Here is a 113,300-nt window from a genome sequence, read left to right on the forward strand (position 1 = left end):
GATATCGCCGGCGCGCTGTTCATCTCGCAGAAGACGGTGAAGAACCACGTCAACCGGATCTTCGCCAAGCTCGGCGTCACGCGGCGCGGCGAGGCGATCGCGCTGTGGCTGGACGGGTCCCGATGACGGGCGGGGCGGCGAGGTGCGGAATGGGCCCGGGATTGGGTCTTCGGGCCCATGCCGGGAGAGCCGGCGCTCGGTAACTTTCTTGGTGTCGGCACGGGAAACCGGGCCAAAGGACACCAAGAATCACAACCGGGGCAGCACGACCCAGACGAAGGGAACCGAAGATGAGCAGCATCACCAACCTGATGATCACCCTCTACGCGTGGAACGCTTCTGCCGTGCAGTCGGCCGCGCACCGGCTGCGGCAGCGCCGGGAGGCCGGCCAGGGCGCGCTGGAGTACGTGGGCATGGTGGCCGTGGCGGCCCTGATCGTGATCGCGATCATCGGCATGGTCGGCCAGTTCAACATCGGCGGCCTGGTCACGACCGCGATCGCCAAGGTCAAGGAAGCCACCGGCTGGAAGTGACAGTGAGTCAGAGCCGGATCAACACCCCGGGGGAAGGGCCCAGCGCCCACCCCCGGGGATGGTTGCTGTTCATGATCATCGGGAGGCGGAGGGCAATGCGTCCAGGATCCGGCACCGAGCGCGGATCGGGGCCGATCACGGCACTGCTCGCCCTCGGTTCCCTCGCGCTCGTGGTCGCGGTCATCCTCACCACGCTGACAGCGGTGGCCGCGCGCGAGGGCAATCGGGCCCAGCACGCCGCCGACGCCGCGGCCCTGGCCGGCGCCGAGGCCGCGCTGACGGACATCCCGGGCCTGCTCGGCGCCGGCTTCGCCCGACCGGGCGACCTGCTCGACCAGCTCGGCCTCAGCGGTTGCGCGCAGCTCGGCCGCGCGGATGCGCAGCGGCTCGCGACCGAGAACGGCGCGAGCATCACCAGCTACTGCTACAACCCCTACCGTGATCGGGTCGAGGTGAGCGTGGTGGCGAACGACAGCGCCGACGGCCCGCCGGCCCGCTCCCGCGCGGTCGCTGAGACCGGGCTCGATCTCGACAGTTGCGCGATCGATCCGTCCTTCGAACGACCGACGCCCACGCCGACCCCACCGCCGCCGTCCGTGCCGCCGTCGGCCCCGCCGACCCCGGACCCGCCACCGCCACCGCTGCGTACCACGATGAAATGCGGCCCGGTCGAGTTCGCCCTGCGGTTCGCCGAGGGCCGGTTCCGGTTCGTCGACATCAATGCCGACCTGGTCGGCCTCGATTCCCGGCTGATCGACTGACCCGCGCGGGCGTTCCTCCGCGTCTGACCCGCGCGGTACCACCGCGTCTGACCCGCGCGGTACCACCGCGACGGCCCGGCCACAGCCGGGCTATCCCGGGCAGCAGCGGACCGAGCAGCACGGCGGCCCAGATCGCGCTGCACCACGGCAGGAACGCCCAGAACGCGACGGCCGGATCCCCCGACTCCGTGTACGCCAACGCGCCGGTGGCGAGCCCGATCAGAACCGGGACCGGCGCCCCGCAGAGCAGACAGCCCAGCGGTGTCCGGTCCTCGCGCGGGGTCAGGACCACCGAGACAACGGCGGTGTAGGCGCTCAGCACCGCGGCCGCCACCGCCATCCGCGGCACCGAATAGGTGGTGATTCCCGAGGCGATCGCGAACAGCCCGGCCGCGGCCGCGGCCAGCGCCACGAATCCGCCCAGCCAGGCGAGCAGGACCGTGGACCGCTTCAGCCGACCCATTGCACCGACTCGAGGACTGCGTCGATCGACTGGGCGGTCAGCGAGTCGTCGCCGAGCACGACGACGGCTCCCGCCGGCGGCTCATCCCGCGTGGTGATCAACATCGCCCCCCGATAGGGGCGCCGGCCGGCGAGGGTGAGCACGGTGCGGACCTGCTTGCCGCCCGGCATCGAGCGCGGTTCCGGGGGCGTGTGCGCAACGGGTACGCCGCCCGCGATTCCGGTGGAGAGCAGGGCCGCCAGGACCTCGCGGGCATCGATCGACGGCAGGTCCGCCCGCGCCAGGATGATCATCGACGGCTGCTCGGGTCGCCCGGCCACGCCCTGCCACTGCCAGCCGGCGCCCAGTGCCGGATCGTCCACCTGGCTCACCGATGGCGGAATGATCATGGACAGATCGCCGACGCGTACGCCCGTCGCCGCAGATGCGCGGCCGGGGACGAGCGCGGCCAGCCCGACGGCCAGGACGGCGCGCCGGCTCCACACCCGCAACGACGTGCGCTGTTGATCTTCGGGGCTGGTCACAGGCAGCTCGTGTCCGCCGTCGCCTGCCGGCGACCGCTCGTCGGATCGGGTCGGATCTGCTCGGCCTGCAGCAGGCGAACCGCCGGATCCTCGCGACGCTCGTTGCCGCTCAGCTCCCGGACCAGGCGCTCGGTCGTCGGTGCCGCCCCCGGACCGGCCAGCCCGAGGGAGAACGCCGCCGCGCCGCGCACCAGCCATTGCTCGCGCCGGTTGGCATCCGCGGCCGGCCGATGACCGAGCAGGGGCGCGAGATCGACCGCGAATCCGGACGGGGCCCCCAGCCAGGCGTTGGCCAGGTCGCGCTCGGCCGCGGTCTTCACGGGCACCGAGACGACGGTCGCCCACGCATCGGCCTGCCCGACCGGCTTGCCCGGCAGCAGGCGATCGGCCGAGCCGGTGGCGATCACGATCCGGGTGACCTGGCCGGCGGGGTCACGGGTGACCTGGACGGCGCCGGCCAGCGGCTGTTCGTCGGTTCCGCCGCGCAGCCGCGCCGTCACGCGGCTGGTGCCGGTGGCGGTGTTGAACTGCATGACGGCGGGCGTGCCCGGCTGGATGGCCAGCGTCAACCCGCCCACGCCCGCGGGCGGCGCCGGCTCCGCGGGGCTGAGGAAGGGCGATTGGGTGAGGTCGATCCGGCTCGTGTACAGCGTGGGCGGCGGCACCCGGTAGCCGCCGCCGTCCAGCAGCGCGGACAGCAGCGCGAGCGCCGAACGGTCCTGCAACCAGCGCCGATGCCCCGCATCGATGGCGGCGATCACCGCCTCGCCACCCTGCCCGCCCGGCAGCGCCCACCCGGCGGCGGTCGGCACGATCACGCCGGGCGTCGGCTCCCACGACTCCCGCGGCTGGCCGGCCAGCATGTCGGGCGGGGGAGCATCGGAGCCGGGCAGGCGCAGGGTCGCATCGCCGTCGCGGGCGGTGCTGATCACCACCGGTACCCCGGCCGCCGACGTCACCGAAGTGTCGCGTACCTCCGGGATGACCTGGTCGAACTCCGCCAGCAGCCGGCACCGCGGGGGCCCGAGCTGGCTCGGCACGGTCTCGGGAAAGAGGCTGCTGCAGGAGCTGAGGCCGAGCGATGTGACCTGACAGGCCGTGCGCGCGACAGTGGCCTGGCCGGTGCCGGGAAGCAGGCTCATGGCCCCCGACAGCGCCAGCACGATCAGCAGCGCCACCACCACTCGATCCAGCACGCCGCGGCGCCGGTTGGCCTGTTCCACGGAGCGACGACGTGCCATTCTTCCCCTCGTGGTGCTTCGATGTCCCCTCGTACGGCCCGGTCAGTGTAGAACGCCGACCGGTCACCGGCCGGCGCCCCGGAACCAGGTGCCGGCACCGCGGATCGGGGTACGCCGATGACCGCAACCTTCGGGCCCGGCCCGCACACGCTGCTGCTCGACGGTGAACCGATCGCGCCGCTGGCGGTCGCCGAGAACTATCGCGACCGGCGGCGGGGCCTGCTCGGGACCGATGCGGTCGACGGTGCCCTGTGGATCACCCGCTGCCCGTCGGTACACATGATCGGGATGCGCTATCCGATCGACGCGGCCGTACTCGACCGCGACGGCGTCGTGCTGCACGTGACCACGCTCCGGCCGTGGGTCGGGCTGACCCGGCCCCGGCTGGCGGCGAGCGCGACCCTGGAGGCCGCCGCCGGGCAGCTCGACCGGTGGGGGGTCCGGCCGGGCAGGCGGCTGGCGATCCGCCGCGCCGCCGATCGGTGACCCACCCCGATCAACCGCGGGCCTCCCGTTCCACCCACCGGCAGATCACGTCGACGACGTAGTCCCGCTGGGCCTGGCTCAGCTCGACGCCGGAGTCGATCTTGTGGTTGATCCGCAGGCAGCGCCGACAGCAGGTCGCGGTGGCGTGCTGGGCGCGGAACACCGGATGCCCGCCCCACGGCGTCTGCCGGCCGTCGTTGTCCGGGCGCGCCGGCGCGAGTCGCTTGTCGATCAGCTCGGCGGCGTGCTCGCGTACCGTCGGCAGACCCCGCAGCGCCACGAACTCCCGCTCGGCGGCGCGCAGGTGGAACCGGGAGCGGAACGGGATCGCGGTGATCTTGTCGATCACCGCATCAAGATCATGGCCCACCCGATCAGGGTAGTTCGAGATAGCGGCCGGTCCGGCTCGCGGCGACCCCGGCGATGTCTTCGGGTACGCCCGCGGCGACCACGCGGCCGCCGTCGTCGCCCGGGCCCGGGCCGAGGTCGACGATCCAGTCGGTGACCGCCAGCGTGCGCGGGTCGTGGGTGGCGATCAGCACGGTATTGCCGGCGTCCACCAGCCGCTGCAACTGGCCGACCAGCAGATCGGTGTCCGCGGCGTGCAGGCCGGTCGTCGGCTCGTCCAGCAGGTAGAGGCTGTGCCCGCGCGGCGCGCGGTGCAGCTCCGAGACCAGCTTGATCCGCTGCGCCTCGCCGCCGGACAGGGTGGGCGCGCTCTGTCCCAGCGCCAGGTAGCCGAGCCCGATGTCGGTGAGCAGTCGCAGGATCCGCGCGGCGACCGGCACATCGCCCAGGAAGTCGGCCGCCTCGTCGACGCTCATCGCCAACACGTCGGCGATGCTCCGTCCGCGGTAGGTCACCTCCAGCGTCTCCGGGTTGTAGCGCCTGCCGTGGCAGACCGGGCAGGGCGTGGTCTCGGTCGGCATGAACAGCAGCTCGATGCTCACCACCCCGTCGCCGAGACAGTGCGGACACCGTCCCGCCGGCTGGTTGAACGAGAACCGGCCCGCCCCGAAGCCCCGGCGAGCGGCCTCCGGTTGGGCGGCGAAGAGGCGGCGTACCCCGTCGAACAATCCGGTGTAGGTGGCCAGGTTCGACCTGGAGGTACGCCCGATCGGCCGCTGGTCGACCACCACCAGCCGATCGATCGCGCCCAGCCCCTCGGCCGCGGCGACGCTCAGCCGGTCCTCGCCGAGGTCCCACAGGGGTACGCCCTCGGCCAGTTCGTCGGCCACCTCGACCGAGTCGGGCTCGCGCGCCTCGTCGGCCGCTGTCTCGGGGGCGTCGAGGTGCGCGCGTACCTCGTTCGCCAGCGCGGTCAGCACGCTGGTCTTGCCCGATCCGGACACCCCGGTGAGGGCTCCGAATGCCGCCAGCGGCAACCGCACATCCGTGCCGCGCAGGTTGTGGCCGGTGATCTGGCGCAGGGTGATCCAGTTCGCGATCGGCCGACGCGAGGCCGGGCCTGGCGCGGGCGGGGCGTCCGGGCCGAGGTAGCGCGCGGTCGCGGAGCCGTCGACGCCGGCGATGCCGTCACGCGGCCCGTTGTAGAGCACCCGGCCCCCGTAGCGGCCGGAGCCCGGCCCGAGGTCGACGATCCACTCGGCCGCCTCGAGCACCCGGGAGTTGTGCTCCACCACGAACACCGTGTTGCCCTCGTCGCGCAGGCGGTGCAGCGCGCCGAGCAGCAGCTCGGTGTCGGAGGGATGCAGCCCGGCCGACGGCTCGTCCAGCACGTACAACACCCCGAACAGCCCGCTGCGCAGTTCGGTCGCCAGATGCAACCGCTGCAACTCACCGCCCGACAGGGTCGAGGTCGGTCGGGCGGTGGCCAGATAGCCCAGGCCGAGGTCGATCAGCGTACCCAGATGATCACCGAGCACGTCGATCAGCGCGTGCGCGGCCTGGCGCCGCTCGGCCGGCAGGGCCTCGGTCTCGGGATGGGTACGCGCGGCCGTCAGGAACGCGGCCAGCTCGGTGAGCGGCAGTCGGGCCGCGTCGGCGATGTCGGAGCCCGCGATCGTCACCGCGAGCGCCTCGGGGTTGAGCCGCTTGCCGTGGCATGTCGGGCACAGCCGTTCGCTCATGAACGACGCCGCCCTGGCCCGCATTTTTGCCGACGGGGAGTCGGCGAAGGTGTGCTGCACCCAGCGCTTCGGGCTCATGTAGGTGCCCTGATAGCGGTTCTCCACGCGCACGGTCGGCTGCTCGTCGGTGGTCAGCACCCAGCGCCGGGTCTTCGCCGGCAGCGTCCTGAACGGTGCGTCGACATCGATGCCGAGGATCCGCAGGATGCGCCGGTAGTTCTTGCCGCCGAAGGCGCCGGGCCAGGCCGCGATCGCCCCGTCCTCGATGCTCAGGTCGGGGTCGCCGACCAGCAGGTCCTCATCGACCTGGAGCAGCCGGCCGAGGCCGGAGCAGGTGCGGCAGGCACCGACGGCCGTATTGGGCGAGAAGCTGTCGGAGTCCAGCGGCGCGGCGTCGCGCGGGAAGGTGCCGGCCAGATCGGCGGGTCGGTAGCCCTCGGGGTAGGTGCCCGAGCGCGAATAGAGCATCCGCAACACGTTGGAGACCCGGGAGACGGTGCCGACCGTGGAGCGGGTGCTCCCGCCGTGCTGCTGGCGCAGCGCGACGGCCGGCGGCAGGCCGGTGATCCGGCGTACCCGGGGCGCCGAGCCCTGGTCGATCAGCCGCCGGGCGTAGGGGGCGACCGATTCCAGGTAGCGCTGGCGGGACTGGGCATAGATGGTGTCGAAGGCCAGCGAGGACTTCCCGGAGCCCGAGATCCCGGTGAACGCGACGACGGTGTCGCGGGGAATGTCGATGTCGAGCTCGCGCAGATTGTGCTCGGCTGCCCCGCGTACCGCGATCTGCCCCGGCACCGCTTCGGGTCGCTCGGACATGATCACCTCCTGCGTCCTCGGCCTACCCGAGTAGGCCACAGCGACGCCTCTCGGGCAAGCCGGATCGCGCGGCGCGCGGCGCGCCGATCCCCCTCCCCCCTCAATTGTTTCCGTAGTTATGACCCTCATTCGTCTCCCAGAGCGGGCATAACTACGGAAACAATCCGGAGGGAGGGGCGTGAGCGGTCCGCGGGCGGCCGGGGGTGGGCTGCCTCAGAAGGCGGCCTCCGGCAGGTCCATGATCGCCAGATCGGTCCGCTCGGCGATCTTGCGCTCGGCGGTCAGCTTCGGCAGGACCTGGGCGACGAAGAACCGCGCCGAGGCAACCTTGCCGGTGTAGAACGCCTCGTCGGCCGCCGACAGCCCGCCCTGCTCGAGCTTCGTCGCCGCCACGTCTCCCGCGCGGACCAGCAGGTACGCCACGACGAGGTCGCCGAGCATCATCAGCAGGCGGGTGGTGTTCAGCGCCACCTTGTAGGTGTTGCGCGGCTCCTGGGCGGCGGCGGTGATGTCGTTGATCATCAACCCGACCACGCCGGCCACGTCGTCCATCGCCCGCTTCAGCGTGGCGCGCTCCTCGGTCAGCGGGCCCTCGGACTCGATGAAGGCGGACAGCTCGGCGGTGAGCAGGCCGATGGCGTGGCCACCGTCCTTGATGATCTTGCGGAAGAACAGGTCCTGGCCCTGGATCGCGGTGGTGCCCTCGTAGAGGGTGTCGATCTTGGCGTCGCGCACATACTGCTCGATCGGGTAGTCGGCGAGGAAGCCCGAGCCGCCGAAGGTCTGCAACGACTCGGTGCCGAGCAGCACCCAGGAGCGCTCCGAGCCGTAGCCCTTGACGATCGGCAACAGCAGGTCGTTGATCCGCTCGGCGTCCTCGTCGCGCTCGCCCGCGGCCTCGGCCATCCAGACCCGGTCCTGGAAGCCCGCGGTGTAGGCGACCAGCAGCCGCATCCCCTCGGCGAACGACTTCTGCGTCATCAGCGAGCGTCGCACATCCGGGTGGTGGGTGATCGTCACCCGCGGCGCGTCCTTGCCGGGATTGAGCAGATCGGCGCCCTGCTTGCGCTCCTTGGCGTACTCCAGCGCATTCAGATAGCCCGTCGACAGGGTCGCGATCGCCTTGGTGCCCACCATCATCCGCGCATGCTCGATGACCTTGAACATCTGCGCGATACCGTCGTGCACCTCGCCCAGCAGCCAGCCCTTGGCCGGCTCACCGTCGCCGAAGGTCAGCTCGCAGGTGGTGGAGACCTTGATCCCCATCTTCTTCTCGACGTTGGTCGCGTACACGCCGTTGCGCTCGCCGGTCAGCTCGCCGGTCTCATGATCGAAATGGTACTTGGGCACCACGAACAGGCTCAGTCCCTTGGTGCCCGGGCCGCCGACGCCCTCGACGCCGACCGGCCGCGCCAGCACCAGGTGGATGATGTTCTCGGTCATGTCGTGCTCGCCGGAGGTGATGAAGCGCTTCACGCCCTCGATGTGCCAGGAACCGTCGTCCTGCGGGATCGCGCGGGTACGCCCGGCGCCCACGTCGCTGCCCGCGTCGGGCTCGGTCAGCACCATGGTCGCGCCCCACTGCCGATCGACCATGTGCTTGGCGATCGAGCGGTCGCGCTCCGTCCCGCCGTTGCCACCACCGGTGTAGACGACCTCGGAGAACTTCGGTCCCGCGGAATAGATGTAGACGGCCGGATTCGCGCCGAGCACCATCTCCATCAGGCCCCACCGCAGCGACGGCGGCGTCGGCTGACCGTCGAGTTCGGCGGACAGCTCGACCCGCCACCAGTCCGAGTCCATGTAGGACTTGAAGGCCATCTGGAACGATTCCGGCATGGCGACGGTGCGCGTCTCCGCGTCGTAGTGCGGCGGGTTCCGGTCACTGTCGGCGAACGGCTCGGCCAGCTTGGTACGCGCGAGCACGTCCACCTCGGCGAGCATCGCCCGGGCGGTCTCGACATCCAGTTCCTCGGCCGGACCGGTGCCCAGCACCGCATCGCGTCCCAGCACCTCGAACAGGTTGAACTCGATGTCACGGACGTTCGACTTGTAATGGCTCATGGTTGCTGCCTTGCCCCTCGGAGTCACGTGTTACTGACCGGTAACCAGTTCGAGTGTAGACACGATTCCCTCGGTCGGGCAACGCCGCGATGCCGTGCGGCGGGCAGCATCGCGCTGTGCAGATGACCGACCCGGGCCCGCTTCCGCAGTGACGGTGGGAGCCGGTAGGGTCTGCAACCGGCAGGTGATTGGTTCGGGGGAATCATCGGTCTGCCAGTTCCGATGGCGCAGACCGGTGGAGGAAAATGTCACCTCAGTGGTGGACACGATTGTCGGGGCGGCGTAACCGCTCGAACGATCAACCTGCTCCCCGCCGTTCTGCCGGCGATTCTCCCTCCCCGTCCGATGCCGAGGACGACTTCTATGAGTGGCTCGACCGCGCCAAGCAGTCGGCCGCGCCTGATCAGGCCGGGCATCAACCCGACCCGCAGTCGCCCCCAACCGGCGTACCCGAACGCGTGGGTACGCCGTCACCACCACCATCCGAAAGGCAGTTCCTGATGTCCCAACTCGACCAGTCCGTCGCCGAACTCACCGCCATCGAGGGAGCGACGGCCGCGGCCATCGTCGACATCGGCAGCGGGATGGCTCTCGCCGCCAGCGGCAACCCCGGCTTCAATCTCGATGTCGCCGCCGCCGGCAATTCGAATGTGGTCCGGGCCAAGTTGAACACCATGCGCGAGCTCGGGCTGACCGGCGCCATCGACGACATCCTGATCACCCTCGAAGATCAGTACCACCTGATCAACGTCTTGTCCGAGGAGTCGACCCAGGGGCTGTTCATCTACCTCGTGCTGAACAAGAACACCGCGAATCTCGCGCTGGCCCGGCACCGCCTGTCCAACGTGGCCAAGAAGGTCAGCGTCTGACCTGCCCCGCGGCGCCCCGTCGCCGGGGCGTCGCGGGATCCCCCCGCTCACTTGCTCACCGAAAGGGTCCTGCCGATGGCAGAGCTGCTCGAAATTCGTGACATCGCCAAGTCCCGCGAACATGTTCCGGTGTTGCGGGGGGTGAATCTCTCCCTGGCCGAGGGGGAGGTGCTCGGCCTGGTCGGCGCCAATGGCGTCGGCAAGTCCACCCTGATGGCGATCCTCGCCGGTGACCTGCGTCCGGACACCGGCCAGATGCGACTGTCGGGCGAGCCCTATGCCCCGCACGACAACGACGAGGCTCGCCGGCACGGCGTCGGCATCATCCGTCAGCAGTTCCGCCTCGACCCGGGTCAGACCGTTGCCCAGGCGATCTTTCGGGAGAGCTTCCACGCCGGCCGGCCGCACGAGGAGCTGCGTCGCCCGGCCGCCCAGTTGTTGCGCGATGTCGGCACCGAGATCTCCGCCGACACCCTGCTCGGAGATCTTCGCCGCGCCGAGCACGCGATCATCGAATCGGTCCGGATGTTGGCCGAGGACGCCCAGGTCGTGATCATGGACGAGGTGGGCTCGACCTTCAACGTGCGCGAGATCGACGACCTGCACTTCATCACCAGCCGGTTGACCAGCCAGGGGCGGGCGGTGATCTACATCTCGCACCGGCTGACCGAGGTGAAGGCGGTCTCCGACCGGGTCGTCGTGCTCCGCGAGGGCCGGGTCAGCGCCGAGCTCGACCCCTATCGGGTGTCCACCGACGACATCGCCGAGGCCATGATCGACCGGCGTCCGGGTGAGCTGGTCCGGGTCAGCCACGTCGTCGACGAGCCGGTGCTCGAGGTCAGCGGCCTTCGGGTCGCCGATGCCGTGCACGGGGTGGACCTGAAGGTACGCCGGGGCGAGGTGGTCGGCCTCGTCGGCGCGCGTCGCGGCGGCATGTACGAGCTGGTCGGGGCACTCGTCGGCCAGTTCCCGATGACCGCGGGCACCGTGCTGGTGCAGGGCGAGCCCCGGGTGATCAATTCCCCGGCCGACGCGACGGCGCTGCGGATCGGCTACTTCTCCGACGATGACGACGAGCTCGGGCTGTCCAACAGCGAATCGATCGCCCGCAACCTGATGATCGGCGGCTGGGACGAGGGCGTCGACTTCGAGACCGAGGTCGCCGCCCTGCGCGACGTGATCGAGACCATCCAACGGCTCAACGTGCGGGCGGTGAGCATCCAGCGCGGCGTCGGCGACCTCTCCGGAGGCGACCGGCAGAAGATCGCGTTGACCCGGTGGATGACCGAGGACCGCGACGTGTTGATCCTGAACGAGCCCACCCGCGGCCTCGACATCGGTGCCCGCGAGGACGTGTTGCAGATCCTCGGCGAACACACCGAGGCCGGCCGCTCGGCGATCATCGTCTCCTCCGACCTGGAGGACATCGTCGCCTGGTGTGATCGGGTCGTCGTGATGCGCGACGGCGTGATCGTCGACGACCTCTCCACCCAGGGCCTGTCGGCCGACGCGCTGGACTCGCGGGTCCATCCGCTCCCGCAGGGCACGCGGACCGCGGGCGGCAGTACCGCCTTCGGCTGACCGGCCACGACGTCGATCCGGCACGACGCCGATCCGGCTCGGGGGGATCCGGCTTGAGGGGAGCTGGGGGCGCCGACGCGACCTAGACTGAGCGTGTGCAGCGCGTCGCCACCCAGGGCCCGGCCCGACCGGGCCGACGGGACCGTGCGACCGGCGCGCCGGGTGCCGCCGGCTGGCTCGCCGGCATCCTCGCAGCCGCGACCGGCCTGATCGCCAGCGAGCTCGTCGCCCGACTGAGCGGCACGGTCTCGCCGTTCGTCGCGGTCGGCAACCGCGCGGTCGATCTCAGCCCGACCCCGGTCAAGGAATGGGCGATCGCCACCTTCGACACCGCCGACAAGGCGGTGCTGCTCGGCGGGGCCCTGATCGTCGTGCTGGCGCTCGCGGCGCTCGCCGGCGCGGTCGCGGTACGCCGGTTCACCGCCGGCATGTTGATCGGTGTCGGCCTTGCGGCGCTCGCGCTGCTCGCTGTCGTCTTCGAGCCGGGCGGCAGCGCCGCCGCGCTGTTGCCCCTCGCCGTCCTGGTCATCGTGGGGCTGGGTGCGCTGCGCCTGCTGGTCACCGCCGCTGCCGAGCCCGCGAGCGGACCGGACGGCCGACGGCGCTTCCTGGTCCGCGCCGGCGGGGTCGCCGCCGCCACGGCCATCGGCGGACTGCTGCTCGGCGTACTGCCCGAACCGGCCGCCACCCGAGTTCGCCGCGCGCTGCGGCTGCCGGCCCCGACCCGGCCCGCCGCCGCGCCGCCTCCCGCGCTGCCGGTCCCCGAGCTCGGGCCGCACATCGTGCCGAGCGACTCCTTCTACCGGATCGACACCGCGCTCGTGGTCCCCGATGTCGACCCCGCCGACTGGACGCTGCGGGTCACCGGCCTCGTCGACCGTCCGCTCACCCTGAGCTTCGCCGACCTGCTGGCCCGCCCGCTGGTCGAGCGGCGGGTGACCCTGGCCTGCGTCAGCAATCCGGTCGGCGGGGACCTGATCGGCAACGCGACCTGGCTCGGCGTACCCATCGCGGAGATCCTGGCCGAGGCGGGTGTGCAGGCGGGGGCCGATGCGGTGAAGTCGACCAGCACCGATGGCTGGACGTGCGGTACGCCGCTCGCCGCGCTGACCGACGGCCGCGACGCGCTGCTGGCCGTCGGGATGAACGGCGAACCGTTGCCGGCCGAACACGGATTCCCGGTGCGGATGGTGGTGCCCGGTCTGTACGGCTATGTCTCGGCGACGAAGTGGTTGGCCGAGTTGGAGGTGACGCGATTCGCCGACTTCGCCGCGTACTGGACGGTGCGCGGGTGGTCCGCGCAGGGCCCGGTGAAGACGTCGTGCCGGATCGACGTGCCGCGCGAGTCGCAGGTGCCGGCCGGCCGGGTCTGGTTGGCCGGGGTGGCCTGGGCCCAGCACACGGGCATCGACCGGGTCGAGGTCCAGATCGGCGACGGCCCGTGGCAGACCGCCGAGCTGGCCGACGAGGACACGATCGACACCTGGCGGCAGTGGCGGCTCGCCTGGGACGCGGTCCCCGGCGAGTACCGGGTGACCGCGCGGGCGACCGACCGGACGGGGGCGACACAGACCTCGGAGGTACGCGACGTGCTTCCCGACGGCGCCACCGGCTGGCCCTCGCGTACCTATCGGGTGGCCTGAGTCGCCCTCGCGTACCCTCCTGATCATGAGCGAGGCCAGCCAGACCGAGTCGAACGGCGCTGTCCGGGTGGCGGCGGTGGACGACGTGCCGCCCGGGGAGACGCTTCTGGTCAGCGCCGACCTGCTCGGCACCGACGACGATGTCGCGCTGATCCGCGACGACGACGGCACTTACTACGCGCTCGACGACACCTGCAGCCACGAGGAGGCCTCGCTGGCCGACGGGTGGGTGGAGGGCGGCGCGATCGAGTGCCCCCTGCATGCGTCGACCTTCGATCTGGCGACGGGGCACCCGCAGTGCCTGCCCGCGACCCGGCCGGTGCGTACCCACGCCGTGCAGACCCGCAACGGCGAGGTCTGGATCACTCCCGACCGTTCCTGAACGACTCCTCAGGAACGGTCCCGATCGGCGCCGGGACGAGCTCTCGGTGGTCCTCCGCGCGGCGACCAGGTGACAGCCATAGAAGATTTCCTCAGGAAGATTTCAGAATCGGCCGAAAGTCGCCTAGACTCCCCAGCGAATCGGACAGAGTCTTCCCGAAGCAGGAGTTTGATCTTGAGCAACGCACCTCGACGCGGCCTTCCCCAGGACCAGGCACCGATCGACGACGCGCCGGCGACCCCGGCCCGCGGCCGCCGTGCGGCGGCCGCCGCCGCCGGTCCGTTCGGTCGGCTGGCGCGGCTGAGCCCGAAGATGGGCAACCGGGTCGTCCGGATCGCCATTCCCGCCGTCGCCGCGCTGGCCCTGACCGGCACCGTGGCGGCCGCGACGGCGCTGCGCACGCCGCAGGCGGCCGAGCCGGCACCGGCCGTGGCGACCCTGCCGGCCCGCGCCCTCGACGAGCGCGCCACTCGCGACGAGGCGCGCCCGGAGCTGAGCCCGTCGGCCTCGCCGTCGCAGGAGCCGAGCAAGTCCCCGACCCCGGATCCGAAGAAGAAGCCGAAGCCGACGGCGACCCTCAAGGAGAAGAAGGAAGAGTCGACCAAGGCGGTCGGAACGCGCTACGCCACCGAGTCGGTGAACGTGCGGTCCGAGGCCGATGCCGGTTCGGGTTCGGTCGGCTCGCTGGAGGCCGGCGACGAGGTCAGCATCACGGCCAATGACTCCGACGGCTGGCAGCAGGTTCTGTACAAGGACAAGCCGCGCTGGGTGAAGGCCGAGTTCCTGAGCAAGAAGAAGCCGCAGCTCTCGTCGGGCTCGGGTTCCGGTTCGTCGGGTTCCTCGGGCTCGTCCGGGTCCTCGTCGGGTTCGAAGTCGGACTCCGACTCGGGCTCCTCGGGCGGTACCGGGGGTAGCTGCAACCGCGACCTCGGCTCCCAGTCGGGCCTGTCGAGCTCGGCCCGTCGGACCTGGAACGCGGTCTGCGCGCAGTTCGCGGCGGTGAAGAGCATCGGTGGCACCCGGGGCGGCAGCGGCAGCTACCACAACACCGGCCAGGCGATCGACGTGATGGTCAGCCTCGACGCCGGCTACGAGATCGCCGACTGGGCCCGGGCGAATGCCTCCGAGCTCGGCATCACCGAGGTCATCCACGCCAAGCGGATCTGGACCACGCAGCGCTCCAGCGAGGGCTGGCGTTCGATGTCGGATCGCGGAGGCACCACGGCCAACCACATGGACCACGTGCACATCTCGACCAAGTGAGCCGCGCGGGATTCGTCCCGCCGCCAGCAACGAGCCGGCCGCACCCCTCGGGTGCGGCCGGCTCGCTGTCGTTCGGCCGTGCTCTGCCGCCCCAGGCGCGGGCTGAACCGGCAGCCACGGGCCTAGCCGGCATGCGCGGGCTGAACCGGCAGGCGCGAGGGTTGCGACGTTCGCGGGTGCCGGTTGGGTTCGCGGGAGTGGGTACGCCGCTGCAGGCGCGGGCTGAACCGGCAGGCGCGGACCGAGCCGGCAGGTGCTGAGTCTCAGTCAGCAGCCGCGGGCCGAACCGGTAGGCGCGGGATGAGTCGCCGGGCCCGGAATCCGGGCACGAGAACGGCCCCCGTCGAGGACGGGGGCCGGCTTGGTGGGGTTGACGCTGGCGTCAGCCCATGTGGCCGCGACGCTGCGCGACCAGGATCAGCTCGTCGCGCATCGAGGGGGTCGCGGCGTTGTTGATCGCGCGGTTGATGGCGCGGCGGGAGCGGGCCGCCTCGCGGCGGGCCCGGAGGTTGGTGGCGATCGACGACATGGTGATCAGTCCCTTCCAGGGTCGTGGGTGTCAGGATGAGGATTTCCCGGAGGATCGACTCTGATACGGGAACATCTTCATGATACGCCGTTATTCCCCGGAAGATCTAACCCAGAAGCACCAAATCACGGGCAGATTCGTATGAGTTCCCTCACATGATGCGGCCGCTCCGCTCAGAGCGCCCCGCTGGCCCACAACAAACCGCTGCCGCCGCCCGACAACCGGGCCGCATAGGCCGTCGCCTGGGCGTCCGTCAGCCCCGCGATGAAGTCGATCACCCCGCGCCCGCGCGACATCCGGGCCAGCTCCGCGTCACCGGTGTGCCCGGCCAGCAGCTCGGGCTGTTCGCGGGCCACCCGCCGATAGCCCTCCTCGGCCGTCGCCACCAGATCGAGCAGCCGGCGCGGCGCGCGCGGCGCCTCCCGCCGCTCGGACAACCAGTCATCGAAGGCGCTCGCCAGGGTCTGCAGCAGCCGCGCCTGGCCGCGCTGCTGCATCGCCAGGTCGGGCCGGTGCAGCACGAACCGCTGGTGCAGGAACTTGAGCACCTGCACCCGGTGCCAAGCCCCGGTGCCCAAGGTGGCGTAGGAGGTACGCACCGGCGGGTCGGGCAACAGGCGTACCTCCGAGATCAGGTCGTCGATCCAGGTGGCGGTGAATCCGGAAAGCGCGCGATCGGCGGCCATCGAGCCGTCGTAGGGGAGGATCAGCACGGTGTCGATGAAGCCTTCGCTGACGGCCAGCACGGCCTCGCGGAAGGCATCGGCATCGAAGATCCACCCGTCGCGCCCGGCCAGCCGCCGGCGTAACAGCTCCAACCCCGCGCCGGGCACCCGGCCGGGCGCCAGCTCGGCATCGGGCAGGCGACCGAGCTCGCCACCGCGCGACAGCCAGTTGTGGAACTCCCCGGAGATCGGCGAGTACTGCAACACCCCCGAGCGGTGGAAGTCCTCCAGATCGTGGATCGAGTAGGCGATGTCGTCGGCGAGATCCATCACCGCGCATTCCAGGCTCTGCCGACCCGGGGCGAGACCCATCGTGGCGATCACCTCGGTCATCTCGGCAAGATCGGGCAGGTACGCGCCGAACTTCGCCGCCCCGTGACCGTCGGGCCCCGGCGCCGCCCCGCGCGGCGGGACCGGCCAGCCCGTCGGGTGCGGATCGGGCAGGTGGGTACGCCCCCACGGGTACTTCAGCACGGCCGCGCGGGTCGCCGCGGTCAGGTTCAGGCCGTCGCTGCCGGGCCCGTGCACCTCGAGCTCGGTGAGGATCCGCCAGGTCTGGGCATTGCCCTCGAAGCCGTCGGCGAGCCCGAACTCCTCGCGCCCGATCCGGTCCAGGATCTGCTCCCCCAGATGCCCGAACGGCGGGTGACCCAGGTCGTGGGCGACCGCGCCCGCCTGGGCGACCACATGATCAAGACCGCCGAGCGTACCGATCAGCTCGGGGTCGGCGGTCCGGAGCAGGCCGACGGCGACGGCGCGGGCCACCGCGGTGACCTTGATCGAATGGGTCAGCCGGTTGTGCACCACCCGGTCGGTGGCGCCCGGCGTGACCACCTGGGTCACCTCCGCCAGCCGGGCGAAGCTGGGCGCGAAGCGCAGGCGTTCCAGATCGACCCGGAACTCCGACTCCGAGCCCGGGGTCAGCGGTTTCCAGTCGCTCGATTCCGGCCGGGCCCGGCGCATTCGGACGTGGGTTGGGACGGCCATGGGCCGAGCGTAGTCCGGGATCGCTGATCGGACGCCGAACGGCCGGACTAGCGTGGGGCACATGAGCGCTCCGGTTGATCCCACCACCACCACCGCCTGGGCCGAGCTGGACCGGTTGCGGGGCGAGTTCACTCCCGATCTGCGGGCCTGGTTCGACGCCGAGCCGAGCCGGGTCGTCGACCTCACCCACGATGCCGCCGATCTGCATGTCGACCTGTCCAAGTCCTACCTGACGCCCGACGTGATCGCCGCGCTGATCAGGCTCGCCGAGCAGACCCGGGTGGCCGAGCGCCGCGACGCGATGTTCGCCGGCGAGAAGATCAACACCACCGAGGACCGCGCGGTGCTGCACACCGCGCTGCGGCTGCCTCGCGATGCCCGCCTGGAGGTCGACGGAGAGAACGTTGTCGAGCACGTGCACGCCGAATTGGACAAGATGTACGCCTTTGCCGACCGCGTGCGCTCCGGAGAGTGGACGGGCAGCACCGGCAAGCGCATCGAGACGGTGATCAACATCGGCATCGGCGGCTCCGATCTCGGGCCGGTGATGGTCTACGAGGCGCTGGCCCCCTACCGCCTGGAGGGGCTGGAATGCCGGTTCGTCTCCAACATCGACCCGGCCGACCTGGCCGAGACCACCCAGGGTCTCGACCCCGAGACCACCCTGTTCATCGTCGCCTCCAAGACCTTCACCACGCTGGAGACGATGACCAATGCCCGGATGGCGCGGGACTGGCTGCTCGACGGGCTGCGCGCGTCCGGCGCGATCACCGACGATGATCAATCCGCCGAGGCGATCGCGAAGCATTTCGTCGCGGTCTCCACCGCCTTGGACAAGGTCGCCGAGTTCGGTATCGATCCCGACAACGCCTTCGGCTTCTGGGACTGGGTCGGGGGCCGCTACTCGGTCGACTCGGTGATCGGCACCAGCGTCTGCATCGCGATCGGGCCGGAGCGCTTCGCCGAGTTCCTCGGCGGCTTCCGGGCCATCGACGAGCACTTCCTGAACGAGCCGGTGGCCAGCAATGTGCCGATGATCATGGGCCTGCTGAATGTCTGGTACAACAACTTCCTCGGCGCGCAGAGCCATGCCGTCCTGCCTTATCAGCAGTACCTGCACCGCTTCCCGGCGTACCTGCAGCAGTTGACCATGGAGTCCAACGGCAAGTCGGTGCGCTGGGACGCGACCGCGGTGACCACCCAGACCGGTGAGGTCTTCTGGGGTGAGCCGGGCACCAACGGTCAGCACGCGTTCTTCCAGTTGCTGCACCAGGGCACCAAGCTGATTCCGGCCGATTTCATCGGCATCGCCAATCCGGCCCACGCGCTGACCGACGGCGAGACGGACGCCCACGACCTGCTGATGGGCAACTTCTTCGCCCAGACCGCGGCGCTGGCCTGGGGCAAGACCGAGCAGGAGGTACGCGCGGAGGGCACCGACGAGTCGATCATCGGCGCGCGGATCTTCCCCGGCAATCGGCCGACCGCGGCGATCATGGCGGCCGAGCTGTCGCCGCGCGTGGTCGGCGAGCTGATCGCGCTGTACGAGCACATCACGTTCACCGAGGGCGCGGTCTGGGGCATCGACTCCTTCGACCAGTGGGGCGTCGAGCTGGGCAAGAGCCTGGCCAAGGAGCTTGCCCCGGCCGTCGCCGGGGACGCCGCCGCGCTCGACCGCGCCGACCCGAGCACCCGCGCGCAGATCGAGTGGTACCGCCGGCACCGCCGCTAGGCTGGCGCGATGGCAGCCGCTGAGCGGGAGCCGGCCGGGCCCTTGCGGCTGGCCTTCGTCTCGATGCATACCTCGCCCGACGACAAGCCGGGTTCGGGCGACGCCGGGGGCATGAATGTGGTCGAGTCGCACCAGGCCTTCGCGCTGGCCGAGCTCGGACACAGCGTCGAGTTGATCACCCGGCGCAGTTCGCCCGACCAGCCGGAGCTGGCCGAGCTGCGGCCGGGCGTGACCCTGCGCCGGCTCACCGCCGGCCCGGCGGAGCCGGTGGCCAAGTCACGGCAGAACCTGTTGATCGGCGAGTTCTCCGCCCAACTGGCCGAGCTCGACGCCGACTGGGACCTGATCCATTCCCAGCACTGGATGTCGGGCGTCGCGGCGCTGCCGGTCGCGCGGGCGCTCGGCGTACCCCACGTGCAGAGCTATCACTCGGTGGCCGCCCCGCCGGGCGCCACGCTGGACGAGGGCGAGCCGCCGGAATCGGCCGACCGCGTCGCGGGCGAGGCCTTGATCGCGCGCGAGTCCGATCTGGTGATCGCGGTCAGCGGACACGAGGCGGCGACGATCATCACCCGCTGCGGCGCCGCGCCCGACCGGGTGGTCGTGGTCCGCCCGGGCGTCGACGAGTCGGTCTTCACCCCCGACGGCGAAGGCTTCGACTGGGCCCGGATCGGCGCCAGGGTCGATCGGCGTGGCGTCGCGTTGTTCGCCGCGCGGCTGCAACCGCTGAAGGGGGTGGCGCTGGCGATCCGGGCGATCGCCCGCGTGCCGGAAGAGGTACGCCCGGCGCTGGTGCTCGCCGGAGATGCCTCGGCCGACCATGCGGGCTATGCCGACCGGCTGCGCGAGCTGGCCGAGGCGGAGGGGATCGGTGGCGAGACGACCTTCACCGGGCCGCAGGAGCGTGCCGATCTTGCCCGGATGCTCCGGGGCGCGGAGCTGGTGCTGGTGCCGTCGTACTCGGAGACCTTCGGACTGATCGCGCTGGAGGCGCTCGCGAGCGGCACCCCGGCGGCGATCTGGGGCGGCGCCGGCGGCCTGAACGAGGTGGTCTCCGACGAGACCGGGCTGGTGATGGCCGACCGCGATCCCGATCACTGGGGCGCGGAGATCGCGGCGCTGTTGCGTGATCCGGACCGGCGGCGCGAGCTGTCCGAGGCGGCGGTCCGCCGGGCCCGGCGGCTCGGCTGGCCCCGCGCCGCGCAGCGGCTGGTCAACGCCTATCGGCATCTGCTGGCCGACGAGCGGAAGGATGGTTGAGATGGTCGAGGAGATGATCATCGACGGATCGGTGCTCGACGGTGTCGGGCGCGTCCTGTTCGTGCACGCGCACCCTGACGACGAGACCATCGCCACCGGCGCCCTGATCGCCGCACTGGCCGAGCGCGGCGTCGCTGTCGCGGTGCTCACGGCCACCCGCGGCGAGCGCGGCGAGGTCGTGCCCGGGTCGCTGCCCGCCGGCCTTGATCAACAACGCCTGAGCGCCGCCCGGGAGAACGAGCTGGCCGCCGCGCTGACCGAGCTGGGCGCGATCACCCACGCCTTCCTCGGTACGCCGCCCGCCCGCGCGGATGCACAGCCGCGCAGCTATCACGACTCGGGAATGAGCTGGCTGCGCGAGGGGCTGGCCGGCCCGGCGCCGGACGGTGGCCCGCTCGCCCTGACCGCGGCCGACACCGCGGAGGTGGTCGCCGACATCGGCGCCATGATCACCACCTTCGCCCCGGACCTGTTGATCAGCTACGACGCGGGTGGCGGCTACGGTCATCCCGATCACGTCCTGCTGCACCACGCCACCATCGCCGCGGGCCGGCGCGCCGGCGTACCCGTGGCCGAGATCGTGCCGGCCGAGGCCCCCGATGCCGAGTCGTTCGCGGCGCCGGCACAGCGCGAGGCGCTGGTTCGGGCGCTGTCGCGACACGCCAGTCAGCTCACGGTCGACGGCACCGACATCGTCCATGTCGGCGGTCAGCGCGAGCCGATCCGCACGACGACGCTGCTGCGCGTGATCGACCGGAAACGATCATGACCCGGCGCTCGGAGCCGGACGAGGTGCGCGACGGGGTGGCGCTGACCAGTCTGGACACCGAGCTCTTCGACGGCGCCGGCGCCACCAAGCGCGAGCTGATCGATCACCTGGACGCCGTCGGTGATCAACTGGTCACGGCGCTCTCGGGACGCCCGCTGACGGTGTTGCGCGCCCGGTCCGGGCAGCCGCCGTTCATGCAGAAGAACCTGCCGAAACATGCGCCGCCGTGGATCCCGACGGTGGAGATCTGGTCGCAGGCGGGGCAGCGTACCGTCCGCTATCCGTTGTGTGAGGAGCGGCGGACGCTGCTCTGGTTCGGCAATCAGCGCAGCATCGAGTTCCACCCGACGCTGATCCGCTGGCCGGACGAGGTGACGGCCCTGCTGATCGATCTGGACCCGCCCGAGCACGGCGATTTCCGGGCGGTACGCCGGGCCGCCGCGGCCGTCCGCGCGGTGCTGGAGGAGTGGCGGCTGCCGGCCGCGGTGAAGACCAGCGGCGCGAAGGGCGTACACATCGCCGTGCCGGTGACCGGCGTCGACATTGCCGACGCGGCGGCCGCGACGGCCGAGCTCGCGGCCCGCGCCGCCGCACTGGCCCCGGATGTCGCGACCGTCGAGTTCATCCGCGCCGACCGCGGCGGCCGGGTGTTCGTCGACAGCACGCGGGCGGGGCCAGCGTCGCGGCGGCGTACAGCCCGCGGGCCCACCCCGGGCTGCCCGTCTCGTTCCCGTTGGGCTGGGACGACCTCGATTCGGCCGAGCCGGGCGACTTCACCGTCCGCACCGCGGCCGGCCTGCTCGGCCGGGCCGATCCCTGGGCGGCAGCGCTGGCGCATCCGGTGCCGGTGCCGCCGGAGCTGATCGAGCGGGGCCGGGCCATCGCCAGCCCGCGCGTCGCCGCGATGCACGAGGGGCGGCGCCGCAGACGCGCGGCCCGCGCCGCCGATCCGGAAGCCTGATCCGCGACCTGTCTCAAATAGCAGTATGTCTAGTGAATGAGATGAGTACACGGGAGGCTGGGGGTCGCGACCGGCGCCGGCCGGTCGGCGCAGCCAAGATCAGGAGGCCGCGACATGCCCGTCACCCTGCACTGGTTCCTGCCGTCCTCGGGGGACACCCGGGCCGACCCGCGCCTGGCCGATGCGGTCAGCGCCCTGAGCGGGACCGCCGATCAACGGCGGGATCGGGACGGGATCCGCGTCGCCGACCCCGACTATCTGGGCCAGATCGCCCGCGCGGCAGAACAACTCGGATTCGTCGGCGCGCTCACCCCGACCTCCTCCGAATGCCACGACGCCTGGATCCTCGGTGCCGCGCTCGCCCAGCACACCGAACGGCTGAAGTTCCTCGTCGCCTTCCGGCCCGGGCTGATCAGCCCGACGCTCGCCGCCGAGCAGGCCGCCGCCTTCCAGCGCTTCTCCGGCGGCCGCCTGTTGCTGAACATCGTCACCGGCGGCGAGGATGCCGAGCAGCGCCGCTATGGCGACGGCCTGTCCAAGGACGAGCGGTACGCCAGGACGGGCGAGTTCCTGCACATCTTCTCCGAGCTGTGGCGCGGCGAGCCGGTGAGCTTCGCCGGGGAGCGGCTGTGGGTCGACGACGCCGTGCTGGCCGATCCGCCGGCCTGGCCGACCATCTACTTCGGCGGGTCCTCGCCCGCCGCGATCGAGGTCGCGGCCCGGCACGCCGAGGTGTACCTGACCTGGGGCGAACCGCCCGCCCAGGTGACCGAGAAGCTTGATCGGGTACGCGCGGCGGCCGCCCGTCACGGGCGCGCACCGCGGTTCGGAATCCGGCTGCACGTGATCGCCAGGCCCGATGCCGCGGATGCCTGGCAGCAGGCGGAGCGGTTGATCGCGGGGCTGTCGCCCGATCAGATCGCCCGGGCCCAGGCAGCCCAGGCGACCGCGCAGTCGGAGGGGCAACGGCGGATGACGGCCCTGCACGGCGGCGATGTCTCCGCGCTGGAGATTGCGCCGAATCTCTGGGCCGGGATCGGCCTGGTCCGCGGCGGCGCCGGCACCGCGCTGGTGGGCTCCTATGACGAGGTCGCGGACCGGATCGGCGAGTACCACCGGCTCGGCATCGACGAGTTCATCCTTTCCGGTTACCCGCACCTGGAGGAGGCGTACCACGTCGGGGAGGGGGTACGCCCGGCGCTGGCCCGGCGTGGACTGCTCGCCGATGCCGAGAACCCGCTGGCCGGCGTCGCCTGAGGCCCGCGACCCGTGATCAGCTTCGCTCGTTCTGCGAGGTGATCTGCTGGTCGGCGTAGAACTCGGTCCCGTACTCGACCGTGTTCGGCGTCTCCAGCGACTTCCAGGTCGTGCAGTCGACGACGTTCCGCCGCGCGGATTGTGGGCCGCCACCGATGTAGCCGTCGGCTTGATCCTGATAATCTCCCCGCGTGATCGCCTACCGGCTTCACGATCGAGATCTCGTGGGCATCCGGTTCGGGGTGTCACCGCTCAACGAACTCGTCATGTCGTTGCGAGCGCTGCGTTCACCGGCGGCCTATCCGCTGGCGCGCCGCTGGTTGCGCGCGACCCGGGCGGCGCGTCGGCAGCTCGACAGCTCGGTGATCTCGGCCCTGATCACCGATGACTTCCTGACCCCGGATTTCTGCAACCCGCGTCCGGAGAAGGCGCTGACCGATCTGGCCGACGAGCTCGCGGCCGTCGAGGATGCCGATCTCGACCGCGTGCGGCGCGACCTCGATCTGATCTGGCCGCAGGGCTGGCCGGCCGTGCTCAGTGCCGATCCTCGCCGGCAGATCGTCGAGGCGCTGCGCGCCTACTGGGATGCGTGCCTGGCGCCGCACTGGTTCGGGTTCCGGGCGCTGCTGCGCGCCGACATCGCCGATCGCGGCCAGACCGCGGCCGAGCACGGGATCGCGACGATGCTGGAGGGCTTGTCCGATCAGGTCCGGCTGGACCAGACGACGATCGTCGTGGAGAACCCCTACTCGACCGACGGCTGGACACGGGCGACCGACGGGGCCGGCCTGGTCCTGGTGCCGTCGATGTTCACGTTCGGGGTGTCGCATCCGCTCGGGCCGCAGGCGCCGCCGATGTTGATGTATCCCGTCCGCGCCTCGGAGTTGATCACCATCCGCGACGGGGTGGGGGCCGCCGATCACCTGCACAGCCTGCTCGGGCGCGCCAAGGCGACCGTACTGATCTTGTCGGGGGAGCCGCAGACCAGCCGGGGGTTGGCCGACGAGCTGGGCGTGAGCGCCTCGGCGGTGAACCAGCACCTGCGGGCGCTGCACCGGGCGGGGCTGTTGGACTCGGCCCGGGACGGCCGCCACGTGGTCTATCGCCGCTCGCCGCTGGGCCAACAGCTCCTGGACTCCGACCGCGGCTGAGCGCGGCGTCGGTTTCGGCGCGCGTGGGCCGCCCGGGTCGGAGCCGCGACCTATCCTTGGCCGCATGCTCCGCCCCGCCCGCCGCCGCCGAGCGGTGCGTACCGCGCTCGGTGTCGCCGCGCTCGCCGCGGTGCTGGCGCTCGCTCCCGGGGTGGCGACCCGGGTCTGGGCGGCGGGCCGGTTGCCCGCCGAGGCGGCGGCCCCGCAGCGCCCGGTCGGCCTGCTGCTCGGGGCGGCCGTGCAGCCCGGCGGCGTGCCGTCCGCCTTCCTGCAGGCGCGGATCGATGTCGCCGCCCGGCTCTGGCACGCCGGCAGGCTCCGCGCGATCATCGTCTCCGGCAACCGGGAACCGTTCTACGACGAGCCGCGGGCCATGCGCGCCGGCCTGGTCGCGGCCGGCGTACCCGCCGACGTGATCATCGACGATCCGGCCGGCTTCGACACCTACGACTCGTGTGTGCGGGCCCGCGACGTGTACGGCGTCGACAAGCTGACCCTGATCAGCCAGACCTTCCACCTGCCGCGCGCGGTGACCACCTGCAAACTCGTCGGGGTGGATGCGATCGGGGTCGGCGACGACTCCGTGCGGCAGGGTTCGATCACCTGGTGGTACGGCGAGGCGCGCGAGTTCGGGGCCGCGTGGAAGATGTTGGCCGACGTGGTGACGGCCCGGCAGCCGCGACAGGATGCGCCCGACGATTCCGTCGCGCGCATCCTGCGCCGCGGCTGATCACGCCAGGTCGAAGGTCTCCGGATCCGGACCGATCCGGTTGTCCGCGTTCAGCGCATCGATCGCGGCCAGGTCGGCGTCGGTGAGCTGGAAGTCGAAGACGGCGAAGTTCTCCTCGATCCGGCTCGGGGTGACCGACTTGGGGAACACGATGTGCCCCTTCTGCAGGTGCCAGCGCAGCACGATCTGCGCCGGGGTGCGGCCCAGCTTCTCGGCCAGCTCGGTGATCACCGGGTTGTCGAGATCGGCCGCCTGGCCGAGCGGGCTCCACGCCTCGGTGCGGATGCCCAGCTCATCGTTCAGCCGGATCAGTTCGGGCTGGGTGAAGGTCGGATGGACCTCGATCTGGTTCACCGCGGGCGTGACGCCGGTCGCGTCGATCACCTCGCGCAGATGGTGATCATTGAAGTTCGACACGCCGATCGACTTCGCCAGGCCGTCGCGCTGGGCCTGCACCAGGGACTCCCAGGCCTGCACGTGCTGGCCCTGCCCGGCGACCGGCCAGTGGATCAGGTAGAGGTCGACCGCGTCCAGGCCCAGCTTGCCGAGGCTCTCCTCGAGCGCCGCGCGCGCGTCGTCGTGCCGGGAGTTCCACAGCTTGGTGGTCACCCACAGCTCTTCGCGGGGTACGCCGGACTCGCGGATCGCCTGTCCGACACCCTCCTCGTTCTGATAGGCCGCCGCGGTGTCGATGTGGCGGTAGCCGATCTCCAAAGCCTTGCCGACGGCGTCGACGATCTCGTCGCCGGAGACCTGCCACACGCCGTAGCCGAGCTGCGGGATCTCGCGGCCGTCGTTCAGCGTGATGTTCGGAACCTGTGTCATCGGGTCAACTCCTCGGTTCTGCGGGCCGGACCGGTATGCCCGGACCGGATCGGTGGCGTGGCGCCATCTCTTGTCTACAACATCGTCACCGTCGGCCTGTTCCGGTGTTGCGCAACGGCTCGCCGGCCGCCGCCCGCTTGCAGGGTGGGACCGGTGTGGCTGGCCGGCGCCGGGCTGGCAGCATGACCGGGTGACCGATCCGGACGACCGTACCCCCGCCGGATTGCAGCCTTGGCAGGCCACCGTCGCCCCGATCGCGATCGCGATGCTGGGCATGCTCGGGCCGTTCTCGATCGACACCCCCTACCCGTCCTTCGCGCATCTGCAGACCGAGTTCGCGGTCGACGCGACCGTGACCCAACAGCTCGTCTCCAGCTACCTGCTCGCCTTCGCCGCGATGAGCATCTTCCACGGCCCGATCTCCGACGCCGTCGGCCGGCGGCCGGTGATGCTGGTCAGCCTGCTCGCCTACAGCGTCGCCTCGATCGCGGCGATCTTCGCGCCCTCGATCGGTGTCCTGATCTTCTGCCGAGTCCTGCAGGGGTTGTCCGCCGGCGGCGGCGTGATCATCTCCCGGACCATGATCCGCGATCTCTATCACGGTGCCGATGCCCAGCGCCTGATGAGCCGGGTGATGATGATCTTCGGACTGGCGCCCGCGCTTGCGCCGATCATCGGCGGCTGGCTCGCCACCGTCGGTTCCTGGCGGCTGATCTTCGGCTTCCTCGGTGGTCTCGGCCTGCTGCTGGTCGGCGTGGTGATCGTCGCGCTGCCGGAATCGCATCCTGTGGAGCGGCGTACCCCGCTGTCCATCCGCGCGCTGCTCGGGTCGATGGCCGGCGTCGTTCGCACCGCCCGGTTCCACCGGGTGACCTGGGCCGGCGCGTTCTTGTTCGGCGCCTATTTCCTCTACATCGGCTCGGCGGCCATCGTCGTGGTCGATCTGCTCGGCCAGGGCGAGACGGACTTCTGGAAGCTGTTCTTGCCGATGATCGCGGGCTTCATGGCCGGCGCCTTCGTCAGCGGCCGGACGGCCGGCCGGCTGTCGCGGAACCGGGGGGTGGCGATCGGCATCGCCATCCAGCTCGGCGCCGCTGCGCTGGGCGTGGTCCTGATGCTCGCCCCGGCCCTGCGTACCCTCCCGTGGGCCGTGATCGCTCCGGCCATTCTCGGCTTCGGCGTATCGCTCGCCTTCCCGCCGATCCAGCTCGCGGTCGTCGACATGTTCCCGAACGCCCGCGGCGCGGCGACCTCGATCGCGGCCTTCCTCACCCTGGCGCTGAACGCGCTCACCGCCGGCCTGCTCGCGCCGGTGATCACGTCATCGCTGCTGGCGATGGCGATTGCCGTGCTCGGCTTCACGATCCTCGGCGCGCTGTTCTGGGTCTGGCACCTGCGGGTCGATCACCAGGTCGACCGCCAGTGACGCCCGGGGCGCGGTGGACCGATTCGGCACCGCCCGCCCCACCGAGCACAATGGGGCCCATGTCGTCCCTGCCTGCCCTGCTCGGCGCGCGGTTCCGCGCCGCGGCCGAGCTCGATCCGGAGCTGCGCCCCGCCACCAAGCCGCAGTTCGGCCACTTCCAGTCCAATGTGGCGCTTCGCCTGGCGAAGGCGGAGGGCGCCAACCCCCGCGAGATCGCGCAGCGGCTGGTCGACCAGATCGACGTCGCCGACATCGCCGAGCCGCTGGAGATCGCCGGCCCCGGCTTCATCAACATCCGGCTGCGGGCCGACGTGCTGGCCGCCGAGGCCGAGCGGGTGCGTACCGATCCGGCCAACGGGCTGGTGATCACCGACTCGCCGCAGACGGTGGTGATCGACTACCCGAGCGCGAACGTCGCCAAGCAGATGCACGTCGGCCACCTGCGTACCTCGATCATCGGCGACTGCTTCAATCGGGTGCTGACCGCGCTCGGGCACACCGTGATCCCGCAGGACCACATGGGCGACTGGGGCCGACAGTTCGGGATGCTCGTCGAGCAGGTGCTGGATGAGGGCGCCGACGCGTCGGCGCTCGGGCTCGCCGAGTCCGAGGCCCTCTACAAGCGCGCCCAGGCCCGCTTCAACGACGACCCGGCCTTCGCGGACCGGGCCCGCAAGCGGGTCGTGGCGCTGCAGTCGGGTGACCCGGCGACGCTGGAGATCTGGCGGGCACTGGTCGACGCGTCGCGGCGGGGGCTGATGGAGTCCTACCGCCGGCTCGGGATCCTGGTCGAGCTGGACGACTTCGACGGCGAGTCGCGCTACAACGACGCACTGCCCGGGGTGGTCGACGAGCTGGAGAGCCGCGGGATCGCGGTGATCGACCAGGGTGCGCTGTGCGTATTCGTCGACGGGTACGCCGCGCCGATGATCGTCCGCAACCGCGACGGCGGCTTCGGCTACTCCGCGACCGACCTGGCCGCGATCCGGCTGCGGGTCGACGAGTTGGGCGCGGACCGGATCCTGTATGTGGTCGATGCGCGGCAGTCCGACCACTTCGGGCAGGTGTTCGCGGTGGCGCGTACCGCGGGCTGGCTGCCCGACCGGGTCGAGGCGCGGCACACCCCGTTCGGCATGGTGCTCGGCACCGACGGCAAGCCGCTGAAGACCCGCGACGGGTCCACCGCGACGCTGGAGTCGCTGCTCGATGCCGCCGAGACCGAGGCGACGCCGGAGATCGCGCTGGCCGCGATCAAGTACGCCGACCTGTCCAACTCGCTGATCAAGGACTATGTCTTCGACCTGGACCGGATGGTGCGGACCACCGGCGACACCGGCCCCTATCTGCAGTACGCGCACGCCCGCTGCAACCAGGTGCTGCGTCGCGCCGAGGCCGAGGGATATGCGACGGGCCCGGTCAGCGTGCTCGGCGAGCCGGCCGAACAGCAGCTTGCCCTGCAGCTCACGCGCTTCGACGATGCCGTGCAGGAGGTGGCCGCCGGCCTGCAGCCGCACAAGCTGACGACCTACCTCTACGAGCTGGCCGAGTTGTTCTCCACCTTCTACGAGCAGTGCCCGGTGCTGAAGTCCACCGACCCGGTCCGGGCGTCGCGGCTCGGGCTGACCCAGGCGACCAAGGACGTGCTGGCGGCCGGCCTGGACATGTTGGGGATCACCGCGCCGGAGCGGATGTGAGGTCTAGGGTGGCGGCATGAGCGAGCGAACCAGCGGCGGGCGGGTCGGAAATGTGGTGCTGTGGATCCTGCAGGTGCTCGCCGCGCTCGGCTTCCTGTTCGCCGCATTCGGCAAGCTGACCAGACAGCCGGCGACGATGGTCGTCTTCGAGCGGATGGGCACCGACGCCTGGCTGCCGATCGTGATCGCCGTGCTGGAGATTGCCGGCGCGATCGGGCTGTTGATCCCACGGTTCGTCCGGCTGGCCGCGGTGTGCCTGGCCGCGCTGATGGTCGGCGCGCTGATCAGCCACGCCGTGCTGCAGCCCGAGGGGATTGCCGGGCCGATCCCGTTCCTGGTGCTGACCGTGATCATCGCGATCTTCCGAGGTCGGTCCGCGCCCCGGACGACCCACGCCGCGTGATCACCGGCGACGTGAGCACCGGCAGTCCGACTGCCCGCCGGTGACCCGGCCGGACGTGCGCAGCCGGTTGCGCGGCATGTTCGCCGACACCCGGCCGATGACCAACCGGCACTTCCGGTGGCTGTGGCTGGCCAACATCGTCACGGTGATCGGCGCCCAGCTCACCGTCGTCGCCGTCCCGGCCCAGATCTACTCGCTGACCCAGAGCTCGGCGATGGTCGGCCTGACCGGCATCTTCGGGCTGGTGCCGCTGATCGTCTTCGGATTGTGGGGCGGCGCGCTGGCCGATGCGGTGGACCGCCGGGTGTTGCTGATCGTGACGACACTGGGGTTGATCGGGACCAGCGCGCTGTTCTGGGTGCAGGCGCAGCTCGGGTTCGACAATGTCTGGCTGGTGTTGGTGCTGTTCGCGGTGCAGCAGTCGTTCTTCGCGATCAACCAGCCGGTACGCAGCGCGATCCTGCCGCGGCTCCTGCCGCATGATCAACTTCCCGCGGCGAACGCGCTGAACATGACCGTGATGCAGGCCGGCGGGATCGCCGGCCCGCTGATCGCCGGGGCGCTGATCCCGTTCGTCGGGCTGCCGCTGCTCTACCTGATCGACACCCTCTCCCTCGGTGCCACCCTGCTCGCCGTGATCGCGCTGCCTCCCTTGCCGCCGACGGGCGTGAGCGGCGTACCCGGTCTGCGGTCGGTGATCGACGGCTTCGCCTACCTGGCCGGGCACAAGATCTTGTTGATGTCCTTCGTGGTGGACATCATCGCGATGGTTTTCGGCATGCCGCGGGCGCTGTTCCCGCAGATCGCCCACGAGAGCTTCGGCGGGCCGATCGATGGCGGGCTGGCGTTCGCGGCGTTGTTCGCGGCGATCCCGCTGGGGGCGGTGATCGGCGGCGTCTTCTCCGGCTGGGTGTCGCGGGTCGAGCGGCAGGGCCGCGCGGTGGTCATCGCGATCATCGTCTGGGGGCTGGCGATGGCCGGCTTCGGGGTGGCGATCGGCTTCGGCGGCGGGGTCGCCGGCTGGGCGCTCGTGCTGGCCGTCCTGATGCTGGTGATCGGCGGCGCCGCCGACATGTCGTCTGCGGCCTTCCGGATGTCGATGCTGCAGCAGGCGGCGACGGACGAGGTGCGCGGCCGGCTGCAGGGCGTGTTCACCGTGGTGGTGGCCGGCGGGCCTCGGATCGCCGATGTCGCCCACGGAGCCGCGGCGGCCGCGGTCGGCACGGTGGTCGCCTCGGCCGGCGGCGGCCTGCTGGTCGTGATCGGCACCGTGCTCGCCGCCCTCGCCGTGCCGGCCTTCGTCCGCTACCGCGTCGTACGCGCCACGCGCTGATCATTCGGGCGCCCGGGTGGCGTGCCACCATCCGCGGGCTCAACCGGCACCCGCGGGCTGAACCGGCAGGCGCGGGCTGAGTATCGCTCGCGGCTGCCGGTTCGGTTCGCGGCTGGGGTGGCGTGCGGCTATCCGCGGGGTCAATCGGCAGGCGCGGGCTGAGTAACGTTCGCGGGTGCCGGTTCGGTTCGCGGGTGCCGGTTCGGGGCGTCAGCGCTCGTCGATCATCACGGTGATGTTGTACGCCGCGGCGGGGTAGCAGTGGCTTCCGTACTCGATCGGAGTGCCGTCGGCGGCCAGTGCGAGCCGGGTCATGGTCAGCACGGGTTGCCCGCGGCCGATTCCGAGCAGCCGGCGCTCGCGTGCGCTCGGTGGCCGGGCGCTGATCGTCTGGTGGGCCACCTGCGGTCGTACGCCGCGGGCGCGCAACACGGCATACAGCCCGTCACCCTCGAGCGCCGTCGCGTCGATGTCGGCGAGCGCCGGCGGCAGCCAGTTGCGCAGCAGCGCGATCGGCTCGTCGTCGGCATAGCGCACCCGCTCCAGGTAGAGCAGCGCCTCGTCGTCATCGACCAGCCCGAGCCCCGCCGCGCCTTCGGTGTCGGCGCCGCGGCGGTGCTGCAGCACCTCGGTCCTGGGCTCGCGGCCCGCGCCGACCAGATCGTCGTAGAGACTGGTCAGCTCGACCTTGCGGTGCACCAGGCGATCGGCGACGGTGGTGCCGCGCCCGCGACGGCGTACCAACAGGCCCTGGGCCACCAACTGCTGGATCGCGCGGCGCACGGTCGCGCGGGAGACGTCGAGCCGGTCCATCATGGCCAACTCGTTCTCCAGGCCGTCGCCGGGCAGCAGTACGCCGGTGCGCACCGCGGCCGCCAGCTGCTCGGCAAGCTGGTGGTACAGCGGCACCGGGGAGCCGCGATCGAGCACCAGCGGCAGCGGTTGGGGTGCCATGGCACCAGCCTAGGACAGCGCACGCCGATCGTGCGAACAAGCAAATGTCCGGACAAAGCTTGACGGGCCGGGGCCGATCGAGCACGCTGGGAGCGAACCAGCGGCGACGTCGAGGAGGACAAGGCATGCGGATCGGGCTCGCCGGAGTGGGGCGGATCGGGGCGTTCCACGCCGAGACCCTGGCCGGCCTGGACTTCGTGGATGCGCTGGTGATCACCGATCCGCGCGCGGATGCCGCGAGCGCGCTCGCCGACCGGGTCGACGCGACGACCGCGGCCTCGGTGGACGAGCTGTTGGACCGGGTGGATGCCTTCGTGATCGCCGCAGCAACCCCGGTCCACGCCGAGCTGCTGCGCGCCGGCATCGCCGCCGGCATCCCGACCTTCTGCGAGAAGCCGGTGGCGGGCACGCTGGCCGAGACGAGCGAACTGGCCCGGCTCGCGGAGACGGCGACGGCACCGATCCAGGTCGGTTTCCAACGCCGCTTCGATGCCGGCTACCGCGCCGCGCGGGCGGCGGTCGCCGCCGGCGAGCTCGGCTTCGTGCACACCCTGCGCGCCAACACCCTCGACGAGCGGCCGCCGGACCGGTCGTATCTGCCCGGGTCGGGCGGCATCTTCCGGGACTGCTCGATCCACGACTTCGACATCATCCGGTTCGTCACGGGGCAGGAGTTCGTCTCGGCCTACGCCGTCGGCGCGAACCAGGGCGAGCCGTTCTTCGCCGAGGCCGGCGATGTGGACACCGGTGCGGCCGTGCTGACGTTGGAGAACGGGCCGCTGGTGCTGGCCTCTGCCGGCCGCTACAACGGTGCCGGGCACGATGTCCGGCTGGAGCTGCTCGGCGAGCGGGACAGCCTCGCCGTCGGGCTGGACGACACGCTCGCGCTGCGCAGCGCGGAGCCCGGGCGATCGGGCGACCCAGCCCGGGGCGTGGTGCACAGCTTCATGGAGCGGTTCGCCCCGGCGTATGTCGCCGAGCTGACCGAGTTCGCCGAGGTGGCCCGCGGCAACGCGCCGTCGCCGTGCACCCTGGCCGATGCGTTGCAGGCCTTCCGGGTCGCCGAGGCGTGCGCCCGATCGCTTGCCGAGGGCCGTCCGGTGGCGCTCGCGGAGGTGACCGGATGAGCACGGACACGATCAGCGGGCGCATCGCGGGGGCGCCGATCAGTTGGGGCGTCTGCGAGGTGCCCGGCTGGGGCTGGCAGTACCGGCCGGAGCCGGTGCTCGAGCAGATGCGTGATCTTGGCCTGGCGGCGACCGAGTTCGGCCCGGACGGCTTCCTGCCCGAGGCGATGGCCGACAAGATCGAGCTGCTTGCCTCCTACGGGCTCGCCGCCGTCGGCCAGTTCGTCCCGGTGGTCCTGCACGATCCGCACCACGACCCGTTGCCGCAGGTACGCGAGGCGCTGGCTCCGCTCGCCGCCGCGGGTGCGTCAGTGGTGGTGATCGCGGCCGCCACCGGCGCCGACGGCTACGATGCGCGCCCCGAGCTGGACGATGCGCAGTGGACGGTACTGCTGCAACATCTCGACGCCATCGATCGCGAGGTACGCGCGGCCGGGCTGGTCGCCGCCCTGCATCCACATGTGGGCACCATGATCGAGAACGCGGCGGAGACCGAGCGCGTGCTGGCCGGCTCGACCATCGGGCTGTGCCTGGACACCGGTCACCTGATGATCGGGGGCGCCGATCCCGTCGCGATGGCGACGGCTCACCCGGAGCGAATCGAACACGTGCACCTCAAGGATGTCCGGGCCGAGCTGGTCGACCGGGTCCGCTCGGGCGAGCTGACCTACACCGAGGCGGTACGCCGCGGCATCTACGCGCCACTGGGACAGGGAGATGTCGATCTTGCGACCATCGTCAGGTCGCTCGAGGCCGCGGGCTATGCGGGCTGGTACGTGCTGGAGCAGGACACCGTGCTGCAGGCCGAACCCACCGGCGACGGACCCGTGCGCGATGTCGCCGCGAGCCTGCGCTTCCTGATCGGGATGGGAAACTGATCATGGATCTGCTCACCTTCGGCCGGATCGGCGTCGACATCTATCCCCTCCAGCACGGCGTCGGCCTGGCCGACGTGCAGACCTTCGGCAAGTACCTCGGCGGCACCGCCAGCAATGTCGCGGTGGCCGCGGCCCGGCACGGCCACAGCGCCGCGGTGATCACCGGCGTCGCCGACGATCCGTTCGGCGCCTATCTGCACCACGAGCTGCGCCGCCTGGGAGTGGACGACTCCTACGTGATCGACATCGCGGGCGGCCCGCCCACGCCGGTCACCTTCTGTGAGGTGTTCCCGCCCGACGACTTCCCGCTCTACTTCTATCGGTATCCGACGGCCCCGGATCTGCTGGTCCGGCCGGAGGATCTGCCGCTGCCCGCGATCGCCGACGCCACCGTGTTCTGGTCCACGGTCACCGGCCTGTCCCAGCAGCCGAGCCGCGACGCCCACTTCGCCGCCTGGCGGCACCGCGGGCCGGTGTCGGGGGACCGGCACACCGTGCTCGATCTCGACTGGCGGCCGATGTTCTGGACCGACCCCGCGCAGGCGTCGGCGGTGATCGCCGAGGCACTCCCGCTGGTCAGCGTCGCGGTCGGCAATCGCGAGGAGTGCGAGGTCGCGGTCGGCGAGACCGATCCGGATCGGGCCGCCGATGCGCTGCTCGACCGGGGGGTTCGGCTCGCCGTGGTCAAGCAGGGCCCGGCGGGGGTGCTGGCAGCCACCGCCGACGAACGGATCGAGGTTCCGCCGCTGCCCACCACGGTCGTCAACGGACTCGGCGCCGGCGACGGGTTCGGCGGCGCCCTGGTACACGGGCTGCTGGCCGGCTGGTCGCTGAGCCGCAGCATCGCCTTCGCCAATGCCGCGGGCGCGATCGTGGCCTCGCGGTTGGAATGCTCCACCGCCATGCCGGACAGTGCCGAGGTCGACGCGGCGATCGAGCGGGGGCGGGCATGAGTGCCGGTCAGTCCAGCCGGGCAGCGGGCCGGGTGGCCGAGCTGAGCGAGCTGCGGGCGCTGGACCCGGGCCGGGTCGCGGCGGCGTGGCGGGACCGGCGCCGGCCCGACGGACTGCCGGCCGACGGGCGGCTGATGATCATCGCGGCCGACCACCCGGCGCGCGGTGCGCTCGGGGTACGCGATCGCGCCGACGCGATGGCCGACCGCGGCGAGATGCTGGCCCGGCTGCTGGTCGCCCTGGATCGCCCGGGGGTGGACGGCGTCCTCGGCACCGCCGATGTGCTGGACGATCTGGTCCTGCTCGGTGCGCTGGAGGACAAGCACGTCTTCGGCTCGATGAATCGCGGCGGCCTGGCGGGATCGGTCTTCGAACTGGACGACCGGATCACCGGCTACCGGCCGGAACGGCTGGCCGAGCGTGGGATGCAGGGCGGCAAGATGCTGCTGCGGATCGATCCCGGCGATCCCGCGACGGTCGCCACCCTGGAGACCTGCGCGACCATGATCGACGGGCTCGCCGATCGGGGCCTGCTCGCCATGCTGGAGCCGTTCTGGGCGGCCCGGAGCGGCGGCCGACTGGCCAACCAGCTCGACCCGGAGTCGGTGATCAGATCGATTCATGTTGCCGCCGGCCTGGGATCGGCGAGCGAGCGTACCTGGCTGAAACTGCCCGTGGTGGACGAATGCGAGCAGGTGATGGCGGCGACCACGCTGCCCGTGTTGCTGCTCGGCGGCGACCCGACCGGGGCGCCCGCCGAGACCTATCGGCGGTGGGCACGCGCGCTCCGGCCGCCGCAGGTGCGAGGGCTGGTGATCGGTCGGTCGCTGCTCTATCCGCCCGATGGCGATGTGGCCGGCGCGGTGTCTCGTGCCGCCGCCCTGGTCCACGAACCGACGAACGAACCGACGAACGAACCGACACAAGGAGATCTTCGATGACCGGGCAGAGCCCCTGGGTCCTGCGCGCCGACCGGGGCGCCGGCGAGGTGACCGTCGACGCGACGATCCCCGGCTGGCGCCATACCGGGCTGCTGGTCCGCGAGGTCGCGGCCGGCGCGCGGCTCACGGAACGGTTCGCCGACCGCGAGGGCATCGTCGTGCCGCTGCGCGGCGGTGCCGCGGTCGAGGCGGGCGGCGAGCGCGTGGTGCTCGCCGGGCGGGAGTCGGTCTTCGCCGGGCCGACCGATGTGGCGTACCTCCCGCCGGACACCGAATGGTCGGTGATCAACGAGGGCGAGCGGCCGGTGCGGATCGCGGTGGCGTCCGCGGAGGTGACCGGCGACGGCGCGCCGGACCGGCTCGCGCGAATCGCCGCGGACGAGGTGCCGATCGAGGTCCGCGGCGCGGGCCGGGCGACCCGGCTGGTCCGCAATTTCGGTACGCCGGGCGTGCTCGACGCCGATTCGATCATCGCCTGCGAGGTGATCACCCCGGCCGGCAACTGGTCGTCCTGGCCCCCGCACAAGCACGACACCGAGCGACCGGGCGTCGAGACCCAGCTGGAGGAGATCTACTACTTCGAGCTGACCGGGCCCGCGGGCACCGAGCCGATCGGCTACCAGCGCGTCTACGGGACCGACGAGCGCCCGATCGACGTGCTGGCCGAGGTCCGCGGCGCCGATGTGGTGCTGGTGCCGCACGGCTGGCACGGTCCGGCGATGGCGCCCACGGGCTACGACATGTACTACCTGAACGTGATGGCCGGCCCCGGAGCCGAGCGGGCGTGGCTGATCTGCGACGACCCGGCGCACGCCTGGGTCCGGGACGACTGGGCCGGCCAGGCCCCCGATCCGCGGCTCACCGGCGGGCGGTCCTGATGCCCACCCTGACCACGGCCCAGGCGCTGATCACGTTCCTCTCCCGTCAGTACGTGGAGCGCGACGGCGAGCGCTCGCGGTTCTTTGCCGGGGTGTTCGGGATCTTCGGGCACGGGAATGTCGCGGGCGTCGGCCAGGCGCTGCTGCAGGCCGAACTCGCCGCCACCGAGGACGGCGTACCCCCGACGTTGCCGTACGTGCTGGCCCGCAACGAGCAGGCGATGGTGCACGCGGCCGTGGCATACGCCCGACACCGCGACCGGACCGCCGCGTGGGCGTGCACGGCGAGCGTCGGTCCGGGCTCGACCAACATGCTGACCGGCGCGGCGCTGGCCACGATCAACCGGCTGCCCGTGCTGTTGCTGCCGTCGAGCACCTTCGCCGGGCGGGCCGCCTCCCCGCTGCTGCAGGAGCTGGAGGATTCCCGCGCCGGTGATGTCACGGTGAACGATGCCTTCCGCCCGCTGTCGCGCTACTACGACAACCTGACCCGGCCCGAGCAGTTGATCCCGGCCGCGCTGCAGGCGATGCGGGTGCTGACCGATCCGGCCGAGACGGGGGCGGTCACGCTGTCGCTTCCCCAGGACGTCCAGGCCGAGGCATACGACTGGCCGGAGGAGTTCCTCGCCGAGCGGACCTGGCGGATCGAGCGGGCGCCGGCCGACCCCGCCGCCCTCGCCGAAGCCGCGGAATTGATCAAGGCCGCATCCGCGCCGCTGATCATCGCCGGCGGGGGAGTGCACTACTCGGGCGCGGAGGACGAGTTGGCGGAGTTCGCGGCCGCCACCGGCATCCCGGTGGCCGAGACCCAGGCCGGCAAGGGATCGTTGCTGCACGGCGATCCGCGCCTGATGGGGGCCGTCGGCGCCACCGGCACCACCGCCGCCAACGCCCTCGCTCGCGACGCCGATCTGGTGATCGGCATCGGCACGCGGTGGAGCGATTTCAGCACCGCGTCGAGGACCCTGTTCGCCAACCCGGACGTGCGATTCGTCAACCTCAACGTGGCCGCACCCGATGCCGCCAAGCAAGCCGGGCTGGCGGTGCGCGGGGACGCGCGCGAGGCGATCCGGGCGCTGCGCGAACGGCTCGCCGGTGTGGGTGTCGATGAGGCCCATCTGCGGCGCCAGGACGAGTTGCGCGCGGCCTGGGACGCGACGGTGGACGCCGCGTACGCCGCGCCCGCCGCGACCGACGGCCGGATGGTGCAGTCGGCGGTGCTCGGGATCGTCAACGAGTACAGCGATCCCGGCGATACCGTGGTCTGCGCGGCCGGTTCGATGCCGGGCGACCTGCACAAGCTGTGGCGGGTGCGTGACCGGCACGGGTATCACGTGGAGTACGGCTACTCGTGCATGGGCTATGAGGTGCCGGGCGGCCTCGGCATCGCGCTCGCCGACCCGGACCGCGACGTCTTCGCCATGGTCGGCGACGGATCCTGGCTGATGATGTCGGCCGAGCTGGCCACGGCCGTGCAGGAGCGGGTCAAGATCATCGTCGTGCTGGTGCAGAACCATGGCTTCGGCTCGATCGGCGCGCTGTCGGAATCGCTCGGCTCGCAGCGATTCGGCACCAGCTATCGGCGCCGCGGCGAGACCGGGCGGCTGGATGCGGAGCCCGTCGGTGTCGACCTTGCCGCCAATGCGGCCTCGCTCGGCGCCACCGTGATCACCGCCGGCGACCGCGAGGAGCTGATCAACGCGATCGCGCAGGCGAAGGCCGCGCCGCCCGACCGGCCGGTGGTGATCACCGTCGAGACCGACCCGACCGTCCCGGCGCCGGACTCGGCGGCCTGGTGGGACGTGCCGGTCAGCGAGGTCGCCGAGCTGGCGAGCACGCGCGAGGCGTACCAGAACTACCGCAAGGAAAAGGAGAACCAGCGCCCGCTGGTCGCTCCACCCGACTGGGACCGATCCCCGAACCCGGGGAGCTGAGGAAGGACAGGCTGATGGGAACAAAGCACAATGTGGTGCGGCGTCTCGCGGTGGCGGTGGTCGCCGCCGGTGTGGGGCTGGGCATGGCGGCATGCAGTTCCGGCGGAGGGCGCGAGGAGCCCGCTCCCGGAGGTGGGGGCGGCCAGGCGAACACCCCGACGATGACGGTGGCCTTCATCTCCCACGGCGCTCCCGGCGATACCTTCTGGGACCTGGTCCGCAAGGGCGCCGAGGACGCCGCGGCCAAGGACAACATCCAGCTCGAGTACTCCTCCGATCCCGACGGGGCCAACCAGGCCAACCTCGTCCAGACCGCGATCGACCGCAAGGTCGACGGGATCGCCGTCACCTTGGCCAAGCCGGAGGCGATGCAGGCCAATGTCAAGGCGGCAGCCGCGGCGGGCATCCCGGTCACCGGGCTGAACAGCGGCATGGACACCTGGCAGGACTTCGGGATGGTCGGCTTCTTCGGCCAGGACGAGACCGTCGCCGGCGAGGCCGCCGGGCAACGGATGAAGGCCGACGGCGCGAAGAAGGCCGTCTGCGTCATCCACGAACAGGGCAATGTCGGCCTGGAGTCGCGCTGCGACGGTGCCGCCAAGGCCTTCGGCCCGATGGAGAAGCTCTACGTCACCGGCACCGACATGCCGGGCGTCCAGGCCGCGATCACCTCCAAGCTGCAACAGGACGCGTCGATCGACACGGTGCTCACCCTGGGTGCGCCGTTCGCGCTGACCGCGGCGAAGTCGGTCGGCGAGGCGAACCGCGAGGCCAAGGTGGCGACCTTCGACACCAATGCCGAACTGGTGGACGCGATCAAGAACGGCGAGGTCGCCTGGGCGGTCGACCAGCAGCCCTACCTGCAGGGTTACCTGGCCGTCGACGCGCTGTGGCTGTACAAGACCAATGGCAACACCATCGGCGGCGGCGAGGCGACCTTCACCGGGCCCGCCTTCGTTGACCAGAGCAATGTGGACGCGGTCGCCGAGTTCGCCAAGGCTGGCAAGCGCTGATGTCCGCCGCGGCCCTGGTCGAGGATCGCGTCCGGCGGCGCAGCCCGCTGGTCGTGCTGCTCGGCCGCCCCGAGATCGGCGCGCTGATCGGCGCCTGCGTGATCTTTGCGCTGTTCATGCTGGTGGCGCCACCGTTCCGCAACGTTGCCAATGTCGGAACGATCTTGTACGGGGCGTCGACGATCGGGATCATGGCGGTGCCCGTCGCACTGCTGATGATCGGCGGGGAGTTCGATCTGTCGACCGGGGTCGCGATCACCTCTTCGGGCCTGACCGCGGCGCTGTTCGCCTGGTACTTCGGGTTGAACGTATGGGCCGGCGTGCTGCTCGCCCTGGTGTTGTCGTTGGCCGTCGGGGCGTTCAACGCCTGGCTGTTGCTGAAGACCGGTCTGCCGAGCTTCCTGGTCACGCTCGGCACCTTCTTCATTCTGCAGGGGGTCAACCTCGGCGTCACCCGCGCCGTGGGCGGTTCGGTCGCGTCGCCGCGGATCAGCGACATGGACGGGTACGCCTCGGCGCAGGCGATCTTCGGCTCCGAGATCGCCATCGGGCCGGTCACGCTCAAGATCACGGCGCTCTACTGGTTGTTGCTGACGATCGTGGCGACGTGGGTGCTGTTGCGTACCCGCGCCGGCAACTGGATCTTCGCCTCCGGCGGGGATGCGGCCGCGGCGCGCGCGGTTGGCGTACCCGTGCAGCGGACGAAGATCGGTCTCTACCTGTTCGTCGGGTTCTGCGCGTGGTTGTCCGGAATGCATCTGTTGTTCGGCTACGGCACGGTGCAATCGGGCGAGGGCATCGGCAAGGAGTTCATCTTCATCATCGCGGCGGTGATCGGTGGTTGCCTGCTGACCGGCGGCTACGGGTCGGTGATCGGCGCATCGATCGGCGCGCTGATCTTCGGCATGACGCAGCTCGGGATCAACTATGCGGGCTGGAATCCCGACTGGTTCCGTGCCTTCCTCGGCGCGATGCTGCTGCTCGCGACGATCGTCAATCTGGCCGTCAAGCGGCGGGCGGAGGCGCGATGAGCACCGACGAGACCACCGCCGGGCAGCACCCGACCTCGGCGATCGTGGAGCTGAGCGGGATCGGCAAGCGGTACGGCAATGTCGCGGCGCTGCAGGGCATCGACCTGGCGGTACGCCAGGGTGAGGTGACCTGCGTGCTGGGCGACAACGGCGCCGGCAAGTCGACGCTGATCAAGATCATGGCCGGCCTGCACGACTACGACGAGGGCGAGATGCGGGTCAACGGCGAGGTGACCCACTTCGCGTCGCCGCGCGAGGCGCAGGGGGCGGGGATCGCCACCGTCTACCAGGACCTGGCGTTGGAGCCGCTGATGTCGGTCTGGCGGAACTTCTTCCTCGGCCAGGAGCTGGTCACCGGGCCCCTGCGCCGCCTCGACATCGCCGAGATGAAGCGGATCTGCGGCGAGGAGCTGGCCCGGATGGGAATCGAGCTGCCCGATCTGGACCGTCCCGCCGGGCGGCTGTCGGGCGGCCAGCGGCAGGTGGTGGCGATCGCCCGCGCGGTCTACTTCGGCGCCAAGGTGATCATCCTGGACGAGCCGACCGCGGCGCTGGGCGTGAAGCAGTCCGGGGTGGTGCTGCGCTACATCACCAGGGCGCGGGATGCGGGGCTCGGCGTCGTCTTCATCACCCACAACCCGCACCACGCGTACCTCGTCGGCGGGCAGTTCGTGATCCTCAAGCTGGGTCGGCTCGCGCTGAACGCCCCGCGTGATCAACTCAGCCTGGACACCCTGACCGCGGAGATGGCCGGAGGCGACGAGCTCACCGAGCTGAGCCACGAGCTGGGCGCCGATCGCTGAGTTTGCGCCGGTCGGTCAGGGTCGGAGGGCGGCGAACGGGTCGGTGATCTGCAGCTCGCGGCGGGTGAACCGGAACAGCCGGGCCGGCCGGCCGCCGGCCGCGGACGCGGCGGCGGTACGCCCGGTCGCCTCGAGCTGGCCACGACGCTCCAGCACGCGCTGCAGGTTGGTCGCCGACACGTCGTGGCCGAGCGCGGCGCGATAGATCTCGCGCAGCCCGCTGATCGTGAACTCGTCGGGCGCCAGGGCAAAGCCGAGGTTGGCATACGACAGCTTCGAGCGCAGCCGGTCGCGCGCCGACGTGATCACCGATTCATGATCGAATGCCATCGCGGGCAGCTCGGCGAGATCGAGCCAGGCCGCGTTGGGCGGCAGTACCGGGTCGGCGGTCACCGGCACCAGGCCGAGGTAGGCGGTGGCGATCGTCCGGTCGAACGGGTCGCGCCCTGGTTCGCTGCGGGTCTCCAGTTGTTCCAGGTGGGCGATCTCGCGCAGCTCGACCTTCGCCGCGAGGTGCCGGGCGACCGCCGCGCCGATCGTCTCCTCGGCGCCCACCGGGCCGCTTGGCACGGACCACGCGCCGGCGTACGGATCGCGCGAGCGCTGCCAGCCGAGCACCGTCAGCGCCGGCCCGCGCGCGGTCTCGCTGACCCGAAACACCGCGGCCAGCGCCTCGTGCCGAAACCGCGGCACGGCGGGCTCGGGGCCGGCGCTGGCGGGGGGTGGGCTGGAGGACGGCACGACGGCATGCTAGCTTCGACGCAGTTTACGACTGACAGTCGAAAACCTGGCGAGAAGGAGCACGAGATGACCACGACGGTGCAGCACCCCGCGGCGACGGGCGACCCGGGGCCCGACTGGTTCGCGCAGGTACGCCGGCTCGCCGCCGAGCGGGATGCGGTGATCCTCGCGCACAACTACCAGCTGCCGGCGATCCAGGACGTCGCCGATCACGTCGGCGACTCGCTCGCGCTGTCGCGGCTGGCCGCCGAGTCCGATGCGGGCACGATCGTCTTCGCCGGCGTGCACTTCATGGCGGAGACGGCGAAGATCCTGTCCCCGGACAAGACGGTGATCATTCCCGACGCCCGCGCCGGCTGCTCGCTCGCGGACACGATCGACGCCGACCAGCTTCGGGCCTGGAAGGCGGAGCGCCCCGGCGCCGCGGTCGTCGCCTATGTCAACACCACCGCGGAGGTGAAGGCGGAGTCCGACATCTGCTGCACCTCGTCCAATGCGGTCGAGGTGGTGCGCTCGATCCCGGCCGACCGTGAGGTGCTGTTCCTGCCCGACATGTTCCTCGGCGCGCACGTGCGCCGGCTGACGGGTCGAGACAACCTGCACACCTGGCTCGGCGAGTGCCACGTGCACGCCGACATCTCGCCGGACGACCTGGTCGCGGCGGTACGCGCGGACGCCGATGCCGAGCTGTACGTCCACCCCGAGTGCGGCTGCTCGACCTCCGCGCTGTGGATGACCTCCTCGGGCGAGCTCGCGCCGGAGCGTACCCACGTGCTGTCGACCGGCGGGATGCTGGACGCGGCGCGTACCTCCACCGCGCGCAAGGTGCTGGTGGCGACGGAGGTCGGCATGTTGCACCAGTTGCGCAAGGCCAACGCGGGCACCGACTTCCAGCCGGTGAACCCCCAGGCGAGCTGCCGCTATATGAAGATGATCACGCCGGAGAAGTTGATCAACGCGCTGCGTACCGGTCGCGACGAGGTACGCGTGGCGCCTGAGGTCGCCGAGCGTGCCCGCGATGCGGTGCGCAAGATGATCGCCATCGGCAACCCCGGGAGCGGGGAATGAGCGCCGATCGGCGCCCGGTGATCATCATCGGTGCCGGGGCGGGCGGGCTGGCGGCGGCGCTGCGGCTGACCGAGGCCGGCGTACCGGCCATGATCGTCGTCAAGGGCGCGCTCGGCGACGGCTCGACCGCGTGGGCGCAGGGCGGCCTGGCCGCGGTCAGCGACCCGGCCGACAGCCTGGCCGCGCACGCCGCCGACACCATCGCCGCCGGGGCCGGCCTGTGCGATCCGGACGCGGTCGCCGCACTGGTCGCCGCCGCGCCCGCCGCGATCGACCGGCTGGCCGCGCTCGGCGCCCGCTTCGACGCCGGGCCGCGCGGCTACGCGCTCGGGCTGGAGGGCGGCCACGGCGCGCGGCGGATCGTGCACGCGGGCGGCGATGCCAGCGGCGCCGAGGTCGCCGCGACCCTGGCCGCGGCCGCCCGGCGCGCCGTCGATCGCGGGGCGCTGGAAGTCCGCGTCGCGATGGTCACCGACCTGTTGCGCGACCGGGCGGGTGCCGTCGCGGGCGTGCGTACGCTGGACCGTCGCGGGCGCCGGGAGGTCCTCGCCGCGCGGGCGGTGGTGCTGGCCACGGGCGGGATCGGCCGGGTCTACGCTGCCTCGACCAATCCCGACACCGCGACCGGCGACGGCCTCGCGCTGGCGGCCCGGGTGGGCGCGGTGATCAACGACGCCGAGTTCGTCCAGTTCCACCCGACCGGTCTGGCCGTGCCGGGCGAGCGGGTGGCGCTGATCTCGGAGGCGGTACGCGGTGAGGGCGCGCGGCTGATCGGTGTGGACGGCCGTTCGATCACGGCCGGCGTACATCCGCTCGGTGATCTTGCCCCCCGGGACGTGGTCGCGGCGGCGATCCATCGGGAGTTGATCAACAGCGGTGCCGATCACGTGCTGCTGGACGCGACCATGATCGACGGTTTCGACGAGCACTTCCCCGGCATCGCCGCGGCGTGCCGCGCCGCCGGGATCGACCCGGTCAGCGAGCCGATCCCCGTGCGGCCGGTCGAGCACTATCACTGCGGCGGGGTGCGGGCCGATCTTCGCGGCCGGACCGGCATACCGGGGCTGTACGCCGTCGGCGAGGTCGCCGGCACCGGCGTACACGGCGCGAACCGGCTGGCATCGAACTCGCTGACCGAGGCGCTGGTCGCCGGCGCCGCCGCCGGGCGACTGCTCGCCGCGGGCGTCCCGGCGCCCGGCGACCCGCTGGGCCCGCCGCCGACCGCGCTGCTCGACCCGGCCGCGCGGAGCGCGATCGGCGCAGCCATGTCGCGCGGCGCCGGGCTGCTGCGCGATGCCGACGGGCTGCGCAGCCTGGGCGGCGAGCTCGCCCGGATCGGCGCCCGGGCGACCGGGCGGATTAGCATCGCCACAGCCGAGGCCGCGAACCTGCACCTGGTCGCCCGGCTGATCGCCACGGCGGCGGCGAATCGGACCGAGTCCCGGGGGTGTCACCGCCGCGCCGATCACCCGGCGCCGGTGGAACGCTGGCAGCGGCACCAGTCGCTGGTGCTGGGCCCGGACGGGTCCTTCGCCGGCCCGAGCCGGGAGGTTGCCGCATGACCGCACAACTCGATCGGCCGCTCGGCGCGCCGGCCCCGCCGTCGGCCGAGGAGATCGCCCGCGTCGTGGAGTTGGCCGTCGCCGAGGACCTGGCGCTCGGGCCGGACGTGACCACCGCCGCCACCATCGCCGAGGACGCCGAGGGCGTCGCCGACGTGGTGGCCCGCTCGTGCGGGGTGCTCGCCGGAGTGGGGGTGGCGGCCGCCGCGTTCGCCGCGTGCGCCCGCGCGAGCGGTGGGACCGTGCGGGTCGAGGAGCTGCGATCCGACGGCGATCCGGTGGCGCCGGGGGAGACCGTGCTCGTCGTCAGCGGCTCACTGCGTACCATCCTGACCGCGGAGCGCACCGCCCTGAACCTGCTCGGTCAGCTCTCCGGCGTCGCCAGCCTGACCGCGCGCTGGGTGGAGGAGGCCGCCGCGCTCGGCGCGAGCGTCCGGGACACCCGCAAGACGGTGCCCGGTCTGCGCCCCCTGCAGAAGTACGCGGTGCGCTGTGGCGGCGGGCTGAATCACCGGATGGGCCTGGGCGATGCCGCGTTGATCAAGGACAACCACATCGCCGCGGCGGGCTCGGTGACCGCGGCGCTGGACGCCGTCCGCGCGGCCGCGCCCGAGCTGCCGATCGAGGTCGAGTGCGACACCCTCGACCAGGTCGACGAGGCGCTGGCCGCGGGGGCGCGGATGATCCTGCTGGACAACATGGCGGGCCGGCAGGTGGCGGAGGCGGTACGCCGGGCGCGCGCCGCCGGCGCCCGCACCGAGGCCTCCGGCGGGCTGCACCTGGGCGGTGCCTGCGAGCTGGCCGGCACCGGCGTGGACTACCTGGCCGTCGGCGAGCTCACCCACTCGGCGCCCGCTCTGGATGTGGGCCTCGACCTGCGCTGACCACCCGCATTTGGCAGGTGCGGTCGGCTGGTCGGTCCGGTCGCCGTGCAGCCGGGTCGATCAGTCGGCGGTGCCCGCGTGGGCGGGATCGGTGCCGGCGCGGGCCGCGGCCTGTTCGGGGTCGGCGGCGAGGTACGCCGCTCCGATGATCCCCGCCTTGTTCAGCAGCTTGGCCGGGATGATCGGGGCGTTGATCTTGAGAAGGGGCAAGAACTTGGCCGAGTCCTTCGACACGCCGCCGCCGACAACGAACAGATCGGGCCAGGTCAGGAACTCCAGCATCTCGTAGTAGCGCTGCAGCCGTGGCACCCATTCCTTGTAGCTCAGGCCCTCCTTGTCCTTGACCCCCGACGATGCCTTCGTCTCCGCGTCGTGGCCGTCGACCTCGATGTGGCCGAGCTCGGTGTTCGGTACCAGCACGCCCTTGTAGATCAGCGCGGTGCCGATGCCGGTGCCGAGCGTGGTCAACAACACCTTGCCCGGATTGCCGCGCGCCGCCCCGTACTGCACCTCGGCCAGGCCGGCGGCGTCGGCGTCGTTGACCAGCACCACCTCCCGGCCCAATGCCTCGGCGAAGATGTCACGGGCGTGGGCACCGATCCAGGACCTGTCGATGTTCGCGGCGCTCCGGGTGACGCCGTCGATCACCACCGCCGGGACGGTCACGCCAACGGGCCCGTCGGCGATCTGGTCGGCGAAATGCTGAACGATCTCCACCACGACCTTGGCGACATGCTTCGGGGTCGACTTCTTCGGGGTGTCGATGCGCAGCCGGTCGGCCGCGAATTCGCCGGTCGCGAGATCCACCGGAGCGCCCTTGATCCCGGAGCCGCCGATGTCGATGCCGAGGACCGGCCGTTGGGCTGGATTGCTCATGGATCGACCCTAGCGGCCGGGTCGTCGCACCGGGGCCGGCACGGCACCCAGGGGCCCCACTGCCGCCCGCGCCCGCTCCGAGCGCCCGAGCTGGCTGAGCGCGAAGGCCCGCGCATCACCGGGATCGATGTCGGCCGCGACGAAGGTGACCGGTCCGGGGGTCGTGTCGAGATGCACGCTGGCGACGCGCGCCAGCCGCTGCAGCGGCCCTTGCCCGATCCGCACCGACTGCACCTTGCCGTGCGGCACCACACTGGTCACGGTGTCGATCAGGCCGCGTCGCGCCACGGCGACCAGCGCGTCGTGGCCGAATCGGTAGGTCGGCAGCGCGATCGGATGCAGCCACCGGGCCCGACCGGGACTGCGCCACAGCGGGACGCGGGCGAGGTCCACCCCGGGCAGCACCGCGGCGAGCGCGATCGCCAGGTCGCGGGTATTGCCCACGGGCAGCAGGATCGAGCTGACCTGACTGGTCTCGCCGCCGGCGATGCCGAGCACGTCGATGTCCACCCGGTAGAGGCCGAGCGGCTTCCACAGCAGGTGTTGGGTGATGCGTACCCCCTGGATCCGGTCGACCGGCACGGACTGGCTGGTCAGGTTGGTCAGGCCGCGGGCGATCCGCAACCCTCGGCCCGTCCTCGCCAGGGTGTAGTTGAACTGGGTCAGCAACCGCGAACCGATCATGCGCAGGGTGCCGAGCACGATGGGGATCAGCGCTCCGAAGGAGAACACCCCCAGCCCGAGCCGGAAGAACACGACCACCGCGACGAGCGAGAGCGCCGCGGAGACCAGGAAGTCGGTCGAGGTGAGGAAGCCCAGCAGCAGCCGCTGCGGCGGGATGGTGACCAGTACCTGATCATCGGCGGACAGATCACGGAAAGCGTCGGCCTGGGTGCGGGCGTCGGAGTCGGCGACGCTGAGTTGTTCCCCGTGCGCGCGGCTGAGCAGGTAGTCGCGGATCCGGTACGCCTTGCGCCGCGACAGATAGCGCAGCGCGGTCTTGTCGCTGCCGGCGTCGATGCGCAGCTCGGCCAGCCCGAAGATCCGGGCGGCCAGCGGCTGCATGACATCGATCGACTGGATCCGTCGGAACGGAATCCTCTTCGACGTCTTGGTGAACAGACCGGTCTCGATCCGCAGCTCCTCGTCGTCGATCACGTACCGGGTGAACCACCAGGTCAGGAACGAGGCGAGCGCGGTGAGCAGCACCACGCCCAGTACGCCGAGGATCACCAGCAGCACGTTGGCGAGGATCAGGTCGATCAGGTCGAACTGGTTGCGCTGCAGATCGGGCACCAGGTCGCGGGCGATGGCGATCAGGATGACCAGCAGCACCACCCAGCCGCGGATCAGCGGGGAAAGCGGGTGGGGGCGCTCGGCGCGCTTCTCCAGCGCGGGCGGGTGGGTGAGGTCGCCGGGCCGCTCGCTCACAGCCCGGAGTCCCCGGTCTCGGCTCGCCGGGTGAGCCGGTCGCGGAGCTGGGCCGCCCGGTCGGGGGTCAGTCCGGGGATCGTGGCGTCGGTCGCGGCGCTGGCGGTGACCAGCTTCACGGTGGCGAGGCCGAAGGCGCGCTCGATCGGCCCGGATTCGACCTCGACGACCTGCATCCGCGCGTACGGCACGGCGGTCAGGTTGCGAAACATCACCCCGCGGGTGAGGTAGAGGTCGTCGGCGAGTTCGGCGTAGCCCCAGGACCGATAGAGCGCACCGATCCGGATCAGCCGCCAGATCAGGACCGCGACCCCGAGCACGATGATCGGGATCGCCCACTGTCGACCGAGCGTCGGCCAGGCGACCGCGGCCGGTACGCCGAACAGCACGAGATAGCTGAACACCGCGCTGATGCGGCGCACGGTACGCCACGCCGGCGCGAGCGGTTGCCAGGCGACGTCGGGCGGGGCGAAGAGCTGCTCGGGGGTCACGAGACCAGTATCTCGTTGTGGTCTCGGTGTGCCGCGCGGGATGGAAGTTACTGCTGAGTTGGGATAGCGTTCCGCCCGGGTGACGGCCGGCGTGCGTTGTCGGGTCTGTTACCAGTGTGATAGACCACAACTGTCGTCCGTGCTCGCGGACGTTCGGTAGGTCGGGGTGCTGGACAGATTACGAGCAGGGGAGAGTGTTCATGCCGGATCGCCGGATGCTGGCCGCGGCCGCCGCCGCGACCGTGCTCCTCGGGGCTGCGGCGTGCGGGTCGGGCGGGCAGTCCCCCGAGCCGCCCCCGGTGCCGACCGGCGTGGACCCCGACCGGGTTGCCCCCTCGAATCTGCCGGAGCCGCCCAAGATCGAGAAGGAAGCGGGAGCCCGCTCCGATGCCGAGATGGGCGAGTGCCGCACCAACGCCGGCGAGCAGACGGTCACGGGCAAGGTGACCAACAACACCGACAAGACGACCGACTACGTGATCACCATCAGTTGGGTGAACTCGACGTTCGATGTGTACGGCCGCGGGATCGCGGTCGTGAAGGGCCTGAAGGCGGGCACGTCGAAGGACTGGAAGATCAGCGCGAAGCTGGACCGCGACGCAGCCCAGTGCTCGCTCAACGTCAAGCGCGGCGAAGTCAAGAGTTGACGCGGCCGGTCGCGCGGCGCGGCCGGCGGACTTGTGGGGGACGGCAGGGGATGAGGGGAATCGGGTAGATGCGGGCGATGCGGCGTTGGGCGCGACGCGCGGGGGTGCTGGGCACCGCCGTGCGGATGTGTCTCGTCCTCGCGCTGGTCGGCACCCTGGGCATCGGCATCAACCTCGGCCAGGCGCTCGCGCCGCGCGACAACCCGCTCGTCCCGCCGCCGCCGGTGGCGCGGGCCGACCAGGACCCGACCTCGTGCCCGGACCCGATCGTGCTGCAGAACGGCAGCTTCGAGACCCCGGTGGTCGCCGCCGGAGCGGGCGCCAACATCAGCGAGGGTGCCGCCGGCCTGCAGTGGCTGACCACCGCCACCGACGGCAAGGTCGAGTACTGGCGCAACGGCGGCAACGTGCAGACCGCCAACGGCAACCTGCCCATCTCGGCCCAGTCCGGCTCGCAGTGGGCCGAGCTGAACGCCAACCAGGCGTCGATGCTCTACCAGGTGCTGCCGACGGTGCCCGGCCAGATCATGCGCTGGTCGCTCTACCACCGGGCCCGCAGCACGAACAGCATTGCGGGCGATCAGACGAACACCATGCAGGTGAAGATCGGCGCCAACACCACCGACGGTACGGTCCGCAGCAACCCGGCGCAGCCGGCGACCTACCCGAACGGCTCGACATCGACCAGTATCACGACGTCCGACGCCGGGTGGGTGCGCTACACGGGCACCTATGTCGTCCCGGCGGGCCAGACCCAGACGGCGTTCGGTTTCGAGGCGATCAGCGGCAGTGGTGGCGTGACGCTCGGCAACTTCCTGGACGACATCGAGTTCGGCAACTCGCCGTGCGTGGTGACCGACAAGCAGGTCCGCAACGTGACCAGCACGACGGCGGTGACGCTGCCGGGCGACGTGCTCGAGTACACGGTCAAGGCGACCAACAACGGTGGGTCGCCGGCCTCGCTGACCCAGATCACCGACCAGATCCCCGCGAACACCACCTACGTGCCCGGGTCGATCCGGATCGACGGCACGGCCAGGACCGACGCGAGCGGCGACGACCCCGCCCAGTTCGCGAGCGGCACGGTCACCGCCAACGTGGGCGCCGGCACGGCGACCTACACGCTGCGCCAGGGCGATGTCGACGCCGAGGTGGTGCGCAATGACGCACAGGTCACCGGCACCGCACCCGGCGGCGCGACGGTCACCGACGACTCCGGCGTCACCACCCCGGTGCCGGCCGAGCCCTCGCTCGACCTGGTCAAGGCGGCGAGCGAGCCCGTCGACGCGAACGCCAACGGCCGGGTCGATGTCGGCGAGGTGATCAACTACACGCTCACCGTGACCAACAACGGCCAGCAGACGGTCGCCGATGTGGCGATCACGGACCCGTTGATCACGCTGGATCCCGCGTGCACCCCGCGTACCCTCGCACCGGGTGGCAGCTACTCCTGCACGGGTGCCTACGAGCTCTCCCAGGCCGACATCGACGCCGGCGAGTTGATCAACACCGCTCGCACGAACGGCACCGACCCGACCGGCGCGGCCGTCTCCGACGAGGCCGGCACGCGGACCCCGCTGACCGCCCAGCCCGCCATCGCGGTCGACAAGCAGGCCGGTACGCCGATCGATGACAACGGCAACGGCCGGCTCGACCAGGGTGACCGGATCGACTACACGTTCCTGGTCACCAACACCGGCAACGTCACGCTCACCGACATCGCGGTGAACGATCCGCTGATCGCCGACGTGACCTGCCCGATCACCCAGCTCGCGCCAGGCGCGCAGACTACCTGCGCGGCCAGCTACACCCTGACCCAGGCCGATATCGACGCCGGCACGGTGGAGAACACCGCGACCGCGACCGGCACGGACCCGAACGGCGGCGAGGCGCAGGGGAGCGACGACACATCGGTGCCGTTCGACCCCGAGCGTGGGCTGAGCGTGGACAAGACCGCCGGCGAGGTTGCCGACGCCAACGGCAACGGCCGGGTCGACGCGGGCGACACGATCGACTACGCGTTCAAGGTGACCAACACCGGCGTGATCAACCTGACCGACGTGACGCTGACCGACTCGCTGCTGTCCGGCCTGGCCTGCCCGCCGGCCGACCTCGGCCCCGGCCAGTCGTTCGAGTGCTCCGGCACCTACACGCTGACCCAGGCCGACCTCGACGCCGCGCAGGTGGTCAACGTCGCCGACGCGGTCGGGACCGCGCCCGACGGCACGCCGGTGACCGGCAGCGACCGCAATGTCGCGCCGGTGAGCCAGGACCCGGCGATCACGCTCGACAAGCAGGCCGGCCCGCTGGTCGACATCGACGGCTCCGGCACCGCCACGGCCGGCGACCAGATCACCTACACCTTCGATGTGGTGAACACCGGCACGGTGACGCTGCGCGAGGTCGTGGTCACCGATCCGAAGGTCGGGCTCGACTGCCGCACGGATGATCTTGCGCCCGGCGAGCCGCTGACCTGCACCGCGACGTACACGCTGAGCCAGGACGATGTGGACGCCGGCTCGGTGGAGAACACCGCGAGCGTCGCCGGCCTGCCGCCGGTCGGGCCGACGGTGGGCGCGGAGGATTCCACCAGCGTGCCGCTCGACCCCGCGCAGGGCCTGACGGTCGACAAGCGCGCCTCGGCGATCAACGATGTCAACGGCAACGGCGTGGCCGATGCCGGTGACACGATCGACTACACGTTCACCGTGACCAACACCGGCAACGTGACGCTGACCGGCGTAGAGCTCGCGGACCCGCTGGTCGCGATCCCGGACTGCCCGGTCGTCGACATGGCCCCGAAGCAGTCGTTCGACTGCGCGGCGACCTACACGCTGACCCAGGCCGATGTGGACGCCGGCGTGGTGCGGAACACCGCGACGGCGACCGGCACCGACCCGACCGGCGGGACCGTCAGCGGTGACGACTCGACCGAGACCGACGTGCCGGAGGCGCGCGGCGTGAGCATCGAGAAGGCCGGCTCGTCGCCGTACGACGCCAACGGCAACGGCCGGATCGATGCCGGCGACGCCGTCGACTACCGGTTCACCGTGACCAACACGGGCAACGTCACCCTGAGCGACCTGGCCGTGAGCGACCCGCTGATCGAGACGATCACCTGCGAGCGGACCGAGTTGGCGCCGGGCGCGACGACGACCTGTGAGGGCAGCTACTCGCTGACGCAGGACGACGTCGATCGCGAGCGCGTCGACAACACCGCCACGGTGAACGGGACCACGCCGGGCGGCGCCACCGCCACCGACGAGGACTCCACGCGCGTACCGGTCGACACGTCCCGCTCGCTGAGCGTGGTCAAGACGGGCGACGCGCCGGCGGATGCGAACGGCTCCGGGCGGGTCGATGCCGGCGACACCATCGCGTACTCGTTCACCGTGACCAATACCGGCACGGTGCGGCTGACCGGCGTCACGCTGACCGATCCGCTGGTGCCGGGGATGGACTGCCCGGCGCGGGACCTGCGCCCCGGTGAGTCGTTCGACTGCACGGCGACGTACACGCTGACGCCGGCCGATGCCGACGCGGGCCAGGTCGTGAACACGGCGACCGCGACCGGCACCGACCCGGCCGGTACGCCGGTGAGCGGCACCGGCTTCGAGGATGTGGACTTCACCGCGCCCGGCGCGCTGACCGTCGACAAGCAGGGCGGCCCGGTGGTCGACGCCAACGGCAGCGGCGCGACCGATGCGGGCGACACGATCGAGTACACGTTCGTGGCCCAGAACACCGGCGCCGTCACGCTGACCGACGTGCGGGTGAGCGATCCGCGGCTGCCGAACCTCGAGTGCGTCGCGGCGAGCCTGCCCGCGGGCGGCGAGCTGCGCTGCGCCGGCACCTACACGCTGACCCAGGACGATGTCGACGCCGGCGACCTGCAGAACACGGCCACCGCGACCGGCACCACGCCGGGCGGGGACGAGGTCGGCGGGACCGACACCGTGGTGACGCCGCTGGCGCCGGGTGGCGGCCTGACGGTGCGCAAGGTCGCCGAGCCGATCGCAGACACGAACGCGTCGGGCGTACCGGATGCCGGTGACCAGATCACCTACCGGTTCACGGTGACCAACGCGGGCAATGTCACGCTGACCGGCGTGACGCTGAGCGACCCGCTGGTCGCGATCGCCGACTGCCCGGCCCGCACGCTCGCGCCGGGGGCGTCGTTCGACTGCTCGGCGACGTACACGCTGACCCAGGCCGATGTGGACGCGGGCTCGGTGGTGAACACCGCCACCGCGATCGGTACGCGGCCCTCGGGCGAGCAGGTCGACGGCACCGATACCGCGACCTCCCCGGTCGAGCGGCGGCCGGGCGTGCGCCTGGACAAGGTCGCGAGCACGCCGATCGATGCCAACGAGAACGGCCGCGTGGACGCCGGCGACCGGATCGACTACCTGCTCGAGGTGACCAACGTAGGCAACGTCTCGCTGACCGACGTGCGGGTGAGCGATCCGATGCTGACGGACCTGAGCTGCCCGGGCACCGACCTCGGCGCCGGCCGGACGATGACCTGCGTGGGCAGCCACACGCTGACCCAGGCAGACATCGACCGGGGCCAGGTGCGCAACGACGCGAACGTGACCGGGACTCCGCCGGGGGTCGACCCGATCTCGTCCGGCGATCATGCGACCGTGATCATCGACCCGGACCGGTCGATCAGCGTGGTGAAGACGGCGGCCGATCCGGTCGACGCGAACGGCTCCGGGCGTACCGATGCCGGTGACACGGTGCAGTACTCGTTCACGGTGACCAATACGGGCACCGCGCGGCTGACCGCCGTGACGCTGACCGACCCGCTGGTGCCGGGGATGGAGTGCGCGCCGCGCGATCTGGCGCCGGGCGCCTCCTACGACTGCACGGCGACGTACACGCTGACCCAGGCCGACATCGATGCCGGCGAGGTGGTCAACACCGCGTCCGCGTCGGGCACCGACCCGGACGGCGCGACGATCGTCGGCGACGACTTCGCCGTGATCGAGCCCGGCGGCGCCGGATCGCTCGCGGTCGACAAGCGGGCCGACCCGGTCACCGACGTGAACGGCAACGACCGGATCGACGCCGGTGATCAGATCGCCTACACGATCGTCGTGACCAACGACGGGTCCGTGACGCTGAACGAGATCGTGGTGAGCGACCCGCTGCTGCCGGCGCTCGCCTGCCCGCCGGCCGGCCCGCTGGCCCCGGGTGATTCGCTGGAGTGCACCGGCGTCCACACGCTGACCCAGGCCGACATCGACGCGGGCGGGGTGGAGAACACCGCGACCGCGACCGGGCGTACGCCGAACGGCGCCGAGGTGGGCGGCGACGACACCGTGTCGACGCCGCTGCCGGGCGGCCCGGCGGTCGCGCTGGACAAGCAGGCCGGCGCGGTCACCGACGCGAACGGCAACGGCCGCGTCGACGCGGGCGACCAGATCGCGTACGTGTTCCAGATCAGCAACACCGGCTCGACGACCCTGTCGAGCGTGGTGGTCGACGATCCGCGGATCGGCGCGATCGGCTGCCCGTCGGGCGCACTGGCGCCGGGCGAGACGCGGGCCTGTGGTCCGGTCAGCTACCCGCTGACCCAGGCCGACGTGGACGCCGGCGAGGTGATCAACACCGCGACCGTGACCGGCCAGCCCGTCGGCGGCGGCGAGGTCACCGCGACCGACTCGGTCACCACCCCGGTGCGCGGGGTCGGCGGCGTGGCGCTGGAGAAGCGGGTGGCCGGGATCGTCGACAGCAACGGCTCCGGGCGTACCGATGCGGGTGACTCGGTGAACTACGAGTTCACGGTGACCAATACGGGCGCCGTCAGCCTCGACCAGGTCGCGATCCAGGATCCGCTGATCGACGCGGTCGCGTGTGGCACGACGTCGCTGGCGCCCGGCGCCTCGACCACCTGCACGGGCAGCTACCGGCTGACCCAGGACGATGTCGATGCGGGCTCGGTGGAGAACGCGGCGACGGTGTCCGGGCGTACCCCGTCCGGCGAGGCGGTCGATGCCGGTGACTCGACGAGCACGCCGGTGGACGGCAAGGCCGGGCTGTCGATCGACAAGATCGCGGAGCTGGCCGACACCGACGGCGACGGCCTGGGCGATGTCGGCGAGAAGATCCACTACCGCTTCGTGGTGACCAACACCGGCTCGACGCGGGTGAGCGACGTGCGGGTGAGCGACCCGCGGCTGACCGACATCGGGATCCGGGTGGACTGCCCGGCGGGCCTGAGCCTCGAACCGGGGCGCAGCGGCGAGTGCGGCGCCGACTACGTGATCACCGACGGCGACATCAGGGCCGGCGAGGTGGTCAACGTGGCGACCGCGACCGGCGTGGCGCCCGGCGGTACGCCGGTGGTCTCCGGCGACGGCAGCGCCCGGATCGCGATCGATCCGGGGCCGGCGGAGGAGCCGACGCCGCCGTGGTACCCGGAGCCGCTGCCCAAGCCGGGCGAGCTGGCCCGCACGGGCGCGATGCTCGGCACGAGTGCGCTGCTCGGCGGGCTGCTGCTGCCGCTGGCCGGTGGGCTGATCCTGCTGGTGCAGCGCCTGCGCCGCCGCGACGAGGACTGAGCGCCAGGGGGCGGCCCTGCCGTCAGTAGCTCAGTAGCTCAGTAGTAGGCGCGCATCGCGGTGATCACCGCGTCGAAGATCGCGCGGTCGATCCGGGCCGAGCGGTGCACGACGTCGTCGGGGTGGATCCGGACGATCCGGTTCAGGCGTACCTCGCTGGAGCGTTCCTCGGGGTCCCACGGGCCGGTGCCGATGTCGTACCAGAAGCGGTTCTCGCGGGCCTCCTGGGCCTCGTCGCGGTCGTGGTCCTTCGAGGTCATCGGCAGGCCGAGCAGCCAGGCGTCGTCGCGGCCGATGATCATCGACGGGCGGGTCTTGCCGCGGGTGGGGTCGTCCTCGTAGGCGATCCACGCCCAGGCGACCTCGCCGGGGTCGGGTTGAGCGTCGTCGATCGGGGCGTAGCTGACCGTCGGCATGGTCGGGTAGTCGCCCGGATAGGCACGGTGCTCAGGCATGCGGCCATCTTGGCGTACCGCATCGGTTCGGGGTGTATCGGTTCGGGGTGTACCGGTTTGGGGGCACGGCGGTTGGGGGCGCGGCGGTGAGTAGGGTGCCCGGCATGGAGAAGCCCGGAGTGCCGCCGCCCGCCCTGCTGATCGGTGCCGCGCTGACCCAGCTCGCGCTGGGCAGGCGGAAGCGGCCGAGGCGGCGGCTGCTGCGCCGGGTGTTGGGCGGCGGGGCCGCGCTGGCCGGTGGGGCGCTGTTCGTGGGCGGGGTCGGGCAGTTGTTCCTGCGCGGGACGACGGTTGACCCGCGGGCGCCGGAGGAGAGCTCGGAGCTGGTGACGGATGGGTTGTACCGGGTGTCGCGGAACCCGGTGTACCTGGGCGATGTGTTGTTGCTGCTCGGGCTGGCGATCGGACAGGGCAAGCTGGTCAGCTTCCTGCCCGTGGCGGCGTTCGCGGCGCTGATCGATCGCCGGCAGATCCCCGCGGAGGAGGCGGCGCTGCGGGCGCGGTTCGGCTCGGAGTTCGAGCGGTACGCCGAGGGCACGCCGCGCTGGATCTGAGGATGGCCCCCGCGTCGGTGATCATGAGCGCCATGTGGATGGCGCGAGCCTTGTCGGGGGCGATGATCACGGCCCTGACGGGCTGTGCCCTCCCATCGGTGACCGGTCTCGGCGCCGACGGGCAGGTTCGGGCGCTGTCCGAGCGCTTCCTCGAGGCCGTCGCCTCCGGTGACGGAGACGTCGCGCAGACGATGGTCGGGCGGGAGATCAATGCGCCGCTGGTCGAGGCGGGTGCGCCGTGGCTGCCCGCGGAGGCGTATCGGACCGCCGATGAGCGGATCGGGGCGTGGGAGATAGCAAGCGTGTCCGCCGGATCACAGGTGCACCTGGTCGAGGGCACGGCCGAGATCGGCGGTTCGACCGAGGACTTCACCCTGATGATCAGTGCCGAGACGATGCTCATCACCGATGCTGACTGGCTCGTCCAGGGCGGCCGGGCGGCGGCGAGTGCGCTGATTGCCGAGGGGGAGGTCGTGGTGAACGGCGTCGCGGCACCGGTGCGGGCCAGCGAGGAGTTCGTCGTGCTGCCGGGCAGGTATCGGATCGGGATCGACGCCGGGCCGCTGGTGGACGTCGAAGCGCAGGAGCTGGTGGTGAGCGACGACCTGGTCGGTCACCGGGTGCCACAACTGACCGCGACGTTGACCGAGGCTGGGGAACGGGCCGTGGACGAGGAGACCCAACGGGTGTTCGACGAGTGCCTCGCCAGTCCGGCGCTGGAGAACGACGGCTGCCCGAACAGCCGCGAGGCGACGGGGGCAACATCGCCGGTGGGAGTGCAATGGCGCATCGAGGGCTCGCGCGGGGTCGACTATGCCTGGGAGGACGCTCACGATCGCTTCCGCGGGGCCTATCGCGGGAGCCCGGACGCGATCATGATCGCGACATGGACCGATGACGGCGACGAGCGGGAGGCGCGGGTCCCGATGACCACGGCGCCCCGTCCAGTCGTGACGCTGCGAGATGGCACGGTGCAGGTACGGTTCAGCGATGCCTGATGCCGCCGGGCGCTTCGTGTGGGCGCCTCGGGTCCGCTAGACTGCACGGGCGCTGCGGCGCACGCGGATGTAGTTCAATGGCAGAACATCAGCTTCCCAAGCTGAGAATGCGGGTTCGATTCCCGTCATCCGCTCCACATCACCACTCCTAGTCAGAGCCGCTTTCACCGCTCGGCTTCCGCACTCGCACCGTTCGCCGGTGTACGACTGATGTACGAATCGATCTGAGCAGCAGCCCCGGAGAGGTCATTCCGAGCCAGCCGGGCATAGCGGTCCGTGGTCGTCAGGCTGGCGTGACCGCAGCGCTCGGACGGTGCTCAGCGGCACGCCAGCCCTGATCCACAACACGATCGCCGTCGCCCGCAAGTCGTGGAAATGCAGCGCCGGCCATCCCAGCCGACCAACGAGATTCACCCAATCCACTTTGGTCCGGAAGTTCGAGTGGTACAGCCGACCGCCGAGGGGTCCGACGAGCACCGTGTCAGACTTAGCACGACCAGTTACCAACGGCTCAATGGCGCTGTGAACAGCCCGCATGATGGGGACCTGCCGTGTGCGGCGTGACTTCGGCGTCTGCAGCTCCCCGGCCGAGAACGCGCGACGGCCGCTAGTTCGTGACCTGGCGGCCGTGCGGCTATTGCAGTGAGATCGGATTTCGGTACGCTACCGTCCCTGCGAGCAATTCAGCAAGGTCCTTCAGCGTGGCGTTGCCAGACCCGTAGGCCATGCGGTCGCCAAAGGCCAACTCGACTTGGCGATCTTCATCAACCCGCCCGAGCTGCACGACTAAGCGCTCGACGTAGAAGTTATCCTGAACTGAACCAACCACGTCCTCGACGTCTTGGTGGAGGTTTGGTGACTCGTTGGCGCGAAGCGTGATGGAACGATCGACTCCGCGCAGTTCGATTTCCAACACGCGAGAATCCGCCGGAAGCAGGCTCGACACCACTTGCCAAAGAGCGCTGGATTGGAGCCCTCTAGCTTTCAATGCTTGGCCGTAGGTCGCGAACCGAAGAGCATCACTCCCTTGTGTACGAGTTAGCACTCGATTCACGAGCTGCCATCTAACTTCCTCTTCAACTTCGTCCGGCGGTGCGAGCCCTATTGCCCCACGGGAAGCGAGCCAGGTCGACCACGACGCTGAGACCAAGGGAGTTAAATCTAGTCCGGCGAGGTCGTCCGAGATTGAAGTCAAGGTTTCTAACGTAACTCGAGAGCCCAATGCTGCCCAAAACTCATCGTCAGATCGCCGGTTATCTTGGCGAAGTAGCCACGGAAGCACCGCGCGCGCCGACGAAATTGTAAGAAGCTCGGAGCTCCCAGGCGGCGGCAAGGCGGGATCAGACATAGCGGCCACGATCTCGACCGAAGCTCGAAGCTGTTCCGCCATTTCCGGCAGGAAGTTGCGCTCGATGTCAGATGTGATCCCGCTCTGCGCTGACATCAGCCGCTCCGCCTGTTCCGCGTCAATCAGCCCGCGTCCCGAATGTAGAACCTGACCCGAGACGACCGTAGAGATAGGTGATGCGGCAGCCGACGAGGACAGTCGTTCAGCGAACCGGTCTAGAGCGAGGCCCCCAGTCACGAGTAGCCGATTCTCGCCGCTGTTCTCTATTCTCTCCCGTATCCTAGACTCGGCTATCGACTCGCCAGCGGCTTCGTTAAGTGAAACGACAAGGTTGTCTGTCGCGGAAAATCTGTCTGCGTCGGCATTGCCAGCGATCTCTTCGTAGGAACGCCTGAGGTACACCAAGCGCTTCTCGCTGCGGTTCCATTTTAGGACGTAATCGGGTACAGCGGAATGATTAAAATAGCCTGTATCCGAGACTGTCGCTCCAGGATCCGTCTCTGTGATGTAGTCACGAAAGAGTGACTTGACGGCTGTTGTGTAGTCGTACTGATCAACAATGTCGTCGGCAGCTTGCATTCCTTCGATTAGTGAGACCATAGCGGCCTTCCTCCACGTGTCAGCACAGTCATGGTCTGAGCTAGCTCCTCGCTACTCAGTGTTAGTTTCTGGATTTGCTTCTCGCTCCACACAAGAACCCACACGCGAGATGCGATGCTTTGCCCAATCGAATTGTCGTAGGATAAGTTGCCGATGATCGAAGAATGCTCGGGGAGATGGAATGATTCGTCTACCTTCTCCTCGGTCGCAAGATCCGTCCACCCGCTCACGTAGAATGGGTGGCTCGTGACCCAGAGGAACTCGTCATCGCATTCCCCCAACTCTGCAACCTGCTTGCAGTGGTAGCTGTACGCGATCGACAAAAACTTCTTGAACTCGCGGTGCTGAACGCCTTCGGAGCTGTATCTCTTACACTCAACCCAGATGTTCCTGCGTTGACTCTTGTCGCCGTGTAGGTATCCCGACAAATCGAACACCTTACTCCCGCCAGGATAGGCGACGGCGCACCTCCTTTTGCCATCTTGGTAGGCATTCATAGGCAAACTCATCCAAGTGGTCGATTCCAGCCACGCCTTCACCATTCCGACGCCTTCACGCCCGAGCTCTTGGACCTCTTCGGCCTCCATGGCTGTGAGACTAGCTGATCTTGACAGTCCTGAGCTGGCAGTCGACTACGCTCCGCGCGCCAAGCGTCGTTCCAATCTAGAACAGCTCGGGCTGATGCTCTAGGCCAACTGACTGGGAAGCTGATTGGACTGCATGTCGGGAGTCCTCGGCTGCGTGATACCGGCCTGAGCCCCGTCCGTACTGGCCCGCGTAGGTAGCTCTGTCCTCCTTGTATGTCAGCCTTCGGCGAATCCGCAGGTCACGCAGGGTTCCTAGGACACGCTCGACGTCGACCAGATCGTCGGCATCACGGGTGTACACCATGATTGGGCTACCCCACCCTCTCGCGTCTGCTGCGGTAGCAACCTTGGCCGACGGCCCGAGCTTGCCGGCCATCACTCCTGCCATCACCCACAACCAAGTCTTGTCTAGATCGTCGCCCATGCGGCAGAAGACCATCCATTTCCCCACCCGGTCGGTCCGCGATTGGCCGTTGTCAATCGACAGCCAAGGCTCGTCGAGGACCTTCGAGGGTTGCCTGCCGAACTCTGTACGCCACTCCATTGCGCTCCTCCTTCTTCGGATCGCTAGAGTGTTGCAGCGGGCACTGACATTCGCGGGGGACGTCAACAGTGTTCCCATGGGGCCTGAGCTGGACGTGCCGACCACCTACCGACGATCGTCCTGGGCTTGGTGCAGCCGATTGCAACGTGTACGACGGCATGTACGCGAACCTCCCAGAGTGGCCCCTGTCCGCAACGACCCACCCGCGAAAACACTGGGAATCAATTAGTCAGGATCACCCCGAATCGCCTTCCCAAGCTGAGAATGCGGGTTCGATTCCCGTCGTCCGCTCCAAGCAGCTTCCTCATCAGGATCCTGGGGCGCCGTTCGGATCCGCCGGGCGACGAACCCGAACAGGATAACGAGGCGCTACCGTGTTGGCGATGAGCGAGCGCCCGGCACACCTCGATCACGCGGCGGATGCGGCGTACTTCCCGATCGAGCCGCGGCTCGCCAACGGGTCGGCGGCCGAGCAGGTTGTGATCGATCGACCTCACGGCACGATCGTCCTCGACTTCGATGACGCCGGGCACCTGCTCGGTGTCGAGGTGCTCGGCGCTACCGAATTGCTCACCGACGCTGCGCGGGCGCGGCTGACGGACATCGCCGACATCGTCTGAACGAGCTCGGCTGAACGAGCGCGCTGCGACGCGCGCCCGCTCAGCGGCCGGAGCAGTCGCTGTCCTGCTCGCCCGCCATCAACCACGGAAGGTTGAACTTTCGGAAGGCGATCGAGCGGTGCGAGCCGGCATTGTTCGAGGTGTCCTCGTTGACCTCGACCAGCGCACCGACGGAGTAGTCGGTGGTCTTGGTCATGCTGGAGTAGCCGCCCTCCTTGGCGCCGGCCGGCAGGTCGAGAGGCTCGTCGGACAGCGGCCGGCTGATCCGCCAGGTCTTGCCCTCGTCCTCGCTCACCCGCACCCGCATCTTCGTCCTGGTCTCGGTGCTGGCCGAGTTGAGGAACACCAGCCGGGCGGGATCGTCGGTGTTGTAGCGCACGACCGAGCCCTGGCTCTTCGGGTCGAGCAGGCACGAGGCCGCGGTGAATGGCGCGTACCCCTCGCCGATCCGGCCTGTCGTGACCTGGCGGCGCTTCTGCTTCTCCCAGACCGAGGTCTCGGCCCGGTCGTTGCGATAGAGCGTGCCGTCGGTCAGCTCGGCGACGGTGCTCTCGCCGGTTTGCTCCATCGGCTTGCCGTCCTCGGTGGTGAGGAACTCGGTCTTCCAGCTCTCGCCGTGATCATCGCTGTAGATCATCCGGTGCTGCGCCGGGATCACCAGCCGGCCGGGATGGTCGACCGTGGTCTGAATGCCATTGCCCGGGCCGACGGCATCCCAGGTGACGTCGCCGCCGCCGGGCTTCTTCTTCGGCGTCAGCTCCTCGGTCCGATCGACCGGCTTCGACCAGGTCTGCCCGTCGTCGTCGCTGTAAGCCGTGAAGGTACGCCGCTCGCCCCACTCGTCGACCTTCTCCGCGTCGGCGGGCTGGTGGTTCATGAACATCCAGATCCGGCCGGTGTCTTGATCGACGACGGGCGTCGGGTTGCCCCACACCCCCTCGCCGCTGCCGACGACCTCCTGCAGCTTCGACCAGGTCTTGCCGTTGTCGGTCGAGCGCTTGTAGACGAGGTTGATGTTGCCGAAGTCTCCGTTGCCGGTGGCCCGTCCCTCGGCGAAGGCGAGCAGGCTGCCGTCCGTGGTTGTGACGATCGACGGGATCCGGAACGAGTGGTAGCGCAGGCCGTTCAACTCGTCATCGCCGCCACCATCGAAGATCATCGACGCGCTGTGCCGGGGATCGGCCGCCTGCGCGGCGGGCGTACCTGTCAACGCCGCGGCGGACGCCACGACCAGGCCGAGGGCCATGGCCGCGAGCGTCCGCCGCGGCGTGTGCTGGATTGGCTGCATCAGACGTTCCTGGGTCAGGCGTTGGCCCAGTAGAAGCTGCTGCTGCCGTAGTCGTGGTCGGCCCGGCTGTCGACGTGGGTGAAGCTGTTGTAGATGATCACGCCGGAGAAGCCGGAGCTCTTGGCCAGGTCCGCGGTCTGGCTCGGGGACTTGCCCGAGACCACGATGTCACCGGCGATCCCGTACATGTGCTGGGAGTTGCTGGCGCCGCCGACCGAGGAGTTGTGGGACCGGGTGCGGAAGCCCGAGTTGACGGTGATCGGCTTGTCGCCGGCCTTGGTCCGGATGGCTTCCAGCTTCCACATCAACTGGCGGACGTTCTCCTTGACCTCGGACTCGCCGACCTTGCCGTTGGTGAAGCAGCCGCAGTCCTTGGAGGCGAACTCCTTGAACTCGAAGTTCTTGGTCGAGCCGTCGCTGTCCTCCAGGCTGTTCAGCTTGTCCTGGGTCGCACCGTCAACCTTGCCGCTCTGGGTCAGGCCGTGCGCCTTCTGGAACCGCTTCAACGCGGCCTCGGTCGCCGGGCCGAAGTCACCATCGGCCTTCAGCGACGTCTTCTCCGGCCCGTCGGCGGCGAAACCGGCGATCCGGATCTGAAGTTCCTTGACGTCAGCGCCGGTGTCACCGGAGGCGAGCTCGCGCTTCCAGTCGTAGGCGGACGCCGTCGGGGCGGAAACTGCGCCGACTCCGCCGACCAGGCCGAAGGCCAGGACGAAGGCGGCGATCACGCGGGCTAGCTTTGACATGAACTCTCACTCCTGAGTGTTGACTGAGGCGGATGGTTCAACCGGCATCTACCGGCAGTCGCCAGCCAATCGAGGTGTACGACGGTCCGGCAACCTGTCGGTCGTCCGGTCCCGTCCGGAGCGCGTAGTGGTGCGGTTCAGCGCCGATTGTCCGGTCGCCGTCCGGGCACGTCCGGACAGTGCGCGTTCACCGAGGCCGGGCGGCTGACGGGACCGGACTCGGCCGAGGCCCGGCGGTAGGGTGCCGCCATGGCCGACCACGGGCGGGCAGGCGACGAGCGTTGCCTCGGCATGCTTGACATCGTCCGATATGCCCGCGAGTCCGGCAATGTCGATGTCTTCATCGATGGTTATCGAAACTTCCACCAACTCGCCAAGTCCCCGGGGATCAGTGCCCGGATTCAGTTGGAGCGCGGGATCAACACCCCGGCGGAGATCGCCGCGCCCGATGCTCGGCGTCGACCGGTCATACTACTTCGGTCCAGCCCGGGTAAGGCAGGCTCGGCAACCACGCCATGGGAGGATGTGTTCGACCTCGATCATGGGCACGCTCGTTACTTTGGGGATCACAAGGCGAGCACTGTGGGCCCGATCGGGGCGACGCAAGGAAATCGGGCCTTGCTCGATGCCTGGCAACTCCATGGCAGCTCCGCGCGGGCCGATCGCGTGCTCGCACCGCCGTTACTTCTGATGCGCGGGGTCTCTGTCATGCGAGATGGCAAGCGGGTCGACAAGGGACATCTCGAGTTCTGCGGGGTGGCCGTCATCGAGCGGCTGGAGTACATCGTGCAGCGCGATCCGCAGACCGCGCGCACCTTCCCCAATCTCGCTGTTGATCTTGCGGTGATCAAGCTCGACGAAACCACCGACGAACTCGACTTCCGCTGGATCGATGACCGGCGCAACGGTGAACTCACTGCCGAACAGGCCAATGCCAAGGGGCCGGCGTCGTGGCGCCGCTGGGTCGATCAGGGCAAGGTGGCGATTCCGCGGATTCGGCGCCGGGTGCTGTCCAGCCGCGTCCGGTCAGCGGCAGATCAGCGGCCTGAGTCAGGCGCGCCGGATGCCGCCCTGCTGGACACGATCTATCGGCACTTCGACGATCGCAAACACGAGTTCGAGAAGCTCGCGGCGGCCGTCGCAGCGAGCGTTTTCGCCGCCAGCGGTGCGACCTATCACGATGGCTGGCTCTCGCGCGCCGGCGGTGACGGAGGTCTCGACTTCGTCGGTCGGCTGGACGCGGGTAGCACCGCGGCGAACACGCCGCTCGTCGTACTCGGACAAGCCAAGTGCATCAAGCCGGAGTCCTCGGTCAGCCCGGACCAGGTGGCGCGGGTGGTCGCGAGGCTGCGCCGGGGTTGGATCGGTGTTTTTGTCACGACCGGCGTGTTCAGCCAGCAGGCGCAGATCGAGGTGATCGACGATGGCTTTCCCGTCGTCCTGGTCCCGGGTCGCGAACTCGTTGCCGAGGTCCGCAAGCTCGCCGAGACGTCTGCCGCAGGCGACATCGAAGCGTTGCTGCGCGACATCAGCAGCGATTACGCCGATGCGGTCACCCACCGGCGCCCCGAGGAAATATTGGGCAGTGCGTAGCGCATCGGGCGCATCACGGAGGATCGTCCGCCCGGCTCGGCGGCGGCACCCGGAACCGCTGATGCAGGCGCGGTCGGCGGCGCGCGTCGACGCGGCTCGGGGGAACGATGACCGGGAGGCCTGCGTCGCCGAGGCGTACCTCCCACTGTGAATCCGGCGGCGCGTGCGGCCGCGGCTCGAGCAGGCCGTGGTGGTGCCGGCAGAGCAGCACCAGATTGTCCAACGAGGTACGCCCGCCGGACTGCCACGGCTCGATGTGGTGGGCATCGCAATCCGCTGGCGCCCGGTCGCAGCCGGGCATCACACAGCCGCGGTCGCGCAGGGTCAGCGCCGCCCGGATCGGGGGAGTGACCAGGCGCTGCGCGCGGCCGACGTCGAGCACCTGCCCCGCCCCGCCGAGGACGGCCGGCAACACCTCACAGTCACACGCCAGCAGGCGCAGCGCGGACGGCGACACCAGCGCACCGCTGGCCGCCAGCCGCCCCGCTGCCACCGGGTCGGAGTGCAACCGCTGCAGCAGCTCGGCATGATCGATCGTCACCACCAGCCGCGGCCGATCCCCGCCGTGGGTGGGCGCCGCTCGACACCCCTGCGCGTGCCGAGCAAGATCAACCAGCGCGTCGGCCCGGCGCTGCGCCGGGGAGACCAGCTCGGCCAGGGGATCCAGCCGGTCGAGCGACCGATCGGCATGCGCCGCATACGCCTCGATCACGGCCACCACGGCCTCGCCCTCGGCCTCCGGCAGCCGCGCGCTCAGCTCGATCGAGCCGAAGCCGTCACGGCACCACCGAAGGAAGCGATTCGCCTGCGCCCGCCGCTCGTCGCGCTCCAGCTTGCGGCGCTCGTTGTCCTCGGCCTGCTCCGGCGCCACCACCTCGACAACATGGCCGGCCAGCCGGCGCAACTGCGCGGGATCGAACTCCGCCGAATAGCCGATCATCGTCTCCTGGGCGCGCGCCACCTGCTCGGCACCAAGATCGGCCGGCAGCTCGTCGAGAGCGGTGCAGATCGCGTCCGCCTGATCCTTGCTGATCAAGGCCTCGTGGAAGGCCTGCGCCACCTCGGGGAAGCGGCCCAGCGCTCGGGATTGCATGATCAACGTGCTCGCCGCACGCGGTGTCATCCGGTTGGACTGCGCCAGCCAGGTCCGCAGGGAGGTGCCGTGGACGGCCATCGCGTCGTCGGCACGCTCGGCCGCGGTCACCCGCTCGGCGATCAGTGCCCGAACCTGGTCGGACAGGTCCAGCAGCAGCGCCAGCTCGGCCAACCGCGCGGCCGGATCGGGCAGCGGCACATCATCGGCGCAGGCGAGATCCAGCGCCGTCGAGACCATCGATAACGCCAACGCCCGCGTCACCTGCGCACCCCCCGTGCCCATGCAAATCACCCTAGGCGGGAGGTCTGACACTCTGACCCGACAACGCGGAGGCAGCTAGCGTTGCGCCCATGAGCTCTGACCCCGCGACGGCGCTGGTGGTCGACGCGGCCAATGTGATCGGGTCGGTTCCGGACGGGTGGTGGCGCGACCGGGCCGGCGCCGCCGCGCGGCTCAACGCCCGGCTGGCGGCGGCGCAGTTGCCCCATGCGCCGATCGTGGTGGTCTATGAGGGGGCGGCCAAGCGCGGCGTACCCGCCGATCCCGATGCGCGTCCGGTCGTCGTCCACGCCCCCGGCTCGGGCGACGACGAGATCGTCCGGCAGGCGAAGCGGTACGCCGTCGACGGCCCGGTGGCCGTGGTCACCGCCGACCGCGGCCTGATCGATCGGGTACGCGCGATCGGCGCCGACGTGATCGGGCCCGGCTGGCTGCTCGACCGGCTGCCCGAGGCGCCGAGCCCGGAATGATCAACCCGCCACCAACAGGTGAGATTCGTCGGCCCCCTGTTCCGTCCTGACCGCTCATGCGGTAGACACGTACCCATGGCGATATCGATCGCCGACCGGACGTCAAGCGCCCGGAAGCAGCGGTCCGTTGGACCACGTTGATTCTTGGAGGAAGCATGACTGACAACACGTTCGACAACGAGCAAGAGGGTCCGGCCGACGGCGGGGCCGCGGGTGTCCCGGGTGTCCATGACGGTGGCGCCGACGGTGGTGCCGACAGCGGCGCCGAGGGCCCCGCGGACGGCGGCGCCTCGGGCGTTTCCGGTGTCCAGGACGGCGGTGCTGATGGCGGCGCCGAGGGTCCGGCCGACGGCGGCGCGAGCGGTACGCCGGGTGTCCAGGACGGCGGCGCCGATGGTGGTGCTGACGGCGGCGCCGACGGTGGTGCCGACGGCGGAGCCAACAACTGATCTTGAGCCCTCGCTCTGATCACCGGGACCCCGGCGCCGATTCCGGCGCCGGGGTTCTGGAGTCCCGCCTGCTGCAGATCGGTCGGAACGAGTTCGCCGACGACTACTGGGCCCGTCGCGCCCTGCTCACCCGCGGCGCCGACGACTTCTCCGATCTCTTCTCTGCCGCCGCGGTCGACGAACTGATCTCCCGCCGCGGCCTGCGAGCGCCCTTCCTGCGTGTCGCCAAGGAGGGTCGCACCCTCCCGGACGCCAGCTTCACCGCGGGTGCCGGTGTCGGCGCCTCCATCGATGATCAACTCGACGACACGGCGCTGTGGCGGCACTTCGCCGACGGCGCGACTCTCGTCCTGCAGGCGCTGCACCGCACGTGGCAGCCGATCGCCGACTTCTCCTCCCGCCTCGGTACCGAGCTCGGCCACCCGGTCCAGGCGAATGCCTACATCACGCCGCCGCAGAACCGTGGCTTCGATGATCACTACGACGTGCACGACGTGTTCGTGCTGCAGATCTCGGGGACCAAGCGCTGGATAATCCACGAGCCGGTGCATCCGGACCCGCTTCGCGACCAGCCCTGGACCGAGCGCAGCGCCGAGGTCGCCGAGGCGGCTCGCGGCGAGGCCATGATCGACACGGTGCTCCGGCCGGGCGACGCGCTCTACCTGCCGCGTGGCTGGCTGCACGCCGCCCAGGCCCAGGGCGAGGTGTCCATCCATCTCACGCTGGGCATCCACAACTGGACGCGGTACGCCGTGGCAGAGCAACTCGCCCAGGCCGCGCTTGCCCGGCTCCGCGACGATCCCGCGATGCGCGCCACCCTGCCGCTCGGCACGACCGGGCCCGATGATCAACTCGACGCGGTCCGCACGGCGTTGACCGCGGCGCTGGCCGAAGCCGATCCCGCGCCGGCCTTCCGGCGTACCCGCCGTGGTCAGGCCCGCCCCGCACCGCTCGGCCCGCTCGCCCAGCTCGCGGCGCTCGACGCGCTGGACGAGGCCACACCGATCCGGCTGCGCGAGGCGCTCGACGCCTCCCTGGACGGCCATCGGCTGAATACCCGCGTCGGCTGGCTCGACCTGCCCGACACCGACCTCGAACGCGTCCGCCGACTGCTCGACGGCCGGTCGGTGGCCGCCGGCGACCTCGGCATCGACCTGGCCCGCCGGCTGCTCCGCTCCGGCGTGGCCCTTCCGGTCGACCGGTGAACGCCGAGCGCTTCCTCTGCGCCGAGCAGGCCCGGGCCCGACAGGATTCGATCGCCGGCACGGCGGCGCCGACCCGGACCTGGCTGTTGATCGAGTACCGGGGGCGCTGGCCGTTCGAGGGCTTCTCCGGCCTGGACATCGACCTGGCAACCAAGATCGACGTCACCTCCGCGGCCCAGTCCGTGGGCGCGCGAGTGCTGCTGATCCGCCGCCCCGGCCGTGTCGATCATGATCGGCCGCAGCGCTGGGCGGTGTTGACCCACGACCGCGACGGCATCGGCCGCCAGACCTGGGGTACCTGGCAGGGCGAAGATGATCTTGCCGCGATCCCGGACGCGTTCGAGGTGCCTGGGCAGGCTGGACTGCCGTCCCCACTGCTGGTCTGTACCCACGGCCTGCACGACACCTGCTGTGCCATCCGCGGCCGGCCGGTCGCGGCCGCGCTCGCGGATCGCTGGCCGGAGCTGACCTGGGAGTGCAGCCATGTCGGCGGTGACCGGTTCGCGGCCAACCTGGTCGTCGCTCCCGACGGTGTCTACTACGGCGAGGTCGACCCCGACCAGGCGATCGCGGTGATCGAAGATCAACTGGCCGACCGGATTCGTCCCGAGCACCTGCGCGGGTACACCACGCTGACCCCGCCGCAACAGGTCGCGGTGATCGAGGCGCTGCGCGCCTACGGTCCGGCCGGGCGGTACGCCTGGCGCGTCCTCGACACCGCCCGGCACGGCGACCGCTGGACCATCCACCTCGCGGGCCGCGCGCCGCTGCCGGCCCGGGTCGAGGTCGAGCTCATCGCCGAGCGCACGGCCGCGCACCGGCTGACCTGCCGGGCTCACCAGGCGGCGTCGGTGATCAACTACCGGCCGGCGGGGATTCGCGAGCTGCCCGGGGTGACCTCGTGACGGGCCCGGGGGACGGCGTGCCCGACGGCAATGATCCGGCCGAGCTGGCGAACTGGCTGTTCGATCGCGCCCGGGCGGGCGAGGCCGAGCTGCTGGCCGCCTATCTGGACGCGGGCGCGCCCGTCGAGCTGACCGACGCCGCAGGCAACACGCTGCTGATGCTCGCCGCCTATCACGGCCACCCGGACGCGGTGAACGTACTGCTCGAACGCGGCGCGAATCCGGATGCGATCAATGACCGCGGCCAGACCCCGCTCGCGGGCGCGATCTTCAAGGGGTACGCCGAGGTCGTGCGGATGCTGGTGGCGGCCGGCGCCGACCCCGATCTGGGCGCGCCGAGTGCCCGCGCCGCCGCGGAGTTCTTCGAGCGCCCGGACCTCGCCGCACTGCTCCCGCCCCGGCCCTGACATGCCCGAGGGCGACACGGTGCACCGCGCGGCGGCCGAGCTGGATGCCGCGCTGACCGGCCAGGTGCTGACCCGCGCCGAGCTCCGCGTACCGCGCTATGCCGCGACCGATCTCACCGGCGCCACCGTCGAGCGGACCCGCGCCCACGGCAAGCACCTGTTCCTGGATCTGCTCACCCACGGCCGCGCGCTGACCCTGCACAGTCATCTGAAGATGGAGGGCGCCTGGCACGTCTACCGGCCGGGCGGCCGCTGGCGGCGCCCGCCGCACACCGCGCGGGTGGTGCTGGCGACCGCGACCGCGCAGGCGATCGGGTTCGATCTCGGCCTGGTCCGGCTCGATGCCCCCGAGCGGATCGCGGCCTCCGTCGCCGATCTCGGGCCCGACCCGCTACGCCCGGACTGGGACGCCGACGAGGCGACCCGCCGGCTGGCCGCCGACCCGGATCGCACGATCGGCGAGGCGCTCCTCGACCAGCGGCGGATCGCCGGGCTCGGCAACGTCTACCGCTGCGAGCTGTGCTTCCTGCGCGGCCTGCACCCGAGCACGCCGGTGGGGGAGGTGGAGCTGGCGCCGCTGGTCGCGCTGGCGTACCGGACGATCAACGACAATGTCGTCCGCCGCGTCCGGGTGTTCACCGGGGTGGACCGCCCCGGTCAGGACCTGTGGGTGCACGGTCGCGAGAACCGGCCCTGCCGGCGGTGCGGTACGCCGATCCGGCGCGGCCGCCTCGGCGGCGGCGAGGGCCTGGAGCGATTCCTCTGGTGGTGTCCGCGCTGCCAGCCCCCGGGCCGCGCCACAATGGGGGCAGGAGGTACCCGATGAGCGACGCGACGATGCGAGTGGGCGACAGCGAGCGGGAGCGGGCGATCGCGCAGCTCGGCGAGCACGCGAGCGCCGGGCGGCTGACCGAGGACGAACTGACCGAGCGGATCAGCCAGAGCGGTGCCGCCAGGACCCGCGGCGAGTTGCGCGCCGTCTTCGCCGATCTGCCCGAGCCGCACCCGCTGCCGCCCGAGGCGCCCGACGAGCCGGCGGCCGCCGCCGGGCCCTCCCCGTGGCCGACCCGGCCCGAGCCCGCCGAGCAGCCCGGCCGGACCGACGCGCCGGCCTGGCCGACGCTGGACGCCCCCGAGGCGCCGGCGTCCGGCGCGCCGGCCAACTTTCCGATCTATCAGCCGAACGACGACCAGCGGGTGGCATCGACGAGCAGCGCCCCCGAGTATCCCGACCCGCTCCGTCCCGGTCAGGGATCTGCCCAGCGGTCGGGGACCGACTGGATGTCCTACATCTGGTTGTTGGTGCCCGCCGCCGTCCTGCTCACCCTGGTCAGCCGGGGCAATGCGTGGATGGCCGTCCCGCTCGCGGTGCTGGCGGTCATGTTCCTCAATCGGCGGTACCGCCGGCGCAACTGACCTCTTCAGTAGCCACCGCCCACTTGAGAGAGCGCTGCTCTTGCAAATGGGCGATCGGTGCTGCATGATGAATCCAGAGAGCAGTGCTCACTCAACTCGAGGAGAAATCATGCGTCATCTGATCACCGGTGCCGGCCAGATCGGCGGCCAGCTTGCCGACGATCTGCTGGCCGACGGTCACGAGGTCGTCGTCCTCCGGCGCAGCGCGCCGGCCGCCGACGCGTCGGGTCGAGGCCCGCGGACGTTCGCCGGCGACGCCGCGGACCGTGACCTGCTGCGCCGCGCCGCCGAGGGCTGCGCCGCCATCCACCACTGCATCCACGCGGCCTATGACGCCCGGGTATGGCGGCGTGAGCTGCCGGGGCGCGAGCGGGCCGTGATGGATGTCGCCGCCGAGCTGGGCGTACCGGTGATCTTCCCCGAATCCGTCTACGCCTTCGGCCATGCGGCGGCCGACCTGGCCGAGGGCGCGCCCTTCGCGCCGGTCGAGGACAAGGGCCGGGTACGCGCGGAGCTGATGGCGGCCCGCGCCGCACACGCCGCGCGCACCGTCAGCGTCGTCGCCTCCGATGTGATCGGGCCGAGCGCCACGCCCGCCGCGTCGGTCGCGCTGTCCACGGTGATCGGGCCAATCGCGGCCGGGCGTACCGCCTGGGTGCTCGCCGACCCCGACCAGCCGCACAGCCTGACCACCATCCCCGACCTGACTCGCGCGATGCGCTACGCCGCCGACCATGCCGATGCCATCGCCCCCGGCGGCGATGCCATCGTCCATGCGCCGACCGACGGCGCGCCCACCCTGCGCGAGGTCGCCGCGGAGACGGCCCGGATCGCCGACACCGGCCGCGAGCCGCGGATCGTCTCCGTGCCCGCCGGGCTGCTGCGCGCGCTCGGCCCGGTCAATCGGTTGATCAAGGAACTGGCGGCCAGTTCCTATCTGTGGCGCCGCCCGGCCGTGCTGCGTCCCGGGATCCTGACCGAGCGGGAGGGGCTGGCGCCGACGCCCTGGCGCGACGCCGTGGCCTCGACGATGCCCCGCTCAGCCTGACCCGCGGCTGATCGCCAGCGACGCCAGCGCGGCCGTGTCGGCGAGCACGCCGTCGATCATGGGTACGCCGGCCTCCGCGCACCGCTCGACCATCCGGTCGCGCAGCACGCCGTCGGCGATCATGTAGCTGACCGCGACAGCCCGAGAACTCGGCAGCTCGGCCAGGGCCTGCGCCAGGGTGGTGCCGCCGTCCAGCGCGGCGACCCGCCAGGCGGCCCAGCCGGTGCCGGGCGGGCGCTTCGCCAGCTCGGCACCGACTGCGGCGACCGCGTCCCGGTCCGACGAGCCCGGCACGTAGACGAGCACGGTGGTATCGGCATCGGGCGTGGCACCCGCCCGCGCCAGCAACTCGGCCAGGCCCGCGCCGACCAACGGATCGGGGCCGAGCGGGGGTGCCGCGGCGAAGCCGTCGAGCCCCGGCCGGGCCCGGATCCGCTCCATGATCGCCGGGACATCGGTGCGCGCGTGATGGGCACGGGTCAGCAATACGGGCACCAGGATGCCGCGCGGGCCCAGCTCGGCCGCGGATTCCTCGGGCGTCGGCCCGTGATGATCAAGATAGGCGACCCGCACCGGGGCGGGGTGCCGCTCGGCGACCGCGGTGGCGAGCCGGCGTACCCCCTCGCCGTGCCGGGGATCCGGCGAACCGTGCGCGAGCAGCAGGATCGGGCGCGGCTCAGGCGAGGTCACCGAGCATCCCGCGGACGCCGACGACCTCGCCGATCACGATGATCGCGGGCGCGCGTACCCGCTCCTGCTCCGCGATCAGCGGCGCCTTCTCCAGGGTGGTCACGGTGGTGCGCTGCGCCGGCGTCCAGCCGCTCTCGATCATGGCGACCGGGGTGTCGGGACGGCGCCCGGCGGCGATCAGTTCGTCGGCGGTACGCCCGAGCGTGGAGACGCCCATCAGCAGCACCAGGGTGGCATCGCTCGGGGCGTCGCGCAGCGCGTGCAGGGCATCCTCGGCGCCGCGATGGGCCGACGCCACGACGAAGGAGCCGGTGATTCCGCGGTGGGTGACCGGGATCCCGGCGGCCGCCGGCACCGAGGTGGCCGAGCTGATCCCGGGCACCACCTCGACGCCGATCCCGTGCTCGGCGCAGAAGATCGCCTCCTCGCCGCCGCGGCCCAGCACGAACGGGTCGCCGCCCTTCAATCGCACCACGGCGCGTCCGGCGCGGGCGTGTTCGACCAGCAGTTCGTTGATCCGCTGCTGCGGCACCGGGTGCCGGTTGGGCTCCTTGCCGACATCGATGATCAACACGTCGTCGTCCAGCTCGTCCAGCAGGTCGCGCGGTCCGAGCCGGTCGGCGATCACCACCTCCGCCGCGGCCAGCAGTTGCCGGCCGCGGACCGTGATCAGGTCAGCTCGTCCGGGCCCTCCGCCGACCAGCGCGACCCGGCCGGGCGCGACCGGTGAGCGGGCATCGTCCCGGGTCCGGCGAAGCGGCAGCAGGCCCGAGTCCAGGGCGGCGGCGACGGCATCGCGGACCGCGACGGCGCGGCGCGGGTCCCCGCCGCCCCCGACCGCGACCGTGAGCCCGTCCGCGGCGCCGGAGCCGCGGGCGACGGCGGGGGTGTGGGCGCTGCTGGCGCGGTGGTCGTCGGCGCGCACACACCAGATGCCGTGGCGGTCGGCCTCGGCGGCGGCCGCGGCATTCGCCGCCGGATCGTCGGTCGCGGCGTGGACCAACCAGATCCGCTCGCCACCGGCGAGCAGCTCGCTCCGGAAGAACTCGGGCCGCCAGGACTCGGGGCGCCAGGTGATCGCACCGTCGCGGACCAGCGCGGCGAGCTCCTCGCCGATCCGCGGAGCGATCACCTCGACGCGCGCGCGGGCCTCGAGCAGCCCGCGCACCCGCCGGGTCGCGACCGTCCCGCCGCCGATCATCACGACGCGGCGCCCGGCCAGGTCGAGCAGCAGCGGGTAGTCGCTCATATCGCCCAGGCCTCGGGTTCGGCGTCGATCGAGACGAGCGGGCCCTCGGTCATCCCGGCCGCGAGCGTGGTGCCGTCGGACTCGCTGATCAACAAGAAGGCGCCGGTCCGCGGCAGGGCGGCATAGGTGTCGACGGGCGACGGCTCGGCCAGCCGCACCCGGACCCGCCCGAGGTCGTTCAGCCCCAGCGACTCGGGCGACGGCCCGCGCTGCAGCGTGGTCACGTCGATCCGGTCCAACAACTCGGTGATCATCCCGCGGACATGCCGCGAGCCGATCCGCACCAGCACCCGGTCGCGCGGGCGCAGCGGGCGCTCGGCCACCACGACCGTCGTCCCGGTCACCTCGCGGACGACCGCCGGCGCCGCGTCCGCCGCGGCGATCAGGTCGCCGCGGGAGATGTCCAGATCGTCGGCCAGCCGCAGCGTCACCGACTGCGGCGCATGGGCATGCGTCAGCTCCTCCAGGCCGCCGTCGGCGATGCCACGGTCGATCCCGATCACCGTGCTGGGCCGTCCGCCCGGCGCGATGATCACCTCATCACCGACCCGCACGCTGCCCGAGGAGACCCGGCCGGCGTACCCGCGATAGTCCGGAAACTGTGCCGACCGGGGCCGGATCACGTACTGCACCGCGAACCGGAACGGTTGCTGCGTCGCCGATTCGCCGACCGGGACAGACTCCAGGTGTTCCAGCAGCGTCGGTCCGGCGTACCAGGGGGTCCGCTGGCTGCGGTCCACCACATTGTCCCCGTCGAGCGCGGAGACCGGGATCGCCGCCACATCGTCGACGCCGAACTCCTTGGCCAGCCGCGAGAAGTCGTCGCGGATCTGGTCGAAGGTCGGCTCGTCGAAGTTGATCAGATCCATCTTGTTCACCGCCAGCGCGACGTGCCGCACGCCGAGCAGCCCGGTCACGGCCAGGTGCCGCCGGGTCTGCTCCACGATCCCGTGCCGCGCGTCGACCAGGATCAGCGCCAGCTCGGCGGTCGAGGCGCCGGTGACCATGTTCCGGGTGTACTGCACGTGTCCGGGCGTGTCGGCGAGCACATAGGAGCGGGTGGGGGTGGAGAAGTACCGGTACGCCACATCGATCGTGATGCCCTGCTCGCGCTCGGCCCGTAGCCCATCGGTGAGCAGCGCCAGATCGGTCGCCGCGAGCCCCCGGTCGGCGCTGGCCCGCTCGACGGCCGCGAGCTGGTCGGCGAGGATCGACTTGGTGTCGTGCAGCAGCCGGCCGACGAGGGTGGACTTCCCGTCGTCGACGCTGCCGGCCGTCGCGAACCGCAACAGATCATGGCTCATCAGAAGTAGCCTTCCTTCTTCCGGTCCTCCATCGCGGCCTCCGAGAGCCGGTCGTCGGCGCGGGTCGCGCCGCGCTCGGTGAGCCGGGTCGCGGCGAGCTCGATGATCACCTCGTCGGGGGTGCGGGCGGTCGAGTCGACCGCGCCGGTGCAGGACATGTCGCCGACCGTGCGGTAGCGGACGGTACGCCGGGCCACCTCCTCGCCCTCGCGCGCTCCGCCCCACTCGCCCGGCGCCAGCCACATCCCGTCCCGGGCGAACAGCTCGCGCTCGTGGGCGTAGTACAGGCTCGGCAGTTCGACGCCCTCCCGGGCGATCCAGCGCCAGACGTCCAGCTCGGTCCAGTTGCTCAGCGGGAACACCCGGACGTGCTCACCCGGTGCGTGCCGGCCGTTGTAGAGATCCCACAGCTCGGGGCGCTGGCGTCGGGGATCCCAACCGCCGAAGGCATCCCGGAGGCTGAACACGCGCTCCTTGGCGCGCGCCTTCTCCTCGTCGCGGCGCCCGCCGCCGAAGACCGCGTCGAAGCGGTGCTCGGCGATGGCGTCGACCAGCGGCTGGGTCTGCAGCGGGTTGCGGGTGCCGTCGGGCCGCTCGGTGAGCCGTCCGTCGTCGAGATAGTCCTGCACGCTCGCCACCTCCAACCGCAGGCCGTAGCGCGCCGCGATCTCGTCCCGGAAGGTCAGCACCTCGGGGAAGTTGTGGCCGGTGTCGACGTGCAACAGCGTCAGCGGGGGCCGCGCCGGCGCGAACGCCCGCAGCGCCAGGTGCAGCATCAGCACCGAGTCCTTGCCGCCGGAGAACAGCAGCGCCGGCCGCTCGAACTGGCCGGCGACCTCGCGGAAGATGTAGATCGCCTCCGACTCGAGCTCGTCGAGCTGATCAAGGCCGCCGCTCGCGGCGGCGGTCGTGGGGGAGATGGTGTCGGTCGAGGTCATGTGTGCAGTCCGCATTCCGTCTTGGCCCTGCCCGCCCAACGGCCGGCTCGGGGGTCTTCTCCGGGCTTGACCGCCCGCGTGCACGGCGCGCAGCCGATCGAGGCGTACCCCAGCTCCCGCAGGGGGTTCTCGTAGACGTAGTTCTCCTTGGTGAACCGCGCCACGTCCTCGTCGGTCCAGGCCGCGATCGGATTGATCTTGATCTTGCCGCGCTTGGCGTCGATGCCGATGATCTCGATGTCGGTACGCGTCGGAGCGTCCACCCGGCGCATCCCCGTCACCCAGGCCGATCGTGCGGCCAGCGCGCGCTCCATCGGCTCGACCTTGCGCATGGCGCAGCAGGCGTCGGGATCGCGATCATGCAGCTTCGGGCCGTACTCGGCGTCCTGCTCGGCGACCGTCAGCCGCGGCGTGATCGTGATCAGCTTGACCGGTGCCAGCACCTCGAACGCGTCCCGGGTCTCGATCGTCTCGTCGAAGTGGTAGCCGGTGTCGAGGAAGAACACCTCGATCCCGGCCGCGGACTCACCGGCCAGGTGGACCAGCACCTCATCGCCCATCGAGCTCGCCACGGTGACCCGCTCGCCGAAGGTCTGGTGCGCCCAGGCCAGCGCCGCCCGCGCGGTCGCCACCCGGTCCTGATAGCTGTCCGAGCGCTCCGGGACCGCCGCCCGCCCGGCCGCGACCAGCCGGTCCAGCTCCGCCGGCTCCAGCCTCACGTCGGCCGGTGCCGCATCGGCGGGAGCGCCGTTGACCTCGAGTTCGATCATGCTTGCTCTCCTTCGGAGGCGGCGATGTGGCCCGGCACGATGGCCCGCTCCAGGCGATGCATCTGCACCGAGAAGACCCGCGCGCAGGACCGGCACAGCCAGCCGTTGCCCGGCTCCTCGACGGGTCGCAGGTCCTCCTCCCCGCAGAACGGGCAGAAGTAGGGCACCGCGCGCAGATTGTCCTCGCTCATCTCGACCCCGGCCGGTTCATCGCAGGAGGTCCTCGTCGGCACGGCGCGCCCAGCCAGCGAAGCTCTCGGCCTCGCCGTCGCGATCGGCCAGATAGTTCGTGGTCACCCGCTCGATGTAGTCGACAAGATCATCGGCGCTGACCCGCAGGGCGCGGGTCTTGCGGGCCAGGCTCGGCTCGGCCCCGAGCGTACCGCCCAGGTGCACCTGGAAGCCGTCGACGGGATTGCCGTCGGCGTCGTCCATCACCAGGCCCTTGAGGCCGATGTCGGCGACCTGGAAGCGGGCGCAGGAGTTGGGGCAGCCGTTCAGGTGCACCGACAGCGGCGAGTCGAAGTCGGGCAGCCGACGCTCCAGCTCATCGACCACGCTGCGCGCCCGCGCCTTCGTCTCGACCAGCGCCAGCTTGCAGAACTCGATCCCGGTGCAGGCCATCACGCCGCGCCGGAACTCGCTCGGGCGGGCGGTCAGGCCGAGCTCGGCCAGCCCGTTCTCCACGGCCGGCACGTCGCCCGCCGGCACGTCGAGGACCAGCAGCTTCTGGTGCGGGGTGAGCCGAACCCGGCCCGAGGCGTACCGCCCGGCCAGCTCGGCCACGGCGAGCAGCGTCGTGCCCGAGACCCGGCCGCCGATCGGCGTCACTCCGACCCAGAAGTTGCCGTCGTGCTGGGCATGTGCGCCGACATGATCACGCCGGTCGTCCGGCGCGCCGGCCGGGGCGGGGCCGTCGATCAGCGGCCGCTGCAGATACTCACCCTCCAGCATCTCGCGGAACTTCTCCGGACCCCAGTCGGCCACCAGGAACTTCAGCCGGGCGCGGTGCCGCAGCCGGCGATAGCCGTAGTCGCGGAAGATCCCGACGACGCCGGCCCACACCTCCGGCACCTCCGCCAGCGGCACCCATGCGCCGAGCCGCTGGGCGAACATCGGGTTCGTGGACAGACCGCCGCCGACCCACAGGTCGAATCCCGGACCATGATCGGGATGGTTCACCCCGACGAAGGACACGTCGTTGATCTCGTGCGCGACATCGAGCGCCGGGGAGCCGGAGATCGCGGTCTTGAACTTGCGCGGCAGATTGGAGAACTCCGGGCTGCCGATGTAGCGGCGCTGGATCTCCTCGATCGCCGGCGTGCCGTCGATCACCTCGTCGGCGGCCAGCCCGGCGACCGGCGAACCGAGGATCACCCGGGGGGTGTCGCCGCACGCCTCGGCGCTGGACAGCCCGACCGCCTCCAACCGCCGCCAGATCTCCGGCACGTCCTCGATCCGGATCCAGTGCAACTGGATGTTCTGCCGGTCGGTGATGTCGGCGGTGTCGCGGGCGAACTCGACCGAGATCTGCGCGATCACGCGCAGTTGATCACCGGACAGCGCGCCGCCGTCGCTGCGGATCCGGAGCATGAAGAACTCGTCGTCCAGCTCCTCGGCGGGCAGGCTGCCGGTACGCCGGCCGTCGATCCCGGGGCGGCGCTGGGTGTAGAGGCCCCACCAGCGCATCCGCCCCCGAAGGTCATCGCCCGGGATGGAGGCGAAGCCCTCCTTGGCGTACGTCTCGATGATCCGGGTGCGCACGTTCAGGCCGTCGTCGGCGGCCTTGAACTCCTCGTTGTGGTTGAGCGGCGTCCGGTCGCCATCGGCCCAGGCGCCGGTGGTCTTCGGCTTGCCGCCGCGGGTGCGGCGCTCGGAGCTCGACTCGGTGGTCGTGGGCATCGGGATTCCTCGTGGAGGGGTACGCGGGGCGTACCGGTGACAGGGGCGGGGGCGCGTCGATGGACCCGGCTGGTGTGCCGGGTCAGCGCATGCGACAGACGGCGCTGTCGATCAGCATCATGTCCACGTGGATCCGTGTGACGAGCAGATTCGCCATGAGCACAAGCATGCTTGAATTCTCAACCCGACCCAACCCGTGTCCGGCATGTAGGAATCGGGGCCAGATGGACTCAGCGCCCCAGGCGCTCCGGCTCGGGGATGTCCGCGCCCTCGGCGCCGAGCAGCAGCCGGAAGTCGCGCGGATCCGCGCCGTCGGGCGTGCTGCTCAGCGCGATCAGGCCCACCGGCAGGTCGCCGCGACCGCAGGTCGGCCCGGCGCAGCAGGTCACCCAGCTCCGCAACCGGTCCGGTGACTCCAGCCGCCAGCTCGCCCCCTCGCCGACGGCCAGGTCGGGATGCCTCGCCGCGGCCCATTCCTTCGCGGCCGAGGCGAGCCGGGCCGCCAGCGCCCTGATCGCGGTGTGGTCGGGCAGCGCGGGACCGATGTTCGCGGCAACCGGGCGCGCATCGTCGCCGATCGAGATCTGGTACGCCGCGACCGTGCCCAGCAACAACCTCCGCTCCACCTGTGCGTAGGCGGCGAGCGTCGGCGGCGCCACCGCGGGGATGCCGGCCGCCCACTGCCGCGGAATCACCGACACGTTGACGTGGCTCACCCCGGGCAGCCCGGCACGGGACCGCCCGGCCAGCCAGTCGCGCGCGACCGTCTCGATCCGGTCGCACATCGCCGCGAAGTCCAGCCCGCCGTCGTCGATGTCGATCGATCCGGTGATCAGCCCCGGCGGGGTGGTCGTCGAGCTCGGGGCGGGTGGCGGCGCGCTGCCCAGGGTGACGAACCCGCCGGCGGCGAACGCATCGCGCAGGCCGCGGAAATTGGCCGACTCCTCGCGGCCGGTGGCGTAGGCGTCGGCCAGCCGCACGTTGTCGCGGATCGTCACCGCGCCGTCGGGTTCGTCGACGAAGCCGTAGGTCGCGGTCAGTGCGGGGAAGAGGATCGCACCCGGTGCCCAGGCGGCGCGGACCACCCACAGCTCGCCCGGGAACTCCCGCTCGGCCCGCGCGCGGGCTTCGGCGACCGCATCGAACGGCGCCACCGAACAGCCCGCCAGCAGCGGCACCAGCCCCGCGGTGACCGCGAAGCTTCGCCGATTCATCGCCGGGCGCCGATCGCGTGCATGCCGGGATTCTCGGCCCGCGGGGGGCCAGCGCGCGCTTCGGCGGCGCGATCTCGGCTGCTACGCTTCCGACGCCATGGACGACTCTGCGTTGCCCCCACCGCCCGACGAACCCTGTAGTACTTCGCCGGCAGGAGCTCGCTCATGAGCTGGGTCCTGCTGGCCATCGCCATCGCGCTCGTCTTCTTGTGCGGCATCTTCGTCGCAGCCGAATTTTCCTTCGTCACGGTCGATCGCGGACAGGTACGCCGTGAGGCCGAGGCGGGCGATCGCGCCGCCCAGGGCCTGGACAAGGCCCTCACCCAGCTCTCCACCCAACTGTCCGGTGCCCAGGTCGGCATCACCTTGACCAACCTGGCGATCGGTTTCCTCGCCGAGCCCGCGGTGGCCGAGTTGTTGCGTACCCCGTTGGCCGCGGCCGGCGTACCCGAGATGGCCATCGGGCCGATCGCCCTCGGCGCCGCACTGGTGGCGGCCAATGTCGTGACAATGGTCTACGGCGAGCTGGTCCCGAAGAATCTCGCGATCGCCGCGCCGATGCGTACCGCCAAGCTCACCCAGCTCCCGATGCGGATCATCACCGCCGCGCTGTACGTGCCCATCCGGCTGTGCAACGGGGCCGCCAACGCGATCGTGCGACTGCTCGGCTTCGAGCCGCAGGAGGAGTTGCGTTCGGTCCGGTCGCCCGAGGAGATCGCCTCCCTGGTCCGCCGCTCGGCCCACCAGGGCATGCTCGACACCGAGACCGCGACGCTGATGGAACGCTCGCTGGCCTTCGCGAATCTGACCGCGGCCGACATCATGACCCCGCGCGTGCGCATGCACACCGTCCGCGCCGACGCGCCGGTACAGGCCGTGCTGGACGCGTCCCGGGCCACCGGGCACTCCCGCTTCCCGGTGACCGGCCGCGGCGAGGAGGCAGACGACGTGGTCGGCATCGTGCACGTCAAGGACGCGGTTGCCGTGGCACCGGACGACCGCGACGCGGTCAGGGTCGCCGAGCGGATGAGCCGGCCGGTGCTGGTGCCGGAGACGCTGCAGCTCGATCCGCTGCTGACCCAGTTGCGCGACGAGGGGATGCAAGTGGTGCTGGTCGTCGACGAATACGGCGGCACGGCCGGCCTGGTCACGCTCGAGGACGTGGTCGAGGAGCTGGTCGGCGACATCGCCGACGAGCACGACACCGCATCGTCGGGGCTGCGTCGCCGCCGCGACGGCAGTTGGGCGGTCTCGGGGCTGCTGCGGCCGGACGAGATCGCCGAGCGGACCGGGGTGTCGCTGCCCGAGGGCGAGTACTACGACACCGTCGCCGGCATGTTCGTCACGCTGTTCGGGGCGATCCCGGCCGCCGGCGACACCGTGACGGTCGCGGTCGCCCGTCAGGTCGATCTCGACGCCGACGGCGCCGACGAGGTGGGCGAGTACCAGGTCAGGCTGACCGTCGAGCGGATGGACGGGCGCCGGGTCGACCGGTTGCGGATGGTGGTGCTGGACGATCTGGTGGACGAGCACCCGGAGCGGCGATCGGGGGCGCTCGGATGATGCCCGTTCTTCCGGTGATGCCTGTCCTTCCGGTTATGGCCGAGTCGGTGGTGCCGGTCCAGGTCGCGCTCTGGCTCGGCGTCGCGCTGTTGTTGTTCAACGCCTTCTTCGTCGGCGCTGAGTTCGCGCTGATCTCGGTCCGGCGTACCAAGATCGAACCGCTCGCCCGGGAGGGCTCGGGGCGGGCGCGGACGACACTGCGGGCGATGGGCGAGGTGTCGCTGATGATGGCCGGCGCGCAGCTCGGCATCACCGTCTGCACGGTGTTGCTGGGCGCGATCGCCGAGCCCGGCCTGGCGACCCTGCTCGGGCCGCTGGTCGCGATGACCGGCCTGCCGGCGGAGGCGACCGGGGTGATCTCGTTCGTGATCGCGATCAGCATCGTGGTGTTGCTGCACGTCGTGCTCGGCGAAATGGTGCCGAAGAACATCGCGCTGGCCGCCCCCGAGCGCTCCTCGCTGACGCTGGGCCCGCCGCTGATGTTCGTGGTGACGGTGCTGCGGCCGCTGATCTGGGTGCTGAACCAGATCGCCAACCTGAGCCTGCGCGCGATGGGGGTGACCCCGCGCGATGAGGTTGCCTCGGCGTACACGCCGGAGGAGGTGCGCGGCATCGTCGAGGAATCGCGCGAGGAGGGCATGCTGAAGAACCAGTCCTATGAGCTGTTGTCGGGCGCCCTGAGCTTCTCCGACCGGACGATCGAGCCCGTGCTGCTCCCGCTCGCCGAGCTCGCCTGGGTCACCCCCGAGTCGAGCGTCGCCGATCTGGAGGATCTCACCGCGCGGACCGGTTACTCGCGGTTCCCCGTGTTCGCCGAGCACGACGAGGCGGCGCCGGAGGTGCGCGGCTATGTGCACATCAAGGACACGCTCGGCGAGCCGCGCGACACCGTGATCAACAACAAGTGGACGCGTCCGATGCCGATCGTCCGCTTGGACACCCCGCTGCGCGAGGCGATGCAGATGATGCAGGCGCGCCGCGCGCACATGGCGGCGGTGCTCGGCGAGGACGACGAGACGCTCGGCGTGATCGCCCTGGAAGACGTCTTGGAGGAACTGGTCGGGCAGGTCCGCGACGCCACCCGCGCCGACGACCGCAGCGCGAGCTGACCCGCGGCCGGGCGGCCGACACGCGGCGCCCGCCGATCGGGGTGGGCGTCGGCCGCGCGCGGCGGCTACGCTGACCGGCCGTGGGCCGCCGGCCCGCCGGCGGCCGGACGGCCGCCCGACCTTCGGGGGAAGGCCGATCGGGTGACCGACACGATCACGAAGCGCGCCCCGCGCGGGCGTCGCACCGTCGCGCCCGGTGTGGTGGATCGGATCTATCGCGGCGTCGTCAACCACGCCGTCTGGGGAGACCTGGTGGTGCCGGCCCCGGACGACATCCGCTCGGCGATCCTGGAGCTTGCCCGCCGCGGACCGTGGGTACGCCTCGGCCTGACCGCGACCCCCTCCGGACGCTGGCTGTTCGACCCGGGGCGGCTGCGCGAGGTGGTCGAGGCGATGGTCGTGCCCCTGCCGGATCCTGACCCGGACCGGCCGACGGCCGACGATGTGGCGACCGTGCTTCGGCACGGCCGGGCCCATCCGGCGGGGCCGCTGACCTACCAGTTGTGGCACTCGCCGTTCCGGGTGGCACTGTCCTGCAGCCACGACCTGGCCGACGGCCGGACGATCGACGCGATGACGTCGGGCATCCTGCGCTTCGCCGCGGACGGGGTGCTGCCCGAGTGGGCGCAGTCGCGCGACCCCCGGGCCCCGCTGGCGCGCGCGCTGCTGCACACGTTCTCCTCGCGGGCCGCGGTGAGCGGGCTGCTGGATGCCCGACGCGAGGCGCGCCACGAGGACCCGGCGCCGGAGCTGCCCGATCCCGGGCCCGGCGTACCCGCAACGCGGACCGTGGTCCTGCGCGGCGCCGGTCGCGAGGTCCGCCGGGAGATCCTGCAGTGGCGGCGTGCGCACGCGCCGCGGGCCAGCCAGGCGATGGTCTCCCTGAGCATCGTCCGGCTCGCGTTGCACCGGGTCGGCCTGGCTCAACAGCCGCGGGTGAATCTGGTGGTCGACAACCGGCGCTATCTGCCCCGGCCGCGGCGGGTGCACGGCAACTTCGTCAGCGGTCTCGCACTGCCCGTGCCCGAGCTGGCCGATCCGTCCGCGCTCACCGAGCGCGTGCAGAGAGTGGTCGAGTCCGGGCGCCCACTGGCGGTGATGGCGCTCGGCGCCGCCCGGGCGCTGGCCCGGCGCGGCGGTGCGGAGCAGGGGCCGGGCGGCGCGGTGCATCCGGCCGCACCGATCGGGCTGACGCACGTCTTCATGGGGCGCTGGGTCTCCGGCGACGCCTGGCCGTGGGCCGGCGAGCGGCGCGAGATGGCCTGCTGGACCGAGCCCGGCGATCCCGCCGGGGTGGCGGTGCTGGTCAGCCAGGCGGGCGGCGGCTGGTGGTACAACCTCAGCCACCATCGCTCGGGCGAGGCCGCGGAACGGATCGCCGAGGCGGCGCGGCTCGCCGCCGAGGAACCCGTCAGCTTGTTGGAATCGGCCCGCGAACGGTGGCGCTGACCGCCGGTCAGGGCAGCAGCCGCGAGTTCTCGTCCGGCCGGCGGCGGTGCGCGATCATCGCCGCGCCGACCACGGCGACGAACCCGGCACCGACGATGAACCAGACCCAGATCGGGACCAGGGTGAGCTCGGACGGCCGCGCCGAATCCTGGCCGGGGGCCGCCGCGACGGTGGCCGACTCGCTCGGCGTGGCCTCCTCGGGCGCGGGGGCCGGCTCGTCGGTCTGCGCCTCCGCCTGCGGATCGGGCGGGCGGTTCAGGGTCAGCGTGAGCGGCTGCTCCGCGCCGGTCAGCGCATCGGTGCCTTCGAAACTGATCAGCAGCGGGTACGCCGGGAAGTCCCCGGCGTCTCCCGCGCCCGGCGGCACGGTGACCTGGGCATCGAAGCGGCCCTGGTCGTCGGTGTCGATCGTGTCCAGGTGATCGGCGGCCGCGCCACCGAGCACCTCGACGCTGACCCGCCCGGTCGGCCGACCGTCGCCACGGGTGACCTGCCCGCTCACCCGCACGGGCTGGCCCTGGTCGACGGGCGCGGGGTCGACCTGGGCGGTCAGCGCCGTCTGCGCGCGCCGGCCGGTGATCTGCAACAGGTCACCCTGGACGGCGGCATTGCGCGTGTCGTCGCCCTCGATCATCGCGAGAAGCTGCCGGTCGCCCGGTCGCGCGTCGCCGGGGACGACGAAGGAGCCCCGCAACATTCCACCCTCGCCGGTCTCGATGGTGGCCAGAACCTGCTCGCCGTCGAAGGTCACGTCAACCGGCACCCCGGCGGGGCCGGGCTGTCCGCCGATGGTCACCGAGCCCGTCACGCCGACCTGTTCGCCGGGCCCCGCGACCAAGGTTTGGTACTCCACCGACAGGGCCGTCGGGGCGGGTTCGGCGGCGGCCGTCGGTGCCCGGCCGGCCAGCAGCGCCAGACCCAGGAGCGCGAGGGTGAGGGGGAGCGCGAGGGTGAGGGGGAGCGCAAGCACCCGGGCGGTGCCGGCGCGCGGCGTACCACTCATTGCAGACAAGACCCTTCCGACTTCCCGCCGCGAGGGAGCCCCGGGCAGTGCAGGCCAGTTTGCCTGTCCGGATGAGAGATTCCCAGCACCGGCGAGGAGTTTCCTCAGGTACGCCGATTCCTCGCGTCGGCGCGAACGACGCGATCAGCGAGTTGCGGCCGGCCGACACACCTCGCCGAGCGCCCCGGTGGGTTCGACCGGGCCGAGCGGGTCGGGCAGGGGCGCGCCCTCCTCGACGGCCGACCCGGTGAGCACCGGCGGCAGCCGGTCCTCGCGCTCGGGCGGGATGACCCGCGACCGGGTCAGGAAGCGTTGCCCCTCGGGTGCCTCCAGGGAGAATCCCGAACCGCGGCCGGGTACGGCGTCGAGCACGAGTTGGGTGTGCTTCCACAGCTCGTACTGCGAGCCCGAGATCCAGACCGGGACGCCGGGCTCGCCGGGGCCCGCGCTGATCACGCCGAGCAGCACATCGCGGTCGCCGACGATGAACTCGCCCTGGGGGTAACACATCGGTGCCGACCCGTCGCAGCAGCCGCCGGACTGGTGGAACATCACCGGGCCGTGCCGACCGACCAGGCGGCCGAGGAGCTCGGCCGCCCGGTCGGTGATCAGCACGCGGCTCGACCATTCGGTCGGGGTGCCGGGATCATCCATCAGAAGAAGCCCATCTCCTTGTCCGAGTAGGAGACCAGCATGTTCTTGGTCTGCTGGTAGTGATCAAGCATCATCGCGTGGTTCTCCCGCCCGATGCCGGACTGCTTGTAGCCGCCGAACGCCGCGTGCGCGGGATAGAGGTGATAGCAGTTCACCCAGACGCGGCCGGCCTGGATCTCCCGCCCGGCGCGGTAGGCCGTGTTGCCGTCGCGGGACCAGACCCCGGCGCCGAGTCCGTAGAGGGTCTCGTTGGCGATCTGCATCGCCTCGTCGAAGTCGGTGAAGCTGGTCACGCTGACCACCGGACCGAAGATCTCCTCCTGGAAGATCCGCATGTTGTTCTTGCCCTCGAAGATCGTCGGCTGGACATACCAACCGCCGGCGAGCTCGCCGTCGAGCTGGGCTGCCTCGCCGCCGACCAGCACGTTCGCGCCCTCGTCCTTGCCGATCTGGATGTAGGACATGATCTTCTCGAACTGATCATTCGAGGCCTGCGCGCCGACCTGGGTGTCGGTGTCGAACGGGTCGCCCTGCTTCACGTTGCGGGTACGCTCGACCACCTTGGCCAGGAACTCGTCATAGATGCCGCCCTGGACCAGCGCGCGCGAGGGGCAGGTGCACACCTCGCCCTGGTTCAGCGCGAACATCGTGAATCCCTCGACCACCTTGTTCGCATAGTCATCGGCCTTGGCGAAGACATCGTCGAAGAAGATGTTCGGGCTCTTCCCGCCGAGCTCCAGGGTCACTGGGATCAGGTTCTGCGAGGCGTACTGCATGATCAACCGGCCGGTCGTCGTCTCGCCGGTGAACGCGACCTTGCGGATCCGCGGGTTGGAGGCGAGCGGCTTGCCGGCCTCGGTGCCGAAGCCGTTCACGACGTTGAGCACGCCGGGCGGGAACAGATCGCCGACGATCTTCATCAGCTCCAAGATCGACACCGGCGTCTGCTCGGCCGGCTTGAGCACCACGCAGTCACCGGCGGCGAGCGCCGGGGCGAGCTTCCAGATCGCCATCAGCAGCGGGAAGTTCCACGGGATGATCTGACCGACCACGCCCAGCGGCTCGTGGAAGTGATAGGCGACGGTGTCCTCGTCGATCTGGCTGATCGTGCCTTCCTGGGTGCGGATCGCGCCGGCGAAGTAACGCAGATGATCAACGGCGAGCGGGATGTCGGCGGCCAGCGGCTCGCGGATCGCCTTGCCGTTGTCCCAGCTCTCCGCGGCGGCCAGCGCCTCGGCGTTCGCCTCCATCCGGTCGGCCATCTGCAACAGCAGGTTGGACCGCTCGGTGGTGGAGGTCTTCGACCAGGCGGGGAACGCGCGCCAGGCGGCGTCGAGCGCCTTTTCGATGTCGTCGGCATTGGAGCGCGCGACCTCGGTGTAGACCTTGCCCGTGACCGGCGACGGATTCTCGAAGTATTCACCGCTCGCCGGCGGCACCCACTCGTTGTTGATCCAGTTGTCGTAGCGGTCCTGCAGCGTGATCGGCGAGCCCTCGGTGCCGGGCTTCGGGATGACTGGCATGTGACGTCCTTGTCCTGCGAGTGCGGTGGGCCACGCCGCCCTGACGGCCGCCCGGCCCCGGACGACCAGTATCCGCCCGGTCGCGGACGAAGTCCACCGGTCGCCGGGACCGCGTGAGGGGCCGGCCGTGGGCGATCGATCAGCCGGTACGCCGGCCGCGGGCGACCCGCCAGCCGAGCAGGATCGCCGCGATCGCCGCCGGCACCAGCAGATGGGCGGCCGCGAACGGCGCCGGGATCAGCAGCAGGGCCACCGCGAGGCCGGCGACCCATCGCGACCGGCCGCTGAACAGCCGCCAGGCCGCCGCCGCGCCCAACAGATAGGTGACCAGCACCAGCACCGACGGTACGAAGACCAGATCGTCGGTGCCCCAGCCGAACAGCGCCGAGCCGAGCAGCCCCGCCCCGCCGATCCCGCCGACGGTGAGCACGGCGGCGACGGGTACGCCGCGGGCGGACCGTCGCCCGAGCCAGTGCGGCGCCCAGCCGTCGCGGCCGAGCGCGAAGCCGAGCCGCGAGACCGACGCCACGAAGGCATTGGTGGTGCCGAGGCAGATGATCGCGGCGGCGACCCCCATGATCACCACCGCGGAGAGGCCGAGCCCGTTCTCGACGATCCGGCCGAGCGCGATCCGGTCCAGCTCGGGCGTGCCGTAGGTGCCGGTGCCCACCACGGCGAGCGCCACGCCGAGGTAGAGGATGCCGACGATCGCGGCCGTGCACGCGGTGGCGAGCGGCAGCGTGCGGCGTACGTCCTGGAACTCCCCGGACAGGTGGGCGATCGCCTCCCAGCCGGCGAAGGCGAAGAACAACACGATCGTCGCGCGACCGATGCCCGCCGGCCCGGCCGGCGCGAACGGGCGAAATGCGGCCGGATCGAGCTGGGGCAGCGCGATCACGATGACGGCGGCGAGGATCACCGCGACGGCCGCCGCGAGCGCGATCTGCAGCCGGGCGCCGATCCGCAGGCCGGCCAGATTCGCGGCGACCGCGGCGGCGAGCACGCCCGCGGCGAACAGCGGCGCGAGGCGCTGGTCGAGGCCCGCGGCGGCACACAGGTAGTAGCCGGCCGTGAGCGGGACGATCGTCTGGCCGACGGATCCGGCGATGAAGTACCACCAGCCGGCGATGCCGCCCGCCGCCGGCCCGAACGCCCGGGCGGCGTAGGTCGCGACGCCGCCGGCGTCGGGGTGCCGCGAGGCCAGGGCGGCAAAGGTGAACGCGAGCGGCAGCCCGGCCAGCAGGCTGAACCCCCAGGCGAGGAGCGAGGCGGGACCGGCGAGCGAGGCCGCCTGCCCCGGCAGCACCAACACCCCGGCGCCGAGGATCGCGCACACGTAGAGCGCCGTGCCCTGGACGACCCCGATGGTCTGCTCGGGGGCCGGGGCGTGCTCGGGGGTGTCGAGTCGTTCGGTCATGTCGCCCATCGCAGGGGACGGGCCGGTGTCGCGCGAGCGGCCCCGAAGCCAACCAAGGCAGGAATCGCGCCAATGGCCCGGTTCAGCGACGGAGGCCGGCTCAGCGACGCAGCGTGGTGGCCGTGGCGCGGGAGCGCGCAGGCCGGTTGCGCAGGTAGCGCAGGGTCGCGGTCACCAGCAGGGCCTGCGCGAGGATGTAGGTGGCCATGATCGCCGGGCCCGCGAGCGGGATGTCGAGCCACGGCGCGAACCGGTCGAAGGCGATCAGCGCGTCGGAGATCAGGAAGACGATGCCGCCGAGCTGGCCGATCCGGCCCAGCCCGCTCGCCAGGACGGCCATCGCGATCACGACCACCCCATAGGCGGCCACCGCCGGCACCAGCACCCCGGCGGTCGGCACCAGGATGCCGATCAGCACCATCCCGGCGATCAGATAGATCGGCAACTGCCAGCGTGCGGTCATGATCAGCGACCGCTCCCGCAGCCGCCACAGCCCGATCATCCAGCACAGTTGCGCGACGAAGAAGCCGCCGATCATGGCATAGATCTCCGCGGACGGCGGCAGCAGCTTGGGCAGGGCGTCGCCGACCCAGGAGAAGAACAGCGCGGCCAGCATCCAGTTGCGCAGCGGCGAGGAATGCGTGCGGGAGGTGGCCACCGCGACGATCAGGCACGGCACCAGCAGCACCTGGCTGATCGCGGCCGCGGTCGGCAGGCCGAGCAGTTGGAAGGTCAGATGGGCCGCTGCGGTGATCCAGTACGCCGCCCAGGCCGCCGCGTAGCTCACGGGGCGCGCCGAATCCGCGTACCGAAAGTGTGCTCGGCGCCCGGATCGACGGTGATCGTGTTCTCCCTGACATTGCCGGCCTCGATGCAGACGAACCGGCGCCAGTCATCGGGGCCGAGATCGGCGAACTTCGCGACACCTGCGTCGAACGGGTTCCAGACCACGGTGTTCGCCGAATTGATCTTGTCGACGATGATCGTCCGGTCGCCGTCGTGCAGGGTCAGCGACGCGTCGCTGGCATAGATCCGATCGGTCGGGCCGGTGAACGAGACATCGCCCTCCTGGGTGAACTCGGCGAGGTCGCGGGTCTTGTCCAGATAGCGCGCCCCGGCCAGGCCGGTGACCCGCAGCGCGTCAAGATCATCGACCCGCAGATAGCTGTGCAGCAGCTCCTCGAAGGTGATCGGCTCCGCTCCGCGATTGCGTACCGTCAGCTCGATCAGTACGCCGTCCTCGCCGAAGGCATGCCGGCAGATGGCCTCGAAGTCGGCCGGCCACTCCTCGCGGCCGTCCGCTGCGGCGACCTGTTCCGACCCGATCCGCCACAACAACTCGTGACCGGTCTCGTCGCCGCGATCACCGATCAGCTCCCACTCGACCTTGCGCACGAAGCCGTGGCTGGGTTCCAGGTCGCCGTCCGGACCGTCGGCGAACCACGGGAAGCAGACCGGTACGCCGCCGCGGATGGCGGCCCCCGGGCGATACGTCGCCAGGTCGCTCAGGAAGAAGAGTTGATCATCGCCGAGCGCGACCGATGTCACCTGCGCGCCCAGCGCGTAGCTGGTGAAGGTCACCGGACCGTGGTCGCCTCGATAGCCGCCGCTCCGGTGGGTCAGCCGCTCGCCCTCGCTCACGAGGACAGGCTATCGGTCCGAGCCGCCCGCGCGCGGGCGTACCGGCTCTCAGCCCAGCGCGCGATCCAGATCGGCGAGCAGGTCGTCGGCGTCCTCGATCCCGACCGACAGCCGGACGAGGTCGTCCGGCGGCGCCAGCTCGGTGCCCTGGGCCGACGCGTGGGTCATCTGGGCGGGTACGCAGAGCAGCGACTCGACCCCGCCGAGCGACTCGGCGAGCGTGAACAACTCGGTCGACTTCGCCACATTGGCCGCCGCCTGGGCGCCGCCGGCTGGCCGGAACGACACCATCCCGCCGAAATCGCGCATCTGCCGGGCGGCCAGCTCGTGGCCGGGGTCATCGGGCAGCCCGAGATAGTGGACCCGTTCCACGCGCGGATGGTCGAGCAGCATCTGCGCCACCGCGCGGGCGTTCGCGCAGTGCCGGTCCATCCGCACGCCGAGGGTCTTCACCCCGCGCGAGATCAGCCAGGCATCCATCGGGCCGGGCGCCGCGCCGACGGCATTGGCGAGGAAGCCGAGCTGCTCGGCCAGCGCATCGTCATTGGTCGCCACCACGCCGCCCAGCACATCGGAATGCCCGGCCAGGTACTTGGTGGAGGAGTGCAGCACCGCGGTCGCGCCGAGCGCGAGCGGCTGCTGCAGATACGGCGAGGCCATCGTCGAGTCCACCAGCACGGCGACCCCGTGGCCCGCGGCCAGCTCGGCGATGGCCGCGATGTCGGCGACCCGCATCATCGGATTCGTCGGCGTCTCCAGCCACAGCGCCGAGCCGGCCGGCGCCTGCGCGACGGCCGCGGCGACCGCGTCGAGATCGCGCTGGTTGACGACCGCGTAGCCGATGCCGGTGCCGGCATGGACCTTGTCCAGCAGCCGGTAGGTGCCTCCGTAGACGTCGTCGGGCAGCAGCACGCGCCCGCCCGGGCGTACCACCGCGCGGAGCAGCACGTCCGTCGCCGACAGCCCGCTGGGAAAGGCGTAGGCGTGCGCCGCCCCCTCGAGCGAGGCGAGCTGGTCCTGCAGCGCGGTGCGGGTCGGATTGGCGACGCGGGAGTACTCATAGCCGCCGCGCAGCGTGCCGACGGCGTCCTGGACGTAGGTGCTCGTCTGGTGGATCGGGGGCACCACCGACCCGGTCAGCGGATCGTGGGGGACGCGGAGTGCGCGGGTGTTGAAGCCGTACGCCATGGCCGCGAGGGTAGGCCAGGGCCGTGCGCGGGGTGGCGCTTCTCGGCGCGTGGTCAGTCCAGGCCGAGGAAGATCCGGGCCGCGTCCAGCCGCGGAAAGGTGATCGCGGCGTCGGCGGCGGCGGCCACGACCGGCTTGGCGCAATAGGCGATCCCGAGCGCCGCCGCGTGCAGCATGTCCAGATCGTTGGCGCCGTCACCGATCGCGACGGTGCGTTCGAGCGGTACGCCGAGCGCCGCCGCGTACTCGCGCAGGTGACGCGCCTTGGCCGGCCGGTCGATCACCGGGCCGGTGGTGCGGCCGGTCAGCGCGCCGTCGCGGGTCTCCAGTCGGTTGGCGCGGACGAGTTCGATGCCCAGACCGGCCGCGAGCGGCTCGACGATCTCGGCGAAGCCGCCGGACACCAGGCCGACCTGCCCGCCGCTGCGCCGGACCGCGGCGACGAGGTCTGCGGCCCCGGGGGAGAGCTCGATCCTCGCGCCGACCTCGGCGAGCGCGCTCGCGGGTACGCCGGCCAGCGTGGCCACCCGCTCGGCGAGGCTCGCCGCGAAGTCCAACTCGCCGCGCATCGCCCGCTCGGTGATCGCCGCGACCCGCTCGCGGGTGCCCGCGTGCTCGGCGAGCAGCTCGATCTGCTCGGCGGTGATCAGCGTCGAGTCGACGTCCAGCACCACCAGGCCGGGGCCGAGGTCGGCGAGCGGCCCGTCGATCGTGCAGGTGTCGGCCCCGTCCGGCGGCGCGGCCGCGCCCCAGGCCCACCAGCCGTGCAGGCCGGCCAGATCCACGGTCGTGGCCCCGGGCGGCGCCGGGATCGGTCGGGGCGAGGCCGCGGAGACGAGCACGCGGCAAACGCTAGCGCCCCGCGCCGCCCGCTCGGGCGCGCAGGTGAGCTATGCACGGACGCTGCGGGTCACGGTGTAGGCCCGGTCGCGGGCCACGATCCCGGTCGGCCCGATCGCGCGGCGCAGCGCGGGCAGATAGGGCAGATGGGAGTTGAACACGCACCAGAACTCCCCGCCCGGCGCGAGCCCCGCGCCGGCCGCATCGAACATCGCGAAGGCCGGCGAGGAGTCCTTCGCCGCGCCGACGTGGAACGGCGGGTTGCAGACGATCACGGCCGCCTGCCCCACCCGCAGCCCGTCGGCGGCATCGGCATGCAGCACCCGCACGGCGAACCGGTTGGCCGCCGCGGTCGCGGCCGTCGAGGCGCACGCGGCGGCCGAGACGTCGAGCCCGGTCACGGCGTACCCCCGGCGCGCGAGCAGCGCCGCGAGAATGCCCGAACCGCACCCCAGGTCGACCGCCGGCCGTCCCTCGCCGGGTGCCAGTTCCAGCGCGCCGGCCAGCAGCCGCGTACCCGCGTCCAGGCGGTTGGTGCCGAAGGTCGCGCCGTGCGCCACCACCGTCAGATCGAGATCGTCGTCGCGGCGCGACCGCGGCCAGCTCAGCGCGGCCGGTCGGTGCGGATCGGAGGCGTGCAGGACCCGGGCCTTCTGTCGCCCGCGGCTGGCCCGGACCTCGCCGAAGTGTCGCGCCAGCACCTCGTTCATGCCATGCGTCATGTGCTTCACCCGCCCGCCGGCGACCACCCGCACCCCCGGCTCGCCCCAGGCCGCGATCCGCTCGGCCAGCTCGTCCAGCGCCGACAGCGCCCGGGGCAGCCGCAGCAGCACGGTGTCGATGCCGACCAGATCGGCCCGCGTCAGCAGGCCCGCGCCCGGCGTCCCCGCCCGGTCCGCGCGGTACCGGTCGGCCGGCAATGCGGGCGCATCGATCGCGAGGGTACGCCCGGCCGGGCCCGCCTCGTCCATGATCAGCGCGTCGACGGGGTCCACGGCCGCCATCTTGCACCAGCCCGGCCGATGCCCGCCGGGCCTGACCCCCGGGGCCCCGATGGCCCTATTGTGAGGTCCGTGTTTCGGCTCGAACAATCCGCGGTGACCCATGCCGGCGCCGTGCGCGAGGTGAACGAGGACAACATCCTCGCCAAGGACCCCTGCTTCGTGGTGGCGGACGGGATCGGCGGGGCGACCGCGGGCGCGATGGCCAGTTCGCTCGTCGTCGAGGAGTTCGCGCTGCTGGCGCTGCAGCGCACCATCACGCCCCGCGACGTGGCGGCCACCCTGGACGCCGCGCACGAGCGGGTCCGGCGGCTGCAGGCCCTGAACGGGGGGCGGCAGTCCGGTTCGACGGTCTGCGGCGCGGTCGCGATCGATGCGCCCGACGGGCCGCAGTGGGCGTTGTTCAACATCGGCGACACCCGGATCTACCGGGTCGAGCCGGACGGCGGCGAGCTGCAGCAGGTCACCGTCGATCACTCGCGGGTACAGGAGCTCATCGATGCCGGGGTGATCACCCCGGCCGAGGCCGAATCCCATCCGGAGCGGCACGTCGTGACCCGCGCGGTCGGCGCCGCCGAGAGTTACCGCCCCGATCACTGGACCGTGCCGATGGTCGCCGGGGAGCGGCTGCTGCTGTGCTCGGACGGGCTGTTGACCAGCGCCAGCTTTGCGCAACTGCAGGAGGTCGCGACCCGCCGGGCGTCGCCCCGACAGGTGGTCGACGAGCTGCTCCGGCTGGCCCTGGCCGCCAAGGCGCAGGACAATGTCTCGATCATGGTCGTGGACGTCGATGCGAACAAGAAGAGGGTGGACGCCTGATGACGAACCAAGCCGCTACCGGATCTGCCGTCGGAAGCTGGCGGGCCGGTTATCTGCCCGGCGACTGGGTCGTGCTGTCCGGGCCCGCGTCGCTGGTGGCGCTGGCTCCCGGCGACGCCGACCCTGCGGCGCTGTGGGATGCGGTGCTGTCCGCGGTCTCGATCGATGAGCTGGTCGGCGAGCTGGCGCGGCTGGGCGCCGACGCGGCGCCCGGGCTGGCGGTGTTCTTCTGGGCCGACGGCGAGCTGCGTACCCTGCTGCGCGGCGATGTCCGCGTCCGCGATGCCGACGGTACGCCGATCACGCAGGCGGCCGACCGGGTCCGGACCTGGTCCGAGACCGGTCTCGGCGACGTCACCGGCGTGCGCGTCGAGTTCGGGGAGGGTACGCCCGATGGCGCCGCCCTGCCCCTGGTGGTCGGCGCGGTACGCGCCGGCGCCCTGACGCTGGACGCCTCCGCCGACGCACTCGTGCTGAGCCCCCAGGTGAATCCCGCCGCGGCCGCCGCACCGGCACCCGAACGGGCCGCCCCCGAGCCCGCTCCCGCCGAGCCCACGCCGGCCGAGCCCACGCCGGCCGCACCCGAGGCGGCCGAGCCCGCGCCCGCACCTGCCGAGCCCGAGCCCGCGCCTGCGGAGCCCGAGCCCGCCGAGCCCGCGGCGCCGATCGTCCCGCCCGCGGCCGCCGTCCCGGCCGCGGCGGCAACCGCGGCCGGCGGTGCCGGTCTGGCGGCGTCGGGCGCTCCGGCGCCCTACACGGACGTACGCAAGGAGCCGACGACAACGCCGGAGCCGGAGTCGTCCGCGCCGTACCCACAGCCGGAGAGCGAGCCCAACGGCTCCACCGCGCCGGAGGTGGACGGCTCCGACAGCGGCCCGACCGAGCCGCGGCCCGCGCGCGGCTGGGACGGCGACCTGCCCGAGACGGTGATCGGCCCCAGCCTGGGCGGTCCCGCCCCCGGCGCCGCCGCCGGCGCCGCCACCGGCGCGGTGGCCCCATCGCCGACGGCACCCGGGCCCACCCGGGCGGCCGGTGATCACCTGTCCGTCGCGCGCTTCCAGGGATCCGTGGGCGGTGGCGCCGACGAGCCGGCGCCGCAGCGTACCGAGACCCTGACGGCGGTGCCCTCGGTCGAGCCGGACCCCGAGCCCGACCCGGAGGCGGTCGGGGAGATGGTGCTCGGGGTGTTCTGTACCCGGGGCCACCCCAATCCGCCGGACCTGCAGTACTGCCGGTGGTGCCGCGCGCCGATCGAACGACAGCAGCCGCAGTTGATCAGCGCCCCGGTGCTGGCGGTGGTGCGCGCCTCGACCGGGGACGGCGTACAACTGGATCAGCCGGTGGTCATCGGCCGGGCTCCGTCCGCGGCCAAGGTCGGCGACCGTGCCGCGCACCTGCTCACGGTGCGCAGCCCGAGCCAGGACATCAGCCGCAGCCACGTCCAGGTGACCCCGGAGGGCTGGGATGTCACGGTGACCGATCTGCAGTCGACGAACGGGACGATCCTGATCGCCCCCGGTAACGGTGCGGACCGGCGGCGGCTGCTGCCGGGGCAGCCGGTCACGGTCGACCCGGGCAGCGTGCTCGACCTCGGCGACGGGGTGACGATCGAGATCGCCGCCCCGATCTGAGCGGCGCGATCAGTCCTCGGTCTCGGGGTGCACGGCGGTACGCAGGAACGTCGGGTCGCCCGAGCGGCGCCACATCACCGCCCCGAGGGTGAGGCCGAAGATCAGCGGCAGGGTGCCGAGCGCGAGCGGCGCCAGCCAGCTCGCCCGGCCGCGGTCGTAGGTGACCTGGGCCGGGTCGTCGGGGTCCACCCGCAACCGAACCGTGGCGCCGACCGGATAGTCGAGATCCGTCGCCCGCGGGTGCAGGTAGGAGCGCTTCTGGCCACCCGCCTCGTAGTCGATCAACGGGCGCCGTACCGGGATCGGCGCCGGCTGGAACGGGAAGCTCTCCGGCCGGGCGACATAGCCCGAGACCCGACCGTCGACCGGCACCCAGACCGACTGGCTGCCGGCGCGGTTCAACTCGCTGATGCCGTTGGGCAGCGAGAGCGCCGCGCAGGCCAGCCCGATGAGCACGAACAGGAGCGCGGACAGGCGCAGCGTCAGCCGCAGCCGGTCCATCTTGCGCCGGGTGGCCTCCGTCAGTTCGTCGTTGCTGTGCGCGGGGGTCATGCGGGTGCGTCGGGGATGTCCGTGAGGTGAAAGTTGCGGTGCGAGCGGCTGGCCGTCGGTCCGCGCTGGCCCTGGTAGCGCGAGGCGTAGCGCTGTGACCCGTAGGGATGCTCGGCCGGCGAGCTGAGCCCGAAGAAGCAGAGCTGGCCGATCTTCATGCCGGGCCACAGCTTGATCGGCAGGTTCGCGACATTGGACAGCTCGAGCGTGACGTGGCCGTCGAAGCCGGGATCGATGAAGCCCGCCGTGGAGTGGGTGAGCAGGCCGAGCCGGCCCAGGGAGGACTTCCCCTCCAAGCGCGCGGCAACGTCATTGGCCAGGGTGACCCGCTCATAGGTGGCCGCCAGTGCGAACTCACCCGGATGCAGGATGAACGGCTCGCCGGCGGCAGGGGCGACCTGCCGGGTCAGCTCGGGTTGCTCCTCGGCGGGATCGATGTGGGGATAGCGATGGTTCTCGAAGACCCGGAAGTAGCGGTCGAGGCGGACGTCGACGCTGGAGGGCTGGAGCATCGCGTCGTCCCAGGGATCGACGCCGAGCCGTCCGGCGGAGCGTCCCGCGGCGATGTCGCGGTCCGAGAGCAGCATGCGGGAGAGCGTACCGAAATCGGAAGGCGGGGTACGCCTTGTGTGCGGCGCTGTTCCGGCCCTAATATTCCGTGTGGAATAGACGGCGTGGAGGACGCGACGGAGAGGCGGGCACGGTGTCCGAACGGGAGTTGACGCCACTGGCGCTGGCGGCGTTGTCGATCTTCGCCGAGCGGCCGCGGCACGCCTATGACGTCTACCAGACGATGCTGACGCGGCGGGAGGACCGCAACGTCAAGCTGCGGCCCGGGTCGCTCTACCACGCGATCAACCGAATGGTCGCCGGCGGCCTGCTCGCCGAGGTCGGCACGGATCGCGACGGCGGCCGTCCGGAGCGAACCACCTACAAGATCACGCCGGCCGGGCGGGAGCGATTGGCCGCCCAACTGCGAACCATGATCAGCACGCCGGTCTATGAGTACCCGGCGTTTCCGGTCGCGGTCGGCGAGCTACACAACCTGCCCGCCGACGAGGCCGTGGCGCTGCTCCGGGCCCGGGTCGGCGTGCTGGAGGCCGAGCTCGACTATCACGATGCCGGGGACGCCTGGATGCGGCGGGCCGGCCTGCCGGAGCGGCTCTGGCTCGACAACCACTACATCCGTGTGATGCACACCGCCGAGCGCGACTGGTGCGCCGCACTCGCCGATCGGATCGCGGCGGGAGAGCTCGACTGGACCGATCGGACGCCGTCGGGGCTCGCGGCGAGCTGTGACTACGAGCGCGCCGCTACGCCGCTGCACCCCGACGTGCCGCCCCGGCTGGCCAACCCGGAGCCCGCCCACCAGACTGAAGCGAGGAACTGATGACCGAGGAACGATCGGGTTGGCCGGCCCTGTGGGCGATGGTGATCGGCTTCTTCATGATCCTGGTCGACACCACGATCGTCACCGTGGGGATGCCGGCGATCATGGCCGGGCTGGATGCCGACGTCTCCGGGGCGATCTGGGTGACCAGCGCGTACCTGCTCGCCTACGCCGTGCCGCTGCTGGTCTCGGGCCGGCTGGGGGACCGGTTCGGTCCGCGCCGGGTCTATCTGATCGGCCTCAGTCTGTTCACCCTCGCCTCGCTGGCCTGCGGGCTCGCGCCGAGTATCGAGGTGTTGATCTTCGCGCGGGTGGTGCAGGGGCTCGGTGCCTCGTTGCTGACTCCGCAGACGATGGCGGTGATCACCAGGACGTTTCCGCCCGACCGGCGCGGTCCGGCGATGGGGCTGTGGGGTTCGGTGGCCGGGGTGGCGGTGCTGACGGGCCCGCTGCTCGGTGGGGTGTTGATCGACACGCTCGGCTGGGAGTGGATCTTCTTCGTCAATCTGCCGGTCGGCGTGATCGCCTTCGCCGCGGCCTGGCGCTTCGTGCCGCGGCTGGAGACCCACAGCCATCGCTTCGACTGGATCGGCGTGCTGTTGTCGGGGGTGGGCATGTTCTGCCTGGTGTTCGGGATCGAGGAGGGCCAGTCCTACGACTGGGGCGTGATCGCCGGACCGGTGTCGGTCTGGTCGCTGATCATCACCGGCCTGGTGGTCATGGCCGCGTTCGTGTTCTGGCAGCGGCGGGTGGCCGAACCGCTGGTGCCGTTGTCGATCTTCGCCGATCGAAACTTCACTGCCGCCGGGATCGCGATCTGCGCGATGGGCTTCATCGTCACCTCGCAGGGCTTCCCGCTGATGTTGTACGCGCAGTCCGGGCGCGGGCTCACCCCGACGCAGTCGGCGCTGCTGATGATCCCGATCGCGGTGATCTCCGCGGTGCTCGCGCCGATCGTCGGCTCGGTGATCAACCGTCGCAATCCGCGCAACTTCGCGGTGGCGGGTTTCGGTCTGCTCGCGCTGGGCCTGGCCGGGTACGCGCTGCTGATCCGCTCCGACATCTCCGTGTGGTGGCTGCTGGTCCCGTCGGCGATGGTCGGCCTGGCCAGCGCCGGGATCTGGGGCCCGCTGTCGGTCTCGGCGACCCGCAATCTGCCGCCCCGGATGGCGGGTGCCGGCTCCGGCGTGTACAACACGATGCGCCAGATCGGGGCCGTGCTGGGCAGCGCGGCGATGGCGGCGTACCTCTCCTCGCGGATCACCGCCAATCTCGGTCCGGGGGCCGAGGGCGCCGCGCGCGAGACCGGCGGCGTCGTGCCTCCCGGGATCGTGGCCCCGTTCTCCGCCGCGATGGCGCAGAGCATGTGGCTGCCGGCCGTGGTGGCGCTGGTCGGTCTCGCCGCCGCGGCCATGCTGGTCTGGCGCGCGCCAGCGGACACCCGCGCCGCCGAACCCGCGCGCGCCGAGGACGAGGGGATCCAGGCCGAGGCGATCACCGGGGACGCCTGAGCTGCGGCTCGGGCTGGTCGATCTGATCGCCGCGGGCCGCCGATTGTGACCACTGGTCGGGGTTGTGGCGGGGTTGGCGCGCCGGGGGCCGCCGTTTGTGACCACTCGTCGGGGTTGTGGCGGGGTCGCGGTACGCAGGACCGCCAATTTCGACCACTGGCCAGGGTTGTGGTGGGGTCGCGGTACGCAGGACCGCCAATTTCGACCACTCGTCAGGGTTGTGGCGGGGTTGGCGCGCCGGGGGCCGCCGTTTGTGACCACTGGTCGGGGTTGTGGCGGGGTTGGCGCGCCGGGGCCGCCGTTTGTGACCACTGGCCAGGGTTGTGGCGGGGTCGCGGTACGCAGGACCGCCAATTTCGACCACTCGTCAGGGTTATGGCGTGGGCCCGGGTCGCTGGCGCGGTGGGCACCCGCCGGCGTACCCAGAGCGGCGCCCGCGGCCTCCGCTGGATTCTGCAATCCGCGGAACATGTCCCGCGTCTTGCAGAATCTTGGCGGTGGGCCCGCCCGCTCAGCCCCGCTTCACGGACTCCAGCAGCAGTTGCGCCACATCCAGCACCTCGATGTCCTCGCCGACGCCGTCGGCCTGCTTGGCGGTCAGGCCGTCGGACAACATCACCCGGCAGAACGGGCACCCGGTGGCGATGGCGCCGCGGCCGGCCGGCTTCACCGGCCCGGTCGGCTCGTCCGCGCGGTCCACGCCCTCCGGCTGCTCGGCCGGCTCGGCATTGGCGACGGCGCCCGTCGGCCCGTTGTCCATCACGCCCAGGGTGGCGAGCGCCTCGTCGGTGCGGTTGAGGTTCACCCGCGTACCGATCTTCTCCTCCATCCACATCCGCGCGCCGCCGGCGCCACAGCAGAACGAGGTCTTGCCGTGGCGCGGCATCTCGGTGAACGTCGTGCCGGGAATGCCCTGCAGCAGATCGCGCGGCGGGTCATAGATCCCGTTGTGCCGGCCGATGTAGCACGGGTCGTGATAGGTGATCGAACGACCGGCCACGGACCCCTCGGTCGGCGCGACCGGGGTCAGCTTTCCGTCGCGGACCAAGCGATTCAGCAACTGGGAGTGATGCACGACCTCCAGCTCGACGCCGACCTGGGGGTACTCGTTCTTCAGCGTGTTCAGGCAGTGCGCGCAGGTGGTGACGACCTTGGACGCCTTGGCCTCCTTCAGGGTCTCCGCGTTCTCCATCGCGAGCTGCTGGAAGACGAACTCGTTGCCCGAGCGGCGCGCCGGGTCGCCGGTGCAGGTCTCCCCGTTGCCGAGCACGGCGTACTTCACCCCGGCCGTGTGCAGCAGTTCGGCGACCGCCTGGGTGGTCTTGATCGCGCGATCCTCGTACGCCCCGGCGCAGCCGACCCAGAACAGGTACTCGACGTCGGTCAGGTCCTCGACGTCCTCGCCGACGACCGGCACGTCGAACTCGAGCCCCTTCGCCCACTCCATCCGCTTGCGGGCGTTCATGTTCCACGGATTGCCCTTGGACTCCAGCCCCTTGTAGAGCTGGTTCAGCTCGCTCGGGAAGTCCGACTCCATCAGCACCTGGTTGCGCCGCATGTCGACGATGTGGTCGATGTGCTCGATGTCGACCGGGCACTGCTGCACGCAGGCGCCGCAGGTCGTGCACGACCACAACACGTCCGGGTCGATGACGCCGACCGCGCCGTCCTCGCCGGCCTGGATCGGTCCGGCGTGGGCCGTCTGGGCGGCGGTCAGCGCGCCCGACGGGTTCGCGCCGACCAGCGCCCGCTCGCCCGCGATCTTGGCACCATCGGGCAGGGCGTCGCGCTGGTCCTCGGCCGCCTGCAGCCAGGGGGCCTTCTCATACGTGTGCTCGCGCAGCCCCATGATCAGCAGCTTCGGCGACAGCGGCTTCTCGGTGTTCCATGCGGGGCACTGGCTCTGGCAACGGCCACACTCGGTGCAGGAGGTGAAGTCGAGCAGGTCCTTCCAGGTGAAGTCCTCGACCTTGCCGACGCCGATCGCGGCGTCCTCGTCCAGGTCCTCGATCTGCTCGAAGTCCAGCGGCTTGCCCCCGACGTTGATCGGCTGCAGCGCGCCGAGCGCCGGCTTGCCGTCGGGGTAGCGACGGAACCAGATGTTCGGCCACGCGCCGAACCGGTGCCAGGCGACGCCCATCGTCAGGTTCAGCCCGATCACGCAGAACCAGATCATCGAGATGACGATCTTCACCGCGGCGACCCAGACGACGCCGGTGGCCGCCGCCTGCTCGGACAGCTCGCCGGGGATCAGGAAGAACGTCAACGGGAAGTGCAGCGGGCTGGCCAGCGCCGGATCCTCGTGGCGCAGCAACTGGAACTCCAGCGCGCGCAGCGTCAGGATGCAGACCGCGACGGCGAGGATGACGCACTCGACGAAGACCGCCATCCAGCGCCGGGACCCGAAGAACCGGCTGGCGCGGCCGGGCGGCTGCCGGAACAGGCGCAGGATCATCAGGTACGCGATCGCGAACACGGTCGCCCAGGCGAGCAGCTCGATCACCCACTCATACGGCGGGAAGTGCCCGATGATCGGCAGTGCGAAGGAGGGGATGAACAACTGGACGTACGCCGCGACCAGCGTTGTGAACAAGATGATGAAGCCGAAGAAGACGATCCAGTGCGCGATGCCCACGGCGCGCCACTGCAGCATCCGGGTGTGCAGCAGGGTCTCGGCGAACATCGTCGCCCAGCGTTGGGTCGGATTGTTGCTGCGGCCGAGGGTGGGCTGGCCGAGCTTGACCACCTCGACGATGCGGGCCACCCCACGGACGAACAGGGCCACGCCCACGACGGTGAACAACAGCGCGAGCACGATGGCCACGATGGTCACGTCCGGCTCCCTTCGGCATTGATCGGCAGGGATACTTTAGGGGTATTGGCACCCAGTGCCGCCAAAGGCATCCCTTACTGGTCGGTAACATACCCGTTCGGCGGGGGCCTCCCGGCATCGCCGCCCGCAAGTGGTTGAATCGGCAGCCCAGCGAGTTGTCGGCCCGATCGGCGGGCCGCGAGAGGCGTACCCGTGATCGAGTTCGACTCCGTGACCAAGGCCTTCCCCGATGGCACCACCGCCGTCGAGGATCTCGACCTGACCATCCCCTCCGACGGCACCACCGTGATCGTCGGACCATCCGGTTGCGGCAAGACCACGACCCTGCGGATGATCAACCGGATGCTCGACCCGAGCTCGGGGAGCATTCGCTGGGACGGCACCGACATCGCCGACGTGCTGGTCACCCGCCTGCGGCGGCAGATGGGCTATGTGATCCAGAGCGGCGGCCTGTTCCCGCACAAGACGGTCGCGGAGAACATCGGTACGGTCCCGCGGCTGATCGGCTGGGATGCGCGCAGGATCAGCGCCCGGACCGGCGAACTGATGGAGCTGGTCGATCTTGATCCGGCGCTCGCCAAGCGCTACCCCGCGCAACTGTCCGGCGGACAGCAGCAGCGTGTCGGGGTGGCCCGCGCGCTCGCCGCCGACCCGGTGCTGCTGTTGATGGACGAGCCGTTCTCGGCGGTCGACCCGCTGGTTCGCGGCGATCTGCAGCAGATGGTGAAGCGGCTGAACACCGATCTCGGCAAGACTATCGTGTTGATCACCCACGACATCGACGAGGCGATCACCCTGGGGGACGAGGTGGTGGTGATGCAGCGGCCCGGACACGTGGCCCAGCAGGGTACGCCGGCGCAGATCCTCACCGAGCCCGCGAACCCGTTCGTGGATGCCTTTGTGGGCAAGGATCGCGGTTACCGGGCGCTGACCTTCCTGCCGGCCGGCGAGCTCGACCTCACCCCGGCGGACGGCCCGCCGCCGGAGGGTGCGCGTACCTTTCCGCTGAGCGGTTCCGCCCGGGTCGCCCTGGACGAGACGCTGTTGTCCACCGACGGGCGTGCCTACGCGCTCGATGAGGGTGGCCGGGCCGTCGGGATGGTGGGCGTCGACGCGATCGTCGCGGCCGCCGACCGCCAGCGTGCGTTGATCAAGGACAGTTGATCATGAACGTCGCCTGGATCGCTCGCAACCTGGATCAGATCGGTGCGCGGCTGGTCGAACACCTGGCGCTGTCGATCATCCCGGTCGTGGTGGCGCTGTTGATCGCCATCCCGCTCGGCTATCTGGTCAGCCGGACCGGCCGCTTCGCCTCGGTGATCATCACCATCGCCGGGCTGGTCTATGCCATCCCCTCGGTCGCGCTGTTCGTGGTGATGCCGCTGTTCCTCGGCACTCGCATCCTGGATCCGATCAATGTCGTCGTCGCGTTGACGGTCTATTCGCTGGCGCTGCTGCTGCGCAGTGTCGTCGACGGGTTCCGTTCCGTCCCGCCGGCGGTCCGCAATGCCTCGGTCGCGATGGGCTACGGCCGGGCGCGGCGGGTCTTCGGCGTCGAGCTTCCGCTCGCCATGCCGGTGATCTTCGCCGGGCTCCGGGTGGTCACCGTGTCCAATATCGCACTTGTCACGGTCGGCGCGGTGATCGGCATGGGGGCCCTCGGCCAGTACTTCGACCAGGGCTTCCGGGAGGGCTTCCTGACCCCGATCATCGTCGGCATCGTGTTGATCCTGATCCTGGCGCTGCTGGCCGATCTGACGATCCTTGCCATCCAGCGGATCAGCCTGCCCTGGCTCGCGGTGACCGGTCGGCGCGGGGGTGCGGCATGAGCCTGTGGTCCTATCTCACCGATCCGGCGAATTGGTCAGGTGCCGGCGGCATCGGCGATCTGTTGGCCCAGCACCTCGTCTACACCTTCCTCGCGCTGCTGGTGGCGGGCCTGATCGCCGTGCCTGCAGGCATCGCCATCGGTCACACGGGCCGCGGCGACTTCGTCGTCGCCGGGCTGAGCAATGCCGCGCGGGCGATCCCCACTCTGGGCCTGCTGGTGCTGATCGTGACGATCTTCGGCCGCGAGCTGTGGGCGATCGTCGCCGCGCTCGCCGTGCTGGCGATCCCGCCGATCCTGACCGCGACCGCGGCGGGGGTACGCGGGGCCGACCGCGGCGCCGTGACCGCCGCCCACGCGATGGGGATGACCGATCGCCAGGTGATCACCGGTGTCGAGCTGCCGCTCGCCACGCCGCTGATCATCTCCGGCTTCCGGTCCGCGGCCCTGCAGGTGGTCGCGACCGCGACGGTGGCCGCGCTCGCGGCCTCGGGCGGGCTCGGCCGGCTCGTGGTCGACGGCCAGCGGCAGGGGCCGAACGGGTATCCGGAGGTCTTCGCGGGCGCCGTCCTGGTCGCGGCGCTGGCGATCATCCTGGAGGCCCTGCTCGGTGGCGCGGGCGCGCTCGCGCGACGGCGTACCCGTCGCGGGGCACGCGCCTGATGAATCGCGGGGCCCGCGCCTGATGAATCGCGGGGCACGTGCCTGATGAATGGCGGGGCACGCGCGTGATGAATCGCGGGGCACGCGCCTGATGAGTCGCGGGCCCGCGCCGGGTGACCGCGGTGTCGGTGCCGCCCGTTAAGGTCGTCACCGACAACTCACGGAAGGCGAACCGATGCGCATTCTCCGAAAGTTCCTGACCGGCCCCCGCCGCGCGCTGCTGGCGGGCGTGGCCGGCGCGGCCGCCCTGACGCTCGCCGCGTGCGGCGCCAACTCCAACCCGATGGCCGATCCGACCGCCGGCGAGGCTCCGGCGGGCGGCGAGGTCGTCGTCGGCTCGGCCAACTTCACCGAATCGGCGATCATCGCCGAGCTCTACGCCGGGGCGATGCGCGGCGCGGGGGTGAACGCGTCGACGCGGACCAATATCGGCAGCCGCGAGATCTACATCGGCGCGCTGCGCGACGGGTCGGTGTCGATGGTGCCGGAGTACACGGGCAATCTGCTCGAATATCTCGATCCCGAGAGCGGTGCGAAGGACCGCGAGGATGTCGACCGCGACCTGCCGAAGGTCGCCGAGGAGCAGAGCCTGAAGGTGCTCGACCAGTCCAAGGCGGCCAACCAGGACGTCTACGTGGTCACCCAGCAGACCGCGCAGGAGTCGGGGGTGCGCTCGCTCGCCGATCTGGCCGGAAAGTCCGACCGCTGGGTCCTCGGCGGCCCGGGCGAGTTGGCCGACCGGCCGTACGGCCCGAAGGGGCTGGAGGACGTCTATGACGCGAAGTTCGGCGAGTTCCGCGCCTATGACGCGCTGGCGGTCAAGGTCAAGGACATGAATGACGGCAAGGTGCAGGTGGCCGACTTCTTCAGCACCGACTCCGCCATCGCCGACAACAACTACGTCGTGCTTGAGGATCCGGCGGGGCTGATCCTGCCGCAGAATGTGGTGCCGCTGACCCGCGCCGACTTCACCGACGATGCGGCGATCACTGCGGTCAACAAGGTGCAGCAGCAGTTGACCACCGAGGACCTGCAGGCGCTGAATGCGCAGGTCGACAATGATCACCTCAATCCGGATCAGGTCGCCGCGGACTATCTGCAGAGCAAGGGGCTCGGGGGGTCCTGAGTCCGGGGGCTTCCGGATGCCGGTGCCGGGGCCCCGGCCGCTAGCTTGAGGGCGTGCTGGAGAACATCGTCGCCGGGATCTTCGCGCTGATCACCTGGCTGCTGGCGGCCTGGTTGGTCGCCGGGCTGTCACGCCGCGTGCTCGGCTCCCGGATCGGCTGGGGCCGGACGGTGCTGATGGCGCTGATCCTGCTCGCCGCGGTCGCCCCGGTGATCACCTGGCTCGGCCCGACCACGGGGGTCTTCGACTACGACGGTCCCCGGGTGGAGCCGGGCGTTGCCGTGGTCACGATGGTCCTGGCGCTGGCCTGGATGTTCGGGATCGGAATCGCGTTCCTGGTCGTCTCCGAGGTCGTGGTGCCGACCGGCTCGGTGCTGGGCCCGCTCGAGGCCCTGCGCGGCTGGCGGCAGCGCTGGCGTACCGCCGGAAGGATGCGCCAGCTCGGCGCGATCGCGGTGCGCAACGGCCTCGGCGGGTTCCTGCGCGGCCGTACGCCCGACCAGCCCGCCTCGCGGGTGGCCGCGGCCCTGACCCGCAGCCTCGAGCAGGCCGGCGTGACCTTCGTCAAGGTCGGCCAGCTCGCCTCCACCCGGCCCGATCTGATCGGGCCGGACTTCGCCGGTGCCCTGTCGGTGCTGCAGGCGCGGGTGGCGCCGGAGCCGTGGCCGCGGGTCCGGGAGGTGCTGACCGCCTCCATCGGTGGGCCGGACGGTTCGGCTGCCGAGGCGGCGTTCGCCTCCATCGAGCCCGAGCCGCTGGCGGCCGCCTCGGTCGCCCAGGTGCATGCGGCGCGGCTGACCGACGGGCGCGAGGTGGTGATCAAGATCCAGCGGCCGGCGGCCCGCCGGCAGGTGGAGAACGATCTCGAGGTGCTGCACCAGTTGACCGGCTGGCTGGAACGCAACACGACATGGGGCCGCGAGCTCGGCGTGCGTGCGCTCGGAGACGGGTTCGCCCGCTCGTTGAACGAGGAGCTCGACTACCGGATCGAACAGGCGAACATGACCGCCATCCGGGCGAAGCTGCCGTCGGATTCGGTGATCCGCATCCCGCGCGTGCACCCGGAGCTGTCCGGCGGCGCGGTCCTGGTGATGGACCGGATCGACGGCGTACCGATCGGCGCGGCGCGCGAACAGCTCGCGAAGTGGAGCCCGCAGCGCCGGGCCGAGCTGGCCTCGGCCCTGCTGCACGAGGTGCTGCGCCAGGTGCTGGTCGAGGGCACCTTCCACGCCGATCTGCATCCCGGCAACATCGTGTTGTCGCCCGACGGAACCGCCGGGCTCCTGGACTTCGGCTCGGTCGGCCGGCTGGATCGGGGCAGCCGACAGGCGCTGGCGATGCTGCTGGCGGCGGTCGAGCGCGGCGATGCGATCGGCGCGACCGACACCCTGATCGACCTGCTCGGCCGGCCACCCGGCCTGGACGAGCGCGCCCTGGAGCGCGACCTGGGCGAGACCATCGCGCGGCTGGGTGCCGGTTCGGTGGACGGGCTGTTCGCCGACCTGTTCGCCCTGCTCCGGCGCCACCGTTACCGGGTGCCCACCCAGATCGCCGCTGCCTTTCGGGCGCTGATGACCCTGGAGGGTACGCTCCGGCTGATCGACCCCGGATTCGAGATGATCACCGCCGCCCGGGCCCAGGCTCCGGCGCTGACCGGGGAGCTCGGCGGCCCGGCCGCGGTGCGGGAGACCCTGGAGCAGCAGTTGCTGGGGATGCTGCCGGCGCTGCAACGGCTGCCGCGCCGGGTGGACAAGATCACCGAACAACTGGCCGATGGCCGCTTCACTGCCCGGGTGAGCGTCCTCGCCCAACCCGAGGACCGGCGGTTCCTGACCGGCCTGGTGCACCAACTGGTGCTGGGGATCCTCGCCGCCGCGCTGACCATCGCGTCGGTGGTGTTGATCACCACTCCGGGCGGACCGGCTCTCGCACCCGGGATCGGTGCGCTGCCCCTGCTCGGGTACGCCGTCCTCTTCGTCGCCTTCGTCCTCGGCCTGCGGGTGTTGGTGATCATCTTCCGGCACGGGGCCGATTGATTCGAAGCCGAGCAGCTTGGTTCCATGTTCCGCCAAGAGCGTCAGTGATTGGATGGCCTGTTGAGGGAATCAATTGTGGATCAGACCATCCTTGTGCTTGCGGCGATTTTTGACCCGCCCTTCACTGCAGCCACCCGGATAGCCCAGATGGCCCGGCACGACCCCGCAGAACCCGCAGCTGTTCTCGGGATAGAGCTTGATCTTGAGATTGATCCGCTCCCGGGTTCGGAGGATGGCTTGCCGGTTGGAGTTGGCTGGATTGCGTCCCTGCCGTCCGATGGTGATCTGGCTGACGCCTTCGCGCGGGTGGCGGCGTGGCTGACGGACCGGTTCTCGTCGCCGCCGGGTGCGTTCCGGAGGTCACCGGACGGTGGCCAGAGTCGCTGGTGGGAAGCGGATGGTGGCGTCTTGGTCGAGGTCTACACCTACCCGCTCCGGGTAGTCGCGGACGGCCCCGGTGCACCGTTCACGATCGGTCCGCAGTTCCAGGTTGGCGTGTCGGTTGGGTCGACGTACTGAGCCGACTGTGGCGTACCATCCGGCGCGACCAACTCGGCCTCGCGGGATCCGCTGCGAATGGCCGTGGCGAGCGGCCCGGCGCGATGATCACTTTGTGGTCACTCCGGCGCCCCGACTGACCACAAAGTGCGCACGTCGCCCGCGCCTCGCGGGCCGACAGCTCGGTGTGCCGCCCGGCACCTTCCAGGGCGCCTGATGGGCCGCTGCCGCGGTGATCCGGGCTACGACCTCACGCGATGGAAGTGGTAGGGCCCTCCCACCCGAGCACCGCCTTGGCCAGCGCATCGAGTACGACCAGCTCCGCCTGGTCCGGCCGCATGCTTGCCCGGTGGATCTGCGCCAGGTGCCGAAACCGCACGGTGTTGTCCACAGATTCCGGGCCGGCGGTGGTTTCGCAAGATCGCGCTCACTAGCGTCGAGCCGAAGCCAGTCGTCGAGAGGCCCCCCAGGTGAATGCTTCGTCGATCTCGGGTCTGCCCGGACCTGCCGCGATCATGGTCGCCATGCTCCTGCTTGCGGGGTGCACGTCCCCGCCGACGCCGGACCCGCCACCCGGCCCGCCGCCGCTGGAGCTTCCGCCGCTGCCAGACCGGGAGGCGCAGCCCCTCGACGAATGGGTCACGGCGATCGAGTCCGATGGTGATCAGGTGGTGGCGCTGGGCGAGGTCGGTGTGACGGCTACGACCTACCGCCTCTCGGTCGACGGTGGCGCCACGTTCACCGAGGCGACCGTCGCGCCGGAGCTGACCCGTGTCGGCGGTCCGTCGAACCTGCTCCGCACCCCCGACGGCTGGTGGGCGCTCGGCGAGCGGGACGGTGCGCCGGTGGTGCTGACCAGCCCGGACGGCACGAGCTGGTCCGGCACCGCGCCGGAGGGCATCGATCGCACGGCGGAAATCCGCGAAGTGGCGCTGGTGGGCGACCGGTTCGTCGCCGTCGGCAGCCAACTCGTCGACGACGAGTGGCACCGGCGGGCGTGGCTGTCCGACGACGGCATCGCCTGGCGCACGGTGATCGAGGACAAGCGCGGGGAGTTGTCCGCGATCGCCGTCGCGCCCGCCGGCACCGCCGTCCTGGTCGGCTACGACGACACCGGCGAGCGCTGGCGCGAGATCGCGCTGGCCAGCACGGACGGCGGCAAGTCGTGGCGCCCGCGGAAGCTGCCGGACACCGGTGCCGAGCAGGGCGGCGCACAGCGGCTCTACGACGTCGCCTGGGACGGACGCGGTTTCCTGGCAATCGGCGGCGGCTGGTTCGCTTCCGGCCGCAGCGCGACCTACCGGGCCTACCTGCGCTCGGCCGACGAGGGCGGCGAGGGCTGGCACCGGCGCGCCGATGCGCGACTGCCCGAGCAGACGATGGATCAGGGCTGGCTGCTCGACTCCGGCGGCGCCGCCATCGTGGTCGTGACGACGGTCGACCGCAAACGCAGGAGCGAGCGGCTGTTCCGGTCCGGGGCGGGTACGCCGGAGCTCCGCCTCGACGCCGCAGGGGTGAAGGGCGAGTTGGACTCTCCGCGCCTGGCGCGCGCCGGGAATCGCTGGCTGCTCACGGGCTGGTCCCAGGATCGCCCGGTGCTGTTGCGTTCGCGCGACGGGGTCAGCTTCGAGCGCGGAGACCTCGCTCACGCGCGGGCGGCTGCGCCCCGGCCGACGGTCACCGCGGTCCGTGCAGGCCCCGGGGGCCTGGCCATCCTCGGCTACAGCCAGGGCGCGATCGCGCTCTGGTCGCGCGGGCCCGACGGACGGACCGGCGTACCGATCATGATCAGCGACGATCCCGACGACTGGATCGCCGGATTTGCGATGGATGCCGACGGGACAGCCGTGATCGGGGGCGGCGCCGACCAGGACGGCGGGGGAGACCTGCCGCGAGCCTGGGTCGTCCGCGGTGGCCGGGTCGAGCGGATCCCCATCGCCGACCCCGAACCCAGCGGCGACGTACCGGCAACGGGCGAGATCGGCGTACCCATGGTGAACGAAGGCACCTGGTACCTGCCCGGGGTCGCCGACCTGTCCGAAGATGATCACCGGACGATGATCATGTCCTCGACCGACCTGGCGACGTGGCGCGAGGCGCGGCCCCTGCGGGTGCGCGAGAAGGGGCGGCGCGATCAGCCGGAGGTCACTGATCTGCGCTCGCCGAATCGGCGTTCCGCGCCGCGGCTGGCCGCCCACGGCGACGCGTTGATCGCCGTCGCGGGAATGGCCACCGATCCCGGACTCGCCATGGCCTCATGGGTGAGTACCGACGGCGAGCGTTATGCCCAGCACAGTTACGGCCTGCGGTCGGCGAGCAGCGTGTCGCTGTACACCCTCGCCTCCGACGGCAGCACGCTGCTCGCCGGGGGCGGGCTGGATCAGGACGGCAAGCCCGGCCGGGCGGTGTTCTGGACCGGATCGGACGGCAAGTCGTGGAAGCAGGTGGAGCTGCCCGGGGAGAGCGACCGGGTCGAGCGGGTCGCCCGGATCGGTGAGCGCTGGTACGCCGCCTCGGCCATGGCCGACGGTTCCTACCGGCTCTGGTCGGCCACGGATCCCGCGACCTGGCAGGAGCTGGCGGTGCCGGGCGATCCCGCCGCCGAACGGGAGATCCGCGACATCGTCGACGCCGGCGGCCCACACGTGGTGCTCGAATCGCGCTACCCCGACGGGCGAGCCCGGACGGACCTGCTACCCCTCGGCTGATCGCCGAAACCCGGGGAGAGTGGAAGTGAGGCACCATGGAGACCGTGACCACCCTGCCGCGGGGCCGGGAGCTGACCCGGGCCGATCTCGACGCGATGCCCGATGACGGGCACCGCTACGAGCTCATCGACGGGGCGCGACTTCGCCGAGCGAGACCTCCCGGCCGCGCCGCTGCTCGCCGTCGAGATCCTGTCGCCCAGCACCAGGCTGATCGACCTGAACCTGAAGCGGGCGCGCTATCAGCAGGCCGGCTCGCCGAGCTACTGGGTGGTCGATCCGGAGGCGCGCACGGTCACCGTGTGGGAGCTCGCCGCCGACGGGTACGCCGAGGCCGCCAGCGCCGGTGAGCGCGAACTGCTGGAGGTCGGCAACCCCTTCGAGGTGCGGATCCCCGTCGCCGAGCTGTTCGCCTGACCCCGGTCCTAGCAACCTGCGTACCGACCGGGCATCGATCGGCGCAGACGTGCGCGATCTGTGCACCCGGCCTGGACAATCTTGGCAGTAACGCCGGGGTCTGGTCTGCTGAGGGAAAGCCAGCCAACGGAGGTCACGCAGAGATGTTCGAGGAAGCGCAGCTCTATTCGCCGGTCACTCGCGGCGAGGACGGCGTCGAGGTCCACCTGGGCGAGAACCATCCGGGTTTCCGCGACCCGGACTATCGCGCCCGGCGCAACGAGATCGCCGCCGTGGCCGTGGACTGGGACGCCGATACGCCGGTTCCCGACATCACCTATACCCCGGCCGAGCACGACGTCTGGGCGACGGTCAGCCGCGAGCTGGCCCCCAAACACGAGCGGTACGCCCATTCGGAATACCTCGCCGCCAAGACCGCCCTGGGGCTGCCGACCGATCGCGTGCCCCAGCTCTCCGAGGTCACCGCGCAGCTCGAACCGCTGACGGGATTCCGCTATGTCGCGGCGCCGGGGCTGGTCGAACTGCGCGAGTTCTACGGCTCGCTCGCCCAGCGGATGTTCCATTCCACCCAGTACCTGCGGCACCCCTCCGAGCCGCTCTACACCCCCGAGCCCGATGTCATCCACGAGGTGATCGGGCACGCCAACCAGCTCGCCTCACCGCGGTTCGCCGAGCTCACCCAGGCCGCCGGCGCGGCCACCGCCCGCGCCGAGCGCGACGACACCGTCCAGTTCCTCGCCGATGTCTTCTGGTTCACCATGGAGTTCGGCGTGATGTGGGAGTCGGGCATCCTGAAGGCGTACGGTGCCGGGATCTTGTCCAGCTACGGCGAGATGGACGAGTACTCCCACATGGAGATCAGGCCGCTCGACCTGGCCCAGATGGGCACTCTGAACTACGACATCACCGCCTACCAGCCGGTCCTGTTCGCGGCCGAATCGCTCGATCACCTGGAGGACGTCGTCGGCACCTTCTTCGACGGCTGTGACGACGACACGCCGGATCGGATCAGGGCGACCCTGCCGGCCGCGAGTTGATCACGGTACGCCGTCAGGCGTTGATCACGGCACGCCGTCAGGCGTTGATCACGGCACGCCGTCAGGCGGGCGCGCCGTCCAGCACGGCGGCGGTGCCCGACAGCCCCAGCCGGCTCGCGCCCGCCTCGATCATGGCGACGGCGGTGTCGTAGTCCCGGATGCCGCCGGACGCCTTCACCCCGAGCCGATCGCCGACGGTGGCGCGCATCAGGCGTACCGCCTCGACCGACGCGCCACCAGCCGGGTGGAAGCCGGTCGAGGTCTTCACGAAGTCCGCGCCCGCCGCCTCGGCGGCCCGGCAGGCGGCGACGATCTCGTCATCGGTCAGCGCCGCCGATTCGATGATCACCTTCAACAGCGCGCCGGGGATCGCCTCGCGGACCGCCCGGATGTCTGCCTGCACGGCATCGACCTCGCCGGCCTTGAGCGCGCCGATGTCGATCACCATGTCCACCTCGTCGGCCCCGACCGCGACCGATTCGGCGGCCTCGGCCGCTTTCGTCGCCGAGGTGTGCTTACCCGAGGGAAAGCCGCAGACGGTGGCCAGGGAGACGCCGTCGGGGAGCCGGACCCCGGTGAGCAGGTTGGGCGAGATGCAGATCGCAAAGGTGCCGAGTCGGCCGGCCTCGTCGGCCAGCGCCTGTACGTCGGCGGCGTTCGCCTCCGGCTTGAGCAGGGTGTGATCGACCAGTCGGGCCACTTCTTCGCGCGTAGTCACCCCTGCATGCTAGTCAGCGATAGCTGACTTCGGCCTCACCGCCGGCCACCGACGCCAATCGGCCTCCCTCGAACTCCGCGAACTGCTCGTCGCCGTCGGTGCCGACCTCGATCGGTGCGCGCAGTCGCTCACGCACCTCGGCATCGCGCCGATAGCGCTCCCACAGCGGGCCGGTCAGCGGGTAGGTCTCCTTG

Annotated in this window: 105 protein-coding genes, 1 tRNA gene and 1 pseudogene (2 of these 107 cut by a window edge); 63 read left to right on the forward strand and 44 right to left on the reverse strand. The window is 71.1% G+C overall.

Annotated elements, in window-relative coordinates; genetic code table 11:
• The 3 genes from ACXDC7_RS03730 to ACXDC7_RS03740 all read left to right on the forward strand — a co-directional run.
• Positions 1–126, forward strand: partial view of a response regulator gene (locus ACXDC7_RS03730; protein WP_179444762.1) — the 3' end only. 555 nt of this gene lie to the left of the window's left edge; only the last 126 of its 681 coding nucleotides appear in the window; its start codon lies beyond the left edge, outside the window; the stop codon is at positions 124–126.
• A 164-nt stretch (positions 127–290) separates the two neighbouring features.
• Complete coding sequence (locus ACXDC7_RS03735; RefSeq protein WP_459221237.1) at positions 291–533, forward strand: hypothetical protein; 243 nt, start codon at positions 291–293, stop codon at positions 531–533.
• Positions 534–628: 95 nt separating this feature from the next.
• Complete coding sequence (locus tag ACXDC7_RS03740; RefSeq protein ID WP_459221238.1) at positions 629–1,294, forward strand: hypothetical protein; 666 nt, start codon at positions 629–631, stop codon at positions 1,292–1,294.
• On the opposite strand, the gene ACXDC7_RS03745 is transcribed toward ACXDC7_RS03740, so the two are convergent.
• From ACXDC7_RS03745 to ACXDC7_RS03755, 3 genes are read right to left on the reverse strand one after another with little or no spacing between them, the layout of a single operon-like run.
• Positions 1,251–1,757 (reverse strand): hypothetical protein, encoded by a 507-nt coding sequence (locus ACXDC7_RS03745; RefSeq protein WP_459221239.1) that lies wholly within the window; start codon positions 1,755–1,757, stop codon positions 1,251–1,253. The two genes, ACXDC7_RS03740 and ACXDC7_RS03745, sit on opposite strands and share 44 nt — an antisense overlap.
• Positions 1,745–2,281 carry a hypothetical protein gene (locus tag ACXDC7_RS03750; RefSeq protein ID WP_459221240.1) on the reverse strand — a complete coding sequence of 179 codons (537 nt, stop codon included), beginning with the start codon at positions 2,279–2,281 and terminating at the stop codon, positions 1,745–1,747. Before ACXDC7_RS03750 ends, ACXDC7_RS03745 begins: the two co-directional genes overlap by 13 nt.
• Positions 2,278–3,522, reverse strand: a complete 1,245-nt coding sequence (locus ACXDC7_RS03755; RefSeq protein ID WP_179444757.1) for a hypothetical protein — start codon at positions 3,520–3,522, stop codon at positions 2,278–2,280. Before ACXDC7_RS03755 ends, ACXDC7_RS03750 begins: the two co-directional genes overlap by 4 nt.
• 117 nt (positions 3,523–3,639) lie before the next feature.
• On the opposite strand from ACXDC7_RS03755, the gene ACXDC7_RS03760 reads away from it, so the two are divergent.
• Complete coding sequence (locus ACXDC7_RS03760; RefSeq protein WP_179444756.1) at positions 3,640–4,008, forward strand: DUF192 domain-containing protein; 369 nt, start codon at positions 3,640–3,642, stop codon at positions 4,006–4,008.
• A gap of 10 nt (positions 4,009–4,018) precedes the next feature.
• On the opposite strand, the gene ACXDC7_RS03765 is transcribed toward ACXDC7_RS03760, so the two are convergent.
• The 3 genes from ACXDC7_RS03765 to ACXDC7_RS03775 form a co-directional block, all read right to left on the reverse strand.
• On the reverse strand, positions 4,019–4,378 hold the full coding sequence (locus tag ACXDC7_RS03765) for a DUF4186 family protein (protein ID WP_179444755.1): 360 nt from the start codon (positions 4,376–4,378) through the stop codon (positions 4,019–4,021).
• A gap of 4 nt (positions 4,379–4,382) precedes the next feature.
• A complete protein-coding gene (locus tag ACXDC7_RS03770) occupies positions 4,383–6,914 on the reverse strand; it encodes an ABC transporter (RefSeq protein ID WP_459221241.1) in 2,532 nt (843 codons plus the stop codon).
• Positions 6,915–7,127: 213 nt separating this feature from the next.
• Positions 7,128–8,978 (reverse strand): acyl-CoA dehydrogenase, encoded by a 1,851-nt coding sequence (locus tag ACXDC7_RS03775; protein WP_459221242.1) that lies wholly within the window; start codon positions 8,976–8,978, stop codon positions 7,128–7,130.
• A gap of 500 nt (positions 8,979–9,478) precedes the next feature.
• On the opposite strand from ACXDC7_RS03775, the gene ACXDC7_RS03780 reads away from it, so the two are divergent.
• The 5 genes from ACXDC7_RS03780 to ACXDC7_RS03800 all read left to right on the forward strand — a co-directional run bounded on the left by ACXDC7_RS03780 (position 9,479) and on the right by ACXDC7_RS03800 (position 14,716).
• Positions 9,479–9,847: a hypothetical protein gene (locus ACXDC7_RS03780; RefSeq protein WP_179444752.1), complete on the forward strand. Its 369-nt coding sequence runs from the start codon at positions 9,479–9,481 to the stop codon at positions 9,845–9,847.
• A 75-nt stretch (positions 9,848–9,922) separates the two neighbouring features.
• Entirely contained in the window at positions 9,923–11,428 is a 1,506-nt protein-coding gene (locus ACXDC7_RS03785; protein WP_179444751.1) for a sugar ABC transporter ATP-binding protein, read from the forward strand.
• Positions 11,429–11,523: 95 nt separating this feature from the next.
• Positions 11,524–13,071: a molybdopterin-dependent oxidoreductase gene (locus tag ACXDC7_RS03790; RefSeq protein ID WP_459221243.1), complete on the forward strand. Its 1,548-nt coding sequence runs from the start codon at positions 11,524–11,526 to the stop codon at positions 13,069–13,071.
• A 25-nt stretch (positions 13,072–13,096) separates the two neighbouring features.
• Positions 13,097–13,453 (forward strand): bifunctional 3-phenylpropionate/cinnamic acid dioxygenase ferredoxin subunit, encoded by a 357-nt coding sequence (locus ACXDC7_RS03795; protein ID WP_459221244.1) that lies wholly within the window; start codon positions 13,097–13,099, stop codon positions 13,451–13,453.
• A 174-nt stretch (positions 13,454–13,627) separates the two neighbouring features.
• On the forward strand, positions 13,628–14,716 hold the full coding sequence (locus ACXDC7_RS03800; protein WP_459221245.1) for an SH3 domain-containing protein: 1,089 nt from the start codon (positions 13,628–13,630) through the stop codon (positions 14,714–14,716).
• Positions 14,717–15,098: 382 nt separating this feature from the next.
• Here the strand turns inward: ACXDC7_RS03800 and ACXDC7_RS03805 are convergent, their stop codons facing one another.
• Together ACXDC7_RS03805 and ACXDC7_RS03810 are read right to left on the reverse strand one after the other, a co-directional pair.
• Entirely contained in the window at positions 15,099–15,245 is a 147-nt protein-coding gene (locus ACXDC7_RS03805; RefSeq protein ID WP_179444748.1) for a hypothetical protein, read from the reverse strand.
• A gap of 173 nt (positions 15,246–15,418) precedes the next feature.
• Positions 15,419–16,957, reverse strand: a complete 1,539-nt coding sequence (locus ACXDC7_RS03810) for a deoxyguanosinetriphosphate triphosphohydrolase family protein (protein WP_179444747.1) — start codon at positions 16,955–16,957, stop codon at positions 15,419–15,421.
• 61 nt (positions 16,958–17,018) lie between these two features.
• On the opposite strand from ACXDC7_RS03810, the gene pgi reads away from it, so the two are divergent.
• From pgi to ACXDC7_RS03845, 7 genes and pseudogenes are all read left to right on the forward strand, one after another.
• Entirely contained in the window at positions 17,019–18,689 is a 1,671-nt protein-coding gene (pgi, locus tag ACXDC7_RS03815) for a glucose-6-phosphate isomerase (RefSeq protein ID WP_459221246.1), read from the forward strand.
• Positions 18,690–18,698: 9 nt separating this feature from the next.
• Positions 18,699–19,949, forward strand: coding sequence for a glycosyltransferase (locus tag ACXDC7_RS03820; RefSeq protein WP_459221247.1), 1,251 nt, complete (start codon positions 18,699–18,701; stop codon positions 19,947–19,949).
• Between the two features lies 1 nt (position 19,950).
• Positions 19,951–20,718 (forward strand): PIG-L family deacetylase, encoded by a 768-nt coding sequence (locus tag ACXDC7_RS03825; RefSeq protein WP_459221248.1) that lies wholly within the window; start codon positions 19,951–19,953, stop codon positions 20,716–20,718.
• A pseudogene (ligD, locus tag ACXDC7_RS03830) lies at positions 20,715–21,679 on the forward strand (non-homologous end-joining DNA ligase LigD). Before ACXDC7_RS03825 ends, ligD begins: the two are co-directional and overlap by 4 nt.
• Before the next feature lie 114 nt (positions 21,680–21,793).
• Positions 21,794–22,936 carry an LLM class flavin-dependent oxidoreductase gene (locus ACXDC7_RS03835; protein ID WP_459221249.1) on the forward strand — a complete coding sequence of 381 codons (1,143 nt, stop codon included), beginning with the start codon at positions 21,794–21,796 and terminating at the stop codon, positions 22,934–22,936.
• A gap of 266 nt (positions 22,937–23,202) precedes the next feature.
• On the forward strand, positions 23,203–24,087 hold the full coding sequence (locus ACXDC7_RS03840; protein ID WP_459221250.1) for a helix-turn-helix domain-containing protein: 885 nt from the start codon (positions 23,203–23,205) through the stop codon (positions 24,085–24,087).
• Positions 24,088–24,151: 64 nt separating this feature from the next.
• Positions 24,152–24,817 (forward strand): SanA/YdcF family protein, encoded by a 666-nt coding sequence (locus ACXDC7_RS03845; protein WP_459221251.1) that lies wholly within the window; start codon positions 24,152–24,154, stop codon positions 24,815–24,817.
• Here the strand turns inward: ACXDC7_RS03845 and ACXDC7_RS03850 are convergent, their stop codons facing one another.
• A complete protein-coding gene (locus ACXDC7_RS03850; RefSeq protein ID WP_459221252.1) occupies positions 24,818–25,642 on the reverse strand; it encodes an aldo/keto reductase in 825 nt (274 codons plus the stop codon).
• 190 nt (positions 25,643–25,832) lie between these two features.
• Between ACXDC7_RS03850 and ACXDC7_RS03855 the strand changes: the two genes are divergently transcribed.
• From ACXDC7_RS03855 to ACXDC7_RS03870, 4 genes are read left to right on the forward strand one after another with little or no spacing between them, the layout of a single operon-like run.
• A complete protein-coding gene (locus ACXDC7_RS03855) occupies positions 25,833–27,068 on the forward strand; it encodes a multidrug effflux MFS transporter (RefSeq protein ID WP_459221253.1) in 1,236 nt (411 codons plus the stop codon).
• A gap of 59 nt (positions 27,069–27,127) precedes the next feature.
• Complete coding sequence (gene argS, locus ACXDC7_RS03860; RefSeq protein ID WP_459221254.1) at positions 27,128–28,762, forward strand: arginine--tRNA ligase; 1,635 nt, start codon at positions 27,128–27,130, stop codon at positions 28,760–28,762.
• A 16-nt stretch (positions 28,763–28,778) separates the two neighbouring features.
• Positions 28,779–29,165 (forward strand): DoxX family protein, encoded by a 387-nt coding sequence (locus tag ACXDC7_RS03865; protein ID WP_459221255.1) that lies wholly within the window; start codon positions 28,779–28,781, stop codon positions 29,163–29,165.
• A 40-nt stretch (positions 29,166–29,205) separates the two neighbouring features.
• Entirely contained in the window at positions 29,206–30,498 is a 1,293-nt protein-coding gene (locus tag ACXDC7_RS03870) for an MFS transporter (protein ID WP_459221256.1), read from the forward strand.
• Positions 30,499–30,708: 210 nt separating this feature from the next.
• On the opposite strand, the gene ACXDC7_RS03875 is transcribed toward ACXDC7_RS03870, so the two are convergent.
• A complete protein-coding gene (locus ACXDC7_RS03875) occupies positions 30,709–31,452 on the reverse strand; it encodes a GntR family transcriptional regulator (protein WP_179444736.1) in 744 nt (247 codons plus the stop codon).
• 125 nt (positions 31,453–31,577) lie between these two features.
• Here ACXDC7_RS03875 and ACXDC7_RS03880 point away from each other — a divergent pair, with 125 nt between their 5' ends.
• The 9 genes from ACXDC7_RS03880 to ACXDC7_RS03920 are packed head-to-tail and all read left to right on the forward strand — an operon-like array spanning position 31,578 to position 41,010.
• The gene (locus ACXDC7_RS03880; RefSeq protein WP_459221257.1) at positions 31,578–32,579 is read left to right on the forward strand and encodes a Gfo/Idh/MocA family protein; all 1,002 of its coding nucleotides are present in this window, start codon (positions 31,578–31,580) and stop codon (positions 32,577–32,579) included.
• Entirely contained in the window at positions 32,576–33,457 is an 882-nt protein-coding gene (locus ACXDC7_RS03885) for a TIM barrel protein (RefSeq protein WP_459221258.1), read from the forward strand. Before ACXDC7_RS03880 ends, ACXDC7_RS03885 begins: the two co-directional genes overlap by 4 nt.
• Before the next feature lie 2 nt (positions 33,458–33,459).
• Complete coding sequence (gene iolC / locus ACXDC7_RS03890; RefSeq protein WP_459221259.1) at positions 33,460–34,410, forward strand: 5-dehydro-2-deoxygluconokinase; 951 nt, start codon at positions 33,460–33,462, stop codon at positions 34,408–34,410.
• Positions 34,407–35,351, forward strand: a complete 945-nt coding sequence (locus ACXDC7_RS03895; protein WP_179444732.1) for a Cgl0159 family (beta/alpha)8-fold protein — start codon at positions 34,407–34,409, stop codon at positions 35,349–35,351. The genes iolC and ACXDC7_RS03895 overlap by 4 nt, the downstream gene beginning before the upstream one ends.
• The gene (gene iolB / locus ACXDC7_RS03900; RefSeq protein WP_459221260.1) at positions 35,348–36,229 is read left to right on the forward strand and encodes a 5-deoxy-glucuronate isomerase; all 882 of its coding nucleotides are present in this window, start codon (positions 35,348–35,350) and stop codon (positions 36,227–36,229) included. Before ACXDC7_RS03895 ends, iolB begins: the two co-directional genes overlap by 4 nt.
• Positions 36,229–38,163: a 3D-(3,5/4)-trihydroxycyclohexane-1,2-dione acylhydrolase (decyclizing) gene (gene iolD / locus ACXDC7_RS03905; protein WP_459221261.1), complete on the forward strand. Its 1,935-nt coding sequence runs from the start codon at positions 36,229–36,231 to the stop codon at positions 38,161–38,163. The genes iolB and iolD overlap by 1 nt, the downstream gene beginning before the upstream one ends.
• Positions 38,164–38,177: 14 nt before the next feature.
• On the forward strand, positions 38,178–39,176 hold the full coding sequence (locus ACXDC7_RS03910) for a sugar ABC transporter substrate-binding protein (RefSeq protein ID WP_459221262.1): 999 nt from the start codon (positions 38,178–38,180) through the stop codon (positions 39,174–39,176).
• Positions 39,176–40,207, forward strand: a complete 1,032-nt coding sequence (locus ACXDC7_RS03915) for an ABC transporter permease (protein WP_459221263.1) — start codon at positions 39,176–39,178, stop codon at positions 40,205–40,207. Before ACXDC7_RS03910 ends, ACXDC7_RS03915 begins: the two co-directional genes overlap by 1 nt.
• The gene (locus ACXDC7_RS03920) at positions 40,204–41,010 is read left to right on the forward strand and encodes an ATP-binding cassette domain-containing protein (protein ID WP_459221264.1); all 807 of its coding nucleotides are present in this window, start codon (positions 40,204–40,206) and stop codon (positions 41,008–41,010) included. Before ACXDC7_RS03915 ends, ACXDC7_RS03920 begins: the two co-directional genes overlap by 4 nt.
• A gap of 15 nt (positions 41,011–41,025) precedes the next feature.
• Here the strand turns inward: ACXDC7_RS03920 and ACXDC7_RS03925 are convergent, their stop codons facing one another.
• A complete protein-coding gene (locus ACXDC7_RS03925) occupies positions 41,026–41,751 on the reverse strand; it encodes an NUDIX hydrolase (protein ID WP_459221265.1) in 726 nt (241 codons plus the stop codon).
• Positions 41,752–41,817: 66 nt separating this feature from the next.
• On the opposite strand from ACXDC7_RS03925, the gene nadA reads away from it, so the two are divergent.
• The 3 genes from nadA to nadC are packed head-to-tail and all read left to right on the forward strand — an operon-like array spanning position 41,818 to position 45,265.
• Positions 41,818–42,819 (forward strand): quinolinate synthase NadA, encoded by a 1,002-nt coding sequence (nadA, locus tag ACXDC7_RS03930; protein ID WP_459221266.1) that lies wholly within the window; start codon positions 41,818–41,820, stop codon positions 42,817–42,819.
• Positions 42,816–44,381: an L-aspartate oxidase gene (gene nadB, locus ACXDC7_RS03935; protein WP_459221267.1), complete on the forward strand. Its 1,566-nt coding sequence runs from the start codon at positions 42,816–42,818 to the stop codon at positions 44,379–44,381. The genes nadA and nadB overlap by 4 nt, the downstream gene beginning before the upstream one ends.
• Complete coding sequence (gene nadC, locus ACXDC7_RS03940; RefSeq protein WP_459221268.1) at positions 44,378–45,265, forward strand: carboxylating nicotinate-nucleotide diphosphorylase; 888 nt, start codon at positions 44,378–44,380, stop codon at positions 45,263–45,265. Before nadB ends, nadC begins: the two co-directional genes overlap by 4 nt.
• A 60-nt stretch (positions 45,266–45,325) precedes the next feature.
• On the opposite strand, the gene ppgK is transcribed toward nadC, so the two are convergent.
• Genes ppgK through ACXDC7_RS03955 form a run of 3 tightly spaced genes read right to left on the reverse strand, consistent with a single transcriptional unit; the run spans position 45,326 to position 48,063 of the window.
• The gene (gene ppgK / locus ACXDC7_RS03945) at positions 45,326–46,141 is read right to left on the reverse strand and encodes a polyphosphate--glucose phosphotransferase (protein WP_459221269.1); all 816 of its coding nucleotides are present in this window, start codon (positions 46,139–46,141) and stop codon (positions 45,326–45,328) included.
• Positions 46,142–46,150: 9 nt separating this feature from the next.
• Positions 46,151–47,572, reverse strand: coding sequence for a PH domain-containing protein (locus ACXDC7_RS03950; RefSeq protein WP_179444722.1), 1,422 nt, complete (start codon positions 47,570–47,572; stop codon positions 46,151–46,153).
• On the reverse strand, positions 47,569–48,063 hold the full coding sequence (locus tag ACXDC7_RS03955; RefSeq protein WP_179444721.1) for a PH domain-containing protein: 495 nt from the start codon (positions 48,061–48,063) through the stop codon (positions 47,569–47,571). The genes ACXDC7_RS03950 and ACXDC7_RS03955 overlap by 4 nt, the downstream gene beginning before the upstream one ends.
• A gap of 215 nt (positions 48,064–48,278) precedes the next feature.
• On the opposite strand from ACXDC7_RS03955, the gene ACXDC7_RS03960 reads away from it, so the two are divergent.
• Together ACXDC7_RS03960 and ACXDC7_RS03965 are read left to right on the forward strand one after the other, a co-directional pair.
• The gene (locus ACXDC7_RS03960; protein WP_179444720.1) at positions 48,279–48,710 is read left to right on the forward strand and encodes an FxLYD domain-containing protein; all 432 of its coding nucleotides are present in this window, start codon (positions 48,279–48,281) and stop codon (positions 48,708–48,710) included.
• 77 nt (positions 48,711–48,787) lie between these two features.
• On the forward strand, positions 48,788–55,279 hold the full coding sequence (locus tag ACXDC7_RS03965; protein WP_459221270.1) for a DUF7507 domain-containing protein: 6,492 nt from the start codon (positions 48,788–48,790) through the stop codon (positions 55,277–55,279).
• 38 nt (positions 55,280–55,317) lie between these two features.
• On the opposite strand, the gene ACXDC7_RS03970 is transcribed toward ACXDC7_RS03965, so the two are convergent.
• Positions 55,318–55,734, reverse strand: a complete 417-nt coding sequence (locus tag ACXDC7_RS03970; protein ID WP_459221271.1) for a type II toxin-antitoxin system PemK/MazF family toxin — start codon at positions 55,732–55,734, stop codon at positions 55,318–55,320.
• A 104-nt stretch (positions 55,735–55,838) separates the two neighbouring features.
• Between ACXDC7_RS03970 and ACXDC7_RS03975 the strand changes: the two genes are divergently transcribed.
• The 3 genes from ACXDC7_RS03975 (at position 55,839) to ACXDC7_RS03985 (ending at position 57,423) form a co-directional block, all read left to right on the forward strand.
• Positions 55,839–56,288: a methyltransferase family protein gene (locus ACXDC7_RS03975; RefSeq protein ID WP_459221272.1), complete on the forward strand. Its 450-nt coding sequence runs from the start codon at positions 55,839–55,841 to the stop codon at positions 56,286–56,288.
• Positions 56,289–56,290: 2 nt separating this feature from the next.
• Entirely contained in the window at positions 56,291–57,286 is a 996-nt protein-coding gene (locus ACXDC7_RS03980; protein ID WP_459221273.1) for a hypothetical protein, read from the forward strand.
• Between the two features lie 63 nt (positions 57,287–57,349).
• A tRNA-Gly gene (locus ACXDC7_RS03985) sits at positions 57,350–57,423 on the forward strand.
• Between the two features lie 109 nt (positions 57,424–57,532).
• Here ACXDC7_RS03985 and ACXDC7_RS03990 read toward each other — a convergent pair.
• The 4 genes from ACXDC7_RS03990 to ACXDC7_RS04005 form a co-directional block, all read right to left on the reverse strand.
• Complete coding sequence (locus ACXDC7_RS03990) at positions 57,533–57,940, reverse strand: tyrosine-type recombinase/integrase (RefSeq protein WP_459222799.1); 408 nt, start codon at positions 57,938–57,940, stop codon at positions 57,533–57,535.
• Positions 57,921–59,213: a hypothetical protein gene (locus ACXDC7_RS03995; RefSeq protein WP_459221274.1), complete on the reverse strand. Its 1,293-nt coding sequence runs from the start codon at positions 59,211–59,213 to the stop codon at positions 57,921–57,923. The genes ACXDC7_RS03990 and ACXDC7_RS03995 overlap by 20 nt, the downstream gene beginning before the upstream one ends.
• Before the next feature lie 8 nt (positions 59,214–59,221).
• Positions 59,222–59,821, reverse strand: coding sequence for a hypothetical protein (locus ACXDC7_RS04000; protein WP_459221275.1), 600 nt, complete (start codon positions 59,819–59,821; stop codon positions 59,222–59,224).
• Between the two features lie 76 nt (positions 59,822–59,897).
• Positions 59,898–60,443, reverse strand: a complete 546-nt coding sequence (locus tag ACXDC7_RS04005; RefSeq protein ID WP_459221276.1) for a putative phosphothreonine lyase domain-containing protein — start codon at positions 60,441–60,443, stop codon at positions 59,898–59,900.
• A 305-nt stretch (positions 60,444–60,748) separates the two neighbouring features.
• Here ACXDC7_RS04005 and ACXDC7_RS04010 point away from each other — a divergent pair, with 305 nt between their 5' ends.
• On the forward strand, positions 60,749–60,985 hold the full coding sequence (locus tag ACXDC7_RS04010) for a DUF2283 domain-containing protein (protein WP_459221277.1): 237 nt from the start codon (positions 60,749–60,751) through the stop codon (positions 60,983–60,985).
• A gap of 40 nt (positions 60,986–61,025) precedes the next feature.
• On the opposite strand, the gene ACXDC7_RS04015 is transcribed toward ACXDC7_RS04010, so the two are convergent.
• Together ACXDC7_RS04015 and ACXDC7_RS04020 are read right to left on the reverse strand one after the other, a co-directional pair.
• A complete protein-coding gene (locus ACXDC7_RS04015) occupies positions 61,026–62,273 on the reverse strand; it encodes a sialidase family protein (RefSeq protein ID WP_459221278.1) in 1,248 nt (415 codons plus the stop codon).
• 14 nt (positions 62,274–62,287) lie between these two features.
• Positions 62,288–63,019 (reverse strand): D-Ala-D-Ala carboxypeptidase family metallohydrolase, encoded by a 732-nt coding sequence (locus tag ACXDC7_RS04020; RefSeq protein WP_179444710.1) that lies wholly within the window; start codon positions 63,017–63,019, stop codon positions 62,288–62,290.
• A 249-nt stretch (positions 63,020–63,268) separates the two neighbouring features.
• Here ACXDC7_RS04020 and ACXDC7_RS04025 point away from each other — a divergent pair, with 249 nt between their 5' ends.
• Positions 63,269–64,612 (forward strand): restriction endonuclease, encoded by a 1,344-nt coding sequence (locus tag ACXDC7_RS04025; protein WP_459221279.1) that lies wholly within the window; start codon positions 63,269–63,271, stop codon positions 64,610–64,612.
• 13 nt (positions 64,613–64,625) lie between these two features.
• On the opposite strand, the gene ACXDC7_RS04030 is transcribed toward ACXDC7_RS04025, so the two are convergent.
• Positions 64,626–65,990, reverse strand: a complete 1,365-nt coding sequence (locus tag ACXDC7_RS04030; protein ID WP_459221280.1) for a DUF222 domain-containing protein — start codon at positions 65,988–65,990, stop codon at positions 64,626–64,628.
• 68 nt (positions 65,991–66,058) lie between these two features.
• Here ACXDC7_RS04030 and ACXDC7_RS04035 point away from each other — a divergent pair, with 68 nt between their 5' ends.
• The 8 genes from ACXDC7_RS04035 (at position 66,059) to ACXDC7_RS04070 (ending at position 71,887) form a co-directional block, all read left to right on the forward strand.
• Positions 66,059–66,457, forward strand: a complete 399-nt coding sequence (locus ACXDC7_RS04035; RefSeq protein ID WP_459221281.1) for a hypothetical protein — start codon at positions 66,059–66,061, stop codon at positions 66,455–66,457.
• Between the two features lie 155 nt (positions 66,458–66,612).
• Positions 66,613–66,906: a hypothetical protein gene (locus tag ACXDC7_RS04040; RefSeq protein WP_281370013.1), complete on the forward strand. Its 294-nt coding sequence runs from the start codon at positions 66,613–66,615 to the stop codon at positions 66,904–66,906.
• A gap of 2 nt (positions 66,907–66,908) precedes the next feature.
• The gene (locus tag ACXDC7_RS04045) at positions 66,909–68,111 is read left to right on the forward strand and encodes a cupin domain-containing protein (protein ID WP_459221282.1); all 1,203 of its coding nucleotides are present in this window, start codon (positions 66,909–66,911) and stop codon (positions 68,109–68,111) included.
• Positions 68,108–69,016: a sucrase ferredoxin gene (locus ACXDC7_RS04050; RefSeq protein WP_459221283.1), complete on the forward strand. Its 909-nt coding sequence runs from the start codon at positions 68,108–68,110 to the stop codon at positions 69,014–69,016. The genes ACXDC7_RS04045 and ACXDC7_RS04050 overlap by 4 nt, the downstream gene beginning before the upstream one ends.
• Positions 69,013–69,423, forward strand: a complete 411-nt coding sequence (locus ACXDC7_RS04055) for an ankyrin repeat domain-containing protein (protein WP_459221284.1) — start codon at positions 69,013–69,015, stop codon at positions 69,421–69,423. Before ACXDC7_RS04050 ends, ACXDC7_RS04055 begins: the two co-directional genes overlap by 4 nt.
• A 1-nt stretch (position 69,424) precedes the next feature.
• Complete coding sequence (locus ACXDC7_RS04060) at positions 69,425–70,249, forward strand: Fpg/Nei family DNA glycosylase (RefSeq protein ID WP_459221285.1); 825 nt, start codon at positions 69,425–69,427, stop codon at positions 70,247–70,249.
• Positions 70,246–70,839 carry a DUF1707 SHOCT-like domain-containing protein gene (locus ACXDC7_RS04065; RefSeq protein ID WP_179444704.1) on the forward strand — a complete coding sequence of 198 codons (594 nt, stop codon included), beginning with the start codon at positions 70,246–70,248 and terminating at the stop codon, positions 70,837–70,839. Before ACXDC7_RS04060 ends, ACXDC7_RS04065 begins: the two co-directional genes overlap by 4 nt.
• A 109-nt stretch (positions 70,840–70,948) precedes the next feature.
• A complete protein-coding gene (locus tag ACXDC7_RS04070) occupies positions 70,949–71,887 on the forward strand; it encodes an NAD-dependent epimerase/dehydratase family protein (RefSeq protein WP_459221286.1) in 939 nt (312 codons plus the stop codon).
• On the opposite strand, the gene ACXDC7_RS04075 is transcribed toward ACXDC7_RS04070, so the two are convergent.
• The 8 genes from ACXDC7_RS04075 to ACXDC7_RS04110 all read right to left on the reverse strand — a co-directional run bounded on the left by ACXDC7_RS04075 (position 71,879) and on the right by ACXDC7_RS04110 (position 79,954).
• Positions 71,879–72,577, reverse strand: a complete 699-nt coding sequence (locus ACXDC7_RS04075) for a sirohydrochlorin chelatase (protein ID WP_459221287.1) — start codon at positions 72,575–72,577, stop codon at positions 71,879–71,881. The two genes, ACXDC7_RS04070 and ACXDC7_RS04075, sit on opposite strands and share 9 nt — an antisense overlap.
• Entirely contained in the window at positions 72,564–73,826 is a 1,263-nt protein-coding gene (cobA, locus tag ACXDC7_RS04080) for a uroporphyrinogen-III C-methyltransferase (protein ID WP_459221288.1), read from the reverse strand. Before cobA ends, ACXDC7_RS04075 begins: the two co-directional genes overlap by 14 nt.
• The gene (locus tag ACXDC7_RS04085) at positions 73,823–75,130 is read right to left on the reverse strand and encodes a sulfate adenylyltransferase subunit 1 (protein WP_459221289.1); all 1,308 of its coding nucleotides are present in this window, start codon (positions 75,128–75,130) and stop codon (positions 73,823–73,825) included. Before ACXDC7_RS04085 ends, cobA begins: the two co-directional genes overlap by 4 nt.
• Positions 75,130–76,068, reverse strand: coding sequence for a sulfate adenylyltransferase subunit CysD (gene cysD / locus ACXDC7_RS04090; protein ID WP_459221290.1), 939 nt, complete (start codon positions 76,066–76,068; stop codon positions 75,130–75,132). The genes ACXDC7_RS04085 and cysD overlap by 1 nt, the downstream gene beginning before the upstream one ends.
• Positions 76,065–76,838 (reverse strand): phosphoadenylyl-sulfate reductase, encoded by a 774-nt coding sequence (locus tag ACXDC7_RS04095; protein ID WP_459221291.1) that lies wholly within the window; start codon positions 76,836–76,838, stop codon positions 76,065–76,067. Before ACXDC7_RS04095 ends, cysD begins: the two co-directional genes overlap by 4 nt.
• Positions 76,835–77,029, reverse strand: a complete 195-nt coding sequence (locus ACXDC7_RS04100; protein WP_459221292.1) for a hypothetical protein — start codon at positions 77,027–77,029, stop codon at positions 76,835–76,837. Before ACXDC7_RS04100 ends, ACXDC7_RS04095 begins: the two co-directional genes overlap by 4 nt.
• Positions 77,030–77,045: 16 nt before the next feature.
• Positions 77,046–78,740, reverse strand: coding sequence for a nitrite/sulfite reductase (locus ACXDC7_RS04105; RefSeq protein ID WP_459221293.1), 1,695 nt, complete (start codon positions 78,738–78,740; stop codon positions 77,046–77,048).
• A 230-nt stretch (positions 78,741–78,970) separates the two neighbouring features.
• A complete protein-coding gene (locus ACXDC7_RS04110; RefSeq protein ID WP_459221294.1) occupies positions 78,971–79,954 on the reverse strand; it encodes a hypothetical protein in 984 nt (327 codons plus the stop codon).
• A 165-nt stretch (positions 79,955–80,119) separates the two neighbouring features.
• Between ACXDC7_RS04110 and ACXDC7_RS04115 the strand changes: the two genes are divergently transcribed.
• The 3 genes from ACXDC7_RS04115 (at position 80,120) to ACXDC7_RS04125 (ending at position 84,075) form a co-directional block, all read left to right on the forward strand.
• Positions 80,120–81,517: a hemolysin family protein gene (locus ACXDC7_RS04115; protein WP_179444694.1), complete on the forward strand. Its 1,398-nt coding sequence runs from the start codon at positions 80,120–80,122 to the stop codon at positions 81,515–81,517.
• A gap of 35 nt (positions 81,518–81,552) precedes the next feature.
• Positions 81,553–82,626, forward strand: a complete 1,074-nt coding sequence (locus ACXDC7_RS04120) for a hemolysin family protein (protein ID WP_459221295.1) — start codon at positions 81,553–81,555, stop codon at positions 82,624–82,626.
• 141 nt (positions 82,627–82,767) lie between these two features.
• Positions 82,768–84,075, forward strand: a complete 1,308-nt coding sequence (locus ACXDC7_RS04125; RefSeq protein ID WP_459221296.1) for a hypothetical protein — start codon at positions 82,768–82,770, stop codon at positions 84,073–84,075.
• Between the two features lie 7 nt (positions 84,076–84,082).
• Here the strand turns inward: ACXDC7_RS04125 and ACXDC7_RS04130 are convergent, their stop codons facing one another.
• The 9 genes from ACXDC7_RS04130 to ACXDC7_RS04170 all read right to left on the reverse strand — a co-directional run bounded on the left by ACXDC7_RS04130 (position 84,083) and on the right by ACXDC7_RS04170 (position 93,336).
• Entirely contained in the window at positions 84,083–85,078 is a 996-nt protein-coding gene (locus tag ACXDC7_RS04130; protein WP_459221297.1) for a hypothetical protein, read from the reverse strand.
• A 144-nt stretch (positions 85,079–85,222) separates the two neighbouring features.
• Positions 85,223–85,732 carry a DUF779 domain-containing protein gene (locus ACXDC7_RS04135; RefSeq protein WP_459221298.1) on the reverse strand — a complete coding sequence of 170 codons (510 nt, stop codon included), beginning with the start codon at positions 85,730–85,732 and terminating at the stop codon, positions 85,223–85,225.
• The gene (gene exaC / locus ACXDC7_RS04140) at positions 85,732–87,255 is read right to left on the reverse strand and encodes an acetaldehyde dehydrogenase ExaC (protein WP_179444690.1); all 1,524 of its coding nucleotides are present in this window, start codon (positions 87,253–87,255) and stop codon (positions 85,732–85,734) included. Before exaC ends, ACXDC7_RS04135 begins: the two co-directional genes overlap by 1 nt.
• Positions 87,256–87,394: 139 nt before the next feature.
• Positions 87,395–88,672 (reverse strand): APC family permease, encoded by a 1,278-nt coding sequence (locus ACXDC7_RS04145; RefSeq protein ID WP_459221299.1) that lies wholly within the window; start codon positions 88,670–88,672, stop codon positions 87,395–87,397.
• 100 nt (positions 88,673–88,772) lie between these two features.
• On the reverse strand, positions 88,773–89,459 hold the full coding sequence (locus ACXDC7_RS04150) for a lysoplasmalogenase (protein ID WP_459221300.1): 687 nt from the start codon (positions 89,457–89,459) through the stop codon (positions 88,773–88,775).
• The gene (locus ACXDC7_RS04155; protein ID WP_459221301.1) at positions 89,456–90,313 is read right to left on the reverse strand and encodes a D-hexose-6-phosphate mutarotase; all 858 of its coding nucleotides are present in this window, start codon (positions 90,311–90,313) and stop codon (positions 89,456–89,458) included. The genes ACXDC7_RS04150 and ACXDC7_RS04155 overlap by 4 nt, the downstream gene beginning before the upstream one ends.
• A gap of 48 nt (positions 90,314–90,361) precedes the next feature.
• Positions 90,362–91,501, reverse strand: coding sequence for a cystathionine gamma-synthase (locus tag ACXDC7_RS04160; RefSeq protein WP_459221302.1), 1,140 nt, complete (start codon positions 91,499–91,501; stop codon positions 90,362–90,364).
• A 53-nt stretch (positions 91,502–91,554) separates the two neighbouring features.
• Positions 91,555–92,343 carry a phosphoserine phosphatase SerB gene (serB, locus tag ACXDC7_RS04165; protein ID WP_459221303.1) on the reverse strand — a complete coding sequence of 263 codons (789 nt, stop codon included), beginning with the start codon at positions 92,341–92,343 and terminating at the stop codon, positions 91,555–91,557.
• Positions 92,344–92,391: 48 nt separating this feature from the next.
• A complete protein-coding gene (locus ACXDC7_RS04170) occupies positions 92,392–93,336 on the reverse strand; it encodes a class I SAM-dependent methyltransferase (RefSeq protein WP_459221304.1) in 945 nt (314 codons plus the stop codon).
• A 102-nt stretch (positions 93,337–93,438) separates the two neighbouring features.
• Between ACXDC7_RS04170 and ACXDC7_RS04175 the strand changes: the two genes are divergently transcribed.
• Positions 93,439–94,161, forward strand: coding sequence for a PP2C family protein-serine/threonine phosphatase (locus ACXDC7_RS04175; RefSeq protein WP_459221305.1), 723 nt, complete (start codon positions 93,439–93,441; stop codon positions 94,159–94,161).
• Complete coding sequence (locus tag ACXDC7_RS04180; protein ID WP_459221306.1) at positions 94,161–95,792, forward strand: FHA domain-containing protein; 1,632 nt, start codon at positions 94,161–94,163, stop codon at positions 95,790–95,792. The genes ACXDC7_RS04175 and ACXDC7_RS04180 overlap by 1 nt, the downstream gene beginning before the upstream one ends.
• Positions 95,793–95,801: 9 nt before the next feature.
• Here ACXDC7_RS04180 and ACXDC7_RS04185 read toward each other — a convergent pair whose 3' ends face one another.
• On the reverse strand, positions 95,802–96,344 hold the full coding sequence (locus tag ACXDC7_RS04185; RefSeq protein ID WP_179444682.1) for a DUF3592 domain-containing protein: 543 nt from the start codon (positions 96,342–96,344) through the stop codon (positions 95,802–95,804).
• A complete protein-coding gene (gene dcd / locus ACXDC7_RS04190) occupies positions 96,341–96,931 on the reverse strand; it encodes a dCTP deaminase (RefSeq protein WP_179444681.1) in 591 nt (196 codons plus the stop codon). Before dcd ends, ACXDC7_RS04185 begins: the two co-directional genes overlap by 4 nt.
• Before the next feature lie 116 nt (positions 96,932–97,047).
• Here dcd and ACXDC7_RS04195 point away from each other — a divergent pair, with 116 nt between their 5' ends.
• Both ACXDC7_RS04195 and ACXDC7_RS04200 read left to right on the forward strand, forming a co-directional pair.
• A complete protein-coding gene (locus tag ACXDC7_RS04195; protein WP_459221307.1) occupies positions 97,048–97,734 on the forward strand; it encodes a PadR family transcriptional regulator in 687 nt (228 codons plus the stop codon).
• Positions 97,734–99,245, forward strand: a complete 1,512-nt coding sequence (locus ACXDC7_RS04200) for a DHA2 family efflux MFS transporter permease subunit (RefSeq protein WP_459221308.1) — start codon at positions 97,734–97,736, stop codon at positions 99,243–99,245. Before ACXDC7_RS04195 ends, ACXDC7_RS04200 begins: the two co-directional genes overlap by 1 nt.
• Before the next feature lie 511 nt (positions 99,246–99,756).
• Here the strand turns inward: ACXDC7_RS04200 and ACXDC7_RS04205 are convergent.
• Positions 99,757–102,078, reverse strand: coding sequence for a heterodisulfide reductase-related iron-sulfur binding cluster (locus ACXDC7_RS04205; RefSeq protein WP_459221309.1), 2,322 nt, complete (start codon positions 102,076–102,078; stop codon positions 99,757–99,759).
• 192 nt (positions 102,079–102,270) lie between these two features.
• On the opposite strand from ACXDC7_RS04205, the gene ACXDC7_RS04210 reads away from it, so the two are divergent.
• The 9 genes from ACXDC7_RS04210 (at position 102,271) to ACXDC7_RS04250 (ending at position 112,388) form a co-directional block, all read left to right on the forward strand.
• Complete coding sequence (locus ACXDC7_RS04210; protein ID WP_459221310.1) at positions 102,271–103,242, forward strand: ABC transporter ATP-binding protein; 972 nt, start codon at positions 102,271–102,273, stop codon at positions 103,240–103,242.
• Between the two features lie 2 nt (positions 103,243–103,244).
• On the forward strand, positions 103,245–103,907 hold the full coding sequence (locus ACXDC7_RS04215) for an ABC transporter permease (RefSeq protein ID WP_179444676.1): 663 nt from the start codon (positions 103,245–103,247) through the stop codon (positions 103,905–103,907).
• A complete protein-coding gene (locus ACXDC7_RS04220) occupies positions 103,904–104,569 on the forward strand; it encodes an ABC transporter permease (RefSeq protein WP_459221311.1) in 666 nt (221 codons plus the stop codon). The genes ACXDC7_RS04215 and ACXDC7_RS04220 overlap by 4 nt, the downstream gene beginning before the upstream one ends.
• A gap of 175 nt (positions 104,570–104,744) precedes the next feature.
• Positions 104,745–105,695: an ABC transporter substrate-binding protein gene (locus ACXDC7_RS04225; protein WP_459221312.1), complete on the forward strand. Its 951-nt coding sequence runs from the start codon at positions 104,745–104,747 to the stop codon at positions 105,693–105,695.
• A 53-nt stretch (positions 105,696–105,748) separates the two neighbouring features.
• Positions 105,749–107,731 (forward strand): ABC1 kinase family protein, encoded by a 1,983-nt coding sequence (locus tag ACXDC7_RS04230; protein WP_459221313.1) that lies wholly within the window; start codon positions 105,749–105,751, stop codon positions 107,729–107,731.
• A 75-nt stretch (positions 107,732–107,806) separates the two neighbouring features.
• Positions 107,807–108,250 (forward strand): hypothetical protein, encoded by a 444-nt coding sequence (locus tag ACXDC7_RS04235; RefSeq protein WP_459221314.1) that lies wholly within the window; start codon positions 107,807–107,809, stop codon positions 108,248–108,250.
• 449 nt (positions 108,251–108,699) lie between these two features.
• Entirely contained in the window at positions 108,700–110,937 is a 2,238-nt protein-coding gene (locus ACXDC7_RS04240) for a hypothetical protein (protein ID WP_459221315.1), read from the forward strand.
• 102 nt (positions 110,938–111,039) lie between these two features.
• The gene (locus ACXDC7_RS04245) at positions 111,040–111,351 is read left to right on the forward strand and encodes a Uma2 family endonuclease (RefSeq protein ID WP_459221316.1); all 312 of its coding nucleotides are present in this window, start codon (positions 111,040–111,042) and stop codon (positions 111,349–111,351) included.
• 143 nt (positions 111,352–111,494) lie between these two features.
• Positions 111,495–112,388: a phenylalanine 4-monooxygenase gene (locus ACXDC7_RS04250; protein ID WP_459221317.1), complete on the forward strand. Its 894-nt coding sequence runs from the start codon at positions 111,495–111,497 to the stop codon at positions 112,386–112,388.
• Positions 112,389–112,449: 61 nt separating this feature from the next.
• Here ACXDC7_RS04250 and deoC read toward each other — a convergent pair whose 3' ends face one another.
• Together deoC and ACXDC7_RS04260 are read right to left on the reverse strand one after the other, a co-directional pair.
• Positions 112,450–113,106, reverse strand: coding sequence for a deoxyribose-phosphate aldolase (gene deoC, locus ACXDC7_RS04255; protein ID WP_459221318.1), 657 nt, complete (start codon positions 113,104–113,106; stop codon positions 112,450–112,452).
• Positions 113,107–113,119: 13 nt separating this feature from the next.
• A protein-coding gene (locus ACXDC7_RS04260; protein ID WP_459221319.1) for a glucosaminidase domain-containing protein crosses the window boundary here: on the reverse strand, positions 113,120–113,300 show its 3' portion. It continues 797 nt past the right edge of the window; the window shows 181 of its 978 coding nt (coding positions 798–978); its start codon lies off the right edge, out of view; its stop codon occupies positions 113,120–113,122.

The sequence above is a fragment of the Naumannella huperziae genome, assembly GCF_054073625.1.

Coding starts and splice junctions, on each gene's coding strand:
- ACXDC7_RS03810 (WP_179444747.1), bottom strand. CDS start 16,957: ATGGCCGTCCCAACCCACGTCCGAATGCGCCGGGCCCGGCCGGAATCG.
- ACXDC7_RS03915 (WP_459221263.1), top strand. CDS start 39,176: ATGTCCGCCGCGGCCCTGGTCGAGGATCGCGTCCGGCGGCGCAGCCCG.
- ACXDC7_RS04010 (WP_459221277.1), top strand. CDS start 60,749: ATGAGCGAGCGCCCGGCACACCTCGATCACGCGGCGGATGCGGCGTAC.
- ACXDC7_RS03980 (WP_459221273.1), top strand. CDS start 56,291: ATGGCCCCCGCGTCGGTGATCATGAGCGCCATGTGGATGGCGCGAGCC.
- ACXDC7_RS03850 (WP_459221252.1), bottom strand. CDS start 25,642: ATGACACAGGTTCCGAACATCACGCTGAACGACGGCCGCGAGATCCCG.
- ACXDC7_RS04025 (WP_459221279.1), top strand. CDS start 63,269: ATGGCCGACCACGGGCGGGCAGGCGACGAGCGTTGCCTCGGCATGCTT.
- ACXDC7_RS03785 (WP_179444751.1), top strand. CDS start 9,923: ATGGCAGAGCTGCTCGAAATTCGTGACATCGCCAAGTCCCGCGAACAT.
- ACXDC7_RS04215 (WP_179444676.1), top strand. CDS start 103,245: ATGAACGTCGCCTGGATCGCTCGCAACCTGGATCAGATCGGTGCGCGG.
- cobA (WP_459221288.1), bottom strand. CDS start 73,826: ATGAGCGACTACCCGCTGCTGCTCGACCTGGCCGGGCGCCGCGTCGTG.
- ACXDC7_RS04070 (WP_459221286.1), top strand. CDS start 70,949: ATGCGTCATCTGATCACCGGTGCCGGCCAGATCGGCGGCCAGCTTGCC.
- nadA (WP_459221266.1), top strand. CDS start 41,818: ATGACCACGACGGTGCAGCACCCCGCGGCGACGGGCGACCCGGGGCCC.
- ACXDC7_RS03920 (WP_459221264.1), top strand. CDS start 40,204: ATGAGCACCGACGAGACCACCGCCGGGCAGCACCCGACCTCGGCGATC.
- ACXDC7_RS04130 (WP_459221297.1), bottom strand. CDS start 85,078: ATGAGTGGTACGCCGCGCGCCGGCACCGCCCGGGTGCTTGCGCTCCCC.
- ACXDC7_RS04245 (WP_459221316.1), top strand. CDS start 111,040: ATGACGGGCACCGCTACGAGCTCATCGACGGGGCGCGACTTCGCCGAG.
- ACXDC7_RS04115 (WP_179444694.1), top strand. CDS start 80,120: ATGAGCTGGGTCCTGCTGGCCATCGCCATCGCGCTCGTCTTCTTGTGC.
- nadC (WP_459221268.1), top strand. CDS start 44,378: ATGACCGCACAACTCGATCGGCCGCTCGGCGCGCCGGCCCCGCCGTCG.
- ACXDC7_RS04100 (WP_459221292.1), bottom strand. CDS start 77,029: ATGAGCGAGGACAATCTGCGCGCGGTGCCCTACTTCTGCCCGTTCTGC.
- ACXDC7_RS03975 (WP_459221272.1), top strand. CDS start 55,839: ATGGAGAAGCCCGGAGTGCCGCCGCCCGCCCTGCTGATCGGTGCCGCG.
- ACXDC7_RS03740 (WP_459221238.1), top strand. CDS start 629: ATGCGTCCAGGATCCGGCACCGAGCGCGGATCGGGGCCGATCACGGCA.
- ACXDC7_RS03960 (WP_179444720.1), top strand. CDS start 48,279: ATGCTGGCCGCGGCCGCCGCCGCGACCGTGCTCCTCGGGGCTGCGGCG.
- ACXDC7_RS03895 (WP_179444732.1), top strand. CDS start 34,407: ATGAGTGCCGGTCAGTCCAGCCGGGCAGCGGGCCGGGTGGCCGAGCTG.
- ACXDC7_RS04030 (WP_459221280.1), bottom strand. CDS start 65,990: ATGGGCACGGGGGGTGCGCAGGTGACGCGGGCGTTGGCGTTATCGATG.
- ACXDC7_RS03880 (WP_459221257.1), top strand. CDS start 31,578: ATGCGGATCGGGCTCGCCGGAGTGGGGCGGATCGGGGCGTTCCACGCC.
- ACXDC7_RS03770 (WP_459221241.1), bottom strand. CDS start 6,914: ATGTCCGAGCGACCCGAAGCGGTGCCGGGGCAGATCGCGGTACGCGGG.
- ACXDC7_RS04060 (WP_459221285.1), top strand. CDS start 69,425: ATGCCCGAGGGCGACACGGTGCACCGCGCGGCGGCCGAGCTGGATGCC.
- ACXDC7_RS03760 (WP_179444756.1), top strand. CDS start 3,640: ATGACCGCAACCTTCGGGCCCGGCCCGCACACGCTGCTGCTCGACGGT.
- ACXDC7_RS03775 (WP_459221242.1), bottom strand. CDS start 8,978: ATGAGCCATTACAAGTCGAACGTCCGTGACATCGAGTTCAACCTGTTC.
- ACXDC7_RS04105 (WP_459221293.1), bottom strand. CDS start 78,740: ATGCCCACGACCACCGAGTCGAGCTCCGAGCGCCGCACCCGCGGCGGC.
- ACXDC7_RS04020 (WP_179444710.1), bottom strand. CDS start 63,019: ATGTCAAAGCTAGCCCGCGTGATCGCCGCCTTCGTCCTGGCCTTCGGC.
- ACXDC7_RS03910 (WP_459221262.1), top strand. CDS start 38,178: ATGGGAACAAAGCACAATGTGGTGCGGCGTCTCGCGGTGGCGGTGGTC.
- ACXDC7_RS04220 (WP_459221311.1), top strand. CDS start 103,904: ATGAGCCTGTGGTCCTATCTCACCGATCCGGCGAATTGGTCAGGTGCC.
- ACXDC7_RS03820 (WP_459221247.1), top strand. CDS start 18,699: ATGGCAGCCGCTGAGCGGGAGCCGGCCGGGCCCTTGCGGCTGGCCTTC.
- nadB (WP_459221267.1), top strand. CDS start 42,816: ATGAGCGCCGATCGGCGCCCGGTGATCATCATCGGTGCCGGGGCGGGC.
- exaC (WP_179444690.1), bottom strand. CDS start 87,255: ATGCCAGTCATCCCGAAGCCCGGCACCGAGGGCTCGCCGATCACGCTG.
- ACXDC7_RS04250 (WP_459221317.1), top strand. CDS start 111,495: ATGTTCGAGGAAGCGCAGCTCTATTCGCCGGTCACTCGCGGCGAGGAC.
- pgi (WP_459221246.1), top strand. CDS start 17,019: ATGAGCGCTCCGGTTGATCCCACCACCACCACCGCCTGGGCCGAGCTG.
- ACXDC7_RS04145 (WP_459221299.1), bottom strand. CDS start 88,672: ATGACCGAACGACTCGACACCCCCGAGCACGCCCCGGCCCCCGAGCAG.
- ACXDC7_RS04000 (WP_459221275.1), bottom strand. CDS start 59,821: ATGGAGGCCGAAGAGGTCCAAGAGCTCGGGCGTGAAGGCGTCGGAATG.
- ACXDC7_RS04040 (WP_281370013.1), top strand. CDS start 66,613: ATGACTGACAACACGTTCGACAACGAGCAAGAGGGTCCGGCCGACGGC.
- ACXDC7_RS03840 (WP_459221250.1), top strand. CDS start 23,203: ATGTCGTTGCGAGCGCTGCGTTCACCGGCGGCCTATCCGCTGGCGCGC.
- argS (WP_459221254.1), top strand. CDS start 27,128: ATGTCGTCCCTGCCTGCCCTGCTCGGCGCGCGGTTCCGCGCCGCGGCC.
- ACXDC7_RS03780 (WP_179444752.1), top strand. CDS start 9,479: ATGTCCCAACTCGACCAGTCCGTCGCCGAACTCACCGCCATCGAGGGA.
- ACXDC7_RS03835 (WP_459221249.1), top strand. CDS start 21,794: ATGCCCGTCACCCTGCACTGGTTCCTGCCGTCCTCGGGGGACACCCGG.
- ACXDC7_RS04185 (WP_179444682.1), bottom strand. CDS start 96,344: ATGACCCCCGCGCACAGCAACGACGAACTGACGGAGGCCACCCGGCGC.
- ACXDC7_RS03965 (WP_459221270.1), top strand. CDS start 48,788: ATGCGGCGTTGGGCGCGACGCGCGGGGGTGCTGGGCACCGCCGTGCGG.
- iolC (WP_459221259.1), top strand. CDS start 33,460: ATGGATCTGCTCACCTTCGGCCGGATCGGCGTCGACATCTATCCCCTC.
- ACXDC7_RS03735 (WP_459221237.1), top strand. CDS start 291: ATGAGCAGCATCACCAACCTGATGATCACCCTCTACGCGTGGAACGCT.
- ACXDC7_RS03875 (WP_179444736.1), bottom strand. CDS start 31,452: ATGGCACCCCAACCGCTGCCGCTGGTGCTCGATCGCGGCTCCCCGGTG.
- ACXDC7_RS04160 (WP_459221302.1), bottom strand. CDS start 91,501: ATGGCGTACGGCTTCAACACCCGCGCACTCCGCGTCCCCCACGATCCG.
- ACXDC7_RS03995 (WP_459221274.1), bottom strand. CDS start 59,213: ATGCAAGCTGCCGACGACATTGTTGATCAGTACGACTACACAACAGCC.
- ACXDC7_RS04085 (WP_459221289.1), bottom strand. CDS start 75,130: ATGAGCCATGATCTGTTGCGGTTCGCGACGGCCGGCAGCGTCGACGAC.
- ACXDC7_RS03865 (WP_459221255.1), top strand. CDS start 28,779: ATGAGCGAGCGAACCAGCGGCGGGCGGGTCGGAAATGTGGTGCTGTGG.
- ACXDC7_RS04120 (WP_459221295.1), top strand. CDS start 81,553: ATGGCCGAGTCGGTGGTGCCGGTCCAGGTCGCGCTCTGGCTCGGCGTC.
- ACXDC7_RS03745 (WP_459221239.1), bottom strand. CDS start 1,757: ATGGGTCGGCTGAAGCGGTCCACGGTCCTGCTCGCCTGGCTGGGCGGA.
- ACXDC7_RS04015 (WP_459221278.1), bottom strand. CDS start 62,273: ATGCAGCCAATCCAGCACACGCCGCGGCGGACGCTCGCGGCCATGGCC.
- ACXDC7_RS03805 (WP_179444748.1), bottom strand. CDS start 15,245: ATGTCGTCGATCGCCACCAACCTCCGGGCCCGCCGCGAGGCGGCCCGC.
- ACXDC7_RS04180 (WP_459221306.1), top strand. CDS start 94,161: ATGACGAACCAAGCCGCTACCGGATCTGCCGTCGGAAGCTGGCGGGCC.
- ACXDC7_RS03755 (WP_179444757.1), bottom strand. CDS start 3,522: ATGGCACGTCGTCGCTCCGTGGAACAGGCCAACCGGCGCCGCGGCGTG.
- ACXDC7_RS04135 (WP_459221298.1), bottom strand. CDS start 85,732: ATGGATGATCCCGGCACCCCGACCGAATGGTCGAGCCGCGTGCTGATC.
- ACXDC7_RS03845 (WP_459221251.1), top strand. CDS start 24,152: ATGCTCCGCCCCGCCCGCCGCCGCCGAGCGGTGCGTACCGCGCTCGGT.
- ACXDC7_RS04110 (WP_459221294.1), bottom strand. CDS start 79,954: ATGAATCGGCGAAGCTTCGCGGTCACCGCGGGGCTGGTGCCGCTGCTG.
- ACXDC7_RS04005 (WP_459221276.1), bottom strand. CDS start 60,443: ATGGGAACACTGTTGACGTCCCCCGCGAATGTCAGTGCCCGCTGCAAC.
- ACXDC7_RS03885 (WP_459221258.1), top strand. CDS start 32,576: ATGAGCACGGACACGATCAGCGGGCGCATCGCGGGGGCGCCGATCAGT.
- ACXDC7_RS03970 (WP_459221271.1), bottom strand. CDS start 55,734: ATGCCTGAGCACCGTGCCTATCCGGGCGACTACCCGACCATGCCGACG.
- ACXDC7_RS04095 (WP_459221291.1), bottom strand. CDS start 76,838: ATGATCGAACTCGAGGTCAACGGCGCTCCCGCCGATGCGGCACCGGCC.
- ppgK (WP_459221269.1), bottom strand. CDS start 46,141: ATGAGCAATCCAGCCCAACGGCCGGTCCTCGGCATCGACATCGGCGGC.
- ACXDC7_RS03825 (WP_459221248.1), top strand. CDS start 19,951: ATGGTCGAGGAGATGATCATCGACGGATCGGTGCTCGACGGTGTCGGG.
- ACXDC7_RS03795 (WP_459221244.1), top strand. CDS start 13,097: ATGAGCGAGGCCAGCCAGACCGAGTCGAACGGCGCTGTCCGGGTGGCG.
- ACXDC7_RS04035 (WP_459221281.1), top strand. CDS start 66,059: ATGAGCTCTGACCCCGCGACGGCGCTGGTGGTCGACGCGGCCAATGTG.
- dcd (WP_179444681.1), bottom strand. CDS start 96,931: ATGCTGCTCTCGGACCGCGACATCGCCGCGGGACGCTCCGCCGGACGG.
- iolD (WP_459221261.1), top strand. CDS start 36,229: ATGCCCACCCTGACCACGGCCCAGGCGCTGATCACGTTCCTCTCCCGT.
- ACXDC7_RS04200 (WP_459221308.1), top strand. CDS start 97,734: ATGACCGAGGAACGATCGGGTTGGCCGGCCCTGTGGGCGATGGTGATC.
- ACXDC7_RS04065 (WP_179444704.1), top strand. CDS start 70,246: ATGAGCGACGCGACGATGCGAGTGGGCGACAGCGAGCGGGAGCGGGCG.
- cysD (WP_459221290.1), bottom strand. CDS start 76,068: ATGACCTCGACCGACACCATCTCCCCCACGACCGCCGCCGCGAGCGGC.
- ACXDC7_RS04225 (WP_459221312.1), top strand. CDS start 104,745: ATGCGCATTCTCCGAAAGTTCCTGACCGGCCCCCGCCGCGCGCTGCTG.
- iolB (WP_459221260.1), top strand. CDS start 35,348: ATGACCGGGCAGAGCCCCTGGGTCCTGCGCGCCGACCGGGGCGCCGGC.